This is a genomic window from Streptomyces sp. NBC_00388 (assembly GCF_036061255.1).
Lineage (GTDB): Bacteria > Actinomycetota > Actinomycetes > Streptomycetales > Streptomycetaceae > Streptomyces.
The window spans coordinates 3,442,474-3,552,511 of record NZ_CP107948.1 but is presented as its reverse complement, the minus strand read 5'-3'; the positions used below and the strand labels follow the sequence as shown (position 1 = coordinate 3,552,511).

The 110,038-nt window shown below is 71.2% G+C and carries 110 protein-coding genes and 1 tRNA gene (1 of these 111 cut by a window edge); 58 read left to right on the top strand and 53 right to left on the bottom strand.

Annotated features, from left to right (window positions below; genetic code table 11):
- Positions 1-485: 485 nt before the first annotated feature.
- A complete protein-coding gene (locus OG917_RS16060) occupies positions 486-860 on the bottom strand; it encodes a hypothetical protein (RefSeq protein WP_328318288.1) in 375 nt (124 codons plus the stop codon).
- A gap of 104 nt (positions 861-964) precedes the next feature.
- On the opposite strand from OG917_RS16060, the gene OG917_RS16055 reads away from it, so the two are divergent.
- The gene (locus OG917_RS16055; RefSeq protein WP_328318287.1) at positions 965-1,717 is read left to right on the top strand and encodes a hypothetical protein; all 753 of its coding nucleotides are present in this window, start codon (positions 965-967) and stop codon (positions 1,715-1,717) included.
- A 164-nt stretch (positions 1,718-1,881) separates the two neighbouring features.
- Positions 1,882-2,304: a DUF4190 domain-containing protein gene (locus OG917_RS16050; RefSeq protein ID WP_328318286.1), complete on the top strand. Its 423-nt coding sequence runs from the start codon at positions 1,882-1,884 to the stop codon at positions 2,302-2,304.
- Between the two features lie 116 nt (positions 2,305-2,420).
- On the opposite strand, the gene OG917_RS16045 is transcribed toward OG917_RS16050, so the two are convergent.
- Positions 2,421-2,678 (bottom strand): DUF5133 domain-containing protein, encoded by a 258-nt coding sequence (locus OG917_RS16045; protein ID WP_328318285.1) that lies wholly within the window; start codon positions 2,676-2,678, stop codon positions 2,421-2,423.
- A gap of 146 nt (positions 2,679-2,824) precedes the next feature.
- Positions 2,825-3,001 (bottom strand): CsbD family protein, encoded by a 177-nt coding sequence (locus tag OG917_RS16040; protein ID WP_328318284.1) that lies wholly within the window; start codon positions 2,999-3,001, stop codon positions 2,825-2,827.
- A gap of 268 nt (positions 3,002-3,269) precedes the next feature.
- Between OG917_RS16040 and OG917_RS16035 the strand changes: the two genes are divergently transcribed.
- Complete coding sequence (locus OG917_RS16035; protein WP_328318283.1) at positions 3,270-3,623, top strand: PRC-barrel domain-containing protein; 354 nt, start codon at positions 3,270-3,272, stop codon at positions 3,621-3,623.
- A gap of 162 nt (positions 3,624-3,785) precedes the next feature.
- Complete coding sequence (locus OG917_RS16030; protein ID WP_328318282.1) at positions 3,786-5,102, top strand: LmeA family phospholipid-binding protein; 1,317 nt, start codon at positions 3,786-3,788, stop codon at positions 5,100-5,102.
- Positions 5,103-5,211: 109 nt separating this feature from the next.
- Here OG917_RS16030 and OG917_RS16025 read toward each other — a convergent pair whose 3' ends face one another.
- The 5 genes from OG917_RS16025 to OG917_RS16005 form a co-directional block, all read right to left on the bottom strand.
- Entirely contained in the window at positions 5,212-6,669 is a 1,458-nt protein-coding gene (locus OG917_RS16025) for a sensor histidine kinase (protein WP_328321933.1), read from the bottom strand.
- A gap of 2 nt (positions 6,670-6,671) precedes the next feature.
- Positions 6,672-7,403, bottom strand: a complete 732-nt coding sequence (locus OG917_RS16020) for a response regulator transcription factor (protein WP_328318281.1) — start codon at positions 7,401-7,403, stop codon at positions 6,672-6,674.
- 243 nt (positions 7,404-7,646) lie between these two features.
- Positions 7,647-8,750 (bottom strand): S1C family serine protease, encoded by a 1,104-nt coding sequence (locus tag OG917_RS16015; protein WP_328318280.1) that lies wholly within the window; start codon positions 8,748-8,750, stop codon positions 7,647-7,649.
- Between the two features lie 150 nt (positions 8,751-8,900).
- Positions 8,901-9,923, bottom strand: a complete 1,023-nt coding sequence (locus OG917_RS16010; protein ID WP_328318279.1) for a LacI family DNA-binding transcriptional regulator — start codon at positions 9,921-9,923, stop codon at positions 8,901-8,903.
- A 36-nt stretch (positions 9,924-9,959) separates the two neighbouring features.
- The gene (locus OG917_RS16005; protein ID WP_328318278.1) at positions 9,960-10,751 is read right to left on the bottom strand and encodes a winged helix-turn-helix transcriptional regulator; all 792 of its coding nucleotides are present in this window, start codon (positions 10,749-10,751) and stop codon (positions 9,960-9,962) included.
- A 263-nt stretch (positions 10,752-11,014) separates the two neighbouring features.
- On the opposite strand from OG917_RS16005, the gene OG917_RS16000 reads away from it, so the two are divergent.
- The 8 genes from OG917_RS16000 (at position 11,015) to OG917_RS30650 (ending at position 16,759) form a co-directional block, all read left to right on the top strand.
- Positions 11,015-11,914: an alpha/beta hydrolase gene (locus tag OG917_RS16000; protein WP_328318277.1), complete on the top strand. Its 900-nt coding sequence runs from the start codon at positions 11,015-11,017 to the stop codon at positions 11,912-11,914.
- 101 nt (positions 11,915-12,015) lie between these two features.
- Positions 12,016-12,270, top strand: coding sequence for a MoaD/ThiS family protein (locus OG917_RS15995; RefSeq protein ID WP_266855489.1), 255 nt, complete (start codon positions 12,016-12,018; stop codon positions 12,268-12,270).
- 8 nt (positions 12,271-12,278) lie between these two features.
- Positions 12,279-13,874, top strand: coding sequence for a hypothetical protein (locus OG917_RS15990; RefSeq protein WP_328318276.1), 1,596 nt, complete (start codon positions 12,279-12,281; stop codon positions 13,872-13,874).
- 73 nt (positions 13,875-13,947) lie between these two features.
- Positions 13,948-14,637, top strand: a complete 690-nt coding sequence (locus OG917_RS15985) for an LmeA family phospholipid-binding protein (protein ID WP_328318275.1) — start codon at positions 13,948-13,950, stop codon at positions 14,635-14,637.
- Between the two features lie 182 nt (positions 14,638-14,819).
- Complete coding sequence (locus tag OG917_RS30655) at positions 14,820-14,900, top strand: Ms5788A family Cys-rich leader peptide (RefSeq protein ID WP_443059081.1); 81 nt, start codon at positions 14,820-14,822, stop codon at positions 14,898-14,900.
- Positions 14,901-15,086: 186 nt separating this feature from the next.
- On the top strand, positions 15,087-15,926 hold the full coding sequence (locus tag OG917_RS15980; protein ID WP_328318274.1) for a sulfurtransferase: 840 nt from the start codon (positions 15,087-15,089) through the stop codon (positions 15,924-15,926).
- A gap of 41 nt (positions 15,927-15,967) precedes the next feature.
- Positions 15,968-16,255 (top strand): DUF1416 domain-containing protein, encoded by a 288-nt coding sequence (locus tag OG917_RS15975; RefSeq protein WP_164259678.1) that lies wholly within the window; start codon positions 15,968-15,970, stop codon positions 16,253-16,255.
- A gap of 129 nt (positions 16,256-16,384) precedes the next feature.
- The gene (locus tag OG917_RS30650) at positions 16,385-16,759 is read left to right on the top strand and encodes a DUF3099 domain-containing protein (RefSeq protein ID WP_443058971.1); all 375 of its coding nucleotides are present in this window, start codon (positions 16,385-16,387) and stop codon (positions 16,757-16,759) included.
- A 23-nt stretch (positions 16,760-16,782) separates the two neighbouring features.
- Here the strand turns inward: OG917_RS30650 and OG917_RS15965 are convergent, their stop codons facing one another.
- Positions 16,783-17,148, bottom strand: a complete 366-nt coding sequence (locus tag OG917_RS15965) for a DsrE family protein (protein ID WP_328318273.1) — start codon at positions 17,146-17,148, stop codon at positions 16,783-16,785.
- A 431-nt stretch (positions 17,149-17,579) separates the two neighbouring features.
- Between OG917_RS15965 and OG917_RS15960 the strand changes: the two genes are divergently transcribed.
- The 4 genes from OG917_RS15960 (at position 17,580) to OG917_RS15945 (ending at position 20,065) form a co-directional block, all read left to right on the top strand.
- A complete protein-coding gene (locus tag OG917_RS15960; protein ID WP_328318272.1) occupies positions 17,580-18,143 on the top strand; it encodes an FABP family protein in 564 nt (187 codons plus the stop codon).
- Positions 18,144-18,163: 20 nt separating this feature from the next.
- Positions 18,164-18,643, top strand: coding sequence for a Fur family transcriptional regulator (locus OG917_RS15955; RefSeq protein WP_328318271.1), 480 nt, complete (start codon positions 18,164-18,166; stop codon positions 18,641-18,643).
- A gap of 10 nt (positions 18,644-18,653) precedes the next feature.
- The gene (gene ygfZ / locus OG917_RS15950) at positions 18,654-19,619 is read left to right on the top strand and encodes a CAF17-like 4Fe-4S cluster assembly/insertion protein YgfZ (protein WP_328318270.1); all 966 of its coding nucleotides are present in this window, start codon (positions 18,654-18,656) and stop codon (positions 19,617-19,619) included.
- 116 nt (positions 19,620-19,735) lie between these two features.
- The gene (locus OG917_RS15945; RefSeq protein WP_328318269.1) at positions 19,736-20,065 is read left to right on the top strand and encodes an SCO0607 family lipoprotein; all 330 of its coding nucleotides are present in this window, start codon (positions 19,736-19,738) and stop codon (positions 20,063-20,065) included.
- 61 nt (positions 20,066-20,126) lie between these two features.
- Here the strand turns inward: OG917_RS15945 and dtd are convergent, their stop codons facing one another.
- Positions 20,127-20,552 carry a D-aminoacyl-tRNA deacylase gene (gene dtd / locus OG917_RS15940; RefSeq protein WP_328318268.1) on the bottom strand — a complete coding sequence of 142 codons (426 nt, stop codon included), beginning with the start codon at positions 20,550-20,552 and terminating at the stop codon, positions 20,127-20,129.
- Between the two features lie 116 nt (positions 20,553-20,668).
- On the opposite strand from dtd, the gene OG917_RS15935 reads away from it, so the two are divergent.
- The 6 genes from OG917_RS15935 to OG917_RS15910 all read left to right on the top strand — a co-directional run bounded on the left by OG917_RS15935 (position 20,669) and on the right by OG917_RS15910 (position 26,426).
- Complete coding sequence (locus tag OG917_RS15935) at positions 20,669-21,256, top strand: RsiG family protein (protein WP_328318267.1); 588 nt, start codon at positions 20,669-20,671, stop codon at positions 21,254-21,256.
- A gap of 45 nt (positions 21,257-21,301) precedes the next feature.
- Complete coding sequence (locus OG917_RS15930) at positions 21,302-22,279, top strand: asparaginase (RefSeq protein WP_328318266.1); 978 nt, start codon at positions 21,302-21,304, stop codon at positions 22,277-22,279.
- A gap of 10 nt (positions 22,280-22,289) precedes the next feature.
- The gene (locus tag OG917_RS15925; protein ID WP_328318265.1) at positions 22,290-23,534 is read left to right on the top strand and encodes a GNAT family N-acetyltransferase; all 1,245 of its coding nucleotides are present in this window, start codon (positions 22,290-22,292) and stop codon (positions 23,532-23,534) included.
- 314 nt (positions 23,535-23,848) lie between these two features.
- Positions 23,849-24,664: an HAD family hydrolase gene (locus OG917_RS15920; RefSeq protein ID WP_328318264.1), complete on the top strand. Its 816-nt coding sequence runs from the start codon at positions 23,849-23,851 to the stop codon at positions 24,662-24,664.
- Positions 24,665-24,728: 64 nt separating this feature from the next.
- A complete protein-coding gene (locus OG917_RS15915; RefSeq protein WP_328318263.1) occupies positions 24,729-25,421 on the top strand; it encodes a TetR family transcriptional regulator in 693 nt (230 codons plus the stop codon).
- A 180-nt stretch (positions 25,422-25,601) separates the two neighbouring features.
- Positions 25,602-26,426, top strand: a complete 825-nt coding sequence (locus OG917_RS15910; RefSeq protein ID WP_328318262.1) for a hypothetical protein — start codon at positions 25,602-25,604, stop codon at positions 26,424-26,426.
- A gap of 76 nt (positions 26,427-26,502) precedes the next feature.
- On the opposite strand, the gene OG917_RS15905 is transcribed toward OG917_RS15910, so the two are convergent.
- The gene (locus OG917_RS15905) at positions 26,503-27,039 is read right to left on the bottom strand and encodes a sugar O-acetyltransferase (RefSeq protein ID WP_328321931.1); all 537 of its coding nucleotides are present in this window, start codon (positions 27,037-27,039) and stop codon (positions 26,503-26,505) included.
- A gap of 107 nt (positions 27,040-27,146) precedes the next feature.
- Positions 27,147-27,743, bottom strand: a complete 597-nt coding sequence (locus tag OG917_RS15900) for a cysteine hydrolase family protein (protein WP_328318261.1) — start codon at positions 27,741-27,743, stop codon at positions 27,147-27,149.
- Positions 27,744-27,938: 195 nt separating this feature from the next.
- Between OG917_RS15900 and OG917_RS15895 the strand changes: the two genes are divergently transcribed.
- The 3 genes from OG917_RS15895 to OG917_RS15885 all read left to right on the top strand — a co-directional run bounded on the left by OG917_RS15895 (position 27,939) and on the right by OG917_RS15885 (position 30,043).
- On the top strand, positions 27,939-28,931 hold the full coding sequence (locus tag OG917_RS15895; RefSeq protein WP_328318260.1) for a GlxA family transcriptional regulator: 993 nt from the start codon (positions 27,939-27,941) through the stop codon (positions 28,929-28,931).
- Between the two features lie 113 nt (positions 28,932-29,044).
- Entirely contained in the window at positions 29,045-29,623 is a 579-nt protein-coding gene (locus tag OG917_RS15890; protein ID WP_328318259.1) for a helix-turn-helix transcriptional regulator, read from the top strand.
- Between the two features lie 9 nt (positions 29,624-29,632).
- A complete protein-coding gene (locus OG917_RS15885) occupies positions 29,633-30,043 on the top strand; it encodes a VOC family protein (protein ID WP_328318258.1) in 411 nt (136 codons plus the stop codon).
- 23 nt (positions 30,044-30,066) lie between these two features.
- Here OG917_RS15885 and OG917_RS15880 read toward each other — a convergent pair whose 3' ends face one another.
- Entirely contained in the window at positions 30,067-31,893 is a 1,827-nt protein-coding gene (locus tag OG917_RS15880) for a hypothetical protein (RefSeq protein ID WP_328318257.1), read from the bottom strand.
- Between the two features lie 185 nt (positions 31,894-32,078).
- On the opposite strand from OG917_RS15880, the gene OG917_RS15875 reads away from it, so the two are divergent.
- The 3 genes from OG917_RS15875 (at position 32,079) to OG917_RS15865 (ending at position 33,790) form a co-directional block, all read left to right on the top strand.
- Positions 32,079-32,555 carry a helix-turn-helix domain-containing protein gene (locus tag OG917_RS15875; protein ID WP_328318256.1) on the top strand — a complete coding sequence of 159 codons (477 nt, stop codon included), beginning with the start codon at positions 32,079-32,081 and terminating at the stop codon, positions 32,553-32,555.
- Positions 32,556-32,573: 18 nt separating this feature from the next.
- A complete protein-coding gene (locus OG917_RS15870; RefSeq protein WP_328318255.1) occupies positions 32,574-33,335 on the top strand; it encodes a hypothetical protein in 762 nt (253 codons plus the stop codon).
- 113 nt (positions 33,336-33,448) lie between these two features.
- Positions 33,449-33,790, top strand: a complete 342-nt coding sequence (locus tag OG917_RS15865) for a DUF2516 family protein (RefSeq protein ID WP_328318254.1) — start codon at positions 33,449-33,451, stop codon at positions 33,788-33,790.
- Between the two features lie 135 nt (positions 33,791-33,925).
- On the opposite strand, the gene OG917_RS15860 is transcribed toward OG917_RS15865, so the two are convergent.
- The 3 genes from OG917_RS15860 to OG917_RS15850 form a co-directional block, all read right to left on the bottom strand.
- The gene (locus OG917_RS15860; RefSeq protein WP_328318253.1) at positions 33,926-35,155 is read right to left on the bottom strand and encodes a PP2C family protein-serine/threonine phosphatase; all 1,230 of its coding nucleotides are present in this window, start codon (positions 35,153-35,155) and stop codon (positions 33,926-33,928) included.
- Between the two features lie 278 nt (positions 35,156-35,433).
- On the bottom strand, positions 35,434-36,522 hold the full coding sequence (locus OG917_RS15855) for a C40 family peptidase (RefSeq protein WP_328318252.1): 1,089 nt from the start codon (positions 36,520-36,522) through the stop codon (positions 35,434-35,436).
- Positions 36,523-36,681: 159 nt separating this feature from the next.
- The gene (locus OG917_RS15850; protein WP_328321929.1) at positions 36,682-37,410 is read right to left on the bottom strand and encodes a class I SAM-dependent methyltransferase; all 729 of its coding nucleotides are present in this window, start codon (positions 37,408-37,410) and stop codon (positions 36,682-36,684) included.
- A 257-nt stretch (positions 37,411-37,667) separates the two neighbouring features.
- On the opposite strand from OG917_RS15850, the gene mshA reads away from it, so the two are divergent.
- The 5 genes from mshA (at position 37,668) to OG917_RS15825 (ending at position 44,230) form a co-directional block, all read left to right on the top strand.
- Complete coding sequence (gene mshA, locus OG917_RS15845) at positions 37,668-39,017, top strand: D-inositol-3-phosphate glycosyltransferase (RefSeq protein WP_328318251.1); 1,350 nt, start codon at positions 37,668-37,670, stop codon at positions 39,015-39,017.
- The gene (locus OG917_RS15840) at positions 39,010-39,519 is read left to right on the top strand and encodes a YbjN domain-containing protein (RefSeq protein WP_328318250.1); all 510 of its coding nucleotides are present in this window, start codon (positions 39,010-39,012) and stop codon (positions 39,517-39,519) included. The genes mshA and OG917_RS15840 overlap by 8 nt, the downstream gene beginning before the upstream one ends.
- Before the next feature lie 221 nt (positions 39,520-39,740).
- Positions 39,741-41,453: a glycosyl hydrolase family 28-related protein gene (locus OG917_RS15835; protein ID WP_328321927.1), complete on the top strand. Its 1,713-nt coding sequence runs from the start codon at positions 39,741-39,743 to the stop codon at positions 41,451-41,453.
- Between the two features lie 121 nt (positions 41,454-41,574).
- Positions 41,575-43,242, top strand: coding sequence for an MFS transporter (locus OG917_RS15830; RefSeq protein WP_443058970.1), 1,668 nt, complete (start codon positions 41,575-41,577; stop codon positions 43,240-43,242).
- Positions 43,243-43,468: 226 nt separating this feature from the next.
- A complete protein-coding gene (locus OG917_RS15825) occupies positions 43,469-44,230 on the top strand; it encodes a phosphoglyceromutase (protein WP_328318248.1) in 762 nt (253 codons plus the stop codon).
- Positions 44,231-44,713: 483 nt separating this feature from the next.
- On the opposite strand, the gene OG917_RS15820 is transcribed toward OG917_RS15825, so the two are convergent.
- Positions 44,714-46,732: a TerD family protein gene (locus OG917_RS15820; protein ID WP_328321923.1), complete on the bottom strand. Its 2,019-nt coding sequence runs from the start codon at positions 46,730-46,732 to the stop codon at positions 44,714-44,716.
- Between the two features lie 336 nt (positions 46,733-47,068).
- The gene (locus OG917_RS15815) at positions 47,069-47,443 is read right to left on the bottom strand and encodes a darcynin family protein (RefSeq protein WP_443058969.1); all 375 of its coding nucleotides are present in this window, start codon (positions 47,441-47,443) and stop codon (positions 47,069-47,071) included.
- Positions 47,444-47,670: 227 nt separating this feature from the next.
- Between OG917_RS15815 and OG917_RS15810 the strand changes: the two genes are divergently transcribed.
- Positions 47,671-48,576: a LysR family transcriptional regulator gene (locus tag OG917_RS15810; RefSeq protein ID WP_328318245.1), complete on the top strand. Its 906-nt coding sequence runs from the start codon at positions 47,671-47,673 to the stop codon at positions 48,574-48,576.
- 137 nt (positions 48,577-48,713) lie between these two features.
- Here OG917_RS15810 and OG917_RS15805 read toward each other — a convergent pair whose 3' ends face one another.
- Both OG917_RS15805 and phoU read right to left on the bottom strand, forming a co-directional pair.
- Entirely contained in the window at positions 48,714-48,863 is a 150-nt protein-coding gene (locus tag OG917_RS15805) for a hypothetical protein (RefSeq protein WP_328318244.1), read from the bottom strand.
- Between the two features lie 98 nt (positions 48,864-48,961).
- The gene (gene phoU / locus OG917_RS15800) at positions 48,962-49,642 is read right to left on the bottom strand and encodes a phosphate signaling complex protein PhoU (protein ID WP_327296732.1); all 681 of its coding nucleotides are present in this window, start codon (positions 49,640-49,642) and stop codon (positions 48,962-48,964) included.
- Positions 49,643-49,879: 237 nt separating this feature from the next.
- Here phoU and OG917_RS15795 point away from each other — a divergent pair, with 237 nt between their 5' ends.
- Positions 49,880-51,184 carry a sensor histidine kinase gene (locus tag OG917_RS15795; protein ID WP_328318243.1) on the top strand — a complete coding sequence of 435 codons (1,305 nt, stop codon included), beginning with the start codon at positions 49,880-49,882 and terminating at the stop codon, positions 51,182-51,184.
- A complete protein-coding gene (locus OG917_RS15790) occupies positions 51,181-51,861 on the top strand; it encodes a response regulator transcription factor (RefSeq protein ID WP_102918029.1) in 681 nt (226 codons plus the stop codon). Before OG917_RS15795 ends, OG917_RS15790 begins: the two co-directional genes overlap by 4 nt.
- A gap of 116 nt (positions 51,862-51,977) precedes the next feature.
- On the opposite strand, the gene OG917_RS15785 is transcribed toward OG917_RS15790, so the two are convergent.
- Positions 51,978-52,640 carry a DUF461 domain-containing protein gene (locus OG917_RS15785; RefSeq protein WP_328318242.1) on the bottom strand — a complete coding sequence of 221 codons (663 nt, stop codon included), beginning with the start codon at positions 52,638-52,640 and terminating at the stop codon, positions 51,978-51,980.
- 575 nt (positions 52,641-53,215) lie between these two features.
- Here OG917_RS15785 and OG917_RS15780 point away from each other — a divergent pair.
- The 7 genes from OG917_RS15780 to OG917_RS15750 all read left to right on the top strand — a co-directional run bounded on the left by OG917_RS15780 (position 53,216) and on the right by OG917_RS15750 (position 60,459).
- Positions 53,216-53,698: a CarD family transcriptional regulator gene (locus OG917_RS15780; protein WP_006380568.1), complete on the top strand. Its 483-nt coding sequence runs from the start codon at positions 53,216-53,218 to the stop codon at positions 53,696-53,698.
- Between the two features lie 368 nt (positions 53,699-54,066).
- On the top strand, positions 54,067-54,861 hold the full coding sequence (gene ispD / locus OG917_RS15775) for a 2-C-methyl-D-erythritol 4-phosphate cytidylyltransferase (RefSeq protein WP_328318241.1): 795 nt from the start codon (positions 54,067-54,069) through the stop codon (positions 54,859-54,861).
- Positions 54,851-55,393 carry a 2-C-methyl-D-erythritol 2,4-cyclodiphosphate synthase gene (ispF, locus tag OG917_RS15770; RefSeq protein ID WP_328318240.1) on the top strand — a complete coding sequence of 181 codons (543 nt, stop codon included), beginning with the start codon at positions 54,851-54,853 and terminating at the stop codon, positions 55,391-55,393. Before ispD ends, ispF begins: the two co-directional genes overlap by 11 nt.
- 226 nt (positions 55,394-55,619) lie before the next feature.
- Positions 55,620-56,024, top strand: coding sequence for a PPOX class F420-dependent oxidoreductase (locus OG917_RS15765; RefSeq protein WP_328318239.1), 405 nt, complete (start codon positions 55,620-55,622; stop codon positions 56,022-56,024).
- A 178-nt stretch (positions 56,025-56,202) separates the two neighbouring features.
- The gene (cysS, locus tag OG917_RS15760) at positions 56,203-57,603 is read left to right on the top strand and encodes a cysteine--tRNA ligase (protein ID WP_328318237.1); all 1,401 of its coding nucleotides are present in this window, start codon (positions 56,203-56,205) and stop codon (positions 57,601-57,603) included.
- A 72-nt stretch (positions 57,604-57,675) separates the two neighbouring features.
- Complete coding sequence (gene rlmB / locus OG917_RS15755) at positions 57,676-58,632, top strand: 23S rRNA (guanosine(2251)-2'-O)-methyltransferase RlmB (protein WP_328318236.1); 957 nt, start codon at positions 57,676-57,678, stop codon at positions 58,630-58,632.
- Positions 58,633-58,854: 222 nt separating this feature from the next.
- Positions 58,855-60,459: a DoxX family membrane protein gene (locus OG917_RS15750; protein WP_328318235.1), complete on the top strand. Its 1,605-nt coding sequence runs from the start codon at positions 58,855-58,857 to the stop codon at positions 60,457-60,459.
- Positions 60,460-60,649: 190 nt separating this feature from the next.
- On the opposite strand, the gene OG917_RS15745 is transcribed toward OG917_RS15750, so the two are convergent.
- The 3 genes from OG917_RS15745 to OG917_RS15735 all read right to left on the bottom strand — a co-directional run bounded on the left by OG917_RS15745 (position 60,650) and on the right by OG917_RS15735 (position 63,430).
- Complete coding sequence (locus OG917_RS15745; RefSeq protein WP_328318234.1) at positions 60,650-61,390, bottom strand: nucleotidyltransferase family protein; 741 nt, start codon at positions 61,388-61,390, stop codon at positions 60,650-60,652.
- 245 nt (positions 61,391-61,635) lie between these two features.
- Positions 61,636-62,049: a hypothetical protein gene (locus tag OG917_RS15740; RefSeq protein WP_328318233.1), complete on the bottom strand. Its 414-nt coding sequence runs from the start codon at positions 62,047-62,049 to the stop codon at positions 61,636-61,638.
- Between the two features lie 247 nt (positions 62,050-62,296).
- A complete protein-coding gene (locus OG917_RS15735; RefSeq protein ID WP_328318231.1) occupies positions 62,297-63,430 on the bottom strand; it encodes an ABC transporter ATP-binding protein in 1,134 nt (377 codons plus the stop codon).
- Between the two features lie 181 nt (positions 63,431-63,611).
- Here OG917_RS15735 and OG917_RS15730 point away from each other — a divergent pair.
- Positions 63,612-63,685: transfer RNA gene (locus OG917_RS15730), tRNA-Thr, on the top strand.
- A 218-nt stretch (positions 63,686-63,903) separates the two neighbouring features.
- Here the strand turns inward: OG917_RS15730 and OG917_RS15725 are convergent.
- From OG917_RS15725 to OG917_RS15685, 9 genes are all read right to left on the bottom strand, one after another.
- Positions 63,904-64,482: an HAD-IA family hydrolase gene (locus OG917_RS15725; RefSeq protein WP_328318230.1), complete on the bottom strand. Its 579-nt coding sequence runs from the start codon at positions 64,480-64,482 to the stop codon at positions 63,904-63,906.
- The gene (locus tag OG917_RS15720) at positions 64,479-65,024 is read right to left on the bottom strand and encodes a hypothetical protein (protein ID WP_328318229.1); all 546 of its coding nucleotides are present in this window, start codon (positions 65,022-65,024) and stop codon (positions 64,479-64,481) included. Before OG917_RS15720 ends, OG917_RS15725 begins: the two co-directional genes overlap by 4 nt.
- 70 nt (positions 65,025-65,094) lie before the next feature.
- A complete protein-coding gene (locus tag OG917_RS15715; RefSeq protein WP_328318228.1) occupies positions 65,095-66,084 on the bottom strand; it encodes a clavaminate synthase family protein in 990 nt (329 codons plus the stop codon).
- Positions 66,081-67,961 (bottom strand): WD40 repeat domain-containing protein, encoded by a 1,881-nt coding sequence (locus OG917_RS15710; RefSeq protein ID WP_328318227.1) that lies wholly within the window; start codon positions 67,959-67,961, stop codon positions 66,081-66,083. The genes OG917_RS15715 and OG917_RS15710 overlap by 4 nt, the downstream gene beginning before the upstream one ends.
- A gap of 90 nt (positions 67,962-68,051) precedes the next feature.
- Positions 68,052-69,215: a hypothetical protein gene (locus tag OG917_RS15705; protein WP_328318226.1), complete on the bottom strand. Its 1,164-nt coding sequence runs from the start codon at positions 69,213-69,215 to the stop codon at positions 68,052-68,054.
- Positions 69,212-70,534, bottom strand: a complete 1,323-nt coding sequence (locus OG917_RS15700) for an MDR family MFS transporter (protein WP_328318225.1) — start codon at positions 70,532-70,534, stop codon at positions 69,212-69,214. The genes OG917_RS15705 and OG917_RS15700 overlap by 4 nt, the downstream gene beginning before the upstream one ends.
- Complete coding sequence (locus OG917_RS15695) at positions 70,531-71,658, bottom strand: glycosyltransferase family 2 protein (RefSeq protein ID WP_328318224.1); 1,128 nt, start codon at positions 71,656-71,658, stop codon at positions 70,531-70,533. The genes OG917_RS15700 and OG917_RS15695 overlap by 4 nt, the downstream gene beginning before the upstream one ends.
- The gene (ribD, locus tag OG917_RS15690) at positions 71,655-72,728 is read right to left on the bottom strand and encodes a bifunctional diaminohydroxyphosphoribosylaminopyrimidine deaminase/5-amino-6-(5-phosphoribosylamino)uracil reductase RibD (RefSeq protein ID WP_328321921.1); all 1,074 of its coding nucleotides are present in this window, start codon (positions 72,726-72,728) and stop codon (positions 71,655-71,657) included. The genes OG917_RS15695 and ribD overlap by 4 nt, the downstream gene beginning before the upstream one ends.
- Positions 72,729-72,777: 49 nt before the next feature.
- Positions 72,778-73,422 (bottom strand): GTP cyclohydrolase II, encoded by a 645-nt coding sequence (locus OG917_RS15685; RefSeq protein ID WP_328318223.1) that lies wholly within the window; start codon positions 73,420-73,422, stop codon positions 72,778-72,780.
- 115 nt (positions 73,423-73,537) lie between these two features.
- On the opposite strand from OG917_RS15685, the gene OG917_RS15680 reads away from it, so the two are divergent.
- A complete protein-coding gene (locus tag OG917_RS15680; RefSeq protein WP_328318222.1) occupies positions 73,538-74,752 on the top strand; it encodes a helix-turn-helix transcriptional regulator in 1,215 nt (404 codons plus the stop codon).
- Between the two features lie 204 nt (positions 74,753-74,956).
- Here OG917_RS15680 and OG917_RS15675 read toward each other — a convergent pair whose 3' ends face one another.
- Complete coding sequence (locus tag OG917_RS15675) at positions 74,957-75,727, bottom strand: formylglycine-generating enzyme family protein (protein ID WP_328318221.1); 771 nt, start codon at positions 75,725-75,727, stop codon at positions 74,957-74,959.
- A gap of 201 nt (positions 75,728-75,928) precedes the next feature.
- Positions 75,929-76,381 carry an ATP-binding protein gene (locus tag OG917_RS15670; protein ID WP_328318220.1) on the bottom strand — a complete coding sequence of 151 codons (453 nt, stop codon included), beginning with the start codon at positions 76,379-76,381 and terminating at the stop codon, positions 75,929-75,931.
- A 669-nt stretch (positions 76,382-77,050) separates the two neighbouring features.
- On the opposite strand from OG917_RS15670, the gene OG917_RS15665 reads away from it, so the two are divergent.
- Positions 77,051-77,383 carry a helix-turn-helix domain-containing protein gene (locus OG917_RS15665; protein ID WP_328315736.1) on the top strand — a complete coding sequence of 111 codons (333 nt, stop codon included), beginning with the start codon at positions 77,051-77,053 and terminating at the stop codon, positions 77,381-77,383.
- Positions 77,384-77,576: 193 nt separating this feature from the next.
- Positions 77,577-77,696, top strand: coding sequence for an LPFR motif small protein (locus tag OG917_RS15660; protein WP_328318219.1), 120 nt, complete (start codon positions 77,577-77,579; stop codon positions 77,694-77,696).
- On the opposite strand, the gene OG917_RS15655 is transcribed toward OG917_RS15660, so the two are convergent.
- The 3 genes from OG917_RS15655 to OG917_RS15645 all read right to left on the bottom strand — a co-directional run bounded on the left by OG917_RS15655 (position 77,690) and on the right by OG917_RS15645 (position 82,277).
- Entirely contained in the window at positions 77,690-78,079 is a 390-nt protein-coding gene (locus OG917_RS15655; protein ID WP_328318218.1) for a VOC family protein, read from the bottom strand. The two genes, OG917_RS15660 and OG917_RS15655, sit on opposite strands and share 7 nt — an antisense overlap.
- A gap of 184 nt (positions 78,080-78,263) precedes the next feature.
- Positions 78,264-80,192 (bottom strand): alpha-L-fucosidase, encoded by a 1,929-nt coding sequence (locus OG917_RS15650; RefSeq protein WP_443058968.1) that lies wholly within the window; start codon positions 80,190-80,192, stop codon positions 78,264-78,266.
- Positions 80,193-80,405: 213 nt separating this feature from the next.
- Positions 80,406-82,277, bottom strand: a complete 1,872-nt coding sequence (locus tag OG917_RS15645) for a chloride channel protein (protein WP_328318216.1) — start codon at positions 82,275-82,277, stop codon at positions 80,406-80,408.
- 489 nt (positions 82,278-82,766) lie between these two features.
- Between OG917_RS15645 and OG917_RS15640 the strand changes: the two genes are divergently transcribed.
- On the top strand, positions 82,767-83,315 hold the full coding sequence (locus tag OG917_RS15640) for a MarR family winged helix-turn-helix transcriptional regulator (protein ID WP_443058967.1): 549 nt from the start codon (positions 82,767-82,769) through the stop codon (positions 83,313-83,315).
- A gap of 66 nt (positions 83,316-83,381) precedes the next feature.
- On the opposite strand, the gene OG917_RS15635 is transcribed toward OG917_RS15640, so the two are convergent.
- From OG917_RS15635 to OG917_RS15625, 3 genes are all read right to left on the bottom strand, one after another.
- Positions 83,382-85,208 carry a hypothetical protein gene (locus OG917_RS15635; RefSeq protein ID WP_328318215.1) on the bottom strand — a complete coding sequence of 609 codons (1,827 nt, stop codon included), beginning with the start codon at positions 85,206-85,208 and terminating at the stop codon, positions 83,382-83,384.
- 202 nt (positions 85,209-85,410) lie between these two features.
- Positions 85,411-86,823, bottom strand: a complete 1,413-nt coding sequence (locus OG917_RS15630; protein ID WP_328318214.1) for an NAD(P)/FAD-dependent oxidoreductase — start codon at positions 86,821-86,823, stop codon at positions 85,411-85,413.
- A gap of 46 nt (positions 86,824-86,869) precedes the next feature.
- Positions 86,870-87,559: a rhomboid-like protein gene (locus OG917_RS15625; RefSeq protein ID WP_328318213.1), complete on the bottom strand. Its 690-nt coding sequence runs from the start codon at positions 87,557-87,559 to the stop codon at positions 86,870-86,872.
- 69 nt (positions 87,560-87,628) lie between these two features.
- On the opposite strand from OG917_RS15625, the gene OG917_RS15620 reads away from it, so the two are divergent.
- Both OG917_RS15620 and OG917_RS15615 read left to right on the top strand, forming a co-directional pair.
- Complete coding sequence (locus OG917_RS15620; protein WP_443058966.1) at positions 87,629-88,552, top strand: aminoglycoside phosphotransferase family protein; 924 nt, start codon at positions 87,629-87,631, stop codon at positions 88,550-88,552.
- A 24-nt stretch (positions 88,553-88,576) separates the two neighbouring features.
- Positions 88,577-89,053 carry a GNAT family N-acetyltransferase gene (locus OG917_RS15615; RefSeq protein WP_328318212.1) on the top strand — a complete coding sequence of 159 codons (477 nt, stop codon included), beginning with the start codon at positions 88,577-88,579 and terminating at the stop codon, positions 89,051-89,053.
- 25 nt (positions 89,054-89,078) lie between these two features.
- On the opposite strand, the gene OG917_RS15610 is transcribed toward OG917_RS15615, so the two are convergent.
- Positions 89,079-90,593, bottom strand: coding sequence for an MFS transporter (locus OG917_RS15610; protein WP_328318210.1), 1,515 nt, complete (start codon positions 90,591-90,593; stop codon positions 89,079-89,081).
- 12 nt (positions 90,594-90,605) lie between these two features.
- Positions 90,606-91,883, bottom strand: coding sequence for an FAD-dependent oxidoreductase (locus tag OG917_RS15605; RefSeq protein WP_328318209.1), 1,278 nt, complete (start codon positions 91,881-91,883; stop codon positions 90,606-90,608).
- A gap of 187 nt (positions 91,884-92,070) precedes the next feature.
- Between OG917_RS15605 and OG917_RS15600 the strand changes: the two genes are divergently transcribed.
- A complete protein-coding gene (locus OG917_RS15600) occupies positions 92,071-92,754 on the top strand; it encodes a pentapeptide repeat-containing protein (RefSeq protein WP_328318208.1) in 684 nt (227 codons plus the stop codon).
- Between the two features lie 281 nt (positions 92,755-93,035).
- On the opposite strand, the gene OG917_RS15595 is transcribed toward OG917_RS15600, so the two are convergent.
- On the bottom strand, positions 93,036-93,533 hold the full coding sequence (locus OG917_RS15595; RefSeq protein WP_328318207.1) for a hypothetical protein: 498 nt from the start codon (positions 93,531-93,533) through the stop codon (positions 93,036-93,038).
- Between the two features lie 158 nt (positions 93,534-93,691).
- Between OG917_RS15595 and OG917_RS15590 the strand changes: the two genes are divergently transcribed.
- Positions 93,692-95,083 carry a M1 family metallopeptidase gene (locus OG917_RS15590; RefSeq protein WP_328318206.1) on the top strand — a complete coding sequence of 464 codons (1,392 nt, stop codon included), beginning with the start codon at positions 93,692-93,694 and terminating at the stop codon, positions 95,081-95,083.
- Positions 95,084-95,093: 10 nt separating this feature from the next.
- Here the strand turns inward: OG917_RS15590 and OG917_RS15585 are convergent, their stop codons facing one another.
- Entirely contained in the window at positions 95,094-95,624 is a 531-nt protein-coding gene (locus tag OG917_RS15585) for a hypothetical protein (RefSeq protein ID WP_328318205.1), read from the bottom strand.
- A gap of 175 nt (positions 95,625-95,799) precedes the next feature.
- Positions 95,800-96,375, bottom strand: a complete 576-nt coding sequence (locus tag OG917_RS15580) for a TerD family protein (RefSeq protein WP_328318204.1) — start codon at positions 96,373-96,375, stop codon at positions 95,800-95,802.
- A gap of 199 nt (positions 96,376-96,574) precedes the next feature.
- On the opposite strand from OG917_RS15580, the gene arfB reads away from it, so the two are divergent.
- Positions 96,575-97,003 carry an alternative ribosome rescue aminoacyl-tRNA hydrolase ArfB gene (gene arfB / locus OG917_RS15575; protein ID WP_328318203.1) on the top strand — a complete coding sequence of 143 codons (429 nt, stop codon included), beginning with the start codon at positions 96,575-96,577 and terminating at the stop codon, positions 97,001-97,003.
- A gap of 56 nt (positions 97,004-97,059) precedes the next feature.
- On the opposite strand, the gene OG917_RS15570 is transcribed toward arfB, so the two are convergent.
- Positions 97,060-97,560 (bottom strand): flavin reductase family protein, encoded by a 501-nt coding sequence (locus OG917_RS15570; RefSeq protein ID WP_328318202.1) that lies wholly within the window; start codon positions 97,558-97,560, stop codon positions 97,060-97,062.
- Positions 97,561-97,930: 370 nt separating this feature from the next.
- Here OG917_RS15570 and cdgB point away from each other — a divergent pair, with 370 nt between their 5' ends.
- A complete protein-coding gene (cdgB, locus tag OG917_RS15565) occupies positions 97,931-99,610 on the top strand; it encodes a diguanylate cyclase CdgB (RefSeq protein WP_328318201.1) in 1,680 nt (559 codons plus the stop codon).
- 110 nt (positions 99,611-99,720) lie between these two features.
- The gene (locus tag OG917_RS15560) at positions 99,721-100,701 is read left to right on the top strand and encodes a CBM35 domain-containing protein (RefSeq protein ID WP_328318200.1); all 981 of its coding nucleotides are present in this window, start codon (positions 99,721-99,723) and stop codon (positions 100,699-100,701) included.
- Positions 100,702-100,748: 47 nt separating this feature from the next.
- Here the strand turns inward: OG917_RS15560 and OG917_RS15555 are convergent, their stop codons facing one another.
- From OG917_RS15555 to OG917_RS15545, 3 genes are all read right to left on the bottom strand, one after another.
- Positions 100,749-101,675, bottom strand: coding sequence for a 1-phosphofructokinase family hexose kinase (locus OG917_RS15555; protein WP_328321915.1), 927 nt, complete (start codon positions 101,673-101,675; stop codon positions 100,749-100,751).
- Positions 101,676-101,753: 78 nt separating this feature from the next.
- Positions 101,754-102,908: an N-acetylglucosamine-6-phosphate deacetylase gene (gene nagA, locus OG917_RS15550; RefSeq protein ID WP_328318199.1), complete on the bottom strand. Its 1,155-nt coding sequence runs from the start codon at positions 102,906-102,908 to the stop codon at positions 101,754-101,756.
- Positions 102,908-103,882, bottom strand: a complete 975-nt coding sequence (locus tag OG917_RS15545; RefSeq protein WP_328318198.1) for an ROK family protein — start codon at positions 103,880-103,882, stop codon at positions 102,908-102,910. The genes nagA and OG917_RS15545 overlap by 1 nt, the downstream gene beginning before the upstream one ends.
- 315 nt (positions 103,883-104,197) lie before the next feature.
- Here OG917_RS15545 and OG917_RS15540 point away from each other — a divergent pair, with 315 nt between their 5' ends.
- The 3 genes from OG917_RS15540 to otsB all read left to right on the top strand — a co-directional run bounded on the left by OG917_RS15540 (position 104,198) and on the right by otsB (position 106,705).
- A complete protein-coding gene (locus OG917_RS15540; protein WP_328318197.1) occupies positions 104,198-105,415 on the top strand; it encodes an ABC transporter substrate-binding protein in 1,218 nt (405 codons plus the stop codon).
- 79 nt (positions 105,416-105,494) lie between these two features.
- On the top strand, positions 105,495-105,743 hold the full coding sequence (locus OG917_RS15535) for a DUF3263 domain-containing protein (RefSeq protein WP_328318196.1): 249 nt from the start codon (positions 105,495-105,497) through the stop codon (positions 105,741-105,743).
- A gap of 110 nt (positions 105,744-105,853) precedes the next feature.
- The gene (gene otsB, locus OG917_RS15530; RefSeq protein ID WP_328318195.1) at positions 105,854-106,705 is read left to right on the top strand and encodes a trehalose-phosphatase; all 852 of its coding nucleotides are present in this window, start codon (positions 105,854-105,856) and stop codon (positions 106,703-106,705) included.
- A 37-nt stretch (positions 106,706-106,742) separates the two neighbouring features.
- Here otsB and OG917_RS15525 read toward each other — a convergent pair whose 3' ends face one another.
- From OG917_RS15525 to OG917_RS15515, 3 genes are all read right to left on the bottom strand, one after another.
- Positions 106,743-108,158, bottom strand: coding sequence for an alpha,alpha-trehalose-phosphate synthase (UDP-forming) (locus tag OG917_RS15525; RefSeq protein ID WP_328318194.1), 1,416 nt, complete (start codon positions 108,156-108,158; stop codon positions 106,743-106,745).
- A gap of 62 nt (positions 108,159-108,220) precedes the next feature.
- Positions 108,221-109,678: an APC family permease gene (locus OG917_RS15520; protein WP_328318193.1), complete on the bottom strand. Its 1,458-nt coding sequence runs from the start codon at positions 109,676-109,678 to the stop codon at positions 108,221-108,223.
- A gap of 332 nt (positions 109,679-110,010) precedes the next feature.
- A protein-coding gene (locus tag OG917_RS15515; RefSeq protein ID WP_328318192.1) for a glucosyl-3-phosphoglycerate synthase crosses the window boundary here: on the bottom strand, positions 110,011-110,038 show its final stretch. 917 nt of this gene lie beyond the right edge of the window; only the last 28 of its 945 coding nucleotides appear in the window; its start codon lies off the right edge, out of view; its stop codon occupies positions 110,011-110,013.

The following is a 110,038-nucleotide window of genomic DNA, read 5'->3' as shown; positions in this document are numbered from 1 at the left end:
CCCGCCCGCAGCTCGTCACGCCGGCCGCAGGTGGGGGTGGTTCCGACGCTGCGTCAGGAGGCCGCCTCATGTGTGTCCCGCACCCCGCCCGAGCCTTCTGGTGCGAGCGGATCACGTACCGCACGATGGACGCCGATGACGTGGCGGACGTGGCCCGGTACGCCGCCGCCGCACCGGCCGAGGCGATCCGCCGTATCCGCTCCGAGGTACGCGAGTTGGCGCAAGCGCTGCCGCCCGTCGAGCGCCACCGGGCCCTGAGCTGGGTCGACGGCGGCGGCTGCGTGGGCGCGATGGGCGCACTGCACCGGGGTGAGCCGTGCGGGATCTCGCTGAGTCATCGCGGCAGGTGGATCGAGTGGTCCGTGCGTCCCTACCTGGAATTCACCGTCGAGCGCGGCGCCTTGTTCCCGGTCCTGTGCGGACGTCACGGCCAGGACGTCCGGCCCTGTCCTGGCCCTGCTCGGCCACCATCTTCTCGATCTCCTTCAGCGCCGGGGCAGGGCGGTCCTCCGGGATGTCGTGGGAACTGCCCTGCGCGGTGACGAGGGTCCGGTCCCTGCCGGGCGAACGTCGCGGCAGCGTCCGCCGGCGCCGAGCATCCTCGGGCGCCGAGCATCCTCGGGCGATCCGTCGAACGGAGTCTTCTCGGAGACGATGACCACCGCCGGGAGGCTGTCGGGCCAGGAGGCCCGGTCGTACGCCTTGTGCATCGGGACGTAGCTCTCCGCTGTGGAGATCAGCTGCCTGTTCTGCGGCGTGGAGGGATTCTTCTTCGCGGCGTCGACCGCCGGCTGACCGGCGGCGACGAGCCGTGCGGCCGTGCTCCCTGCCGTACCGATCCGGCCATCCGCAGACCGCACCCCTCCGGCAGGCGCATACGTGGAGATCCGGGGTACGTGAGGGGCCATCGATCGCCCGGGCACCGGGGTCGCGGCACCGCTGCCGCAGGACAAGGGGGTACGCCATGTCAGTTGCACCCAGAACCATGACGGTCGTCGCGTTGTGCACGCTCACCGCGGCAGGCCTGGCGGCCTGTTCGGGCGGCGGAGGTTCCTCGTCGTCCGACGCGTTCAAGGGGATGAGCGCGGACCGGATCGCAGAGAAGGGGGTCGCGGCGACGAAGTCGGCCGATTCGCTGCGGGTGCGCGGGCGCATGTCCGGTCAGGGGAAGGCGACCGACCTCGACTTCGCCGTGGACGGGAGCGGCGCGTGTACGGGGCGGCTGACCGCGAAGGACGCCCGCGCCGACATCGTCCAGGCGGGCAAGGCCATCTATCTCAAGGGCAACGCCGCCTACTGGAAGTCCGCGGCGAAGGCCCAGCCGGGCGCCGACGCGGGCAAGACCGCCCGCGCCTTCCAGGGGCACTGGGTGAAGGTGCCCGCCCAGGACAGCAGTGTGCAGAGCATCTGCAACAAGCAGGCGTTCATGGCAGGCATGGACCAGGACAAGTCCGAGCGGAAGAACATGACCCGCCGGGGCACCGTCAAGGTCGGCGGCCAGGACGCTGCCGTGCTGAGGAACAAGACGGGTAACGGCGAGACGAACACGCTGTACGTCGCCACGCACGGCAAGCCGTACATCCTCAAGGCGGTCCAGAGCGGTGGCAGTACTCCGTCCAGCGTCGTCTTCTCCGACTACGACAAGCAGGTGAAGGCCACACCGCCGCCCGCCGGTGAGGTCGTCGATCCCAAGAAGCTCACGGCGAGCGCGTCCTGAGGGCGTCCTGGTCGCGTTCTGACCGTGCCGCCCGGGCACGATCCTGAACCCGCCTCCCGGCGGACCGCTTCCTGGCAGGCCGCCTCCTGACAGACCGCCCCCTGACAGACCGCTTGACGGCGGTCCCCTGCACGACTTTCCGTTCACGGACCGGAGGACCTCACATGGCATCGGCGGACAGCTATCCCTCGCACGACCGGCAGCAGGATCAGCAGTACCAGCAGGGCTGGAGTTCCGGACAGGAGAGCAACGGCGTCGCCGTCGCCGCACTGGTACTCGGGATTCTGGCCGCTGTCTTCTTCTGGACCGTGGTCGGAGGCATTCTGCTCGGTCTCGTCGGTCTGGTGCTGGGAATTCTCGGAATACGCAAGGCGCGCGCCGGAAGAGCGCCCAAGCGGACGATGGCGATCGTCGGAACAGTGCTCTCGGCGCTGGGGATCATCGGCAGCGCGGTCATTCTGGTCGCCGGAGTCTCGCTCCTGAACTCCGATTCGTTCAAGAACTACTCGGACTGCGTGAAGCACGCGAACTCACAGTCCGAAAAGGACACGTGTGCCCACGACTTCAAGGACCGGAGCGGCAACTGAGCCGAGTGGTGTGCGGCGGCCGGGAGCGGCCCCGCGCACGCCCGGCGGGGGCCGCGTTCCGCTGCGGCCCCCGCCGGGAGGTCTGCTGCCGGGCGCCGGGGGCGTCCGGGCGCCGGTCAGGCCGTGAGTGACCGGCCGCGCGACGACGGAGTAGTGCCTGCTGCGGCGCCGGCGGGCCGGGATACGCCCAGGGCGGTGTCCGCGGCCAGGATGGCGTCCTTGATGGTGCGGGTGGAGGTCGCCACACACAGGGTGTAGGTGACGTCCTCCAGCGCCCGCCGTCCGTCCGGGGTGTCCTGTTCGAGCAGAGCGATACGTGCTGTCGCGTAGCGGGCCAGGAGTGTCCGCAGGACCTGAGGATCAGGGGTCAACATGGAGAGAAGCCCTTCTCGGGTGGTTACTCACCGATTGCCCATGATCCCGTTCCGTATGCGTGCGGGCGGGTGTGCTCTTCCTCTCGGCCCGGACAGCAGTGATCCCGGCAGCCCACAGGGCCGCCGGGATCGGGTACCGCGTACGCCTACTTCTCCTTGAACACATCCTTGATGGCTTCCTTGGCCTTGCGCGCGTCGCCCTTGGTCTCCTCGGCGCGGCCCTCGGCCTGAAGCGACTCGTTGCCCACGGCGTCACCGGCGACCTTCTTGATCTTGCCCTTGGCCTGCTCGCCCTTGGCCTGAGCCTTCTCGTTGGCAGTCACAGCCGCTCACGTCCTCGCCTGGTGGGAAACAGTGTCAGTACAACGCCTTTCCGTGAATTTCCCCGGTAAACCTGCGAGGAATTCACGGAGCCGCAGAGCCGGCTGACCCGGTTTTCTCCCTGGTTTTTCGCAGCACATGAAATGTGTGGGGCCGGAACACCGGGGCACTCGATGTTCCGAGAGCGCGTCACCCGAATGCGGGTGGCACCGTTATTTCTCCCCCGGTCGTGTCGGCCGGGGATCGCAGGACAATGAGGGAGTCGTATATATGACTGACAGCATCTGGGGCTACCAGCCGACCACGGGCCGCACGGCGGGAACGGACCTGACCGGGTACAAGGTCGAGGCGACCGACGGCAGTATCGGCAAGGTCGACAAGCACTCGGACGATGTCAACTCCGCCTACCTCGTGGTCGACACCGGCGTATGGATCTTCGGCAAGCACGTGCTGCTGCCGGCCGGTACGGTCCGGACGATCGACGACACCGAGCGGAAGATCTCCGTCGACCTGACCAAGGACCAGATCAAGAACTCACCCGAGTTCGACAAGGACAAGCATGTCGGCGACGCGGGCTATCACGAGCAGGTCGGTGGCTACTACCAGAGTCACCGCCGGCCCTGAGGCCATCGCACGACGCCACGGAGCGGGGCCGTCCGGACACCTTCCGGACGGCCCCGCTTTCTGTCGGAGCGCGCCGGAACGCCGCCGACAAATGCCTCGAAACCAGGGGCTACCCCGGGTACGACTTGCGCTCGGGGGGCGCACGCATGGTGGGATGAGCCGATGCGACCCCCCACACGCATACCCTCGCATCCGCCCAATCCCTACGACGAACTGGCACAACTCAGCGACCCCGAGCCCGGCTTCGAGCCGTACGGCCATGACGGCCGCGGCTACGACCAGCGCGCTTACGACCAGCGCGGCTACGGCGGCCTCGGTGACGACGAGCGCGGCTACGACGAGCACGACCCCCTCGGCCTGGGACTGAAGCCCGACCACGACGCAGGCGTCCGGTCCGGCGACGACCCCGCCGACGACAGCTGGACGCCGCCCAACCACCGCGGCAGGGGCCGCCTCGCCGCCGTGTCCACCGTGGTGAAGGTCGCTGTCGCCGCCCTGGTGTGCACCGGCTTCCTCTTCCTCGCCGACCGCTTCGCCGAGCTGTACGCGCAGAACAAGGCCGCCGAGAAGCTCCAGCAGTCGCTGCACCTGGTGACCAGGCCGGAGGTCGACATCCACGGCTTCCCCTTCCTCACCCAGGTGCTCGACAAGCACCTCGACCGGGTCGACGTGTCCGTCCCCGACGTCGCAGCCGACCGGGTCTCGCTCGCGGAGGTGCGCGCCAGCGCCAAGGACATCCGGATCAACGGTGACCTCCCCAGCTCCATCAAGGGGGCCGTGGTCGGTTCGATGGACGGCGACGTCTTCCTCTCCTTCGCGGACATGAACCGCGAGCTCGGCGCCTCACAGGTCAAGTTCACCGACGAGGGCCACGACTCGATCAACGTCCGCGGCGCTCTTCCGGTGGCCGGCACGGAGGTACGGGTCCGGGCCCAGGCGCACGTCAGGCGCGACGGCGGCCAGGCCGTCTCCACCACCGTCGATCACATGCAGGTCGACGTGCCCGGTATCGCGACGTACACGCCGGGCCGTGACCGCGCGCACTCCGGGCTGCGGCTCGCCCCCGAGGCGGCGGCCCGGATCGCCCGCGAGAAGAACCACATCAGGGCGCTGCTCTCCGTGCCGTCGGTGGTCGACAGGATCGGCGTACCGCAGAAGCGCGTGCAGCAGGCGCTGCACAGTGACGACGAACTGCACCGGCTGGCCGGCACACCGCGCTTCGCCCACCAGCTGATGCAGGTCAATCTGGTCGACGAGATCGTCGCCCACCCCTGGCTGCTGCAGAAGGCCGGTATCGACCCCAAGCTGATCTCCGCGGTGATGAGCCTGCGCCCGCCGCAGCTCTCCAGCCAGTTCTCGCTCTCCTTCAAGCTGCCCAAGGCGCCCGGCGACATCCGGCTGCGCCATGTGGTGGTGGAGAAGAAGGGGATCAGGGCCGATCTCGCGGGCTCAGGGCTGCACCTGGGCAAGCAGGGCTGAGAGCGGGCCCCGGCCGCAGCGCGGTACGGGGCCCTTCGGCGGGGACCGGCCGCGTGGGTGCGGCGGCCGGGACCCCGCCGCGGGGCACCCGCCGGATGGGACCCGCGGTTCACGCCCCCTGTACGGGCGGCGAGTCCGGTGGCGGTTCCGCGGCGCCCGGGATCCGGATGAGTGCCTCGGTGCCGCCGCCCGGCGCCGGGTTGAGCGCGATGTCGCCGCCGGACTGCTGGACGGTACGGGCCACGATGGAGAGGCCGAGCCCCGAGCCCGGCAGGGACCGGGCCGACGGGGACCGCCAGAACCGCTCGAAGACATACGGCAGGTCGTCGGCGGGGATGCCGGGTCCGTGGTCCCGTACGGTCAGCCGCCCCTGGTGCAGGACGACATCGATGGCGCCGCCGGGCGGGCTGAACTTCACCGCGTTGTCCAGGACGTTGACCACCGCCCGCTCCAGCGAGGCCGGTTCCGCCCGTACGTACCAGGGCCGGAGATCGGCGGTGAAGGTCAGTTCGGGGCCGCGCAGCCGGGCCCGGTCCAGCGCCGACTGCGCGATGTCGTGCAGCGCGACGACGTTCAGCGTCCCCGGGGCGTGGGTGGCCTCGTGGCGGGACAGCTCCTGGAGGTCGCCGATGAGCGCGGCCAGTTCGGTCATCTGCGCCTTGACCGACGCCATCAGCGCCTTGCGGTCGTCGGGCGGGATGGGGCGGCCCGTCTCCTCGCTGCGGGCGAGCAGTTCGACGTTGGTGCGCAGTGAGGTGAGCGGGGTGCGCAGCTCGTGCCCGGCGTCCGCGATCAGCTGCGCCTGGCGGTCGCGTGAGTCGCCGAGCGCCGCGGTCATCGAGTTGAAGGACCGGGAGAGCCGGGCGATCTCGTCCTCGCCCTCGACGGGGATGCGGACGGTGAGGTCCTCCGTACGGGCCACGTGCTCGACGGCCTCGGTGAGATCGTCGACGGGCCTGAGGCCGGCCCGTGCGATCCACAGGCCCGCCGCGCCCGCGCCGACGACCCCGGCGCCCGACACCCCCAGCAGGAGCAGCGCCAGTTCGTTGAGGGTCTTCCGGGTGTCCGCCAGCGGATAGGCCACCATCTGCACGATGTCCGGGTAGGGGTTGCCCGGCTCCAGGAGCACGTGCGCCGTGACGACCCGTACGGCGCGCCCCCGGGCGTCCGTGCCGTCCCGGTACTCGGCGAACTTCCCGGTCCTGGACTTCGCCAGGGACCGGTCGGCGGCGGTGACCGTGATGGTGCCCGTGCCGCTGCGTACGCAGGTGGCGCCGTCCGACTGGACGAGCTGTGCGTAGTACGGGGACGTCTGCTCGCCGAAGTTGCCGGGAAGCTCCGGCGCGCGGCAGTCGTTCAGGTTGTTGCGCAGTGTGGTGGGGTTGACGGGCTGGGTGTAGATCTGACCGCCGAGCTTCGAATCGATCTCGTCGTACAGCTTCCCCTGCACCAGGAACCAGCAGATGACCGAGACCACGGCCACCGCGAACGCCACGGCCGCCGCCGTCAGCATCGCGAGCCGGGAGCGCAGCGGAAGACGCCGGAACCAGCGCACGGGCTGGGGCAGCCTCACTCGGCGCTCCCGGTCCGCAGCGCGTACCCGACGCCCCGCACCGTGTGCACCAGCCTCGGTTCGCCGCCCGCCTCGGTCTTCCTGCGGAGGTACATCACGTACACGTCCAGCGAGTTGGACGACGGCTCGAAGTCGAAGCCCCACACCGCCTTGAGGATCTGTTCCCGGGTGAGCACCTGGCGCGGATGGGCCAGGAACATCTCCAGCAGGGTGAATTCGGTACGCGTCAGCTCCACCCTCCGCTCGCCGCGCACCACGTCGCGCGTCGCGAGGTCCATCCGCAGGTCGGCGAAGGCGAGCACGTTGTCGTCGGGGACCTCGCCGGCCGTCGCCGTGTACGAGCTGCGCCGCAGCAGCGCGCGGATGCGGGCGAACAGCTCGTCCAGCTCGAACGGCTTCACCAGGTAGTCGTCGGCGCCCGCATCGAGTCCTGTCACCCGGTCGCCGACCGTGTCGCGGGCGGTGAGCATCAGGATCGGGGTGGTCGATCCGGACGCACGCAGCCTGCGGGCCGCCGTCAGGCCGTCCATGCGGGGCATCTGGATGTCGAGGACGATCAGATCCGGTTCGTACGGGGCGGCTTTCGTCAGCGCGTCCAGACCGTCGACGGCGACCTCCGTCCCGTATCCCTCGAAGGCGAGGCTGCGGCGCAGCGCCTCGCGTACGGCGGGCTCGTCATCGACGATCAGGATGCGCTGCTGGTCGTGGCCGTCCTCGGCGGGGCTCATCGGCTCTGTCCTTGCTTGCTGGGGTCGGTCGCTGGGTTCACCGGGGCTGTCCGGCGTCCGACGTCCGGCGGCGTACGGTGCGGTCGCCGGGGGTGCGGTCGCCGGGGCCCGGCGTCCCTCAGCCTCGCACGGCCGGCCTCGGGCGGCGTGCGGCACGCCCCTCGGAGCGGGCGGCTGAGGCGGCGGTGGCACGGACGCCCGGGCCCGTACCGCTGCCCGGGCCGTCAGCTGTTGTCCGGACCGTCAGCTGTTGCTGCCGCCCGCGCGCAGGTGGGCGAGGTCGGCCTTGACCGTGTTGATCGGGATGGCGAAGCCGAGGCCCACGCTCCCAGCCTCGCTCGAACTGTCGCTGCTCTGCGAACTGGACGAGTACATCGCGGAGTTGATCCCGATGATCTCGCCATTCATGTTGATCAGCGCACCGCCGGAGTTGCCGGGGTTGAGCGAGGCGTCGGTCTGGAGCGCCTTGTAGGTGGTGGTGGAGTCGCCGGTGTCGCCGTTGAACTGCCGCCCACCGAACTGGAACGGCCAGTTCCCGTCCCCGCCGCCCTGGCCCTCGCCGCCCTGCCCTTCGCCGCCCTGGCCCTGGCCCCCCTGACTCTGGCCCTGACTCTGGCCCTGGTCCTGGCTCTGCCCCTGGCCCTCTTCCTTGGCGACGGTGACATCGCGGTCGAGCGCCGAGATGATCCCGCTGGTGACGGTGCCGGTCAGGCCCTCGGGGGAGCCGATAGCCACGACCTGGTCGCCGACGGCCACGCCGGACGAGTTGCCGAGCGAGGCGGGCTTGAGACCGGAGGCGCCCGACACCTTGAGGAGGGCGAGGTCCTTGCCGGGGTCGGTGCCGACCACCTTCGCGGTGTACGACTTGCCGTCGCTCAGAGCGACCTTGACCGAGCCGGCGCCGGAGACGACGTGGTTGTTGGTGACGATCTCACCGGCCGCGGTGACGATCACACCCGCACCGGTGGACTGGCCCGCGGTGGAGGTCGCCTTGACCTCCACGATGCTGGGCGAGACGGCCTGGGCGACACCGGAGACCGTGCCCCTGCTCGACTGCGAGACGGTGGTGCCGCTGACGGTGCCCGAGGGGTTGCCGCCGTTGCCGTGGTCCATCAGGGACTCGGCGAGCGCCGCGGAACCGCCGCCAATGACCGCGGCGACGATGGCGACAGCGGCGAGCAGGGCGACCGGCCGCCTGGCGCGCTTGGGCCTGTGGTCCGCGGGGTCGGCCGGAGCCGGCGGCGGCCAGGCCGCTGACGGCTGGTGGGTGGGCGGCGGCGGGTAGGACCGGGCCGCGTACGCATCGTCCTGCTGCGGGTTGGGGTACTGCTCCGGGTTCTCGGTCATGTCTCATAGCTTTGCCACGGACGATGAGAGTTTCCTGAGCGCCCGCTGAGAAGCCCGACAGAACCCCGTATGCCCGATATAAAGGCCCGACGGGCCGCCGTACGGGCGGGGTTGGCCGGGCCTGCGGGGAGGGGCGCGCGTGGCGAGGGGTCAGCCGCAGCCGCAGGAACGCCGCACGACCAGCGCCGACGGGAACTGCTTCAGCCGCTCCCGGCGCGACCCCGCGACCCGCAGCGCGTCGTCCAGGACGAGATCGACCGCGGAGCGTGCCATCGCCGGACGGTCCGAGTAGACCGTCGTCAGCGGCGGATCGGTGAGAGCCGCCTCCTTGACGTCGTCGAAACCGGCCACCGCCAGCTCGGCGGGCACATCGATCCGGAGCTCACGGGCGGCTCGCAGGACGCCGATCGCCTGGTCGTCGGTGGAGCAGAAGATCGCCGGGGGCCGGTCGGGGCCCGCGAGCAGCTTCAGCGCCACCTGGTAGGCGTCATAGCGGTTGTAGGCGGCCTGGAAGAGCCGGCCCTCGACCGAGCGGCCCGACTCCTGCATGGCGCGCCGCCAGCCCTCGACGTGGTCGGCCACCGGGTCGCCGACGGCCGGCGTCGACTCGACGCCGCCGAGGCAGGCCACGTAGTCGTAGCCGTGTTCCAGGAGGTGGCGGGTGGCGAGCTGGGCGCCGCCGATGTCGTCCGTGACGACCGCGACGTCGTCGATCGCCTCGGGGCGCTCGTGCAGCAGCACGACCCGGGCGTCCCACGCCTCTATCTCGGCGGCGGCGCGTTCGCTCATGCCCTGGCTGACCAGGATCAGACCGGAGACCCGCATCCCGAGGAAGGCGCGGAGGTAGTGGACCTCGCGTTCGTCGCGGTAGTCGGAGTTCCCGACGAGGACCATCTTTCCGCGCTCGGCGGCGGCCTGTTCGACCGCGTGCGCCATCTCCGCGAAGAAGGGCTGCCGGGCGTCCGGCACGATCATCCCTATGAGATCGGTGCGCCGGGACGCCATGGCCTGGGCCACCCGGTCCGGCCGGTACCCCAGCTCTTTGATCGCGTTGACTACCCGCTCGCGCGTGGCCGGGGCGACCGGCCTCGGTCCGTTGTTGATGACATAGCTGACGACCGCGGTCGAAGTCCCCGCCAGTCGCGCTACATCGTCCCGCGTCACCTTGGCCACGCGCGGCAGTCTACGCGGATGGACCTGCCCTGGGACCTACCGTTTTACGGGCCGGACAGCGGGCTCCCGGGGATCCGCGGCGTCCGCCGTCCGGGCCAGTGCACCGGCAGCCCGCTCGGCGGCCTTGGCCTGGGCTTCTTCGGCCGCGCGCTCGACCTTCTCGGGGGTGACGAAGCGGTAGCCGACGTTGCGTACGGTGCCGATCAGCGACTCGTGCTCGGGGCCGAGCTTGGCGCGCAGCCGCCGTACGTGCACGTCCACCGTGCGCGTCCCGCCGAAGTAGTCGTACCCCCACACCTCCTGGAGCAGCTGGGCCCGGGTGAAGACCCGGCCGGGGTGCTGCGCGAGGTACTTGATCAGCTCGAACTCCTTGAAGGTCAGGTCCAGGACCCGGCCCTTGAGCTTCGCGCTGTACGTCGTCTCGTCGACCGAGAGGTCCCCGATGCGGATCTCGGTCGGGGAGTCGTCGGATGTGATCTGCTGGCGGCCTGTCGCGAGCCGCAGCCGCGCCTCGACCTCGGCAGGACCCGCCGTGTCGAGCAGGACGTCGTCGATGCCCCAGTCGGCCGTGACGGCCGCGAGGCCGCCCTCGGTGACGACGAGGACCAGCGGGCAGCCGGGCCCCGTGGAGTGGAGCAGCTGACAGAGGCTGCGGACCTGGGGCAGGTCGCGGCGCCCGTCCACCAGGATCACATCGGCACCCGGGGTGTCGATGAGAGCCGGGCCTTCGGCGGGGGCGACCCGCACACTGTGCAGCAGAAGTCCGAGGGCGGGTAGCACCTCCGTCGACGGCTGAAGGGCATTGGTCAGGAGCAGCAGAGAACTCATCGCGCCCCACCTGCCGTGGTCGTCATACGGTCGTGCATATATCGCTCGCCCATTACGTCGGTTCCTCCTCGGTCCCTGCGACGGGGGCCCCTCCCACGCCGTTTCAGGGCAGTGGGGGCGTATGTGGCACTGCTTTTTTTCTGCGCATACCCCGGGCCCGGGGCTTGCTGCGCCGTCCGCGCGTTTCGTATACAACGCGCCGAAAGCACAAAAGGACCTGGGGGCAACTTTGCCCAGGTCCTCATCCGCCCAGAATAGCTCACATGACTTCCGCGTCAGAAGACCGTTTCAGCAAGGCATCTGTTTCCTTGGTCACTCCGGGCGACCCGAGGGTGATTCTTCGTACCCGGGACGGGGTGCCCGTGGAGGCGCGGTACGAGCCGTGGGTGGAGGGTCCTGCCGACACGGCGATCGTGATCGCGCACGGTTTCACGGGGTCGGTCGACCGGCCCGCGGTCCGGCGCGCTGCCGGGGTGTTCGCGCAGTACGCGGCCGTGGTCACGTTCTCGTTCCGGGGGCACGGGCGATCGGGCGGACGGTCGACGGTGGGCGACAAGGAGGTGCTCGACCTGGCCGCGGCGGTCGAGTGGGCCCGCAGTCTGGGGCACCGCCGGGTGGTGACGGTCGGCTTCTCGATGGGCGGTTCGGTGGTGCTGCGCCATGCGGCGCTCTACGGGGCCGGCGGCTCCGGCAGCGGGGGCGGAGCCGCCGGTCACCTGCCCGGCGCTCCCGGCTCCCCGCACGGGGGGCGTACGGAAGCACGTACGGACGCGGTGGCCGCGGTGAGCTCTCCCGCGCGGTGGTACTACCGGGGGACGGCGCCGATGCGGCGGCTCCACTGGGTGGTCACGCGCCCGCTGGGGCGGGCCGTCGGACGGTTCGGCCTCCGGACCCGGATCCACACGGAGGACTGGGACCCGGTCCCGCTGTCTCCGGTGGAGGCGGCACCGCTGATCGCTCCGACGCCGCTGCTGATCGTGCACGGGGACCGGGATCCCTACTTTCCGCTGGACCATCCGCGGATGCTGGCCGCCGCGGCGGGGCCGGGCGGAGCCGAGCTCTGGGTGGAGGCGGGCATGGGGCACGCGGAGAACGCGGCGGGGGACGAACTGCTCCGGCGGGTGGGGGAGTGGCTGATGAGACAGCCGGGGCGGGAGAGGTGACGACGGGGCGCCGGCGGCCGGGCGGCGACGGGCGGGGGCACGGCCGCCCCGCCGCACCCGGCATCATGGACCCGCGCGACGCAAACCACTGAGGAGTACCCATGCCCGCGGGAACCATCCGCTACTGGGCCGCCGCCAAGGCCGCCGCAGGCACAGCCGAGGAGCCGTACAGCGGCGCCACCCTCGCCGAAGCGCTCGACGCTGCGCGCGAGCGACACCCCGGTGAGCTGGCCCAGGTGCTGCGGCGATGCTCGTTCCTCGTCGACGGAGACCCTGTGGGGACCCGCGGCCATGAGACGGTACGGCTTGCCGAGGGCGGCACGGTCGAGGTGCTCCCGCCGTTCGCAGGAGGGTGACCCCGCACATGAGTGATCAGCCATATCCGTACGGGCAGCAGCAGCCGCAGCAGCCGGACCCGCGGTCCAACCAGGACCCGAACGGCCACCAGGACGCGAACGGGTACCAGGACGGGTACCAGGACGCGAACGGGTACCAGGGCCCGAACGGCTATCCGGACCCGAACGCGTACCAGGACCCTCCCGCGTACCCGGATCCGAACGGCCACCCCGCGGCGCACCCGCATGATCCGTTCACCCAGACCTGGAGCGGGCAGACCTGGGACACCCAGGTCCAGCCGGTCCAGCGCCCGGCCCGGGCTCCGGCGGGGGAGCCCTACGCGGCTCCGCAGCAGCCTCCGTACCAGCAGCCCCCGTACCAGCAGCAGGCCGCGCAGATCCCGCACGACCCGTACGCCCAGCAGCAGGCTCCGTACCAGCACCAGCACCAGCACCAGCAGCAGCCTCAGCAGTCTCCGTACGAGCCGCAGCATCAGCAGTCCGCGCAGCAGCCTCCGTACCAGCAGCCTCAGCAGGCCCCTCAGCCTCAGCAGGCCCCTCAGCCTCAGCAGGCCCCTCAGCACCAGCAGGCCCCTCAGCACCAGCAGGCCCCTCAGCAGCCGTACGAGGCCCGGCAGCACGAGCCCCGGCAGCAGCACGGGGGCCCGGTCCACGACGCCCAGCAGCCGTACACCGGGGCCGCACCCACCTGCTTTCCGCCGCAGTCGCACCCCCTCCCGCCGGAGGCCCCCGCGCCGTACGCCGCGCGATCCGAGCCTGCCGTCGTGGCGGCGCCCGTCGCTGCTGCTCCCGCCGCTCCGGCCGACGGCCCCGCGTACAGCGCCCCGAGCACCGTCGGCAACGCGCGGATCACCGACGCGCAGCGGGCGCGCGCCGAGGGGCGGTCGCCCATCATCGCTCCCGGGATGCAGCCCGCCTGTCTGACGGCCGGGCTCGGGATCCTGCTGGCGGCTGCCGCCTTCGGCGGGCGGTATGCCCTGGTCGTGCCGCTGCTGGTGCTCCAGGCCGTCACCGCCGCAGGCTGGTTCCGGCTCAACGGCATGTGGCCCGCCCGGCAGGGCATCGCACTCGCCTTCCTCGGCGGTGTCGTCGCGGACATCGCCCTGCTCGTCGCGGGCGCGGACCACGGACCTGCCGCGATCATCGGCACGCTCGGCACCTGGGTGCTGCTCACGCTCGTGCTCCAGCTGCGCAGCCACGCGCCCGCCGACGAGCGGATGGCCGGGCTGATGGCCACCATCGCCTCCTCCGCGCTCACCATCGTCGCGACGGGGATCCTCGCGTCGTCCACGGACGCGGTGACCGTCGGCTGTACGGCCGTGGCAGCCGCGGCCGTCGTGCGCGCGCTGCCGCTGCCCGGCCCTGCCGGGCTCGTCGCCGCGCTGGTCGCTGCGGCTGCCACAGGCGCCCTGGCGGGCGCCGTCACGGGGCTCGGTGTCCAGGGCGCGCTGCTCGGGGCGGCGGCCGGCGGCTGCGCGCTGATCGGGCTGCGGGTCGCGAGCTACGACTATCCGTCCCGCTTCGTGCACATGACGGCCGGAGTGGCCCTGCCGCTCTCCGCCGCAGCGCCCGCGATCTACCTGATCGGCCGGATGATCGGCTGAACAGGCGGCTAGGCTCGGGTGCGTGCCACCGGCACGCATCAGGACCTCGGGGACGAGCAGGGGACGACCGGTCATGCGAGCACTGCGGACACTGCTCATCATCGTCGTGGTTCTGGGCGGCCTCTTCGTCCTCGCGGACCGGATCGCGGTGCATGTCGCCGACAACAAGGCGGCCGACCGAATACGCAGCAGTGAGGGGCTCTCCGCCTCGCCCGATGTGGACATCAAGGGCTTCCCGTTCCTGACCCAGGTCCTCGACAAGAAGCTGGGCCGGGTCGACGTCACGCTCAAGGGCGTCGAGGCCAGCGCGTCGGGCCGGCAGGTACGGATCACCGAGGTGCGGGCCGAACTGCACGACGTGAAGGTCTCCAGCACCTTCAGCAGTGCTGTGGCCGCCCGCGCCAGCGGCAGCGCGCACATCTCGTACGCGGACCTCACCAAGGCGTCCGCATCGGACGCCAAGGTCGCGTACGGCGGGAACGGCAAGGTCAAGGTGACCGGTTCGGTCGCCGTCCTGGGGCGCACGGTCAGCCGCAGCGTGACCTCGACGGTGACCATGGTCGGGTCGGACCGGATCAAGGTGCACGCGGACACGGTGCCCGGCGAGGGCATCCCCGGCCTGGAGGGCCTGGTCCGGCAGAGGACGGACTTCGTGAGCGCGGTCGGCGGGCTGCCCGCAGGTCTGAAGCTCAGCGAGGTGCGGGCGACTCCGGACGGTGTGGACATCGGCGTCACGGGTACGGACGTCTCACTGGCCGGGTGAGCCTGAGTGCCCGGATGGTGAGACGGGGGCGTCCGGTCCGCAGATGGCGGGCAGGTACGGAACCGTGGCGACCCCGGGCCGATCCCGCTTCAGCGAATCCTTGTCCCACATCGCGGACATTCACGTCTCACTGCCTGATACGACGGTGACATCTCCGCCCGTACTTCCCTACGATCGACCGCATGAAGCACCAGGCGGATCTCACGAAGCGGCGGGCAGTCGACCTGTGCCGCGTCGCCGCCATGCTCTGTCGCGCCTTCTGAGCGGGAGCTCCGACTCCCGTATCCCCCGGGGCCCTCGACCGTTGTCAGGGCCACCCCCGCGGTGCCGGACGCGCTCTGTCTCCCGGCCTCCGTGGATCCGTACGCCGACACCATCGCACCATCCCACCGCATGTCCCCAGGCTCCGCAGGAGCAGGGGATTCCCCGCCCCCCGGAGGAGATTCCGCATGAGCCGCAGCGACGTCCTGGTAGATGCCGACTGGGTCGAGGCCCACATCGATGACCCGCAGGTCGCCATCGTCGAGGTGGACGAGGACACCTCGGCGTACGAGAAGAACCACATCCGGAACGCCATCCGGATCGACTGGACCAAGGACCTCCAGGACCCGGTCCGCCGTGACTTCATCGACCAGGCCGGCTTCGAGAAGCTGCTGTCGGAGAAGGGCATCGGCAACGACACGACCGTCGTGCTCTACGGCGGCAACAACAACTGGTTCGCCTCGTACGCCTTCTGGTACTTCAAGCTCTACGGCCACAGCGACGTCCGGCTGCTCGACGGCGGCCGCAAGAAGTGGGAGCTCGACTCCCGCGACCTGGTCGAGGCCGTCCCGACCCGCCCGGCCACCACGTACAAGGCCAAGCCGCAGGACGAGTCGATCCGCGCCTACCGCGACGACGTGGTGGCCGCGATCAACAGCAAGAACCTGGTCGACGTCCGCTCGCCCGACGAGTTCAGCGGAAAGCTGCTCGCCCCGGCGCACCTCCCGCAGGAGCAGTCGCAGCGCCCCGGCCACGTGCCGAGCGCGCGCAACATCCCGTGGTCGAAGAACGCCAACGACGACGGCACCTTCAAGTCGGACGACGAGCTCAAGGCCCTCTACGAGGACGAGCAGGTCGACCTGGCCAAGGACACCATCGCGTACTGCCGCATCGGCGAGCGCTCCGCGCTGACCTGGTTCGTCCTGCACGAGCTGCTCGGCCAGGAGAACGTCAAGAACTACGACGGCTCGTGGACCGAGTACGGCTCGCTCGTGGGTGTGCCGATCGAGCTCGGCGCCAACAAGTAGCAGCGCCCTTCCCCAACTTCTAGGCCCTTCAGGAGAACAGCATGTGCGGAGCGAAGGCCGGCGGCCCGGACGCCTCGACGATCAAGCCCGGTGAGACCACCATCCAGGGCAGCGTGACCCGTGACGGCGAGCCCGTGACCGGGTACGTGCGCCTGCTGGACTCGACCGGTGAGTTCACCGCCGAGGTCCCGACCTCGGCGACGGGACAGTTCCGCTTCTACGCGGCCGAGGGCACGTGGACGCTGCGCGCCCTCGTCCCGGGCGGCACGGCCGACCGCACGGTCGTCGCGCAGACCGGCGGCCTCGCGGAGATCGCGATCGCGGTCTGACCCAGGTCTCAGCAGCACGTGAGCCGGCCGGAGGGCCGCACCCCAGGGGGTTGGACGCCACTTGGACAGGGTGCGGCCCTCCGTGCCGTCCGGGGGCGGGCTGTCGCCGGTCGGTCTTACGCTGGAGACATGTACTCGCGACGTCGGCGCGGATATTTCCTGTTGATGGGCGGCTGCCTGCTGCTCTTCGTCTCCTCCTGGGCCTTCGTACGTCTCTGGTCGGTGCCGGCGGCGATCGGTATGTGTTTCGTGGCGATGGTCATTCCGCCGGTCGCCGCGATCGTCGGCAACCGGCGGGGGCCCGACGACCGCTGGTGGGACGAGCAGCCACCCGAGGGCTCCGCGGAGAAGCGCGCGGGAAACAGCCCGGGGAAGCAGCCTGAGGGGCGCCCCGGGAAGCACCCGGGGGGCCGCACGGAGAAGCACACGGACCTGCCGCCCTCGGGGGACCGGACGTCCGACGAGTGGTGGGACGAGCTGGACGGGAAGAGACGGCGCCGGTAGCGGGCGGGATCCTGCCGGGCCGGTCAGTAGACGAGCGCCTGGACGCCGTCGCCCATGGCCTCCTGCACGAAGAGCTGGGCGCCGGCGATCCGTACGCCTTCCAGGACGTCCTGCTCGGTGATGTCGCGGCGGGCCGCGCACTGGGTGCAGACGGTGATCCGCCCGCCGGCCCGGATCGAGTCGATCAGATCGGGCAGCGGCGCCGCGTGCGGCAGCTCGAACTCGGCGGCCCGGCCCGGCAGGGCGAACCACGACGACTCACCGGTCAGCCAGAGCGAGACCTCCACCCCGCTGGCCACCGCGACCGCCGCCACGGTGAACGCCTGGGAGCACCGTTCGGGAGCATCGGATCCCGCGGTCACCTTGATCACTAGCTTCTTCTGCGCCATGGCCGAACTGTAATCGCGCCTCTGCCGGCCCGGCCCCTGCACGGAGGTGTCACTCCCCTGAGCTCCCCCGGCGTCCTGTACGCCGGGCAGGAACCCCGCGCGGTACTGCCCGGGCCCGGACGGCCCGCCACCGCGCGACCTGCGTGCGCCTACCTCGCAGAGAGGGCCGGGCCCCCACCCATTAGGCTGGGACCCGGCCCTTCCTGCTTTTCACGTCCTCGCGGCCGCCGTCGTCCGTGCGGCCGCTCGTACTAGGAGCACCTCGTGCTTGAAGCCTTCTACATCGCCCTGCTGGTCCTGGTCTGCGTCGGCGTCATCGCGTTCACCGGCCTCTCCGTGAAGAAGCTCTACCAGGGCCAGCGCTGACCGCTCGGCAGTGGCAGCAGCGGCAGCGGCAGCCCGAACCCCTCTCACAGATCGTCTGAGCCCTCATGATCGAGATTCCGTCGGACCTTCATCCGAGCCTCGTCCCCCTGGTCTTCCTCCTCGGCAACTGGACGGGAGCCGGCGTCGCCGACTTCCCCGGTGAGGAGAAGTGCAACTTCGGCCAGGAAGTCGCCTTCACCCACGACGGCCGGGACTTCCTTGAGTACACCTCGCACACCTGGGTGCTGGACTCCGAAGGCGTGAAGGTCAGGCCGCTGGAGTCCGAGTCCGGGTACTGGCGCGTCGACGAGCAGCGCAAGGTCGAGGTCGTGATGGTCCGCGACCAGGGCGTCGTCGAGATCTGGTACGGCGAGCTCGCCGACCAGAAGCCGCAGATCGACCTGGTGACGGACGCGGTCGCCCGGACCGCGGCGTCCGGCCCGTACAGCGGTGGCAAGCGGCTCTACGGCTATGTGAACAGCGACCTCATGTGGGTGGGCGAGAAGGCCACCCCCGAGGTCGAGCTGCGCCCCTACATGTCCGCGCACCTGAAGAAGTCCGTCGACCCCAGCGAGTGGGCGAAGGATCTGAAGGATCTTCCTGACGACGGAATCGCCTTCTTCAAGTAAGCGGCTCCTAGACTGGAGGCGTGGAGACCACTGACTGGCAGAGCGACCTCCGCAGCCGCGGATACCGGCTGACCCCCCAGCGACAGCTCGTGCTGGAGGCCGTGGACACGCTGGAGCACGCGACGCCCGACGACATCCTCACCGAGGTGCGGAAGACGGCGGGCGGCGTGAACATCTCCACGGTCTACCGGACCCTGGAGCTGCTGGAGGAGCTGGGTCTGGTGAGCCATGCCCACCTCGGGCACGGTGCTCCGACGTACCACCTCGCCGACCGGCACCACCACATCCACCTGGTCTGCCGGGACTGCACGGAGGTCATCGAGGCCGATGTGAGCGTGGCCGCCGACTTCACGGCGAAGCTCCGCGAGACGTTCGGCTTCGAGACGGACATGAAGCACTTCGCCATCTTCGGACGGTGCGCGAAGTGCGCGGGCGGGACTGACGGGCCCCGCACCGGGGGAGAGGACGGCCCCTCCCGGGCTTCCGGAGACCGGCCGTAGGCTTGCGGACATGAAGAGCCCGCTGTTGTCACTGCCCGGTGCCGTCCCCGCCGAAGGCCGGGACGAAGGTGTCGCCGCCCACTACGGGGACCTGTTCCGCGAGCAGCGCGCGCTGTCGGAGGGCGCCGGTCTCGTGGACCTCTCCCACCGCGGTGTCGTCGCGGTCACCGGCCCCGACCGGCTGAGCTGGCTGCACCTGCTGCTCACCCAGCACGTCAGCGACCTGCCGCAGGGCGTGGCCACCGAGGCGCTCATCCTCTCGGCCAACGGCCACATCGAGCACGCCCTCTACCTCGTGGACGACGGCGAGACGGTGTGGGCGCATGTCGAGCCGGGCACGCAGCAGGAGCTGATCGCGTACCTGGAGAGCATGAAGTTCTACTACCGGGCCGAGATCGCCGACCGCACCGGGGACACCGCGGTCGTCCATCTGCCGGCCGGTTCGATCGCCGATGTGCCGGACGGCGTGGTCGTCCGGGAGACCGCGTACGGCCGTGATCTCTTCCTGCCCCGGGAGCAGCTGGCGGCGTATGCGGCCGAGCACGGCCCGGCGGCCGGCCTGCTGGCGTACGAGGCGCTGCGGATCGAGGCGCACCGGCCGCGGCTCGGTCTGGAGACCGACCACCGGACCATCCCGCACGAGCTGGGGTGGATCGGCACCGCGGTCCACTTGGAGAAGGGCTGCTACCGGGGGCAGGAGACGGTCGCCCGAGTCCACAACCTGGGGAAGCCGCCGCGGCGGCTGGTCTTCCTGCACCTGGACGGCAGCGAGGTGCTGCTGCCGGGGCCCGGTACGCCGGTCAGGCTCGCTGCGGACGGTGCGGAGGGCCGCCAGCTGGGCTTCGTCACGTCGTCGGCCCGCCATCACGAGCTGGGGCCGATCGCGCTGGCGCTGGTGAAGCGCAACGTGCCGGTGGACGCCGAGCTGCTGGCGGGGGACACCGCCGCCGCCCAGGAAGTCGTCGTGGAGCCTTAGGCCGCGTGGGCCGGCCACCTGAGCCCGTGCGGCAGGCGGTCTGAGTAGCGGTACTCATGATCGGACACCGGGACCGGTGCAGGGTTGCTTCCACGCCGATCCACGAGGAGTGCACCATGCGCGAGCCCATCCGTCCCCGTACGTCCCCGACCGGCAGGCGGCGCGCCCGCTCCGTCCCGGTCCTCCTGGTGGCCGCCGCTTCGGTCGCCTTCGGGCTCACGGGCTGCTCGACGGCGGACGCCATCTGCGGCGGCGGTGAGTATCCCGTACTGAACATCGGCTCCACCGGCAGTGCCTGCGCGTCCGACGGCCACGAGCCGCCGAAGGGCTACACCCGTTACCCGAAGGGCAAGGTGCCCGCGCATGTCGGCGACAGGTGGGACACCTACTGGCAGAGCCACACGGTCGACAGGAACGGAAAGATCATCAAGGCGCCGAAGGGGTGAGCCGGGTCGCCGCGCCGGCCCGCTTCCCCAGCGGCCCGCCGGTCTCTCCTGCGGGCCGCGCTCACATGTCCAGCAGGACCGTGAACGGGCCGTCGTTCGTCAGTGAGACCCGCATGCTCGCCCCGAACCGGCCCGTCTCGACCGTCGCGCCCAGGGCGCGCAGCCGGGCCACCACCTCGTCGACGAGCGGTTCGGCCACCTCGCCGGGGGCGGCCCCGTTCCAGGTGGGCCTGCGGCCCTTCCGGGCGTCTCCGTAGAGCGTGAACTGCGAAATCACCAACAAAGGTGCATTTGCGTCCGAGCACGACTTTTCGTCCGACAGAATGCGCAGCGACCATACCTTTCGGGCTAGCTGCGCCGCTTTTTCCGTTGTGTCCTCATGGGTGACCCCGACGAGCACACACAGACCCTCGCCGGTGATCTCACCCACGGTCTCACCAGCCACGACGACGCTCGCGCCGTCCACCCTCTGCACCACTGCACGCATGCGCACCAATCTATCCACGGCCGAACGGGTGCGGAGAGCCAGCAACGGCACCACCCGGGGTGGCACCATGCACGAGAGGCGGTGCACCGCATCGGTCGAGGGGACGGAATACGCATATGAGCACATCTGGCGCCGGACAGTCGTCCGGTCCCGTATCCATGACCCGGATCGGCTCCGCACGGAGGGCACCCGCGCAGCGGGCGGGCGCCGCACTCCCGGCGATCACCGAGCACGACATCGGCCGACTGCACCTTCCGGCCCTCCGCACGCTGCGCAGGGACGCCCAGCGGGACGAGGCCGACCTCAGTTACGTACGCCGCATGCTGCACGGGCGGATCGACATCCTCCGCGCCGAGCTGGCCCGGCGCACCGGCCCTGAGTCCCCGGTCGTCGAGCGGCTCTCCGAGATCCTCGCGGACGTGCCGTCCTCGCACCGCTCGTCCGCGAGGCACGTGACGCTCTCGACGCCGCGCAGCGCGGAGAACAGCCAGCTGGCCGCCGACATGCTCGCCGAGGTGGAGCTCTCCGATCTCGGCGCCCGTACGGACGAAGAGCTGCACACCGGTATGGGCCGCCTGGTCCGCTACGAGCAGCAGGTCTCCAGCCGCAGGCAGCACCTCCAGCGCACCGCCGACGATTGCAGCGCGGAGATCGCCCGCAGGTACCGTGAAGGCGAAGCGCAAGTAGACGACCTGCTCACCTGAGGCGATCCTTCCGGTGGGCGGGCCCCGTTCCCCGGAAGGCCCACGATGACCGCCAGCTCCACCGCCCCTGTGTCCCCGGTCCTCGCGGAGGTCGTACGTTCCGGCTTCGTGGAGGGCAGGCACCGGGGCTCGCTGGTGATCCTCGCGGCCGACGGATCCGTCGAGCACACGCTCGGCGACCCTTCGCGGCCCGTCTTCCCACGCTCCAGCAACAAGCCGATGCAGGCGGCCGCCGTACTGAGGGCCGGCCTCGACCTCTCCGGCGAGCGGCTCGCCCTCGCCTCGGCCAGCCACTCGGGCGAGGAGTTCCAGCGGGCGCTCGTGCGCACGATGCTCACCGAGTACGGGCTGCACGAGAGCGATCTGCAGTGCCCGGCCGACCTGCCGCTGGACCCGGTCGAGGCCGAGGGGTATCTCGCCGCAGGCCACGGCCGTGAGCGCGTCACCATGAACTGCTCGGGCAAGCACACCGCGATGCTCGCCGTCTGCGCGCTGAACGGCTGGCCCACCGACTCCTACCTCGACCCCTCCCACCCGCTCCAGCGGCTGGTCCTGACGGTGGTCGAGGAGGCGGCCGGCGAGCGGGTGACCTCGGTCGGTACGGACGGGTGCGGGGCGCCGCTGATGGCGGTCAGCCTGGTCGGCCTCGCCCGCGCGTTCCGTGCGTTCGTGCTGGCCCCCGAGGGATCGCCCGAGCGCCGGGTCGCGGACGCGATGCGCGCCCACCCCGAGTACGTCGCGGGCACCCGCAGGCCCGACACCTGGGTGATGCGGGCGCTGCCCGGGACGCTCTCGAAGATGGGAGCCGAGGCGGTCCAGGCGCTGGCGCTCCCCGACGGCCGGGCACTCGCCTTCAAGGTCGAGGACGGTGCGACCCGGGCGCTGGGACCGGTGCTGGCGCGGACCCTGGAGCAGATGGGTGTGGAGAGCCCGGTACTGGCCAGGCTGGCGGACGCGCCGCTGCTCGGCGGCGCGGCGAAGGTGGGCGAAATTCGCGCGACAGTCCGCGGGGCGGGTGCATAGCGTGACGCGTATGGCAGTCGACGTCCGCCCGGTCTCCGAATCCGAATATCCCGACTGGCTCCGCGCCTGTCACACCGGCTTCCTCCAGCCGCCGGCGGTCTCCGCCGACGAGGTGCGCAGCCGGCGCCCGTACACCGATCTGGCGCGCGCCCAGGGCGCGTTCGACGGCGGGCGCTGCGTCGCGACCTTCCGGTCCTTCGCGCAGGAGGTCACCGTCGTCGGCGGGGCCTCACTCCCCGCCGGCGCGGTCACCAACGTCACGGTCTCCCCGACGCACCGCAGGCGCGGCCTGCTCAGCCGGATGATGGCGGTGGACCTGGCGGCCGCGAAGGAGCGCGGGGAGGTGCTGGCGACGCTGATCGCCGCCGAGTACCCCATCTACGGCCGCTTCGGTTTCGGCCCTGCGGCCTTTTCCACGGAGTGGGCGGTCGACATCCCGCGGGCCGGGCTCGACCCCCGCTGGGCCCGCCCGGAGTGCGGCGGCCGGATCGATCTGACCGACTCCGCCGGCGCGCGGGAGCTCGGTCCCGCGCTGCATGCCCGCTTCCGGCAGTCGCACCCCGGCGCGGTCGGCAGGGACGAGCGCTGGTGGGCCGTCAGGACGGGGCTCGGCGAGCTGCCGGACCACCCGTGGACGGAGCCGTTCTACGCGGTGTACCGCTCTCCCCGGGGCGAGATCGACGGCCTGCTCGTGTATACCGCCGACGCCCACTGGGGCGCCGCCAAGCAGCCGCTCAACACCGCCACCGTGCGGGACTTGATCGCGGTGTCCCCGGCAGCCGAGCGGGCGCTGTGGCACTTCCTCTGCTCGGTCGACTGGGTGACCACGGTGCAGGCGGGCCGCCGGGGCCCGGACGATCTGCTGCCGTCGCTGCTGCCCGACCCGCGCGCGGCCAGGATCACCCAGCACGCGGACTTCCTGTGGATCCGGCTGCTCGATGTCGTACGGGCACTGGAGGCCCGGACGTACGAGGCGTCCGGCACCCTGGTCCTGGAGATCGGGGACGGGGACGGGCTCACGGCGGGCCGCTACCGGCTGGACGCATCGCCCGGCGGCGCGGTCTGTGCGCCGACCTCGGAGCCTGCCGATATCGCCCTGGACGTCGGGGAGTTGGGTGCCCTGTACCTGGGCGACGCATCGGCGGTCCGGCTGGCCGCGCTGGGCCGGATCTCGGAGGAGAGGCACGGCGCGGTGGCCGTCGCCGAGGCGCTGTTCCGTACGGCGGTCCGGCCCTGGTGCCCGGACATCTTCTGACCCCCGGCCCGGCCTCCGGCCGGCTCCCCCCACCCGGGAGGCGCCGACGGCCCCGGGCCGCTGGGCCGGAACGGGCGGAGGGGGCAGCGGTCCGCGCAACTGGCCGCCGTGCCAGGGAGGTTCAGGCCATCGCTACTCTTGGGTAGGCCGGATGTGGAACGGCCGGGCGGCCAACGGCGTCTTGCCATACGACGGACGGACACACGGACGGACAGCCACGTTCGCGGAGAAGAGCGGAACGCGGTGGAAGGGCCCCGGAAATGGTTCGACGCAGACAGGACTGCGAAGGGCCCGGACATGGGGAGTCTGTCCGGGTGACTTCAGACGTGACCGATGCGAACGACACGACCGTGACGAATCCCCAGGCCGTCCCGACCGTCCCGGCCGGTGCGACCGACACGACGCGATGCGAACAGGCGGTATCCGTGATCCGAGAGAACCTCCGAGACCGGATCGCCGCGACACGGTATGTGCTCTTCGGCTTCGACGGCCCGCTCTGCCGGCTGTTCGACCAGAGCGCCGCGCGCACCGCTTCCGAGGGGATGCGGACCTTCCTCGAGGAGCGCGGGGTCGCGGCCCTCGCCCCCGGCGCGGACCTCGGCGGGCTCTCGGATCCGGTCGACATCCTGCGTACGGTCGGGGAGCTCCACCCCGCGAGCGACCTCGTGGCGGACCTGGAGGAGTGGCTGGCGCGCCAGGAGCAGCGGGCCGTTCCCGGAGCGTGGCCCGCGATGTACGCGGACGGCGTCGTCCGCACCTGGTCGGCGACCGGCGGCCGGCTGGCCGTCACCACCGACCACTCGTCCCGGGCGGTGCGCGACTACCTGACGGGCCGTGGCCTCACCGAGTGCTTCGGGCCGCACATCCACGGCCGGACAGCAGCGGACCTCCAGCTGCTGAAGCCGCACCCGCACACACTGGAGCAGGCGCTGGCAGGGCTGGGCGCCGACCGGACCGCGACGCTGGTGATCGGCGACTCGGTGCGGGACCTGCGGGCGGCGCAGGAGATCGGCCTGCCGTTCCTCGCTTACGCCACCGACGACCTGGCCGTCGACGAGCTGGCTTCGGCCGGCGCCGACCTGGTGCTCAACACCTGGGAGCCGGTCCTGGACATCCTCTGGGGCCGGTGAGCCGCTGCGGCAGGCAGGCAGTGCCCCGGGTGTCCGGTGTGCTCCTTGCGTACGCCCGGTCGTCATGAGGGGCGGGACGGGCCTGCGTGCGCACAATCGGCAGCGGACCTACTGGGCGATCTCGGACGCCGCGATCCGGCTCTTCCTGGAGAAGGGATTCGACGCGGTTCCGGTGGCGGAGGTGGCGGCGGCGGCCGGGATCTCCAAGCCCACGCTCTTCCGGTACTTCCCGGCCAAGGAGGACCTGGTCCTGCACCGCTTCGCCGACCACGAGCGGGAGGCGGCCGGGGTGGTGGCGGGGCGGCCCGCGGGACGCCCGCCGCTGGACGCTCTGCGGCTGCACTTCCTCGGCGGGCTGCAGCGGCGCGACCCGGTGACCGGGCTCAGCGACGAGGAGCAGGTGCTGGCCTTCCACCGGCTGTTGTACGGGACGCCCGCTCTCGTCGCGCGACTGTCCGCGTACCTGAGCCGTACCGAGGCGGCGCTGGCGGGGGCCCTCGCGGAGGCGACACCGGACGCTGCCGCTCAGGACACCGCTGCGGGGGCGTGGGGGGAGGACCCGCGCGGGCCGGACACCCGGCTCGGTGCGCGGCTGGCGGCCGGGCAGATCGTGGCCGTGCAGCGGATCCTGGCCGAGGAGAACTGGCGGCGGATCGCGGCGGGCGAGAGCGCCGGACGGGTGTACCCCGACGCGGTGGCCGCGGCACAACGGGCGTTCGCACAGCTGCGGGAAGGGATCGGGGACCGGCCCCGCTGACCGCCCGCTCGCGGAGGGGCCGGGTGCACCCCCGGCAGCAGGCATGGCGCATATTGAGGGCATGGTTGAGCAGGCAGAGGAGGGACACGGGGAAGCCGCGTCCCCGTCCGCCCGCCGGTCTTCGCCGATGCTTGCGGGTGCCGGAGTCTGTGACCTGTTGGCTGCGTGAGTGGGGACGGCATGGAAATCGTGGTGGAGTTCGACCGGGAGCCCCGGGCGGAGCAGCTGCTGTGGCAGGAGCTGGCCGCCGGTCTTCCCGCCGGTACCCGGGCGCCCGGCGGGCACGGCCCGCGCCCCGGGGCGCTGGGCGTGGCGACCGCCCGCTCCGGTGACGGCACACTGCTGGGCTGGGCCCCTGTTTTCGCCGGCCAGGACGCGGACGCGGCGACCGTCGAGTGGCTCCTGGTGTCGCTGGAGCGTGAGCGCATCGTGCACGGCTCCGTGGCCGAGCCGGACGGCACCGGTGACGAGGAGGCGGTCCTGGTCGCCCTCTTCCGTGCGGCGGCCGACGCGGCCCGCGCGGCAGGGTTCCGGGCACTGGACTGGCTGGACCGCGGCGACACCGGCGCGGAACTGGACGCGCGCGCGGCGGCCGAGCTGGAGGCGTCCGTACACCGGGAGCTCGGCCGGAAGTGGGGCGTGTCGGCACTGGCCCGCTGGCAGCGGCCGGACGGGATGCCCGTCGTACGGACCCGCCGGGCGCCCCGGGGCACGGGGTGGCAGGGCCTCGAACTGCTGACGGCCGACGGGCGCACGGCCGCCCGTATCGCCGCTGTGGTCGCGGGCCCGGAGGTGTACGTCGAGAGAGTCGGCCACCACGGCGTCGACGCACCCGAACTGGGCTCCCTGGTGGCGGACTTCGCCGAGCAGATCCGCGAGGAGCACCCCTCGGTGGAGTCCTTCCGGGTCCGCGAGCTGGACGACGAGGTGCTGGGCAGGGCGCTCAAGTCGGCCAAGCTGCGGGTCAGCCACCGCTGGTGGCAGTACCGGCTGCCGCTCTCCTGACGGGGCGGCCCCGCGCTGCCCGGCCCGGTGCCAGGAACGCGTTCCCGTTCCCCGCAGGAAAGCCCCTGCGACAGGTCTACGGGACCGAGCGGATCACGCGGGCCGGGTTGCCGACGGCGACGACGTCCGCCGGCAGGTCCCTGGTGACGACCGAGCCCGCCCCGACCACGGTGTTCTCGCCGATCGTCACCCCCGGGCAGACGATGACGCCGCCGCCCAGCCAGACGTTGTCCCCGAGAGTGACCGGCTGTGCCGCCTCCCACTTGGCGCGGCGCTGCTCCGGGTCGATCGGGTGGGTCGGCGTGAGGAGCTGGACGTTCGGGCCGATCTGGACGTCGGCGCCGATGACGATCGCGCCCACGTCCAGGAAGACGGCGCCGAAGTTGACGAACGTCCGCGGCCCGATGGTGATGTGACGGCCGTAGTCCACCCGCAGCGGCGGCCGGACCTCCACATCCTCGCCCACTGAGCCCAGCAGTTCGGTGAGCGCGGCCCTGCGGCCGGCCGGATCAGTGGGCGACGTGGCGTTGAACCGCTCGCTCAGCACCGCGGCGCGCAGCGCGTCAGCGGCCAGCTCGGGGTCGTCGGCGAGGTAGAGCTCCCCGGCGAGCATGCGTTCCTTCTGACTGGTCACGGCGGGCTTCCTCCAGCGTTCGTCCCACTTCGGCCGCGCGGTGCGCCCAGGCAACGATGCACCATGAGCGCGGCCGGGCGCAGGGCTCAGAGCTTCGCGGAGGTGATGACGGTTCCGTAGAGGTCCGTGATGGTCGCGAGGGCGCTGTGGTGGATCTGGTCGGCGCTCAGGTCGGTCCCGCCCTCGGTGCCGGCGGAGCGGAGCGGGCGGGTGGCGCAGGCGTCGGCGACGACGGTGGGCCGGTTTCCGCGCAGGAAGGCGCCCTGTGCGGTGAAGGTGACGCACATGTGCGTCATGAATCCGGCGATGATGAGGTCCTTGTGTCCTGCGGCGTCGACGTGTTCGCCCAGGTCGGTGTTTACGAAGGCGTCCGGGGCGGTCTTGACGACGATGTGCTCGCCCTCGGCCGGGGCGACGGCGGGGTGGATGCGGCCGATCTCGGCGCGGATGTCGTACGGGGTGCCCTCGCCGCCGTCGTTGATGACGTGGATGACCTTCGTGCCTGCCTGGCGGGCCTTCTCCAGCAGTGCGGCGGCGGAGTCGAGGGCGGCCTGCCAGCCTTCCAGCTCCATCACGCCGCCGACGTAGGTGTTCTGGTAGTCGACGAGGATCAGCGTTGCGTCGGTGAGTGAAGCGGGCGTCTCGTCGAAGCCGTTGAGCTCGCGCAGAGTCGTCGAAGTCATGGGGTACCACCTCAGGTTGCGTGCCGGGCGGCGCGTGCGGGGACACCCGGGGCACGCGCTCGATGAGCTGTCTCCGGAACGCTATGACCCCCCGGCCGGTGTCGGCAATGTCGTCTAACATGCAGTTCCGGACATCGCTCCTGCTCGCACTGTCATCACCGGCCGTCCGGACCGGCCGACCGGGCGGAGGCCCCCATGAGCACCCTCGAACGACTCGTCGTCATCGTCCTCTTCGAGGGCGTGGACCTGCTCGACATCACAGGACCGCCGGAGGTCTTCTCCCTCGTGCAGCGCGAGACGGACGGCGCGACGGGGTACGAGGTCGTCCTCGCCGCCGAGACGATGGGGCCCGTCACCACCTCGGCCGGGGTACGTGTCCTTCCCGACGCCACGTTCCGCGAGGTGTCCGCGAGGAGCATCGACACGCTTCTGGTGCCCGGCGCGGTCGAGGTCGACAGCAACCGCCGCGTCCACGCGCTCACCGACCCCACGGTGGTGGGCTGGGTACGGACGCTCGCCGCCAGGACGCGCCGGGTCACCTCCGTCTGCGTCGGGGCGCACCTCCTCGCCGCGGCGGGCCTGCTCGACGGCAAGCGGGCCACCACGCACTGGTCGACGGCGCAGCAACTCGCCGCCGAGCACCCCGGCGTCGAGGTCGACGCCGACCCGATCTTCATCCGTGAGGGCGATGTGTGGACCGGCGCGGGGATCAGCGCCTGTCTCGATCTGTCACTCGCCCTGGTCGCCGACGACTTCGGCGAGGCCGTCGCGCTCCGGGTCGCCCGCCAGCTCGTGATGTACCTGAAACGGCCCAGCGGGCAGAGCCAGTTCAGCGTTCCTCTCGAACCGGTCTCCACGACCCGCCGCGTCGAGGACCTGCGCCACCACATCCTGGGCAACATCGCCGGACGGCTCACCGTGGCGGACCTCGCCGCGTACGCCCATGTCGGCGAGCGGCAGCTCACCCGGATCTTCAAGGCCGAACTCGGCATGACCCCGAGCGCCTATGTCGAGTCGGCGCGCGTCGAAGTGGCCCGCAACCAGCTCGAATCCACCGACGCCACCCTGGAACGCATCGTGTCCGCCTCTGGGTTCGGCACCACGGACACCCTCGTACGGGCGTTCCGCCGGCGGCTCGGCACCACGCCCACGGAGTACCGTCTGCGGTTCCGCGCCACGGCCGGCTGAGCGGGACGAGGCAGCGGAGGGCTCCCGGGGCCGCACCTTCCGGAAGCGGCATCCTTGCAGGTCAGAGGCTGTATTGAGGGAGCCTCCGGCGGCCGGGCTGGTACTCTGGGGGCATGAACCCGCGTGATCTTGCCAACCTCGCGCATCTGCGCCGGGCCCGGGATCTGATCGACCGGGAGTACGCCCGCCCGCTCGACGTGCCGACGATGGCCCGCCACGCGCTCATGTCGCCGGGGCACTTCTCGCGGCAGTTCCGGGCCGCCTACGGCGAGACGCCGTACAGCTACCTCATGACCCGCCGCATCGAACGGGCGATGGCGCTGCTGCGGGCGGGTACGAGCGTGACCGACACCTGTATGGAGGTCGGCTGTACCTCGCTCGGCTCGTTCAGTACGCGGTTCAGCGAGCTCGTGGGGGAGTCACCGACGGTGTACCGCGCCCGGGAGCACGGCGCCGTCGCGGCGATGCCCCCGTGCGTCGCCAAGGTACGCACCCGGCCGATCAGGGGCGCACCGGGCGGGGGCGGGGCGCTCGGAGGCGCGGCGGCGAACACCGGTGCGCCATCCGGTGCGACAGCGGCACCGGCCGGACCGGCATCGACAGCACCGGCTGCACCGGCATCGGTCGCACCGGCACCGATCGCGCCGACACCGGTCAGGATTCGAGAAGCGGGCCGCGGGGCCGCGACCTAGCGTGGTCGCATGACCATCGCTCTCCAGTACTGCCACATCACCGTCAACGACCCCGACGAGGCCCTCGTCTTCTACCGGGACGCGCTCGGCCTGGAGGTGCGCAACGACGTCGCGTCGGGCGGGTTCCGCTGGGTCACCCTCGGCAGCGCCGCCCAGCCGGGCCTCGAAATCGTGATCTCGGAACCGCACGCGGGGCGGTCCCAGGCCGACGGCGACGCTCTGCAGGAGCTGCTCACCAAGGGCGTTCTGCCGAACATCGTCTTCTCCTCCGGCGACCTCGACGCGACCTTCGAGAAGATGCTGGCCTCCGGCGCCGAGGTGCTCCAGGAGCCCATCGACCAGCCCTGGGGCCCGCGCGACTGCGCGTTCCGTGACCCCTCGGGGAACATGGTCCGGATCTCCCAGGCCCCGAAGGCGTAACCGCGGGCGGCGACGGCCGGGGCTCAGGCGCCGTCGGGCCAGGAGAATCCGAGTTCCCCGGCGCGCTCGCGGCTGCCGCCGCACACCTGGCCGTAGGTCTTCGGGTCCTCCCGGGCCAGCCGGTCGAGTGCGGCGGCGGCCTGCGCCTCGGGCGGGGTTCCGTCGTCCGGCACGACCCAGCGGAACTGGAGGGGAATGCCGTCCGGTTTGCCGGAGCCGGGAACCGGCGCGTAGCCGAAGGTCACCACGGTGGTGTCCGGGTCGTCGAAGCCGCTGCTGATCCAGCCGGGCTTCGCGTCCCACCGGCTCAGCAGATCCGGCCGTTCGGCCAGTCCGGCCCGGATCAGGCGGGCCGTGGTGCGGGCCGGCCAGGACCAGGAGCGGTCCGCCTCGGCTCGGGCGATCTCCCTGTCGTAAGCCACGGCGTCGAAGCGGCGGGCAGCCGGTTCGTGGGAGGGCTGCCGTGATCCCGGCGGGGTGAACGGGCGCCGCCAGTTCTCCCACACCACCTGGTCCCCGTCGCGCCGGATGGTGACGTAGAGCGCGCCGCAGCATCCTTCGGTGCAGTGCGCCTCGGCGAGCTGCACCTCCCTGGTCGCAGAGCCGGCCCGGAGCCGGCCGTCGTCCAGCAGGAATTCAGGGCTGTGGGCAGGGCCGCGTGCGAAGAACGCCGGGACCACGGGGCACCCGTCGAGGAGGATCCGGGTCTCGACGGGTTCCCTGTCCACGGGATCGCCCGCCACCACCTCGACGCGCAGCCCATCCGGCAACGTGGGCGGCCGGAAGGGGCGCCGGCCGGTGCGCCGGATCCACCCGGCCCGCAGCCCCCGGCCGGCCTCGGCGCCACCGTTGTCGGGCAGCGAGGCCCATGGTGGCCCGGCCAGCAGCCGTCCCAGTGAGGCCAACAGCGCCGCACGCCTGCCGGGAGGCCAGTCCAGCAGCACACCGGGACCGCTGCTCAGGTCCAGGGCGAGCGAGAGCAGAGTGGCGTGGTTGTCGAGGGTGGGCGGCAGGAGGCCGGCCCGCGCGGTGACGCTCTCGTACACGGCGAGCGCACCGCGGTAGGCGAGGAGGTCGGCCGGGTCGTCGCGCGAGCACCCCATCCGGACCAGCAGCCTGCCCGCCCGGGCCAGCAGGGCCGTGTCCGACGGGTGCCGGTCGAGCAGACCTGGCAGCCCGGCGGCCTCCGCGACCCGGCGGGAGATCGCGGTGCTGAGGAACCGGGGCCCATCGGGGAACGCGATCAGTTCCGTACGGATGGCCCGCCGGTCTCCTCTCCACAGGGCGCGGACGAGTGGCCGCAGCTCGTCGCGGCGCGCGTAGCCGGCGAGCCAGACGACAGCGGCACGCCGGCGGTCCAGTGAGTCGAGGGCTTCGACGGCCGGGCGGGTGAACTCCCGGAACAAGCCGAGAACGGTGAGACAGGGGATGTCCCCGGGCTCACCGAGCCGGGCGAGCAGGGCAAGGCCGGCAGCGACGGCGGGCCCCGTGGTCCCGGCCCGGGTGAGGTGCCGGGCCAAGGCCCGGGCGGCTTCCCTCTGGCCGTCCGGCAGCGGCAGACCGGCCACGGCGAACCGGATCAGGTGCAGGTGGCTGCGGCCCGTGCCGAGCGTGGCGAAGCGGCGGTGCAGGGTGGCCGCGTCGTCCGGCAGGGGATCCAGCGCGTCCCGGATGACGCGCCGCGCCTCCTCGTGGGAGAGCGGGGACCCGCCGCTCGCTCCTGGCCGGTGGGGGAGGGAGAAGCCGCGCGCGGGCGGGACGCCGTCGGAAGTCCGGCGCAGAAGGTGCAGGGCGTGGTCGTACAGGGCAGGCGGGAGGGTGAGCGCGGTGCGCTCCTCCTGGGCGCTCACCGGGTGGAGCGGAGCTCGATTCGGCAGGTCATGCGGGCAGCCTGCCAGCCTGGCTCGCGGGCTGTCGAGAGGATTCGGCCGCCGGGCCGCCCGGCCGGGTCGCCGCGGCGCCCTCCTCCGTGGCATGTAACACTTTTGCAAGCGCCTGCTTGCAAAAGTTAGCGTCATGGGTGCAGCATCGACCTATGGCATCACTCAACGTCGGCAATCTCGGTGAGTACTTGCGCGAGCAGCGGCGCACCGCGCAGCTCTCCCTGCGCCAGCTCGCCGACGCCGCCGGGGTGTCGAATCCGTATCTGAGTCAGATCGAGCGCGGCCTGCGCAAGCCCAGCGCGGACATCCTCCAGCAGCTGGCGAAGGCGCTCCGGATCTCCGCGGAGACCCTGTACGTCCAGGCCGGGATCCTTGATGAGCGGGAGCGGGACGAGCTGGAGACGCGCGCCGTCATTCTGGCCGACCCCTCCATATCCGAGCGCCAGAAGCAGGTGCTGCTCCAGATCTACGAGTCCTTCCGCAAGGAGAACGGGCTCGAACCGGATGCGCCCGGCACGGCGGGCACAGGACCGGCGGACGGTAGTGAAGCCCCGCAGCCGAAGCGGCGCGAAGCGCCCGAAGCGCGCGGAGAAGTACGCGAAGAGCACGACCCCCACGAACAGAACTGATCCGGGAGGACCACAGTCATGGCCATCACCGATGACCTGCGCAAGACCCTCACCGACCCGACTCCCCTCTACTTCGCGGCCGGCACGGCCGACTTCGCCGTCGAGCAGGCCAGGAAGGTGCCCGCGCTCCTGGAGAAGTTCCAGGCCGAGGCGCCCGCCCGTATCGACGCGGTGCGCAACACCGACCCCAAGGACGTCCAGGACCGCGTGACCACGCAGGCCAAGGAGGCCCAGGCCAGCGTCACCGCGAAGGTCAGCGAGGTGATCGGGGCGTTCGACACCGACCTGAAGAAGCTCGGTGAGACCGCTCAGGACCTGGCGCTGCGCGGGGTGGGCGTGGCCGCGGAGTACGCGGTCCGTGCCCGTGAGACGTACGAGAAGGTCGCCGAGCGCGGCGAGCAGTCCGTACGGCAGTGGCGGGGCGAGGCCGCCGACGACATCGTCGTGTTCGGCACCGTCGTCGAGCCGGACGCGCCGGCCAAGCCGAAGAGCGGCACCGGGACCAGGACGGCCGGCAAGGCCACGCCCAGGACCGCGTCGAAGCCGAGGACCGAGACCAAGGCCGCGCCGAAGCCGGGAGCCAGGACCGAGTCGCGGATCGCTCAGCCGCGGACCGCAGCTCCGAAGCCCGCGCCGGCGTCCGCTCCGAAGCCTGCCGCCGCCACCGCGTCGAAGGCCGAGGTGAAGGCCGAGTCCAAGCCCGCAGCGGCCAAGAAGAGCACCGCCACGCGCAGCACGTCCACGACGGCGAAGAAGAGCACGCCGCCGGCCGGGAAGTAAGGACCGGGCGAGCCGGGTGGGATCGGGCCGGGCCGGGCACCTCGTGGGTGCCCGGCCCGTTCTTTCGGTAGCGTGGCCGTGTTGATGGCCGGTCGAACAGGCGGTGTTGCGCAGTGCTGATGCAGGGTTTCGCAGGATTCATGTCGCTGTTGAGTTTGGCGCTGATCCTCTTCAGCGGCTTCGCGGTGGTGGACGCGGCGATCCGCCGGGAGGACGCGTACCGCGCCGCGAGCAAGCAGACGAAGCCGTTCTGGCTGATCATCCTGGCCATCGCGTTCGTGGTGAACTGGCTGTTCTCGATCCTGTCGTTCCTGCCCGTCATCGGGCTGGTCGCGACGATCGTCTACATGGTGGACGTCCGTCCCGCGGTCCGGCAGGTCTCGGGCGGTGGCGGCCGCAGAGGCAACGGTTCCAGCAGTGACGGGCCGTACGGCCCGTACAACGGCGGTCGGTAGCCTCCGCCACCCGCTCCGGCCATGGGCGGCACGCACGGAACGCCCCGGATGTCTCGCATCCGGGGCGTTCGCGTGCCCGGGGAGGCGGCCGGACGCCGTTGCCGGCCGCCCGCCGCGCCCGCCCGGTGGGGAGACCTACGCCATGCCCCGGCGCCGCTCCAGCAGCAGTACCGCCACGTCGTCGGTCAGCTCGCCGCCGTTCAGTTCGCGGACCTCCGCCACGGCCGCCTCCAGCAGGCTCTCGCCGCGGAGGTCGGCCGTCAGCTGGCGGTCGATCATCTCGACCATGCCGTCCTGCCCGAGCCGCTGCGTACCCTGGCCGATCCGGCCCTCGATCAGGCCGTCCGTGTACATCAACAGGTTCCAGGCGCCGCCGAGTTCGACCTGGCGCCGGGGCCAGCGGGCCTGCGGGAGCAGGCCGAGTGCCGGGCCGCCGTCCACCTGCGGGAGGAGCTGCGCGGTCCCGCCGTTGCGGGAGATCAGCGGGGCGGGGTGGCCCGCCAGGCAGAGCCCGGCGCGGCGCCCGTCCGGGGCGATGTCGACCGTGCAGAGCGTCGCGAAGAGCTCCTCGCTCTCCCGCTCGTGCTCCAGGACCTGCTGGAGCGTGGAGAGCAGCTGGTCCCCGCAGAGCCCGGCGAAGGTCAACGCCCGCCAGGCGATGCGCAGTTCCACACCCAGAGCGGCCTCGTCCGGGCCGTGCCCGCAGACGTCGCCGATCATCGCGTGGACGGTCCCGTCGGGGGTCCGCACCACGTCGTAGAAGTCACCGCCGAGCAGCGCACGCGAGCGGCCCGGCCGGTACCGCGCGGCGAAGCGCAGGTCCGAGCCCTCCAGGAGCGGTGTCGGGAGCAGGCCGCGCTCCAGGCGGGCGTTCTCCTGCGCGCGCAGCCTGGACTCGGCCAGCTTGTAGTGCGCGGTGTCGGCGCGCTTGCGCTCCACCGCGTACCGAACCGCCCGGTTCAGCAGCCTGCCGTCCAGCTCCTCGCGGAGCAGGTAGTCCTGTGCCCCGGCCCGGACCGCTTCCGCCGCGCTCTCCACGCGACCGGACGTGGTCAGTGCCAGTACGGCGTGGCGGGGCGCGAGCTTCAGCACGTCGCGGAGTACGGACAGCTCGTCGTCCGCGTCCGCCCCGGGCAGTGCCAGGTCGAGCAGGATGCAGTGCACGTCGTCCGTGAGCAGCCGCGCGGCCTCGGTGAGGTTCCGTGCGGTACGGAGGCGTACCCGCGTGCCGGAGGCGTCCGGCAGCTCCGGGACCGTGAATGTGCCCGCTGGATCGTTCTCGATCACCAGCAGCGTCAGGTCGGTGCTGCCGGTGGAGTCCGGTCCCCTGGTCTGGTGGGGCAGAACGGTCTGACCGTTCTCCATCGCTTCTGTTTCCTTCCCTCCCCCCGAGGGCGCGGTGGAGCGCCAGTCGACGCACCACCAGACGGGGACCTTAGCGGTTGGCGGGGCCACAGCGGAATGGCACCGGAGAAACCACCGGGGTCATATGCCCTCTCCCGGCCCGCATCCGGCGGTTTGACGGTGCGCGGACCCATGACGAACGTCACTCCGGGGGCCGGTGGAACCGGGGTGACGCACGCCACGGGGGACCGCCCGGGAAGGGGCGGGGGAGAACCGCGGACCGGAAGGGGCGGAGCGGGCTACTTGTCCGGCCGGGCCACGCCGAGGATGGGCATCGAGCCGGCGCCGCCGATCGTGACGTTCCGGCCGGGCCGCGGGGCGTTCACCATCGCGCCGTCACCTATGTACATCCCGACGTGGGTCGCGTCCGAGAAGTAGATGATCAGGTCCCCGGGGCGCATGTCCTCCACCGCGACGTGCGGCAGCTGCCTCCACTGTTCCTGCGAGGTGCGCGGGATGGGGTCGCCGGCTGCCGCCCAGGCCTGGGAGGTCAGCCCGGAGCAGTCGTACGAATGGGGGCCGGTCGCACCCCACACGTACGGCTTGCCGATCTGGTCCGTGGCGAACTTGACGGCCTTCTTGCCCTCGGCGCTCGCCTTGTTGTCGATCTCCTTGAGGATTCCCGAGCTGAGCCAGGCCGTCTGCGCCTTGAACTCCTGGTCCTCCTCCAGCTTCTTGAGCCGCGCGCGCTCCTTCTTGGCCAGCCCCGACTCGAGCTTCTTGGCCGCATCGATCTTCTGCTCGATGTCCTTCTTCTTCCCGGCCTGCTTCTTCCGGTTGGCTTCCAGCTTCTGCCACTGGTCTGCGGCGTCCTGGGTGTACGCCGTCAAGTCCTTCTGGGTGCGGTCCATTTCGGCCAGCAGGTTCTTCTGTGCCTGCTGGCCCGAGCGCAGCCGGTCGGCGCCGTCGAGGAAGCTGTCCGGATCGCCGCTGAGCATCAGCTGCGCCGCCGGCGGCAGACCGCTGTCCCGGTACTGGGCGCGGGCCTCGGCGCCTGCCTGCTTCTTCAGGGCGGAGATCCTCGACTGGCCCCTGACGATGCGCTGGGCCAGCTCGACGATCTCGGACGACTGCTTCTCGGACTGCTCCTTGGCGAGGTTGTACGCGTCCGTCGCCGACCCGGCCTGGCGGTAGAGGTCGTCGATCTTCTTGCGGACGGCTTCGAGGCGCTCGGTGCCGGGACTCGAAGCGGTGGGGCTCGAAGCCGCCGGGTCCGTGGACCCGGAGTGCGGCGGCCTGGGATCGGCGTACGCGGCAGTCGGCGCGCTCAGCACGGTCAGTGCGCAGACCAGTGTGACCGCGGCAGCGACACAGCGGCGTCGGTTCACGAGCTCCCCCTCCAGAGCTGATTTACCGTCAGTAACTTAGGTGGCGTTGGCGCGATATTGCCATGCCCTGCGCGTATGCGACAGAGGTGTACAACAACTCCCCGGCCCCACCCGCGCCCCCGCGTCACTGCCTGCCCGGTCCGACGAACGGAGACCGGTTCAAGTTCCCGGCAGGGGCGCCAGCGCCGCCCAGTCCACGGTGACTTCACCCTGCCGCCACCTGCGCACGTCGTCGGCCAGCGGCCAGTCGGCCGCGAGGGAGCGCACGGCGGCGATCCAGCGCTGCCGGGCGCCGAGCGAGGCGTACGGCGCCGCCGCGGCCCAGGCGCGGTCGAAGTCGCGCAGGAAGGCGTGCACGGGCTCGCCGGGGACGTTCCGGTGGATCAGCGCCTTCGGCAGCCGTTCCGCCAGGTCGGACGGCTGCTGCAGCGAGCCGAGCCGGGTCGCGAACGTCACGGTGCGCGGGCCGTCCGGCCCCAGCGCGACCCACACGTGCCGCCGTCCGATCTCGTCGCAGGTGCCCTCCACCAGCAGTCCGTCCGGCGCGAGCCGTGCGCACAACCGCCGCCAGACGGCGCCGACGTCCTCCTCGTCGTACTGCCGCAGCACATTGGCCGCCCGGATCAGCGACGGGCTGCGGCCGTCCAGCGGTACCTCGAAGCCGCCGTGCCGGAAGGTGAGCCCCGGACGCGCGTACGGCTGCGCGGCGGCGACCCGGGCCGGCTCGATCTCGATGCCGGTGACCTCGGCCGCGGGTGCGACCGTACGCAGCCGCTGGAGCAGTTCCACGGCGGTCCAGGGGGCGGCCCCGTACCCGAGATCCACGGCGAGGGGGTCGGCCGAGCGGCGCAGCGCGGGCCCGTGCACGGCGGCGATCCAGCGGTCCATGCGGCGCAGCCGGTTGGGGTTGGTCGTCCCGCGGGTCACGGCCCCCACCGGCCGGGCGCCTGTCGTACGGGCTCCTGCGGAGCGGTCACCGGTGAGGCGGCGGGAGGGCTGGACCATGTCCCGAAGGGTATGCGAGGCGTGTCGGGGTAATGATTCGGCAAAACGGAAATGCGGCGGCGCGTCCCGATGTTCAAGGGTCTGACGGGGTGCGTCTGCCCCGCAGTCGAGCGCGCCCGCGCGAGGAGAGGACCGTCCACGTGAGCCAGTACGTGTCCCGGCTCGGCGGCCGGATCACGGGCCCCGCGCGGCCCCCCAGGCTGATGTTCGCCGGGCACCGCAAGCCGCGCAGGGTCGCCATGCTCAGCGTCCACACCTCACCGCTGCACCAGCCGGGCACCGGCGACGCGGGCGGCATGAACGTCTACATCGTGGAGCTGGCCAAGCGGCTGGCCGCGATCAACATCGAGGTGGAGATCTTCACCCGCGCCACCACGGGCGGCCTCCCGCCGCTGGTGGAGCTGGCGCCCGGCGTGCTCGTGCGTCATGTGGACGCGGGCCCCTACGAGGGCCTGGCCAAGGAAGAGCTGCCCGCCCAGCTCTGTGCGTTCACCCACGGGGTGATGCAGGCCTGGGCCGGACACCGGCCCGGCTACTACGACCTGGTGCACTCCCACTACTGGCTCTCCGGCCACGTCGGCTGGCTCGCCGCCGAGCGCTGGGGCGCGCCGCTCGTCCACGCCATGCACACCATGGCGAAGGTCAAGAACGCCGCACTGGCCGAAGGTGACACCCCCGAGCCCGCCGCCCGCGTCATCGGCGAGACGCAGATCGTGCGGGCCTCCGACCGGCTCATCGCCAACACCGACGAGGAGGCCGACGAGCTGGTACGCCACTACGAGGCCGATCCCGGCAAGGTCGCGGTCGTCCACCCGGGGGTCAATCTCGACCGCTTCCGCCCCGCGGACGGCCGGTCGGCGGCCAGGGCCCGGCTGGGGCTTCCGCAGGACGCCTTCGTGCCGCTCTTCGCCGGCCGTATCCAGCCGCTCAAGGCTCCCGACATCCTGTTGCGCGCGGTAGCGGTCCTGCTCGACGAGGACCCCTCGCTGCGCAGGCGCATGGTGGTGCCGGTGGTCGGCGGCCCCAGCGGCAGCGGCCTCGCCAAGCCGGAGGGCCTGCAGAAGCTGGCCGCCCGCCTCGGCATCGCGGACATCGTCCGCTTCCACCCGCCGGTCGGCCAGGACCAGCTCGCCGACTGGTTCCGGGCGGCATCGGTGCTGGTCATGCCCTCGTACAACGAGTCCTTCGGGCTTGTGGCCATCGAGGCCCAGGCGGCCGGCACCCCGGTGGTGGCCGCCGAGGTCGGCGGGCTGCCCGTCGCCGTACGCGAAGGGACGACCGGGTTCCTCGTCCCGGGCCACGACCCGGCGCAGTACGCGGCGCAGCTCAGCCGCTTCCTGCGGAACCCGTCGCTGGTGGACGAGATGGGCGCCGCCGCCGCGCGCCACGCAGGCCGGTTCGGCTGGGACACGGCCGCTTCGGCCACCGCGGACGTCTACACGGCAGCGGTGCACGAACACCGCCGTCGCGTACGCTCGCACCATGGCTGATCAGGCTGGCGAGAGCGGCGTACGCGAGGTCCTGGAGCAGGCGTTCAAGGACGCCGGGCTGGAGTGGGAGAGCCCGGAGCCCGGCTCCTACGTGGTGCAGCTTCCCGGTACCCGGAAGCTCTCCACCACCTGCTCGCTGATCGTCGGGAAGCACGCGCTGTCGGTCAACGCGTTCGTGATCCGGCACCCCGACGAGAACGACGCGGCGGTGCACCGCTGGCTCCTGGAGCGCAACCTCCGGCTCTACGGGGTGAGTTACGCGATCGATTCGCTCGGTGACATCTATCTCGCCGGGAAGCTGCCGCTGTCCGTGGTCACACCGGACGAGATCGACCGGCTGCTCGGGTCGGTCCTCGAAGCGGCCGACGGCCCCTTCAACACCCTGCTCGAACTCGGTTTCGCCCGTGCGATCAAGCGCGAGTACGCGTGGCGGGTATCCCGCGGGGAGCCGACCCGGAACCTGGACGCGTTCACGCACCTGACCCGCGAGACCGAGGGCTGACACCGCCTGCGGAGCGCGGCCGCCGCCCGCCGCCGGGCAGCCACAGCACCCGCCCGGCACCGGCCGGCACCGGGCCGGCACCCGCCCGGCACCCGCCGGCAGCGGGCCGGACGCCCTGCGGGGTTCCTCCCCGGGCGATCCTCTCCTGCGCACCCCTTCCCTCCCCTCCCGATGGCGTGGCATGCTCACGCCCGACGCATTCATGAATGCTGTTCATGCTCATGAATCCAAGGTGTGTATCCGTGAAATCCCGTCCGGCGAAGGTGGATCGCGTGGGGAACATCAGCAGGCGCGCACTGCTCGGGGGCGCTACGGCGGTCGCTGCCGTCGCCGCGGCAGGAGGTACATCCATGGCCGCACCACGCGGCCGTACCCCGTCCACCACCCCGCTCTGGCGGGAGTTCACCCGGGCGCCGTACACGCACCCGCAGATCCCGTACATCGGCGGATCCGGCCGCCGTACCGGCGAGCGCCGCTTCCCCCGGTACCCCGTCGTCGCCGACGTCCGGGAGTACGGCGCGGTCCCCGGCGGTTCCGCCGACGCCGCGCCCGCGATCAACCGTGCCATCGCCGCTGCCGGCCGGGCCGGTGGCGGCACGGTCCTCATCCCGCCCGGCACCTTCCGGATCGACGACCTCATCCGCGTCGGGCACAGCAACGTCGTGCTGAGGGGTGCGGGGAGCGGGCGCACCACGCTGCACGCGACGAAGAGCCTCACCGAACTGATCGGGCCGTACGGCTCCCGCTACGGCGGCGACAAATCCTCCTGGTCCTGGGCCGGCGGGCTCGTCTGGCTCTGCCCCGAGGCGAGGTTCGCGAGCCTGACGGAGGCGATCACCTCCGGGGCCTGGCCGTTCGAGGGGTGGACGGGCAACAGACGGGACGAGTGGCGGACGCTCACCACCGTCGCCCCCGCCCGGCAGGGCGACCGCACGGTCACCGTCGCGGACACCACGCAGCTCGGCCGCGGCGACCTCGTGCTGCTCCGGCTCGCGGACGACGCGGGGCACACGCTCCTGGAACACATGGCAGGCGGAGGGCCGGGCCCGGAAGCATACGAGTGGGACGACAAGACCAAGCTGACCTCGTACGTCCCGTACGAGTGGCCCGTACGCATCACGGCGGTGCACGGCCGGCGGGTCACCCTGGAGCGCCCCCTCCCGCTCGACATCCGCCCCGAGTGGGACCCGCGGCTCACCACTCACGTCGCACCGCTGACCGGTTCCGCCGTGGAGGGACTCACGCTCGAAGCGGTCCTCACCCCGCAGTCACCGCATCTGCTCGACAAGGGCTACAACGGTGTCGCGTTCCAGTGCACGTACGACTGCTGGGCCGACGACATCGTCGTACGTGACGTCGACAACGGCTTCGGTCTGGTCGCGGCGTCCGCCACCACCCTGCGCCGTACCCGCGTCGAGGGCCGGGGCTCGCACCACCCGTACTTCTGCCGCGAGGGGTCGCACGACAATCTCGTCGAGCAGTTCACGATCGCCGAGCGCACCGTGCCCGCCCCGGCGGGCACCCAGCTGCACGGAATCAACGTCGAGGGGCTCTCCAGCCACAACGTCTGGTCGCGCGGGCTGATGGAGATGGGCACCTTCGACTCGCACCGCGGGCTGCCGTTCGCCAATGTGCGGACCGACATCACCGTCAACAACAACGGTCAGCACGGAGGCGACGCCTCGGCCGGCCCGCTCTTCGGCGCCCGGTTCACCCACTGGAACATCCGGGTCACCAACGGCCGTGAGGGCCTGATGAAGATCGACGGCCTGGCCCCTTACAGCGCGAGCGTCGGCATCAGCACGGTCAGCCCGTTCGGCCAGATCGACGTGCCGGACTTCACGGGCGATCTGCATGCCCGGCTGGAGGCGTACGGGGCGCCGGAGTCCGTACGCCCGGCCAATCTGCACGAGGCGCAGCGCGGGCTGCGCTGAAGGGGCAGGGGGCAGGGGGCAGAGGACAGGGGGCAGGGCAGGGGAGAGGGCGCGGCGTTCCCGCCCGGGCCCGGCGTCATTCCGAGTGCGGGATTCCCGGCCCCGGTGGACTATTTCTCCCATGAGCGACAAAGGGGACTCCTCCGGCTCCCGCGCGGATTCCGCTGACGCCGGCAGGTTCGCGCCGAACCAGACGCTGACGCTGGCCGCCATGCTGTTCGCCGTCTCGATGACCTTCATCGACCAGACGATCGTGGCCATCGCGGCGCCGGACATCATCGACGAACTCGGGCTCTCGGCGTCCGGGATGCAGTGGGTGGTCAATGCCTATCTGCTGACCCTGGCTGCGTTCTTCGCGCTCGGGGGGCGGCTCTCCGACCTCTTCGGACACCGCCGGATCATGGTGATCGGCACGCTCGTCTTCGTCATCGCCTCGGCGCTCTGCGGCGCGGTTCCCACGGGCGGGGCGGCGCAGGCCTGGCTCATCGCCTTCCGGGCGGTGCAGGGGCTGGGCGCTGCGCTGATGTTCCCCGCCGCGCTCGCTGTCGTGGTCGCGGTCTTCCCCGTGGAGCGCCGCGGGCGCGCCCTGGCACTGTTCTTCGGGCTGTCCGGCGCCCTGACGGCGGTCGGTCCGCTGCTGGGCGGCTGGCTCACCGACTGGACCTGGCGGGCGATCTTCTGGGTCAATGTGCCGGTCGCCATCATCGCCCTGGTCCTGACGGCGAAAGCCCGTATCCCCCGTGTCACGCGCCGTGAGCCCCTCGACGTGCCGGGCGCGGTGCTCGTGGCCGCGGGCATGGGGCTGAGCGTCTTCGGTCTGCAGCAGGCATCCTCCTGGGGCTGGGGCAGCGCCGCCACCTGGCTCTGCATCGTGGGCGGGCTGCTGGTCCTGGTGGCGTTCGCGGCGTGGGAACTCCGTACCGAACACCCGCTCATCAAACTGGCGGTCTTCCGGGACCGGGCCTTCACCGTCGATGTCGTGGTGCTGTTCTTCGCGATGATCGCGTTCGTCCCGGTCTTCTTCTTCGCCTCGGTGTACGCGCAGGTGTCCCTGAGCGCCTCGCCGAACCAGGCTGCCCTCTACCTGCTGTACTTCTTCATCGGCTTCGCCATCGCCTCGCAGTGGGGCGGGCGCATCCTGGACCGGCGCGGCGCCCGGCCCGCCCTGAAACTGGGCTGTGCGGTGGGTGCCATCGGATTCGCCCTGTGGGCGCACCGGATGACGACGCTTTCGATGCACGACCAGTGGCCCTACGCCGCCCTGGCGGGCGCCGGTATCGGATTCCTGTTGGCCCCGGCGTCCACGGACGCGGTCAACCGGGCGATCGACGCGTCGTACGGCGAGGTCACCGGCGTCACGCAGACGGTACGCAACTACGCGGCGAGCGTGGGTCTTGCGGTGTTCGGCACGGTCCTCACCCACATCACGACCGACCACGTGGCCGCGACGCTCCGCGCCGACGGCCTGTCCGGCGGGGCGGCGAAGAGTACGGCGCACAGCATCGCCGAGGCCGTGACGGGTCACGGCGACTCGCGCCCGCCCACGGGCGACGGCGCGGTCGCGACGGCGACACGGCATGCGATGGGCTCGATCCGGCTGGACTTCGCCGAGGCGAACCGGGCTGTTTTCTACGGGATGGCGGGCTCGCTCGCCATCGCCTTCATCTGCTCGTACTTCCATCCCGGCACCAGGGTGACATCGGAGTCAGGGCCACCGCAGCCACAGCCGCCACAGTCGCCACCGCAGGCACAGCCGCCCGGGCGGACCGGTGGCGCCGCGCCGGTGTGAGGGGGACGGGAACAGGGGCGCCGGTCCGCCCGGGACGACGAGAGCGAGGGCGCCGCGTCCGGGCACGCGCAGGCGAGCGGCGCCACCCGCGAGTGAGCGTCACAAGGTGCATTCGTAAGGGGCAATTGGCGCATACAGCCATTACGCATGGCGGGTTCCGGCCCGGCACCCGATTGACCGAGGGCGTCAATCAGAGGCTGCAGGGCCGTCGATTAGGCTCGGGGTCATGGCCGACGCACCGTACAAGCTGATCCTCCTCCGCCACGGCGAGAGCGAATGGAACGCGACGAATCAGTTCACCGGCTGGGTGGACGTCAACCTGACCCAGAAGGGCGAGAAGGAGGCGGTCCGCGGCGGTGAGCTGCTCACGGACGCCGGCCTGCTCCCCGATGTCGTGCACACCTCGCTGCAGAAGCGCGCGATCCGCACGGCCCAGCTCTCGCTGGAGGCGGCGGACCGCCACTGGATCCCCGTGCACCGCTCCTGGCGGCTGAACGAGCGGCACTACGGCGCGCTCCAGGGCAAGGACAAGGCGCAGACGCTCGCCGAGTTCGGCGAGGAGCAGTTCATGCTGTGGCGCCGCTCGTACGACACCCCGCCGCCGGTCCTGGAGGACGGCGCGCAGTACTCGCAGAGCGGCGACGCGCGCTACGCGACGATCCCGCCGGAGCTGCGCCCCCGTACGGAGTGCCTGAAGGACGTCGTCGTCCGCATGCTGCCGTACTGGTACGACAGCATCGTCCCGGACCTGCTCGCCGGCCGCACGGTCCTGGTCGCGGCGCACGGCAACTCGCTGCGCGCCCTGGTCAAGCACCTCGACGGCATCTCGGACGCGGACATCGCGGGCCTCAACATCCCGACGGGCATCCCGCTCTCGTACGAACTGGACGCCGACTTCAAGCCGCTCAACCCCGGCGGCACCTACCTCGACGCGGACGCGGCAGCGGCGGCCATCGAGGCGGTCAAGAACCAGGGCAAGAAGAAGTAACCGCTCACGAAGAAGCCTCCCACCTGCGGGTTCTCCGCGTGGTGGGGGGCTTTTTGGTGGGCTGGGCCGCCTGTGGGTCGTGAGACTACGAGGGGCTACCGCCCGAGCGCCTGCCCGTTGCTTTGCAGGCAGAAGTTGATCTGCTTGCCATCGGGACCGGCTGTGGGTCGTGTACCAGAGGTCCTCAACGTGCCCCGGCGCTCAAGCGGCCACCCCGTTCCGCGGGGAGTCGGACCCAGGTTTGTACGGCCATCCCACCCAGATCTGTCGCAAGACGCACGACCCGGGGCCGCGAGTGCTGCCTCGCAGCGGGGATTGCCTGGAGCGGCGGGCCCGCCGCTCCAGGCGGCCCATTGAGGGCCGGCCCCGTCGGCTGTCCCGCTGCCACGCCCGGCAGGCCTGCCTGTGTGACCACGCCCCTGACCGCAGGGACGCGACAGGGCGGTGAGGATCACCTGGCACAGGGGCTTCCAGGCGGACGCGTCATCCCGCAGACGGCGCTCCGGCAGGTTGTGGCCGACGAGGCTGGTGGGTTTCCAGGTGGGCGACCACGGTGGCGTGGAAGCGGTCCACCGCATCGTCGATGCTGCGGATGAATCCGGATTCTGCGTTGCCGCGCGTGCTGCCCATGCTCTTCAGGAGGGAGAGGCGGAATCCAGTGATCCGGGAGCCGTCCTTCGGGAGGAGGTCGGCAGGCTCGGGCCGCAGCCGTTCCAGGGTGCCGCGGGGGCCTCCGCTCTCGCCCAGGAGGAGGGTCTCGATGCGGAGATCGGCGGGGGCTTCGGCGAGTTGACGGATCAGGCGCTTGGCCCAGGTGAGGGGATAGCCTTGCTCCGGTGCCGGTACTTCGACAGAAGTCCGCAGCTTGCCCGTACGCAGGTCAGCCACGATGGCCATGATGCCCGGTCTGCCGTCGATACGAATTTCGGCATTCAGACGGCCGTCTCCGCAGAAGCTGTCGGCAAGCGCAGTACGGCGGGAGTGGGGATCCGTACCGCGCTTGGCGCGCTGGACGGGCAGGACTTTCTGTCCCAGTTCACCGCCCAGCCGCAGGCAGACCTGGCGCACGAGTCGTTCCCAGCTCTCGACCACCTCGACGGCTCGCTTGTCGCCCTGACAGAGCGTCTCGTCCTCGATGGCCTTGCGGGTCGGCACCCAGGCGGGGCCCATGTTCTGGAAGCCGTGGCAGCCGGAGTTCTCGTGCCGCAGATAGTGGAGCAACTCGTGGAGGAGCCACGCATGGGCCGCGTTACCGACACCTTCATGGCGAATCAGCATCTGCGCCTGGTGGGCCACCTCTGCCCACGACAAGTGCCAGACAGAGACCTTGTTCTTGCGCCGTCCATCGATCTTGATATCGACGAGCGGCCTGCCCTCCAGCTGCACATCGTTGGAGAGCGTGATCACCGCCTCGTAGGCCCGCCGGGCAGCGATGTCCACGTAGTCCTGGACCTGGTCGGGCTTGAGCGGGTTGCCGTTGGTCTTGGTCTCCACGAGCGCGGTCCACAGCTTGCCTGCCCGTTCGACCCGGATGACCCCGTCAGGGCGCTTGGGTGTCTCCCCGTGAGGCAGTGAAACCTCGGTAAACGTCTCCATACGGCCTGCGGGAGCTCCGAACGCAGTCGTAAGCCTGCGCCCGAACTCCGGTACTTGTGCCATCACCGAGAGCAGGACGGAGGTCGCCCGCGTTTCCCGTTCCCGGTCATTCTTGAGGGACGAGGCCGGGAAGAGCCGGGCCAGTCGCCATGCCTCGTTCTCAGCAAGGGACTTGCGGGCCACCTTGGAGAGGACGACTTTCTTCTTGGCGGTCCGGGGACGCCGCTTCTTCTCCGGGGCCACCTCGGGCCTCATCGGCTGTGCAGGTGCGGCCGTCAGGAGCGTGGCCGGTGTATCCGCATCTGACCCGGAGTGCATGGGAACGGACTCCAAGGCCGGCTCCTGCGGCTCTCCCAGTGGCTCTTCGGGAGAGTCATCCACGTCGATTCCGAAGTCCGTCGCGAGGCCTGCCAGTCCCGACTCGTAACCCTGTCCGACAGCACGGAACTTCCATTCCCCGTTCCGCCGGTACAGCTCGCCGAAGATGAAAGCGGTCTCGGCTCCCGCGTCGGCTATGGAGAAGCCGAGCAGTGCCTCGCCCGTGCGGTCGACGACCGTCACCCGGAGGTCGTCGAGTTCACCGAACGGCGCGCCGCCGTACCGGCTCGCCGTCACAACGACCCTTTCCACGGCCAAGGGAATTTCGCTCAGATCGAGGCTGATGCGGTCCTCGCTGCCGTCCGCAGTCGGGGTCTTGCCCAGGAGTTGGACACTTCCGTCTGTTGCGGCCGGGTTGTTGTAGAAGAAGAAATCCGCGTCACTGCGCACCTTGCCGTCCGCGTCCAACAGCAGCACGGATACGTCTGCGTCTCCGTCTCCCGTCGCGCTGCACCACGCCAGGCTCACTACGACGGAGCCGGCCTCCTCGCTCAGAGAGCCGAGCCCCACATTGGCGCCTTTGACCATTTCCAGCATGTCGCCCCCCAGCGCACCGACCTGTACAGCCCGAGGGGCCGACGGCCGATCATTAACCCTGTGCAGCACCCCTGCCGCACGGGCTGAACTTTAGCGTTCGGTGGGCGCGTTGTGGTGTTTGTCACCGGGAACGAAGTGGTGGGGTGCGGGAGGTTCGTACACGAGGCGGCAGCGTGCCCGGAGCCGTTGGCCGAACGCGATCTGGCAGCCGCGATGGCCGGAGGCCGGTCACTCGCCTGCGGTCTTGTCCTTGGCGTGGGTCCAGCCCGTCAGGTGGATCGGACCGAACCACCGGGCCGCTCGCCGCACAGCCCGGTGCACCACCCCTCAGGCGTCGATGGTGGCGATGGCGTCGATGCCGTAGTTCCTGGCGTAGCCGTTCTCGACGCCGACCAGGATCTCGACGACGTCGAAGTACCGGTCCCAGAACGGCGTCTCGCGCAGCGCGTCGATCAGGAGCTGGTACGCCTGGTGATCGCGCGCCTCCCATACCCACACGTCGGTCACTCGCGCCGAGTAGAACTCCGTGTCGTAGAAGCGGGACCGCACGCCCTCCGTCTTCTTCTTGATCGCCGGCAGGACCTCCGTGGCGAACGCCTCCACCCGCTGTTCGACCGTCAGGCCGAGCCACTCGGGTGTGGTCTTGACCAGCATGAATGCCGTTACTTCGTAGCGTTCTTCGGACACGCTGTTTCCCTTCATGGGGTGGTTCGGCGGGGCTGCTCAGGCTCTGGCCGCGTCGGCCGCGTCGGCCGTGCCGGCCCGCGCCGTCCTCGGTCGACATCGGTCCGGACGGGTCCAGGGAGCAGTTCGCCCGTCGGCGAGGGCTTCACCGGTGACGGCCGCCCGGCCGATGACCACAACCTAGGGATGCGAGCGGGTTCACTGCCACGCAACTTTCACAAGGGGTTGTTGCGTAGGGTGCAACTATGCCTGAGCAGCTCGACCTCAACCTCCTGCGCGTGTTCGACGCCCTCCTGCACGAGGGCAGCGTCACGGTCGCTGCCGAGCGACTCCACCTGTCCATCCCGGCGACCAGCCGCGCCCTGGGGCGGTTGCGGCGCGCGATGGGCGATCCGATCCTGGTCCGCGCCGGTCGCGGCATGGCGCCGACACCGTTCGCGCTGCGCACCGCCCCTCGGGTGCGCTCGCTGCTGGAGGAAGCGTCGGCGCTGATCAGCGCCGACCGCGAGGTCGTTCCCGCCGAGCTCGTCCGTACCTTCACGATCCGCATCAACGACGGCGTCGCCGCGACCCTCGCGACAGCACTGGCCGACGCCACCGCAACGGCCGCCCCTGGCGTGACGCTGCGCTTCGTCCCGGAGGGCAGCGAAAGTGTCGAGGCCCTGCGTGACGGCTCGGTCGACCTGGACATCGGTGTCCGTGACGTCGCCACCCCCGACATCCGCACGACGGTCCTGTACCGCGAGCGGCTCATCGGCGTCGTGAGCGCATCCCACCCGCTCAGCCGCCACCGCCGGCCGACGCTGGCTCAACTGTGCGACCACCCGCACGTCTCGGCCTCCCGCCGCGGACGCTTCCGCGGGCCGCTCGACGACGTGCTCGATGCCGCGGGCCTGCGGCGCCACGTCGCCGCCGTCGTGCCCACCTTCGCCGCCGCCGCGATCCTGGTCGGATCGAGCCCCTACGTCGGACTCGTCCCGCGGCGCCTGGCCGAACAGCTCGGCCCCGGCCTGGGGCTGTACTGGTTCCCCATCCCCGCGCCGCTGCCCGAGCCCGACGTGCAGATGTTCTGGCACACCCGGCTCGACGCCGACCCGGCTCAGCGCTGGCTGCGCGAGACCATCCACGCTCGGCTCCGCAACGGGTCGTGAGCCTGGTGGGTGATGCGCTGTGCCGCTGACGGGGGTGCTTCCCCGGCGCGGATGACAGCGGGGCCCCGCCTCGCCTCACCGGAGTCGGAACCGGTGGTGCGGGACGGGGCCCTCGCGGCCGTACGGGACGGGGTGCGTCAGCCCTGACAGCCGGCGCACTGGCACGGAGCGCCGGACTGGCAGCCGCAGCCGCAGCCCGAGCCGCAGCCGCAGGCGCCGAGAATGCGCAGATGGTGCACTTCGACGGGGGCTTTCTGCTGGGGGTCGGTGACGGGGGAATCGGCCATGGGTTCCTCCTGCTCGGCGGGCGAGGACGTACTGCCTCGGCCATCCCATACCCACCCCGGCGGGGCGCATCAAGGGCGCATGCGCGCAAGCGCGCCGTTCACGCCCCCTCGACCTGTGCCGGGGCGGACTGGAGCTCGTCGGCGTGCTCGCCCGTCACCAGATAGACGACCCGCTTGGCCACCGACACCGCATGGTCGGCGAACCGCTCGTAGTAGCGGCCGAGGAGCGTCACGTCGACCGCCGTCTCGATGCCGTGCTTCCAGCGGTCGTCCATCAGGTGCTGGAAGAGCGTCCGGTGCAGCAGGTCCATCTCGTCGTCGTCCGTCTCCAGCTGGAGCGCCAGGTCGACGTCCATCGTGATGATGACCTCCGCCGCCTTCGCCATCAGCCGCTGCGCGAGCTGGCCCATCTCCAGGATGGTGGCGTGCAGATCATGCGGAACAGCCCGGTCCGGATAGCGGAGGCGAGTGAGCTTCGCGACGTGCTGGGCCAGGTCGCCCGAGCGCTCCAGGTCGGCGCTCATCCGCAGCGAGGTGACCACGATGCGCAGATCGGTGGCGACGGGCTGCTGCCTCGCGAGCAGGGCGATGGCCCGTGCCTCCAGGTCGTGCTGGAGGTCGTCGACCTTCTGATCGGCGGCGATCACACTCTCGGCGAGCTTCAGATCGGCGTCCAGCATGGCGGTCGTGGCCCGGCCGATCGCCGAACCGACGAGCCGGGCCATCTCGACCAGGCCTTCGCCGATCGAGTCCAGTTCCTCGTGGTACGCGTCCCGCATGGGAGTCCCTCTCTTGTGCAGCTGATCTCGTGCAGCTGATCCGGTGCGGCCGGCACGGCCTGGAGGTGCCCGACAGGTGTCCCACCTCCACGCCTCCACGGTCGGTGGGCCACGCGTCCGTTTCCGTCATCCCAAGTGAACCGGCCCTATCCCCTCGGTGAACTCTGGGCGACGAACGTTCGAGCAGGCGCCCGTATGGCTGGGGGTGTGTCGGTGAGGCCGCATAACCTGGAGCACATGGACGTGAACGCGGCGGTCGCCGCAGCAAGCGCGATCGCCGGGCTGTGCACCGGTGTCATCGGCGTGCTGGCGTTCCGCTGGAGCGAGCGCGAGCTGGCACGCCCCACCCGGACCTCCCTGCACACCGACGACGTGCTGCCGCCCGGCGTGGACACCGTCCTCTCCGTGCTCAGCTCCTCGGCCGTGGTCCTCGACGAGAGCGACTCGGTGGTCAAGGCCAGTTCGGCGGCGTACGCGCTGGGCCTGGTCAGAGGCGGGAAGCTGGCTGTGGAGCCCATGCTGCACATGGCCAGGGACACCCGGCGTGACGGGGAGATACGGCAGGTCGAGCTGGACCTGCCCCGCCGGGGCACCGGGCGCGGCGAGGCACTCGCGGTCTCCGCCCGGGTGGCGCCGCTCGGCTCCCGGCTGGTGCTGCTGCTCGTCGAGGACCTCACCGAGGCCCGGCGCATCGAAGCCGTAAGGCGCGACTTCGTCGCCAACGTCAGCCATGAACTGAAGACCCCGGTCGGCGCGCTCTCGCTGCTCTCCGAGGCGGTCATGGGCGCATCGGACGACCCGGAGGCGGTCACCCGGTTCGCGGGCCGGATGCAGATAGAGGCGACCCGCCTCACCAATCTGGTCCAAGAGCTCATCGACCTCTCCCGGGTGCAGAACGACGACCCGCTGGAGGACGCCGAGCCGGTCCGGGTCGACGTCCTGGTCGCCGAGGCGATCGACCGCTGCCGCCACCAGGCGGGCACCAAGCAGATCACCATGGCGGCCGGCGGCACGGCCGACCTCCACGTCTGGGGCAACCGCTCCCAGCTCGCCGCCGCGCTGGGAAACCTCGTGGAGAACGCGGTCAACTACTCACCGGCCCGCACCCGGGTCGGCATCGCGGCCCGCCGCACCTCCGCCCCCGGCGGCGACCACATCGAGATCGCCGTCACCGACCAGGGGCTCGGCATCACCGAGAAGGACCGCGAGCGGATCTTCGAGCGCTTCTACCGTGTCGACCCGGCCCGCTCGCGGGCCACCGGCGGTACGGGACTGGGCCTCGCCATCGTCAAACACGTGGCCGCCTCGCACGGCGGGGAGGTCACGGTGTGGAGCTCGGAGGGCCAGGGCTCCACCTTCACCCTGCGGCTGCCGGAAGCCGGATCCGTACGCAATCGACGCGACCGTACGGAACGAACCCCCGCACCCGGCGACCCGGACCACCCCGCTGACCCCGACGACGCTGTCGGCGATGACGGCGACCAGCCCTTCGCGAGCTTCCTGTCCTCTGAACCCATTCCTGCCCCGGAGGTCCTTCCGTGACCCGAGTGCTTGTCGTCGAGGATGAGGAATCCTTCAGCGACGCCCTGTCCTACATGCTCCGCAAGGAAGGATTCGAGGTCGCCATCGCGGCCACGGGTCCCGACGGGCTCGACGAATTCGAGCGCAACGGCGCCGACCTCGTCCTGCTCGACCTGATGCTGCCGGGGCTGCCCGGCACCGAGGTGTGCCGCCAGCTGCGTGGCCGCTCCAACGTCCCGGTGATCATGGTCACCGCCAAGGACAGCGAGATCGACAAGGTGGTCGGCCTGGAAATAGGAGCCGATGACTACGTCACCAAGCCCTTCTCGTCACGGGAGCTGGTCGCCCGTATCCGCGCGGTGCTGCGCCGCCGGGGCGAGCCGGAGGAGGTCTCTCCCGCGGCTCTGGAGGCAGGCCCGGTGCGGATGGACGTGGACCGCCATGTCGTGACCGTCTCCGGCGCCAAGGTCGATCTGCCGCTCAAGGAGTTCGACCTGCTGGAGATGCTGCTCAGGAACGCGGGCCGGGTCCTGACCCGTATGCAGCTGATCGACCGGGTCTGGGGCGCGGACTACGTCGGCGACACCAAGACCCTCGACGTCCATGTGAAGCGGCTGCGTGCCAAGATCGAGCCGGACCCGGGGGCGCCCAGGTATCTGGTGACGGTCCGGGGGCTGGGCTACAAGTTCGAGCCGTAAACCGGCGCACGGGCAGTCGCGCGCATACGAACGGGGGTGCCCCCGCCGGAACCGAGGTGTTCCGGCGGGGGCACCCCCGTATCCGCTGGTACTGGACGACCGGGCCCAGGGGCGGGTCAGCTGCTCGGCGAGGGGGGGCCGGCCGGCGATCCGGTGCCGCCGGGGGTGGCGTTCCCGCCGGGGGACGCGGTGCCGCCCGGGCTGGCCTTGCCCGACGGGGACGCCGGACCGGAGGGCGTCGCCTTCGGTGAGGGTGTCGCGGGCAGGCTGCTCGGTCCGAAGCCGTGGAAGTAGCTGGTGGCCGGGACGACGAGCGCGGCCAGCGCCACCCGACCCGTCTCGCTGAACTGGAAGACCAGGTTCTGCGTGGAGCCGTCGGCGGCCGCGCCGCGGCCGTCGGCGAGCACGGCGGCCGCGTTGTTCTTGCCGCCGACGGTGACCGAACCGTGCGCGGGCACCGAGATCGGCCCCTTGCCCGAGGCCGCGGTGAGCTTCACCGGCGAGCCGGAGCCCGCGAGCTTGACGTTCTGGAGCGTCTGGCTCGTGTCGCCGTTGTTGAAGAGGGTCGCCGAGATGACGGCGGGGCCCTTGACCGTGGCCTTCGGCTGGGTGATCACCGTCGCGTTCTGGACCTTGATGACACCGACCGAGGTGGCGGCGTTGTCCGGCTTGACCTCGATCGTCGCCGCGTTGTTGCCCGCGCCACAGGCGGACAGGGCGGCGATCGAGACCACGATGGCGGAAGCGGCGAGGACGCCGCGACGAAGGCTGCTGCTCACGGCGGCGGCTTCTCCTAGGACGTACGGACAGGGGGGCGGGAGGGGGTAAAGCCTCCCTAAGGGTGTGTCAGCGGCCTCAGGTTACCGAGCCGTCGTCACGGCCCCGCACCCGACCCGCCCCGCGGCCGGTGCGGGAACCTCACCGGTGACTGCGGGCCGCCCGATCCCATCGTTTCGCGCGTCGCTCGCATAACGCGAGTGATCAATTCACTCTGCCGCTCTCCGCTGCCACGTATTCCTTACGGAAAACCCTCTTCCGGCGCACAATGATCAATTTCTGATTGCGTCCGTATGGGTGATCGACATCCGAACTGCGGTCGCGAAGTTCACCGTTTCGAATGCGGCAAATCGGTACATAAGCCGCCTGTCGGAAGGCTTCGGATCCCTGTGGTGCGTGCGTTTCTCTCTGTGCGCAGAGCCGCTCCGACCTGCGAATACCGCCCCGGAGGCGCCGTCCGCAGCACGTTCGTGTTGCTGTTGTCAAGCCCTGAGATATGCCCTGACCTGCGAAAACGTCATTCAGAAGAAGCGGTTCTCGTGTTAGACTGGATAGCCACGGAAGGGGTACCTGTCACATGACGTTCAAGGTTGGCGACACCGTGGTCTATCCCCATCACGGGGCCGCGCTGATCGAGGCTATCGAAACTCGCCAGATCAAAGGCGTGGACAAGACCTACTTGGTGCTCAAGGTCGCTCAGGGCGACCTGACCGTACGCGTACCCGCGGACAATGCGGAGTTCGTAGGCGTGCGTGACGTGGTTGGTCAGGAAGGGCTGGACCGGGTCTTCGAAGTACTTCGTGCACCGTACGCCGAAGAGCCCACGAACTGGTCCCGTCGCTACAAGGCGAATCTTGAGAAGCTCGCCTCCGGCGACGTCATCAAGGTGGCCGAAGTGGTCCGTGACCTGTGGCGTCGTGAGCGTGAGCGCGGACTCTCCGCTGGTGAGAAGCGCATGCTCGCCAAGGCCCGCCAGATCCTGGTGAGCGAACTCGCTCTCGCGGAGAACACCAACGAGGACAAGGCCGAGGCACTGCTCGACGAGGTCCTCGCGTCCTGAATTGCTGGACCTGCTTTACCTGCTTGGCGCTTTGAATGCCGTGGTGCCCGCTGACCACATGGAATAAGTCCATGTGTCGCCGGGCGCTACGGCATGCTGTTTTCCCGCGCAACCGTTTCCCGCGCAGCTCTCCCCCCCGGCTCCGAAGCCGCTTTCCCACTGGCTGGGACCGGCTCCGGCGGGGCCCGCTCTTCTGTTTTCCATGGAGCGATGCTGCGTGAGCAGTACCTTCATCGGTACGTGGTGTGCCGGGCCCGGGATGCCGAATCGACCAGTCGTCACGGAAGGGGCCGGTCAGGGCGTCGCGCCCGGCACGCTTGTGCCCATACCCAAGTCGGCCGAGGACACAAACCCTGAACGCGCACCCGATGTCAGACGAGCCCGGGACCCGCTCCCGCACCGGATCCACCGCCGGATCCCGGCCCACCACTCCGCCCGCTTCCGGCCACACCACCGCCGCGGTGATCCCCGCCGCCGGCCGCGGTGTCCGGCTGGGCCCCGGAGCCCCCAAGGCGCTCCGCGCCCTCAACGGAACGCCCATGCTGGTCCACGCCGTACGGGCGATGGCCGGATCGCGTGCCGTCTCCCTCGTGGTCGTCGTGGCCCCGCCGGACGGCGCCGCCGGGGTCGAGGCCCTGCTGGCCGAGTACTCCTGTCCCGCAGGCACCGAGCTCCTGGTCGTGCCCGGCGGTGACACCCGTCAGGAGTCCGTCCGCCTCGGGATCGGCGTACTTCCCGAGAGCGTGACCGCGGTGCTGGTCCACGACGCGGCCCGCCCGCTCGTGCCCGTCGAGACCGTGGACGCGGTGATCGAAGCGGTACGGAACGGCGCCCCCGCGGTCGTCCCCGCGCTGCCGCTCTCCGACACCGTCAAGCAGGTGGAGCCCAGGAGCGACGGCGGGCCCGAGCCGGTCGTCGCCACCCCGGAGCGGGCCCTGCTGCGCGCCGTGCAGACCCCGCAGGGCTTCGACCGTGCGCTGCTCGCCCGCGCGCACGCCACCGTGACCCACGACGTCACCGACGACGCGAGCATGGTGGAGCAGCTGGGCGTGCCGGTCGTGGTGGTCCCCGGACACGAAGAGGCGTTCAAGGTGACCAGGCCGCTCGACCTGGTCCTGGCCGAGGCGGTTCTCGCCCGCAGGAGGGTCAACGATGGGTTCTGAGTACGAGCGGTCCGGGCAGCCCGGACCCGAACAGCCGGTGCGGCCGTCCGCGCCCGCGGTGCTGCCCCAGGTCGGTATCGGGACCGACATCCACGCCTTCGAGGAGGGGCGCGAGCTCTGGTGCGCCGGGCTCCGCTGGGAGGGCGAGGGCCCCGGCCTCGCCGGGCACTCCGACGCGGACGTGGTGGCCCACGCGGCCTGCAACGCCCTCTTCTCCGCGGCAGGGATCGGTGACCTCGGCGCCCACTTCGGCACCGGCCGCCCCGAGTGGTCCGGGGCCTCCGGCCTCACCCTGCTCGCCGAGGCCGCCAGGATCGTCCGCGCCGAGGGATTCACCATCGGCAATGTGGCCGTCCAGGTCGTCGGGTCCCGGCCGAAGATCGGCAAGCGCAGGGACGAGGCGCAGAAGATCCTTTCGGGTGCTGTCGGCGCGCCCGTCTCGGTCTCCGCCGCCACCAGCGACGGTCTCGGTTTCACCGGGCGGGACGAAGGGCTGGCGGCCATCGCGACGGCGCTGGTGGTCCGCACGTAACGAGCGCGCGGCGCTGTGGGCCGGTCCACGGCTGTCCGGACAGGCGCGGCGCTGGGGGGAAGCCGGGACAGCGGCGCGGTGTTGGGGTAGGCATGGGGGCGCACACCCTGTGCCGGGACCAGCACCGAGAGCTGTCGTACGGGGTGCGCACCCCGTACGACGTCCGACCTCGAACAATGTTCCGCACCCTGTTCCGCAATCTGTTCAGCAACCCGGAGGCCAGCCCGTGTCTGCCGTACTCAGCGACAAGCTCAAGGAACTTCTCGACAGCCCCGTCTTCGTCAACATCGCCACCATCCAGCCGGACGGCAGCCCGCAGGTGAGCCCGGTCTGGGTGAAGCGGGACGGCGACGATGTCCTGATCTCGACCACGGTCGACCGCCGCAAGGAGCAGAACCTGCGCCGCGACCCCCGGGTCACCGTGCTGGTCCAGCCCGCCGACGCGCCCTACTCGTACGCCGAGATCCGGGGCTCCGCGACGCTCAGTACCGAGGGCGGGCAGGAGCTGATCGACGAGCTGGCGCTGAAGTACCAGGGCAAGCCGTATGCCGAGTTCAACCCGGACTCGGCCAACGACGCTCCCCGGGTCGTCGTGAGGATCACCCCGCGCAAGGTCGTGGGCAGCATCTGAGAGGCGGATCCCGCCCAGGAGACCGCTCCCGCGCCTGCCCGGGCGGGTCTCCGCGCCCTGTCCGGCCGCCGCGCGCCGGCTGCCGGACAGGGCTCCGGGGGCACTGTTGCGTCACACTTGCCTGCCCCGTCGGCCAAAGGGTCGCGGGGCACTGGTATGGGGCCACTACCCTGGTGCAGTGACTATTCGTCTGTACGACACCAGCGCCCGGCAGATCCGCGACTTCGTCCCGCTCACAGCGGGCTGTGTCTCGATCTACCTCTGTGGCGCCACGGTGCAGGCGGCCCCGCACATCGGGCACATCAGGTCCGGGCTGAATTTCGACATCATGCGCCGCTGGTTCGCCTACCGCGGGTACGAGGTCACGTTCATCCGGAACGTCACGGACATCGACGACAAGATCATCAAGAAGGCCGCGGAGCAGAACCGCCCCTGGTGGTCGATCGGCTACGAGAACGAGCGCGCGTTCAACACCGGATACGACGTGCTCGGCTGCCTGCCGGTCACCTATGAGCCGCGTGCCACCGGTCACATGACCGAGATGATCGAGATGATGCGCGTCCTGATCGAGCGCGGCCACGCCTACGAGGCCGACGGCAACGTCTACTTCGACGTGCGTTCGTACGACGGCTATCTGCAGCTCTCCAACCAGGACCTGGACGGGCTGCGCCAGCCCGCCGAGGACGGGGTGACCGGCAAGCGCGACCCGCGGGACTTCGCCATGTGGAAGTCCGTCAAGCCCGGCGAGCCCTCCTGGGAGACCCCCTGGGGCCCCGGCCGGCCCGGCTGGCACCTGGAGTGCTCGGCGATGGCGCACAAGTACCTGGGCCGCGCCTTCGACATCCACGGCGGCGGGATCGACCTGATCTTCCCGCACCACGAGAACGAGATCGCGCAGTCCAAGGCCTACGGCGACGACTTCGCCGCGTACTGGCTGCACAACGCCTGGGTCACCATGAGCGGGGAGAAGATGTCCAAGTCGCTGGGCAACTCCGTACTGGTCAGCGAGATGGTCAAGCAGTGGCGGCCCATCGTCCTGCGCTACTACCTGGGGACCCCGCACTACCGGTCGATGATCGAGTACAGCGAGGACGCGCTGCGGGAGGCCGAGTCGGCCTTCGCCCGCATCGAGGGTTTCGTCCAGCGGGTCATCGAGAAGGCGGGGGGCGCGGTCGCCCCGGCCGCCGAGGTGCCGCCCGCCTTCGCCGAGGCGATGGACGACGACATGGGCGTCCCGCAGGCGCTGGCGATCGTGCACACCACGGTCCGCCAGGGAAATTCCGCGCTCGCCGCCGACGACAAGGAAGCCGCAGTCGCCCGGCTCGCGGAGGTACGGGCCATGCTGGGTGTCCTGGGCCTCGACCCGCTCGACGAGCACTGGGCGGGCGAGGGGGACCGCGGCGAGGACCTGCACGGGGCGGTGGACACGCTCGTGCGGCTCGTACTCGAACAGCGCGAGGCCGCCAGGGGCCGGAAGGACTGGGCCACCGCGGACGCGATCCGCGACCAGCTCCAGCAATCGGGCCTGGTCATCGAGGACGGGCAGAACGGTCCGCGCTGGACCCTCGGCCCGCGGTGAGCACTCCGCCGCCGTTCGCGGCACACTTTCCTATACGTAGTACGTACTGAGCAGCAGAGAAACAGGTAGGTCATGGCCGGGAACAGCCAGCGCAGGAACCGCCGCACGTCCAACAAGAAGGGCGCGCAGGTCGGCAGCGGGGGCCAGCGACGCCGCGGCCTGGAGGGGAAGGGGCCGACGCCGCCCGCGTCCGAACGCAAGGGGCACAAGAAGAACCGCGTCGCAGGCGCGCAGGCACGGCAGGCCGCGGCCCGCCGTCCCGCTCCGCGCCGGGGCGGCGCCAAGGGCACGTCCGAGATGGTCGTCGGCCGTAACCCGGTCTACGAGGCGCTGCGCGACGGCGTCCCGGCGGTGACCCTCTACGTCCAGCAGTACATCGACAACGACGAGCGGGTGCGCGAGGCGCTCCAGCTCGCCGGGCAGCGCGGCAACATCAACCTGATGGAGGCCCCGCGCCCGGAGCTGGACCGGATGACGAACGGCCTGAACCACCAGGGCCTCGTCCTCCAGGTCCCGCCGTACGAGTACGCGCACCCCGAGGACCTCACCTCCGCCGCGTACGACGCCAACGAGGACCCGCTGATCGTCGCTCTCGACGGTGTGACCGACCCGCGGAACCTCGGAGCGATCGTCCGCTCCGTCTCCGCGTTCGGCGGCCACGGCGTGGTCGTACCCGAGCGCCGGGCGGCCGGCATGACGGCGGGCGCCTGGAAGTCCTCGGCGGGCACGGCCGCGCGTACGCCGGTCTCCCGCGTCACCAACCTGACGCGGGCGCTGGAGAGCTACCAGAAGGCCGGCATCACGGTCGTCGGTCTGGCGGCCGACGGCGAGCACGAGGTGCAGGACCTGGAGGCGCTGGGCGGCCCGGTCGTCATCGTCATCGGCAGTGAGGGCAAGGGCCTCGGCCGGCTCGTCGGCGAGACCTGCGACTACCGGGTGCGGATCCCGATGCCGGGTGGTGCGGAGTCGCTGAACGCCGGTGTCGCCGCGGGCATCGTTCTCTACGAGGCGGCGCGCCGCCGGGCCTGAGTCCGGAACGGGAAGTCCACAGCCCGGTGCGCATGGTCCGTTCCGGCGGGCGGTGCGCACCGGGCTGTTCCGCGGGCGCCGTTGTCGCTGGTGAGGGCCGCGTGCCGGAACGGCCGGGCGGTCCGCTGGGATGCGCTCTGCCTTACGGGCAACGCCTGTTGACGGGTCGCGGACAGATCGGGAGTGTCAAGGCAGTGTCCTAAACCTGTGTCACTCGGTTAGATGAGCGTGGACACCAGAACACCCGGGTTCGACGACCTGCCCGCGCTGAGCATGGTCAAGGTGCCGTGCGATCCCGCACAGGTCGTCGTCAACCACGCCAGCTTCCGGGTGCAGCTCGCACCGAACTCGATTCTGCGGCCCGCCGGTTCGGGCCTGAAGGACCCGGCAAGGATCCCCGCGGCCTCCGGGGCGGGCGGGCGTCGCCGGGCCCCCGTCGTGTGGAGTGGGAAGTCGGCCCCCGACGACACCGGCGCCATCAGACTTCTCCAGGCCGTGCGGAACTCCGGCGTCCAGGAGGTCGGTTACGCGTCCGGCCACGACACGGGCGCCACCCAGGTCATCCCGCGCGTCGGCGTCGACGGCGCGGACGGCCCGCCGATGGGCGGCCCCGGCACGCAGTTGCTGCCCAGGATGCGTGAGGCCGTCGGCGCGTACGACGAGCAGCAGCGCTACCCGGGCAGTACCGATGCCGGCGACGGCTTCGACGATCCCTTCGACGACGGCCCCGGCTACGGGCCCGAAGGGAGCCGTACGGAGAGGCGGCCGGGGGCGGACGGCGTCCGCCACGCGTACTACCCCGACCGCCGGATGAACCTCGGCGTGGTGCTGCTCCCGCTCCGCGTGTTCCTCGGGTTCATCTCGATGTACGCCGGCATGGGCAAGCTCTGCGACCCGGTCTACTTCGACGGTGGCGAACGCGGCTCCATGGTCAAGTGGCTGCATTCGCTGCATCCTTGGGCGCTGGCGAGCCCGCTCCGCGACTTCGCCCTGTCGCATCCGGTGGGCGCCGGGCTGACCATCGCGTTCCTGCAGGTCGTGGTCGGGGTGCTGACCGTACTCGGCCTCTGGCAGCGGGTCGCGGGCGTCTTCGGGGCCCTGCTCTCCGCGGCGCTCGTCGTCACGGTGAGCTGGCGGACCGTACCGGTCTACGACGCGCCGGACATCATCTATCTCGCCGCCTGGTCGCCGCTGATCATCGCGGGCGCCCCGGTCTACTCGATCGACAGCAGGCTCGCGGGTGAGGCCTGGCGCACCCTCGGTCCCCGCTCCGAACTGGCCGCCCTGCGGCGGCGGGTGCTGCGGCGCGGGGCCGTCGTCGCCTCGGTGGTCGTGGGTCTGACGCTGATCATCGGCGCGGTGCTGGGCGGCGCCGTCCGCTCCGCCCAGGTCGTGACCGTGCCGGGTCCGAACACCGATCCCACCAACCGGCTTCCCGGGCAGCCGCTGCCGCAGGAGCCCGGCGCCTCGGGCAGCCCGTCGCAGCAGCGCACGTCGCGGTCGCCCGCGCCGTCCGCGAGCGGTGCGGCCCGTCCCTCGGCGGATCCGTCCACACCCGGCGCTGTCCGGGAGACCGCGACCGTCGGCTCCACGGGCCGCCAGCAGCCCAGCGAGACACAGGGCACCGGCCGGCAGCCGTCGCAGCAGCAACAGCAGCAGGCTCCGCCGCCCCCCGCGGCGACCAGCGCGGGCCCCTCGGCCTCGGGCGGTACGAGCACCAGCGGGGGCGGCGCGAGCGGCGGCTCCGGGACGTCCGGCGGGGGAGAGGGCGGCAGCTCGTCCGGCGGGGGCAGCAACAAGAACCCGATCGGCGGCCTTCTCGGCTGAGGCAGCCGCAGGAGCGGGCGTATCGCGGAGGGGCGATCGCGAAGGCGGTCGCCCCTCCGCCATGTCGCCCGTACCGCAGGCGCGTTGGGGCACGCAGGCTCGTTGGGGCACGCGGGCACGCGGGCACGCGGAGTGCGGGGCGGCAACGGGTGGGGCTGGCGGGGCGGGTGCGGGCAGGGTGCCGTGCGGTTCAGGCAGGGCTGCTGCCGAGTTCCTTCGCCGCCTCGGTGAGGTCCTTGGCGGTGTCGATGGCCCGCCAGTAGGCGCCGTGCGGGAGCGGGTAGCCGGCCAGTCTGCGTTCGCGGGCCAGCCGCGGGAAGGTGGACCGCTCGTGGTCGCCGCGGTCCGGGAGGAGGGCCGCGAAGCCCGCGGAGAAGACGTACACGCCGGCGTTGATGAGGTACGGCGACGGCGGCGACTCGATGAAGTCGAGTACGTGCCCGAACTGGTCCGTCTCGACGGCGCCCCACGGGATTCTGGGGCGGGCGAGCGCGAGTGTGGCGACGGCATCGCGTTCGGTGTGGAAGGAGGCCATCTCGCGCAGTGAGAAGCGCGTCCAGATGTCGCCGTTGGTCGCGTACCAGGGCTGGTCGCTGTGCGGCAGATGCCCGGCGGCGTACTTCAGACCACCGCCGCGGCCGAGCGGTTCGGACTCGACGACCGTCGTGACCCGCAGGGGGAGTTCGGCGGAGTCCAGCCACTCCTGGAGTACTTCGGCGAGGTGACCGCAGGAGATGACTGCGTCGGTGACGCCCTCGGACGCCAGCCAGGCCAGCTGATGCCCGATGATCGGCGTGCCGGTGCCCGGAATCTCGACCATCGGCTTGGGACGGTCGTCGGTGTACGGGCGCAGCCGGGAGCCCTGGCCGCCCGCCAGAACCACGGCCTGCGTGGGCAGCACGTATGCGTGAGGGTCAGCGGTCGTCGTCATGAGGCGCACCCTATGACCTGGTGCGCCTCATCGCGTCGGTGCTCAGCCGTCGCCGGTGGCCGGTTGTCGTCCGTGGCCCGCCGTCGCAGTCACCGGGGCGCTGTGCCGCGTCCGGCCGCAGCGGGGCCCGGAGTGCCGTCGCCGTGGTGGACCGACGCCGGACCCGGCGCCGCCGCCCGTGCGGGGGCGGCGCCTGAGCCCGTGCTGAGCCCGTGCTGTGCCTGGTGCCTGGTGCCTGGTGTCGGTCAGTGCTGGTGCGCCACCCCGTACGCGAAGGAGGTGTCGCAGACCGGGCGGGAGAAGGACTGGGCGCGCGTCGGCCCGTACCGCTCGACGGCGGCCCGGCCCAGCGAACGGGCGATCGACATGCAGTGGCTCGCCAGGGACGGCCGGCTCTCGACCTCGCGCTGGAGGTGGGTGAGGGCCGTGCCCGGGTTCTTCTCCTGGAGCTCGGTGAGGAGCTTGTCGCGCAGGATGTCCTGCGGGGTACGGGTCTTGGCGCGCACCGACACCTCCTTGGTGGAGGCGGTCAGCATCTGCGTGCCGTTGGAGGTGCCTGCCCACGGGACGCGGGTGACCGCGAGCGTCCCGGAGAGAACCAGGACGACGGGCAGGACGAGTGCGAGAGTTCGGCCGATTCGGCGGGCTGTGTGGGTCACGCTGTGGAGCGTAGCGGGCGGTGATGATTTGGCGACATTTAGTCACTCGTGCGGGGGATGGTTCGAGTTTGCTTTTCGAATCGGGTGTTGACGACCCGCAGTGAAATGCCCGCTCTGCCGGGGTGTTTACCCCAGGACGCGCGTCGGCCCCGCGCCTCCGGGTGAGGGAGGGCGGGGCCGCAGAGCGTGCCGGGCCGCGCGTGGCGACCGCCGGTCGTCGTGTGCGGTGCCGGCTGTCGGGGGAGCGTCAGCCGGAGAGGCGCTCACCGGTCGAGGTCGAGAAGACGTGGATCTCGCCGGTGCGCGGGACGACGTGGAGCTTGGTGCCCTTGTCCGGGACCTTGCGGCCGTTCACGCGGACGACGAGCTCCTTGTCGGTGCCGTTCACCTCGGCGGAACCGTAGACGTATCCGTCGGCGCCGAGCTCCTCGACGACGTTGACCGCGACGGCCAGGCCGGCCGGGGCGTCGGCGCTGTCCTTGGCGAGGGACTTCGGGACCTCGTCGTGCTCGACGACCTCGAAGTGCTCGGGACGCACGCCGACCGTGACCGTGGTGTCGCCCTTGTCGGCCGCGGCGGCGAGCGCCTCACGGGAGACGGGGACGACGCTGTTGCCGAACTTCACGCCGCCGTCGGTGATCGGGACCTCGACCAGGTTCATGGCGGGGGAGCCGATGAAGCCGGCGACGAAGAGGTTGTTGGGGCGGTCGTACATGTTGCGCGGCGAGTCGATCTGCTGGAGCAGGCCGTCCTTCAGGACCACGACGCGGTCGCCCATGGTCATGGCCTCGACCTGGTCGTGTGTGACGTAGACCGTGGTGATGCCGAGGCGGCGCTGGAGCGACGCGATCTGCGTACGGGTCGAGACACGGAGCTTGGCGTCGAGGTTCGACAGCGGCTCGTCCATGAGGAAGACCTGCGGCTCACGCACGATGGCGCGGCCCATGGCGACACGCTGGCGCTGACCACCGGAGAGCGCCTTCGGCTTGCGGTCCAGGTAGTCGGTGAGGTCGAGGATCTTCGCGGCCTCTTCGACCTTGGCGCGGATCTCGGTCTTGTTGATACCGGCGATCTTGAGCGCGAAGCCCATGTTGTCCGCGACGGTCATGTGCGGGTACAGCGCGTAGTTCTGGAACACCATCGCGATGTCGCGGTCCTTCGGCGGAAGGTGCGTGACGTCGCGGTCACCGATGCGGATCGCGCCGCCGTTGACGTCCTCAAGACCCGCGAGCATGCGCAGGGAGGTCGACTTGCCGCAGCCGGAAGGACCGACGAGGACGAGGAACTCGCCGTCCTCGACATCGATCTCCAGCGCGTCCACGGCGGGCTTGGTGGATCCGGGGTATATCCGGGTGGCCTTGTCGAACGTGACTGTTGCCATGAGCGTGTGCTCCTTCACCGGCAGGAACGTGCCGGACGATCCGAGTAAAGGTGAGTGGTGTAGTCCACACGGGTGAACTGCAACGAGACGCTACCTGGCGGTTTGCGGTCTGTCAGTAGATAGGGGCCGGGCAAATTTCCGACAGGGTCATGGCCGCACTGAGGTTAGAATGCTCCGACACGCCTCCTTAGCTCAGCTGGCCAGAGCAACGCACTTGTAATGCGTAGGTCATCGGTTCGAATCCGATAGGGGGCTCTGTGGAACCCCAGGTCGGAACGTATCTGACCTGGGGTTCTGTCGTCCGAGGATGCGACGGCGCTGCCTAGGGCGGGCCGTCGTGCCGTCGACGGTCTCGATTCTGGTCCCCCTGCGCCTCCAGCCCGGCGCGCCCCGTGTCCAGCTTCTTGACCGCACCGCACCGCACCCGCACCGCACCGCACCCGCACCGCGGCTCCGGCGCGTGCAGCGGCGGCTCAGCCGGTCAGTACACCGCTCGCGCGGAGGTGCCGGCGGGTGGCGGCGGCCGATTCGAAGGGGATGCCGAGACCTCCGAGCTCTGCCACCGCGTCCGTGTTCGCCCGTGTGTCATCGATCAGGACCAGGTCCGCCGGCCCGACCCCGGTCCTCTCGCACAGCAGGTGGAAGAACCGCTCGGACGGCTTCCGTACGCCGAGACGGTACGAGGCGAAGATTTCGAGCCCCGTCCCCCTGAGCAGGTCCCTCCCGATCTCCTCGATCCACGAGGGGTAGTTGGAAGCGATCACCGTCCGGTGCGCGCCCGCGCACTCCGCCACGAGCTCGCGCATCCCCTCCAGCCATGCGTAGCCGCTCCTCCTCGTGCGGTGGAATACCGACGTGTCGAACGACAGCCCGGCGTCCCGCAGAGCGTCCCAGTAGGCCCCCTCCTCCATCTCACCGCGTTCCAGACGGTGGTAGAGGCCCGGGGGGCGGCGCTGCTCGAACTCCTCGTACGTGATGCCGAAGGCCTGTTCGTGCGCCGATCGGTAGGGGTCCGACAGCAAGGTGTCCATCAGGTCGAAAGCGATGATCACGACGTCTTCTCCGCTCGGGCGTTCGCGAGAAGGGCTGCCATGTACGCCCGCAGGACCCGGTGCTCCCGTTCGTGGACGATATGGGTGGAGCCTCCCGGGCCCGCCGGGCCGCCGACGGTCACGACCGCGGCGTGGCGCAGCATCACGTAGCTGTCGGACGCCAGGGCGTGGAAGGCCGGCGCGTCCCGGTGAGCCAGCCCGGCCCATTCCTGCTGGCCCTCGCCCAGCGCCGCACGGGAAATCTCCAGCAGATCGGACCCGCACAGACCGGGCCGCAGCGCTTCCACCGAGATGCCGTCCACCGTGGTGGTGAGGTCCACACATACCGGCCCGTCGCGGAGTCGCTGCTCCTCGACCGCGCCGAGCGCGATCTCGGCGGCCCAGTCCTGTTCCGGCCCGCGACGCGGGAGCAGGAGCGCGAAGGCGAACTTGCAGGCCGGTTGCCGGCCGACGGGTACGCTCACGCGCCAGATCGCGCAGATCCGGCGGGAGTTGCCCAGGGTGACCGTGTTGATGTGGAGCCCGGTGTCCATGTACGGCATGCCTTCGTTCCCTCTGTTGTGTAGGAGCGCCGGGGTCCGGCCTCCAGGACCGGACCCCGGCAGGCAGAGGTCAGTGACTCAGCACGTAGCCGTCGCCGGGGCGGTGGCCGCGGGAGCGCCGCAGGTCGGCCACCGCGAAGGTGCGCAGCAGCCAGCGGTCACGCCCGTCGTAGCGTGGGCGGAAGGCGGTCCTCCCGTGCGTGGTCACCCGGTTGTCCACGATCACGAGGTCTCCCGCCGTCAGCCGGACCGTGTGGGAGGTGGCGTCGACGGCCGCCTCCAGCTCGGCGAGCGCCTGACGCGCCTCGCGCGTCATGGCCGTGGTGGCGGAGAAGTCGACGCGCAGGTCGGGGTCCTCCGGGTCGCCGCAGAGCACCGGGCGCGGCGGTGTGTCCGCGTCCGTCGTTCCGAAGGAGGGCGGCGGCTGCGTGCTGAACTCCGGGCGGAAAAGGGCCTCCCGCGTGCGCTGCGACAGCGTGGGCAGCGCCTGGCGGATCGATCCGGTGCGCAGACCGGCCGCGCCGTCGTGGTCCGCGCGCAGGCACAGCAGCATCACGAAGTCCGGACGGTGGACGTGGAAGGCGTTCTCGATGTGGAAGGAGAGCAGGGTGGACCCCGCGTTGCCCTCGAAGTCCTCCTTGCCCGGCACCGGCACGACGTCCTGTACCAGCGCGCCGGACTTCTCCGGCGCGTACGCGGCCGGGTCCCCCAGGCCACCGGCCGCGGTCATCAGCAGCGCGGCGGCCGGCACCGTCGCGCCCCGGCGTACGGAACCGTCCACCGCCGGGGTGGGCGGGAGCAGAGCCTCGTCGACCGGAAGCCCCCTGACCAGCATCACCCCGCAGTCGCCCGAGTCCCTGCGGAAGGTGCGTACGGCCGCACGCAGCCGGCCGGGCACCTCCTCCCAGCCTCCGCGCGCCGCGGCCGTCGTCTCCGGGTCGTCCAGCCGGCCGCCCGCGGCGCGGCACACGGTTTCCGCGGCCCGCCGTACCGCCTCGGTCTCGGCCCCGGACAGGGCGAGTGAGGCGGGAGAACTAACTCGCGTCCTCAGGGATGTCATCGGGAGCCTCCCGTGGTCTGCCAGTCGGTGGCGAGTTCGGCGTGGGCCGGCGCCCTGGTGGGGTCCGCGTCGGGCGTCCAGGCGAGCACCCTGCTGTCCCAGGAGGCGGTGATCGCGTCGTCGCCGAGCCAGGACACCGCACTGACCGCGCTGCCGTGCCCCTCCAGCACATGGCTGTGGAGCGGGGCGAGACTCCTGGGGTCGAGGACCCACAGCCGGGCGGTGTAGTCGTACGACCCGGTGACGAGCAGGGGTTCGCCACCCGGGTGCCAGGCGGCGCACTTGGCCGACTCGTCATGGCCGACCAGGACCTGGAGCAGCTCCCCGGTCTCCAGGTCGTAGATGCGGCTGGTGCGGTCACGGGAGACGGTGGCGAGCAGCGCCCTGCCTGCCACGCTGGTCACCGACCCTCCGTTGATCAGCTCGCCGTGGCCGCCGAAGGAGCGGATCAGTGCCCCCTCCGCGGTGATCAGGTGCGCCTGGCGGTCGGTCGAGTAGGTGACCAGCCGGTCCGCGTCCACCCAGGACACGTCCTTGATGGACCCGTCATGGCCCTTGTAGTGGACGCCGGGGACCAGTTCGCTCCCCGTCCAGGTGTACAGGTCGAGTCCGCCCTCGTAGTCGGCGACCGCAAGCCGCTTTCCGTCCGGCGACCAGGCGGCCCGGTTCACCGGGTGCGCACGCTCGACGTGGGCGATGTCCCGTCCGGTCGCGGCGTCGGCCACGCCCACGCGCCCGGAGAACGAGCCGTAGGCGACGAGCCCTGGCAGCTCGGCGGAGACGGCGACCGTGTTGATCAGGCTGCCGTTGCCCACGGGCACCTCGGACGCGGTGGCGCCGCGGTGGCTCCAGACACGGATCGTGCCGTTGTCGCTGCCGGCTGCCAGCACCTCTCCGGCGGCCGAGACGTGGTTGACGCCGTGTGTGGACACCGGTGCCTCAAGCGTGATCTCCCGTACCTCGTCGGGCAGGGCGTCCGCCGGGATCTCGGGTACGTCGATCACCGCGGGCAGAGCCGAGAACGTACCCGCGATCACGGTTCTGCCGTCCACGGACCAGTCCACCGAGCGGGGCCACAAGTGGGCGCCGTACCAGCGCACCAGCGGGCGGCAGTCGGCGATGTCCCAGAGGGTGATCGTGCTGTCGTAGGCCCCGATGACGATCCGCGTGCCGTCCTGGGACCAGGCGACGGACTTCACGGCGGCGGTGTACGGGCCGACCTTGGTGACGAGCTCTCCTTCGGTGCTCACGATGTGCACGAAGCCGTCGTCGCAGCTCGCGGCGAGCAGGGTCCCGTCGGGGGACCAGCGGCACATCTCGGCGTGCCCGGCCTGGGGCAGGTCACGCAGCAGTGAGCCGTTGGTGTCCCACAGGCGGATGGTGGCGTCCTCGCCGCAGCTGGCCAGTACTCCCGTGGGCGCGGCGTCGACCGACATGCAGTGGTCGGCGTGGAAGATCACGCCCTCTTCGAGCACGCCGGTGCGAATGTCCCAGATCCGGCCCGTTCCGTCCTGCGAGACCGTGACCAGACGGTTCTCGTCCAGCCACGCCAGTGCGTTGAGGTCGTCGGGCTGCCGTGCGAGCAACTGGATCTGGCGGCCGGTGGCCACCTCCCAGATGCGGCAGGTCTTGTCGGCCGAACCGCTGGCGAGGAGGCGGCCCGAGGGTGAGAACCGCACCCCGTTGACCAGCCGCGAGTGATGGCCGACCCAGAGCGGGGCGGTCCCGGACCGGTCCCACAGGGCGACCCGGCCGTCGTACCCGGCGCTGGCGTAGTGGACGCCGTCCGGGCTGAACGCCACGGAGGTCTGGGGGGAGGCGTGCACAGCGGTGCTGTCGCTCGGGAGCTGCGGGTGGAACACATCGACTGTCCGCATGGTCTTCTCGAACTCCTGACAGAGCAGATGGAAGGAAAGGAAGGAAAGGAAGGAAGGTGAAAAGAGCAGGTACGCCGGGCCGGCCCGCAGCTAGTGGGCGGTACCCAGGGGCGCCGCGGCGGCTGCCAGCTCCGCTCCGGCGTGCAGGCCCTCCTCGGTGAGCCCGCGCAGCGGGTCCATGACCCGGCGCAGCAGCGGGAGTCCGACCACCTGGGCCAGGCCGCCCAGCGGGATGGTCTCGACAGCACGGGCGCGGACGGCGGGGTCCGGACCCCGGGTACCGGCCGGTGGGCGATCCGGTGCGGCGCGGAGGCGCTCCACGGCGGCGCCGTACAGCACGGCGGCCGTCCAGGCCGCGATGGCGTGGTGGATCTGCAGTCCGGCGTTGCCGAGGTGGCGCAACAGCTCCGCGGGTGCGGGCTCGCGCCGTGCCAGCTCCCTGACCTGGTCCGGGTCGATTCCCAGCGCCTGGACGCTCTCGTCCCAGTAGGTCTTCACGTAGCTGCCGCGCGGGCCCGTGGGGGTGATCCCGTAGACGTGCCCCTTGAAGAAGTGCGGGTAGAAGTCCAGGGCTCCGAGCGTGACTTGGCTCCCCCGGCCGCCCGCCGCGTCGCCGGCGAAGCAGGGCGAGAGCCGGGGCCCTTGTACGTCGTTGCCGACCAGGCTCTCGCCGCCCTTGTGCTCGACCAGGTTGGGCACGGCGATGAACAGTGCTGTGTTCCGCTCCCGCAGGAAGGCTGCCAGAGCCTCGTCGTCGGGCGGCGTGTCCTGGGAGAGCAGTCCCTGTGCGTAGTGGGCGAACTCGGCGGCCAGGGCACACGGCAGTGCCACGGCCAGTGAGGGCGCGTACTCGTCCGGGATCGCCCTGGCCCAGCCGGCGCCGCTGAGCGCGGCGAGCCGCACGGCCGAGCCGTTCCAGTGGTTCCAGTTGCTGTAGAAGGCGAGGGGATCGCCGGGGCGGTGCTCGATGGCCTCCGCGACGAGACCCAGGAAGCCGTTCGCGGGGAGCACGTCGTCCTGGAGCACGAGCCGGTGGCTCGCTTCGCCGTACGGGCCGGCCCAGGCGGACGCCGCGGTGCGCAGAGGGCTCGGCGGCCCGTCCGGATCCGGATCGAGGACGAGCAGCCGGTCGTCGGTGCGCAGTTGGGCGAGCAGGGCCTCGGCCTGGTTCCGCCGCCGGGGGTGAGCCATGACCCTGATCCCGGGGTAGCGGGGCCTGTCGTGGCCGTGGGCCCCGGCCGGAGTCTCCGTCATATCGCATCCTTGGTGGGTACGGGCGCGCAGCTTTCGTTCCGGCCGTTCTCGTGGGCAGCCGGTCCGTCGCTCCCGCGGTCCTCCGCGGGAGCGTCCGGTTGCTCCTGTGTCCCGGCGGGAGCGACCCGGTACGCAGTGGCCTGGATCCCGATCGCCGCGAGCAGCGCGATCCCGCCGAACGCGGTGCACACCCACAGGGCCCCGTGGTCCAGCACGAACCCGGCCAGCAGGGGGATGAAGAGGCCGGAGACCGCCCAGGAGAGCTGAAAGAGCGACATGTACCGGCCGCGGATCGCCACCGGCGCGCTGCTGGCCACCAGGGCGTTCGCCGCGGGCAAGCTGATCATTTCGCCCAGCGTGAAGATCAGCATCACGGGGACGAGCAGCGCGATCGCGAGGGTGGCTGGGAGCTTGGTCACCAAGTAGAGCCCGGTGAAGACCACGACGAAGATCAGTGCGGCCCGCACGATCAACCGCGGCCGCGGGACGCGGGAGACCTTCGCCGTCACCGGCATCTGCGCCAGCATGGTGGCGACGCTGTTGATACCGAGGAACAAGGCCGGTGCCCAGCCGGGCAGGTCCATGATCTTCACGGCGTAGGCGGGCAGGATCGTCGCGGGCAGCGCCCAGGCGAAGGTGAGGAGCATGAAGGAGAAGCAGAATCCCGTGAACGCGTGGTCCCTCACCGCGGTCCGCCAGCCGGGTTTCTCCTCCGGATCCCCCGTCCTCGGGGCCGGCCGGTCCGATGAGACGCGGACCCCGGCCAGGAGCACCGCGGCGACGAGCGACGTGATCACGTTCAGGGCCAGTACCAGGTCCGCGGCCCCGCGGCCGAACGCGATGGTCAGTCCCGAGCTCACCAGGGCTCCGGTGGCCACGGTGAAGTTCTTGATGGTCCCGACCGCCGCGTAGGTGGCGTCGAGTTTGCGTCCCGATGCCAGGTCCAGCACGATCACGGGCCAACTCGCCCAGTACAGCCGGTCCCCGGCCATCACCAGGAACGTCGCCACGGCGATCAGCGTCCACTCGGAGGCGAACGGGTAGAGGGCGTAGCCCACTGCGGTGACCAGATTGCTCGCCACCAGCACGGACTTGGGGGAGAACCGGTCGACCAGCCAGCCGGCCAGCAGAGCCGTCGGAAGGGCCGCGAGCGTACCGGCGCTGACCGCCGAGCCGATGGCCGAGAAGGACAGTCCGGTACCGAAGGAGAAGTAGAGGAACGCCAGCGGGGCGAACAGGCCCCAGCCGAAGGTGTCGATGAAGACGGAGGAGAAGATGCGGCGCCGCTGCGGAATGCGGGGAAGACCCAGATCGATCATGCTGTGCCCTTCCCGGCCCCCGGGCGCACCGTGTGCCAGGTGTCGCGGCCCGTCGCCAGCTCCCAGACCGCGCGCCAGGCCGAGGCCGACTCAAGGAGCTCGAACGGCAGCAGGAAGACCCAGCCCGAGCCCACCCGCAGTACCTCCCACACCGGATCGCGGGAGACGCTGCGGATGCGCAGCACCTCACCGGCGAGCAGCGCGGCGGCGGGAACGCGCAGCGCGCGATAGCGCACTGCTCCGGCCACCACCGGCCCCACACTGAGCTGGGCGAGCAGGCTGAGGGTCATCAGCGCGACGGCGGTCCGCGGTCGCGCAGGCAGCGGCGCCCCGCGCAGGAAGCTGAAGCCGATGTCCAGCTGGCCGCGAATCCACCGAGTGCGCTGGCGCAGCGCGGGCCCGACCACCGATGTGCGGGTCCCGTACGAGAAGGAGACGATGCGCCCCATGCGCACACCGGCGGCGGCAGCCCGCACCGCCCACTCGTACAGCTCCTCGACGCCGTCCTCGCGGAGCGGTCCGACCTCGCTCAGGGCCTTGCGGCGGAAGTAGATCGAGCTCCCGAGCAGCATGTGCATGCCGGTACGGCGGTTGACGTACTCCATGGCGCCGAAGAACGCGGCCGACTGCGCGAGCGTGACACGGTTGACGAGGTCACCGCCCGCCTCGGGGAGTTCGATGGCGTCGACGACATCGAGGTCGCGCGCGTCGAGCGCGGCGACGGCCTGGCGGAGCTGAGCCGGGTCCGGGACCGTGTCGGCGTCGTAGAGCGCGACGATCGGGTCGCCGACCTCGCGCAGTACGTGGTTGAGCGCCTTGGCCTTCGGCGTCATCGAGGGGACGGCCACGACCCGCAGCTCGCCGCCGAAGCCCGCCCGCACCGACGCGGCGACGGTCTCGGCGGCCGTCACGTCCTCGGGATGCCGGGCGTCGACGAGCCAGCGCACCGACAGTCTGTCGTGCGGATAGTCCAGGAACTGGAGCATGCCGGCGGAGCGGCGCAGGATCTCGGTGGTCTCACGGTAGAACGGGATGAGGATCGTGACCGGGGGCAGTTCCCGGTCATCGGCCCTGGGCAGCTCCTGGGGTGCGAGACGGGCGTGGGGGAGGAGAAAACCGGTCATTGTGTCCCTCGCGTCCAGTCGGCGGGCCGGAGTTCGACCCGCAGATCGCCGCCGATCCGGTCCACCGCGGTGATGCGGAGCCGCTCGGCGTCATCGATCGACCCGACTCCCAGCTCTCCGATGGCACTGACGCCGTCGGAGCCCAGCAGCATCGGTGCGACGTAGGCGACGACCCGGTCGGTGAGCCCTGCGCGTACGAAGGCGGAGGCGAGTGCCGGTCCCCCCTCGACCAGCACGGACCGCACTCCCCTTCGGTGCAGCGCCTCAAGCAGGGCGAGCGGCGGAAAGTGCCCGTGTACGTCGGTCTTCAGACGCAGCACGTCGTCCTCGGCGATACCCGCGACCGCGACACCGGGCCCGGTCACCACGAGCGTCGGATTGACACCGTCCAGCAGGCGGGAATCCGGCGGCAGTTCGCCTCGGGCGTCCAGTACCACTCTCAGGGGAGGGCGCCCCACGACGCCGTGGCGCAGGTCCAGCCGGGGGTTGTCGGCCCGCCAGGTACCCGATCCGACGAGAATCGCGTCGTGCCGGGCGCGCAGTTCATGTGCGTGGGCCCGGGACTCGGCAGAGCTGATCCAGCGGGACGAGCCGTCGGCTGCGGCACTGCGGCCGTCCAGGGTGGTGGCGAACTTCCAGGTGACGAAGGGCCGTCCGGTGCGTACGGCGGCGAGCCACATCTCCAGGACCGTCTCGCCCTCCGCCTGGAGCACTCCGCCGACGACCTCGACCCCCGCGTCCCGCAGGCGCCGCGCTCCGCCGGCCGCGACCAGGTTCGGGTCCGCCACCGCGTACAGCACCCGCCGGATCCCGGCTTCGATCAGAGCCTGGGAGCACGGGCCCGTACGCCCCTGATGGTCGCAGGGCTCCAGGGTGACCACGGCGGTGGCGCCGCGTTGGCGCCCGTCGGCCTGCCGCAGTGCGGCGACCTCCGCGTGCGGGGTGCCGGGACCCCGGTGTGCGCCGGTCGCGATGGTGGCACCGTCCGCGTCGAGGAGGACACAGCCGACCGCCGGGTTCTCGCCGGTCGACCCCACCTGCGCCGCGGCACGTTCCAGAGCCCGGCGCATGGCGTCCGACTCCCGCGGGGTGACGACGCCCGCGGGTGCGGCCCGCGCCTCAGACTTCGAGGGCATGACCGGCTCGTTCGCGCTTGGCGGTGAGGTAGGCGTGGTTGTTCTCGTTGACGAAGGTTCCCGTGGTGACGACCTCGGCTATGGCAACGCCGTGCGCACGCAACTGGGCGCCCTTCTCCGGGTTGTTGGACAGGAGCCGGATCTCAGGCACGCCCAGGGCCTTCAGCATTTCGGCCGCCACGCGGTAATCCCGCATGTCGTGACCGAAGTCGAGCGCCGCGTTCGCTTCGAAGGTGTCCAGGCCCTGGTCCTGCAGCAGGTAGGCGTCGAACTTGTTGTACAGCCCGATGCCACGTCCCTCCTGCCGCAGGTACAGGATGATGCCGCCTTCGTGGGAGCAGATGGTGAGGGCCTCATGGAGTTGTGGTCCGCAGTCGCAACGCTGCGAGCCGAACACATCGCCCGTGAGGCATTCGGAATGAACCCGGACCAGCGGATCGCTCCTCTTCTGCCACCCGGGCAGGAGAAGGGCGATGTGCTCGCGGCCGTCGTGCAGCCCGTGAAAACTGACCATGGTGCTCGTCCGGCGTCCCAGTCCGGGAACGTTGACGGGCACCTCGACGCGCGCTCTGACCCGGACGGCCGCAGCGGGCGCGACGATCACGCTCTCTTTTCCTTCTGTGTGCATACCTGACCACCCTGCAGCTGGTTCTACGAGTAAGAAATGCCGAGCCGAGCGGGGATCATCCCCATTGCGAGTCATCCGTCCGATCGGTGGATGCGGATGCCTTGGACTGCGGATCGTGGGAATTCGCGGCGAACGATCCAATGGAAATAGAAACCGCAAGGACAAACGCGCCGACTGCTCTGCGGAAATTCTTTTCGTTGAACATGCAGCTGCCCCCTGTTTCCCCGCATCAAAGCCGGGGCGTGTTGTCGTGGTGTCTTACAAGAATCTTGCTGTCTGCTCCGACCTGGTGACAGGGGAAATTTGTGGCAGGATCATGCATCGCGAGAACGTGAAGGATGTGCAAATGTGTACCGAAGCGGACATATTGAATAATATCCAGGCGTACGAGATCTGCGAGAAGGGGCTGGACTTCTATGCGCGAATTTTGAAAGGACATTCCATAAATGAGCAATCCCCGGAGTGTCTGACGCGCCTGGGACTTATCCGGCTGACAGCCGGCGACCGGCCGGTCGCCATTCAGCCCGGTCTGGCCACCCGCGGCCTGGTGCGCCCCATGGAGGCGGCCATCGACCGCCGGCAGCACGACCTCGAATCGGTCCGCGCGTCACTCCACAGGGCCGAGCAGGTCTACCGCGACAGCTACCGCGAGGACGGCGTCCAGGCGGCCCGTGTCATCAGCGGCGCTGAGGTCATCAGCACCACCCTCACCTCCGCCGTGGAGTCGTGCCAGGAGGAACTCCTCACCGCCCAGCCCGGCGGCGGCCGGCCGCAGGAACTCCTGGCGAAGGCCCTCGAAAGCGACCTGCCCGCACTGCGCCGCGGGGTGCGGCAGCGCACGATCTACCAGCACACCGTGCGCTCCCACAGCCCCACACTCTTCTATGTGGAGCAGATATCCGCCGCGGGGGCGGAAGTGCGGACGCTGGACGAGGTGTTCGACCGGATCATCGTGTGCGATCAGCGAATCGCATTCGTGCCCGATCCCGGTGAGCAGCGAAGCCAGACCGCTTTGGCGATAGAACATCCGGGCCTTATCCGGTACTTCGTGAAAATGTTTGAGCATGCTTGGGAGCGCGCCACTCCCCTCCAGTACTCTCCCGGCGCCTACCGCCCTCCGCTGCTCTCCGACGAAAAGCGAAGATCCGTTCTGCAGCTCATGGTGAACGGCTATACGGACGAGGCCATCGCGGGGCGGCTCGGCATGAGCGTCAGAACCGTGGCCACCCATGTCCGCAAGGCGACGGAGATCTTCAACAGTCGCAGCCGCGCTCAGCTCGCCTATCTCATCGCCAAAGCAGGATTTCTTGATGAAGGAATCGATTCCTGACGCCGCGACGGCCGAACTCCGGTCGACGGATCCGTCCAGCACCGATGTGAACTCACGCCCGGTGAACCCCGGTGAACCCCGGTGATCGGCGTCCGCTCCTCCGGTCCGGGCACCGACGTCGTCTCCGCCCTGTCGCCGTCGCCGTACTGCTCGGCGGTGCGGGCTGACCGGAAGAGACCGTTCAGTGGCGCCGGGTGTGGACGATCAGGGTCCGCCGACCACTTCGCCACCGGCAGGATCGACAGCCGGCGCCGCCAGGCGGAACCCGACGCCGATAGCTGCCAGGTCCTTCTCGTACGCGCCGTGGCGGCGTGCGCACCGGGCCAGATCGCGATCGTGGCGGAACGCGCCGCCGCGGGTGATGTGGGGGTCGAAGGCCCAGTCCTCGACCTGCGGCACGTCGTCGGGGGCCCCTGGGTAGGGGGCGTACAGCGTGGATGTCCACTCGTCGGCGTTGCCCGCCATGTCCAGAACCCCGAACGGGCTGGCCCCCTCGGGGAAAGAGCCCACGGGGGTGGTCGTACCGATGCCGGAGTCCACCAGATTGGCCAGCCCGGTGCGGTATTCGGCTCCCCACGGAAACTCCCGGCCGTCATCACCACGGGCGGCGCGTTCCCACTCGTCCTCCGTGGGCAGTCTGACTCCCGGGTCACCGGTCCGCTCGCCGTGCCACAGGCAGTAGGCCGTCGCCGCATCCCAGTTCACGCCGGTGACGGGATGGTCTCCGGGTGCCCGGGGGGCCGGCCGGCCGGTGGCCGCGGCGAACAAGGCCCACTGACCGACGGTGACCGGCGTGCGGGCGATCCGGAAGGCCGGGAGGGCGATCTCCGTACGCGGGGCTTCCTTGCGGTACCACTCCACCGGCACCCGGGTGTCGGCGTACCGGTCGGCCACCAGCGGGATGTCATCAACCGGGGTGCCCCGACGGAGTACCCCGGCCGGGATCTCCACCCAGTCCACCGGATCGACCTGCATAGCTCCTCCTCAACCGGGCCGGTAAGGGCACCGTGATCCAAGGGCACCATGATCGCCTGTGCGCGCCGAACAGGCACCATCCCGGCGGAAGTTGGGGCAGGACATCGCGGATACCCCGGGGCCCGGTCGCCGCGGCCCGGGGTTCTGTTCTCCGCGTCCGGGGCAGGGCGCGGCGGTGGACGGCCCGTTCGCCGGGTTCGGTCACGCCGGGAGGCAGGCCGAGGCCGTCGCCGGCTCCTGTCGGCTGAGCCTCGCGTGGATCGTCTTGCCGGAGCCGGGTCCGGGGGTGACGGTCAGCTCCCTGGTGAGGCGGCGGACCATGTGCCAGCCGAAGCCGCCGGTGCCGTCGTTGAGGTCGGGGACCCGCGCGCGTGGCAGCGCCGGGCTGCGGTCGCTCACCGCGGCGGTCATCGTCGCGGTGTCGGTGGAGAGCCTGAGGGTGTAGCTGCCGCCACCGTGGCGTACGGCGTTGGTGGCGAGTTCGGAGACCACCAGGACGAGGGCCTCCGCCGAGGCTGGGTCCGGGGCCGGGGAGAGGCCGTCGCTGAAGGCGCGGACGGCCTCACGCGCCTGGTGGATGCTGTCCGAGCTGTTGCCTCGTACCACGGTCGGCGTGGGAGCCGCCGGGGTGATGGTGCTCATCGTGCTGTTCATGTGCGTCACCCACCTGCGATCGGTTGTGCCGCTCGGTCGTGACAGTCCGTATGCCCGGCCGCGCGTCCTTCACACCTTTGCCCCCTCTTCTGGCGCAGCTTTCGCGGTGCCAGGGTGTCAGGAGTCCGGCATTCATCCAGTCAGGAAATCTGTCGTGACGGGGGTAGACATGCGGAGGGGGAGGGGGTTAGTTTCTTCCCGTAGCCAAGAAATCGAGAAGGGCGCGGCAGGAACGAACTGCCGCGTGGGCAGGACCGCGGCAGTGCAGGCAGGACCGCGGTAGCAGGTGGCACGACGGTGGAGTGGCGGGGCCGGAAGGCTCTCGGGGTCTCGTCGCTGACTGTCGGGCCGGCGGCTCGTGAGGGGCCGCGCGTTACGCAGGACCGAAGTGGCAGGCAGTTGAGGAGCAGGAAAGACAGGAGAAGGAGGCAGACGCCATCAGGATCGCCCGGGCGCGAGCAGTCGGCCCGGGTACCGAAGGCCCCGGAACGGAAGGTGGTCCCACGGTCACGCATCCGCGATCCCCGCGCACGTCCCAGCCCCCTCGGAGACGGTGCGGATCAACAAGGCCGGCGTTGCCATAGGCCGGCAGGTGGTGTTCAAATCCCTCGGGGCCCTGGTGCCGTACGGCACCAGGGCCCTCGACGCGTTCTTCGAACCGAGGTGCAAGTGACCGCAGAAAACCCGCTCGGCCGTCTCGACGACGACGACTATCCCGCCTACACCATGGGGCGGGCCGCCGACATGCTCGGCACCACCCCGGCATTCCTGCGGGCGATCGGTGAAGCCCGCCTGATCACCCCGCTGCGCTCCGACGGCGGCCACCGCCGGTACTCCCGCTACCAGCTGCGGATCGCCGCCCGCGCCCGTGAACTCGTCGACCAGGGGACCCCGGTCGAGGCCGCCTGCCGCATCGTGATCCTTGAGGACCAGCTCGAAGAGGCCAAGCGCATCAACGAGGACCACCGCCGGTCCGCCGCGGAGCCCCGCTCCGACACCTGACCACCGGCGGCCTGACCACCGGCGGCCCGCCCCACGGCGGCCTGCCGCACGGCACCGGACCAAGGGCGACATCCGACCCGGGCTGCCGGGCTGCCGGGCTGTCGCGCTGCCGCGCTCAGCAATCAGGAGGAAGCTGGAGGTATCGGGCAGAGCGACAGGTCGCCCCGGGGTGGGCGGTCATTCAGGAGGAGCCATGCTCAGTGCCATCGCGGACGTGCTGCGCGCCATCGGGGGCACCATCGCCTCCGTGGTGTCCCTGCCCTTCCGGGCCCTGGCCCGGCTCTTCGGCGGGGCGTCGCGCGGCGGTCACTGAGCGCGGGTGGAGACCACCAGCGCGAACGAGTGCCCTGCCGGGTCGGAGTACATGCGGACGTCGTGCTTGCCGCCGTTGTCCTTGGTGTCCAGCGGCCGGGCGCCCAGGCTGATCGCCTCGCGTTCGGCCTCGTCCATGTCCTCGTGGGAGACGAGGATGCGCAGATGTGCCTGCGACGCGTCGTCGGGGCGCGGCCAGCTCGGCGGGGCGTATCCGTGGTCCCGGCGGACCGCCAGGTGGACACCGTTGTTCCCGATGACCTCCATGACATCGGGGTCGGTCCCCATGCGTATCTCCGCGCCGAGCAACTGGGCGTAGAACTCGGCGAGTTCCCCGTGCTCGGAGCAGTCGAGCACCAGCACGGTGGTTTTCGGGACTGGCATGGCTCTCCCTGGTGTCGGTCTGCTGCGCATCCTTGTCCGGCTCGGGGGACGACTACCCCGGCGGGGGGACCGCACGCCCGCCGGGGCACAGGGAGAAGGTCCGTCAACTACACAGGCTCCTCCGGAACTTCGGACGCCTCCGGTGCGCCCTGACCGGCCTTCTGCCCGCCGGGTCCGCTCCGGTCTACGCCGGCTCCACCGCGAGATGGAGCGATGCCGTCGCGAGGCGCGGAGCGGCACGGGCCTGAAGGATCCTGATCCGGATGCGGTCGGTGCTCACCGGAGCGGGCAGTGCCAGGATGCGGGCGTAGCCGATGGTGGTGCCGGCGGCCGTCTGCTGCCAGGCGGTGCCGGTCCAGATGTCGACCGCGAACCGCTCCACCTGCTGGCCCCGGGTGATGTCCTCGCCGAGCCGGACGCGGTCGAAGGTGCGGGCCGCCGGGAGCCGCACCGTGAGGTCGCCCGTGGTGGCCGCGTGCGACGGCGACCAGGCGGTGGTGAGGCGGCCGTCCGTGAGGGTGCGCAGAACGGGGTCGCGGCGTCCGCGTCCCCCCGTGAGCAGGTTGCGGCCGTACGTCGCGGTGACCGAGTCGCCGAACGCGGTGAGCGAGGCGACGTCGGGTGCGGCGATGCGGCCGTCCTTGCCCGGCGGGACGTTGAGCAGGAGTACGGCGTTGCGGCCCACCGACTGCTCGTAGATCGTGACCAGTTGCCGCGGTGTCTTGGGCTTCTCGTCCGCGTGGAAGAACCAGCCAGGGCGCAGCGAGACGTCCGCCTCGGCGGGGAACCACTGCAGGTACTCGACCCCCGGCGCGGTGATCTTGTCGCGGGAGCCGATGTCGGCGGCCTGGGCGCCGTCCGGGAGCAGCCCTTCGCCGTGTGCGGTGGCGGGGTCCGCGGTGGCGGGGGTGACGCTCCACTCCGTGGTGCGGCCCACCCCGTCCTCGTTGCCGATCCAGCGCGTCCCCTGCGGGCCCGCGAAGGTGACGGTGTCCGGCGAGAGCGCGTGGATGAGCCGGAACCAGGCGGTGAAGTCGTACTTCTCGGTGATCCCGGCGTCGGTCCAGGGGTTGGCGCCGTCGAGCCACAGTTCGTCGATGGGGCCGTACTGCGTGAACAGCTCGTAGAGCTGGTTCAGGTAGTACGCGTTGTAGTCGTCGGCCCGCACGGTGAAGGACGGGATCCGGTGCGCGGCCAGGTCGGTGGCCCGGTCGTCGTCGGGTACGAGGGTCGGGATGGTACGGCGGACGACCGGGCTCCCGCTGCCGTAACGGCCCTGTCCGCCGGGGGAGCGGTCGCCGTCATCGAGCGTGGCCTGCTCCTCGATGCTGAGGGACTGCCCCGCGGCCTGTTTCGCGCGGATCTGCTCCACGTACCGGGCGTGCCAGGCGTGCGGCTGCTCGGAGCCGTCGGCGGGGGAGAGGTAGACGCCGACCTTGAGGCCGGCCCGGCGGGCCGCCTTGAGATAGGTCCCGAGGATGTCGCCCTGGGGGTTGCGGCAGCCGGCGTTCCGGGCCCGCCAGTAGGCGGCCGGGTCGCCGGAACGGTGGGCCTCGGCCTGTTGGCGCGCCCTGGCGGTGGCGTCCTGCTCCCCGTCGGAGCAGCCGGCCGTGCGGATCCACCAGGGACTGGCGATCACCGAGTGGTTGGTGTAGCGGGTGGGGAAGAGGACGAAGCCGTCGTGGTGCTTGGCGGTGAACATCACCTGGCGGGCTCCGGCCGCCTTGTAGGCGCGCATCCACTGGTCGGCGTCGATCCCGGTGGGGTCGAACGTCGCCTCGTTCTCGGCGCCCGATCCCCATTCGCGGTCGGTGAAGGTGTTCATGCCGAAGTGTGTGAACGCGGTCACCTCCCGCTGCTGCCAGGTGACTTGCGAGGGCCGGGGGACGACGTGGGCTGCCTTGCGCACGATGGTGTCCGGAGTGTCGGCTGCCTCGATCGCGATCTGCGGTGCAGAAGAAATCCGATCTTTGGTCCGATCTCCAGCCTGCGAGAGGCTGATCGGTGCGCTCTTCCCGGGAGCGGCGGCTGCTGGTGCCGCGGAGAGAAGTGGCAAGGAAGCGACCCCAACCCCCATGGCCAGTAGGTTGCGTCGCCCGACAGGCGTTCCCATGAGTGCTCCTTCGGTCCGTGGACACAGAGTGGAACGAACGACCCAGAATGGTCTAGACATCCAATGTCTGTCCGTCGGGCAGCAGTCTGGTGCGCGCGCGGGGCCTTGACAAGGGTCCGTACGGGAACAGCCGTGAGGGGTGGCCGGTCCATGGATCGGCCACCCCTCACGGCCGGTGAATCCCGGTCGCCGGCTCCGAGCCGTGCCCGGCCGTTATCCGTTCTGCCGCAGGCCCGGTTGCCCGCTCTGCCGGAAGCGGCGCGGGACGAGGCTGAGGAAGCGTTCGGCGTGGTGTTCCTCGTGCAGATCGACCCGGCGGGCTTCGAGCAACTGCCGCAGGCTCAGCAGCCCTTCGAGCCGGTCCGGGTCGGATCGGTCGACGATGACGACCCGGGTGACGTGGTGGCCGGCCATCCGGTTGGCGATGGTCCGCAGGGTCTCGTCCGGGTACGCGGTCACCGCGGGCCGGGCGAGCGCGCCGAGCGGGGTGGGGTCGTCGGGGGAGCTGAGCAGGAAATCGGCGCGGGTGACGACGCCGGCCAGGTGCCCCGCGGGGTCCATCACCGGGTAGAGGCGCTGGGCGAGGAAACCGTCGATGTCATGGCTGCCGTGCGGGGCGTTCAGCTCCCGTTTGATGTCGGCCACGGTCTCGTCGGTGCGGAACGTGGCGGTGATGGGCGATTCGAGCTGCCGTACGAGGTGGACCTCCAAGGGGTCCACCGAGTACTCCCGGGTGAGGTGCATCCCCCGGCGGGCCAGCTTCTCGGTGAGGACGGACCGCTTGAGGACGATCACCGAGAGGAGATAGGCGGAGGACGCGGTGATCACCATGGGGAGCATCGCGTTCATCTCATGGGTCAGTTCGAGGCAGAAGACGATGCCGGTCAGCGGGGAGCGCATGACGCCCCCGAGCACCCCGGCCAGTGAGACCAGGGCCCAGAAGCCCGGACTCACGGAGGGGAAGACCAGTCCCTCGGCCGCTCCCAGCGCACCGCCGATCATGAACATCGGGGCGAGGACCCCGCCCGAGGTGCCCGAGCCGAGCGACAGCCCCCAGATCAGGGTCTTGACCACGAGGATGCCGACGATCAGGCCCACGGTGGCCCGGCCGGTGAGGAGCTGGTCGATGACGTCGTAGCCGACACCCAGGGCGCGCGGTTCGATCAGGCCGCCGGCGCCGATGATGACGCCGCCGACGGCGGGCCACCACATCCAGTGCAGCGGCAGTTTGGCGAACATGTCCTCCGAGAAGTACACGAGGGCGGTGGCGCCCAGTGCGAGGAGTCCGGCGCCGAGTCCGGAGACCAGGCAGAGGCCGTACGCGGAGAGCGGCAGTCCGGCTGGGACATGGGCCCCGCCGAAGAGGGGGGCGCTGCCCAGGATCGGTTCGCGGACCAGGGTCGCGGTGACCGCCGCGACCGCGACGGGTATGTAGGAACGCGGGCGCCACTCGAAGAGCAGCAGCTCGACGGCGAGCAGGATCGCGGCCAGCGGCGAGTTGAAGGTGGCGGCCATGCCGGCGGCGGAGCCGGCGACCAGCAGCGTCTTGCGTTCGTCGGTGGTGACATGGAGGAACTGCGCGAGGATCGAACCGACCGCGCCCCCGGTCATGATGATCGGCCCTTCGGCGCCGAAGGGCCCGCCGGTGCCGATGCTGACCGCTGACGACACGGGTTTGAGTACGGCCACCCGGGGCTGCACCCTGCTGCCGCCGACCAGGATCGACTCGATCGCCTCCGGCATGCCGTGTCCACGGATCTTCTCCGATCCGTACCGGGCCATCACCCCGATGACCAGCCCGCCGGCGATGGGCATGAAGAGGATCAGCCACCAGTGGGAGGTGGAGCCCGGGGTGGTGGCGCCGAACGAGAACTGTCCGTGGAAGCAGAGATTGGTGAACAGGGCGATCAGCTTGAGCAGGGCGACGGCGACCAGGGCCGCGACCCCGCCGACCGGGAGGGCGAGCAGGGCGATCAGTGCGACGCGGGGCGGGACGTGGAAGTCCCCCAGGCTCTCGATCTTCTGCGGCGGTGCGAGCCGTCCCGCGGCGCGGGACGGCTCGGTGGCAGGGGCGGGCGGTGTCACGGGAATCCTCCGTCGGTGGTGCGGACAGGGGCAGCGCCGTCACGGGCACACGGAACGAGGGCCGTCGGCGGACCGCGTGTGAAGCGGGGCCTGGCGTCCCTGAGGGTGGCTGGTGTACGGGCGGTGCAGGGCGTCATTGCCCTGGGAGCTGCCGATGGCCCTGTGCGGAGGGCGGCAGTGCGGGGATGGGCGTCCGTGGCGCGGGAGGCGCCGTGGGTGGATGCCCGGATACTGGTGCGGTACGGATGAGCGGTGCGACGTGCGGGGTGGTGCGTTTCGCGCGATGCCGCGTGAGCGGTGTGTCGTGAGCGGCGCTCGTGCGGCGAGGCGTTCCGAACGGGACAGAGCCTACCATTGCACAGTGCAATGATTACTCTGTCCCATGAGCGACCTGATGTACGGCCTGATGAGCAGCCGGGCGGACAGCCCGTCCGGCGGACAGGACCGCCCGGGTGGACAGCCCGGCGGTCGGAAACGGTGGCGGACCGCATGACGGGCGAGCGGGCGGCGGATGGCCGGGACCGGACCGGGGGCCCGGCCGGCCCCACGGACGAGACCGACGAGGTCACCGCCGCGGTGATGGGGGCGGCGCGGCTGCTGGTCGGGCTCTCGGCGCGCGCGCTCGCCGAGGTCGGCAGCGCGCTGACGCTTCCGCAGCTGCGGACGCTGGTGGTGCTCGATTCCAGCGGACCCGTGAAGCTGGCGGCGCTTGCGGCCTCGCTCGGGGTCAACGCGTCTACGGCGATGCGGATGGTGGACCGGCTGGAGACGGGCGGACTGGTCGACCGCAAGGTCAATCCGGAGAACCGGCGGGAGGTCGTCCTGCGGACCACCGGCGAGGGGGCGGGGCTGGTCGCGACGGTTCTGGAGCACCGGCACCGGGAGGTCGCCGCACTGGTGGGACGGCTGCCGGTGGACGTACGGTCCGGTCTGGTCGCGGGGCTCAGGGCGCTGACCCTCGCGGCGGAGGGCCCTGATCCCGGCGGGTCCGCGGCGCCGGACGCCCAGGACGTGCTCGCGGGCGACGCCGGCTTTTGAGCCGGTGCCGCCCGCGAGCGGTGGGGCCGCCGGGCCGGCCCTGAACCGCCGGGCCGCGCGGCCCGGTCAGGACGTGTAGCCCGAACCGATGCGCTGCACCACGTAAGCGCACTCCGTGTACGTGTAACCCGGCTGGATCCGGGCCGTGTTGCTGCCCGAGCTGGTGGTCGAGTCGTCCAGGGACTTGTGCAGGAAGTACGTGGTGCCGGGCGGCAGCGAGATGGTTCGCTTCGGGTAGCTCCTGCCGCCCTTGCAGGCGCCGAGCTGCGCCGCGGCGTCGCTGGAGAACGCCGAACAGCCCTTGCACGCCTTGAGCTTGAAGCTTCCGGTGACCGGGCCGGTGTAGAGGATCTCGACCTCGTCCGGGCTGTCATTGCTGACCGTCACCGGGATGCTGCCGCCGGAGGCCATGGACGGCAGGCGCTTGCCCGCCGCCGCCTCGCTCTGCGCGATCTCGGCGGCGATGGCGATCTTCTGGGCGCGGGCGCGGCTCTTGTCGTTCCGGTAGGCGCCGGCGAAGTCGGTCAGCGTCTTCTGCGCCCCGCTGAAGTCACCCTTCTCGTACTCGTCGACACCGCAGGCGTACGTACCCGACTGCACCTTCTTCCCGGCGGTCGCCGCGTCCTTGCGCAGCGCGTCCGTCAGGGCGCCGTCCACGCCCGCCTCCTTGCCCGGCAGCCCGACGGCCTGGCCCTGGAGGATCTTCAGACGTTCGTTGGCCGCGCACGGGGCGGACCCCTTCAGGCCGTCCGCCGCCTTGCCGATCTCGGAGCTGACGGCCGGTTCGACCTTCGCCGCCTGCCGCGACCCGGGGAAGGCCGTGAGCAGTTCGCCCAGGTTCCCGCTCGGGGAGACGACGTCCTTCCCGGTGCCGAGGCCGGTCACCCCGCACTCGTACAGCGAGGTGGCGAGCCGGTCGTCGGGCCACCCCGCCAGCGCGCCCAGCTGCTTCCTGCCGTAGGTGCCGGGCACCGTCCGCAGATACGTCAGAGGTTCGACGGCGTCGCAGTACCTCTTCTCGCCGAACGCCGCGCCGACCGTCTCGTAGTACGCGTGCAGCGAGGCAGGGACGCGGCGGGCCGCCCGTGAGCCTGAGTGGTGGGCGGCGAGGTCGTGATACGTGGCCAGAGCCGTGCGGTAGGGGGCGCGCGCGGCGCTGAACGGCTCCGTACTCGCCTGTGTCACCAGGACGTCCGCCGTGGCGAGCCGGCCGAGGAGCATCTGCTGCGTGGCCTCCTCGCGCGCCCCGTCGTACAGGACGACACCGCCGGCGGGCGCGGCCAGCAGCACCAGGCCGAGCACGAGCGCGACCGGTGACCGCGGCGGCCACATCATGCGGTGCCGCAGCCCCCGGTACGCGCCGTGCGCCGCGGCCAGGACCAGGACGGCGAGATACGCGACCACCAGCCCGCCGGGCACACCGTCCGGGTCGGCCGGCAGGGCGGCCATCAGCAGCGCCCCGGTCGCCGCCCAGCACGCGGCCATGGCCGCCCAGCGCCGGAGCACCAGATAACCGAGGCCCAGCCCGCTGAGGTTGAGCAGCGCCACGGCTGCCGCCCGCAGCGGGTCCGCCGGGGCGGGAGGTGTGGGTGGTGTGGGTGGGACGGCGGGCATCGGGGGCGCCGGCTGCGCGCCGAAGGCGGCGAATCCGCCGTGGCCCTCGGGCCCGCCGGGGCCGCCGTATGCCTGCGCCCTGCCGAAGCCGCCCGCTCCGGATGTGCCGAGTACCTCCGGCGGCCCGAACCCGGACGAGTGCCCGGGCTCCCCCGCGCCGTCCGCGCTGTGTGTGCCGCCGGCGCTGCCGGTGCCACCCGTACCGTCCGCACGGCCCGCGCCGCCGCCCTCGCCGGGCGTGCCGTCTCTCGCCGCCCCGTCCTGCTGCTCCCCGGACATGCCGCCTGCCCCCCGGTCACCGGCCACCCGGCGCCGAGGCGCCCAGGGACCGTCACTGTCGAAACGCCGAAACGCCGAAATTGTGTGTCTGCTGTGTATTTACCACGGACGGGCTTACGGTGAACTCCCGATTACCCTCTGTGTGAACGGACTTGAGGCGGCAGGCCGGGTGTGCGTGACGTTCGCCGGGTGGACGCGGGGCTCAGCGGCCCGCGATCCGGTCCGCGAGCGTGGCGATCCGGTCGGTGGCCGCCCCGCGCCCGGCGAGTTCGCGTGCGTCCGCCGCCCGGTACGCCCGGTACATCCCGTGCACACCCAGCCAGCGCAGCGGCTCGGGCTCCCACTTGCGGACCTTGTGGTTCACCCAGGGAAGCGTGGTGAGGTCGGTGGGGCCCGACTGGCCCGAGTCCTGCTGGATCAGGTCGCGCAGCGTACGGGCGGCGAGATTCGCGGTGGCCACGCCCGAGCCGACGTACCCGCCCGCCCAGCCGATGCCCGTCGACCGGTCCAGCGTGACGGTGGCACACCAGTCCCGGGGTACGCCGAGCACCCCGGACCACGCGTGGTCGATCCGTACGCCCGCCGTCGCCGGGAAGAAGCGGACGAGGATCTCGCGCAGCGCGTCGATGGTGGCCGGTTCGGTGCGCCCCGCGCGGTCCGAGCGGGCGGCGCGGGAGCCGAAGCGGTACGGGACGCCGCGTCCGCCGAGCGCGATCCGGCCGTCCGCGGTCCGCTGCGCGTACATGTACGCGTGCGCCATGTCGCCGAGCGTCTCGCCGCCCTCCCAGCCGATGGTGTCCCAGACGGCCTGCGGCAGCGGTTCGGTGGCGATCATCGAGGAGTTCATCGGCAGCCAGCTGCGCCGGGCGCCCTTGAGCCCGGCCGTGTACCCCTCGGTGCAGCGCAGGATGTAGGGCGCGCGGACCGTGCCGTACGGGGTGACCGCGTGCTTGGGCCTGATCTCGGTGACCGGTGTCGACTCGTGGAGGGTGACGCCGAGTGCCTCCACCGTCTCGGCGAGGCCCTGGACCAGTTTCGCCGGGTGCAGCCGCGCGCCGTGCGGGGTCCAGGTCGACCCGACGGCCCCGGTGACCCGGATCCGCTCGGCGGTCTCGCGGGCGCCGTGCAGGGTCCGGTCGGTCTCGCCGAAGGCGGTCTCGGCCGAGTGGAAGTCCTTGAGCCGCTGCAACTGTGCCGGGGTGTGCGCGACTTCGAGGACGCCGCCCTGTTCGATGTCGGCGTCGATCGACTCGTCGGCCGCCGTCTTGACGACTTCGGTGACGGTGTCGTTCATGGCCTGCTGGAGCCGGACGGCCGCTTCGTGCCCGTGCAGTTTCGCGTACCGGTCGCGGCCCGCGATGCCGTTGTAGAGCCAGCCGCCGTTGCGTCCGGACGCGCCGTAGCCGCAGAACCGGGCTTCCAGCACGGTGATGTTGAGGAACGGGACGGCCTTCTTGAGGTAGTAAGCCGTCCACAGCCCGGTGTACCCGCCGCCGACGATCACCACGTCGGCACTCGCGTCGCCCGGCAGGGGCTCGCGGGCGAGGGGGGTGCCCCGGTCCGCGTACCAGAACGATATGCCGCCGTTGACGGTGCCGTTGCCGCTGGAGCTCATGGGAACCTCTGCCTTCTGGACAGGTCCGCCGGATCGGACCGCTTGATCAGGGCCGTCCGGTGTTCCGCCGGCGGTTGCCGGGAGCGTAGCGCCGCAGGGGGGCCGCCAGGCTCATCGGGTTCCACGGCGGCCCGCCGGTGCCCCGGGTGAGCGGATAGCAGGCGAGTCCGATCAGGACCGAGGCGAAGTGGCCGAGGTCGGTGAAGGTGCGGTCGGTGAACAGCGGCGGGACGAAGACCCCCAGCACCGCGGCCAGATACACGTACCGCCAGGGGCGGGCGATCCGGTAGGTCAGGACGGCGACCACCCCGGCGAGCGCGTAACTGACCCCGACGTCGAGGGTGTTGACGGCCGACTCGGGGGCCCGGCCGTGGTGGATCGCCCAGAGCAGGGCGCCCTCGCTGATGAACGAGGCGAGCACATGCGCGAGGACGGCGACGCAGAGCCAGCGGAGCGTGCCGAGCCACCGCTCGGCCTGCGCGTGGAACACCGTGTACAGGGCGGCGTACGAGATCCAGCCGCCGCCGTCGATGTACATCGCGCTCTGGAACAGCACCCGGACGGGATGCGTGGACAGCTCATGGATATTGGTGGAGCGCCTGCCGAGGAAGGCCCGTTCGAACCCCGGTGACATCTGGTGCAGCGCGATGGTGGTGAAGAAGAGGATGAGGAGCCAGAGGTAGGTGCCCGGGGCGCTGCGGAGGTAGGAGAGTACGGCGTGGAGGGCGCGGTTCATGGGCCCGATTCTGCTGGTTGGTTCCCCGGCGCGCGGCGGTCACCGCGCCGGGGCGACCGAGGCGGGGGCATGGGTACGGAAGAGTGCGCGGGAGAAGGGAAGTGCGACGTGTGTGAGCCGGTGGGCGGCGGGGGAGTTGCGGCAGACGGGGAGCGCGGTGCTGCGGCCCGCGCCGAGGAGTTCCTGGAGCGCTGGGGGTTGCGTCAGGAGGGCCCGCCGATGCGCGGGCACGTCGCGGTCGTCCTGCCTGTCGTGCGGGCGGCGGACGGGGTGCGGGCGGCTCTGAAGCTGCAGGAGGTGGACGCGGAGACCGCCGGGGAGCCGGCCGCACTGCGGGTCTGGGACGGCCGGGGCGCCGTGCGGCTGCTCGGCCACGACCCGGCGTCCGGGACCATGCTCCTGGAGCGGCTGGACGGGACCAGATCGCTGGCGTCGGTACCGGACGTACTGGCGGCGACCGAGGTCATCGCCCGGCTGCTCGCCCGGCTGACGTCCGAGCCCGCACCGGCGGGGATGCGCCGGCTCGGGGAGCTCACGGCCCGGATGCTCGACCGGGTGCCCGGCGCGGTGGAGGCCCTGGCGGACGGGGCGGAACGGCGGCTGCTGCGGAGCTGCGCTGCTGCCGTACGGGAGGTGGCGGACGAGCCGGGGGACCGGCTGCTCCACTGGGACCTGCACTTCGAGAACGTGCTGGCGGCCGGGCGGGAGCCGTGGCTGGCCATCGACCCGAAGCCACTCGCGGGAGACCCGGGGTTCGAGCTGCTGCCCGCCCTGTGGAACCGTTTCGGGGAGGGCGGGCTGCTGCGGCGGTTCGACCTGATGACGGATGTGCTGGGAATGGCGGGGGACCGGGGCCGGGCACGGGCGTGGACGCTGGCGCGTGTCCTGCAGAACAGCCTCTGGACCCTGGCGGACGGTGGCAGCGGGCGGCTGAGCCCGGAAATGGCGGAGATCGCCCGGACCCTGCTGGCGCCGCGCGCCCGCCAGGGCTGACAGGAGAGCCCTTAGGCTGCGCAGATGATCCGCAATGCCACAGCCGCCGACGTGCCAGTGATCCACACGATGATCCGGGAGCTCGCGGAGTACGAGAAGGCCCTGGACGAAGCCAGGGCCACCGAGACGCAGCTGCACGAGGCGCTGTTCGGCGAGCGCCCTGCGGCGTTCGCCTTCATCGCCGAGACACCGCAGGGGGAGACGGCCGGGTTCGCCCTGTGGTTCCTCAACTTCTCCACGTGGCGCGGGGTCCACGGGATCTACCTGGAGGATCTCTACGTACGCCCCCTGCTGCGCGGCGGCGGATACGGGAAGGCCCTGCTGACCGAGCTCGCCCGGACCTGCGTGGAGCGTGGGTACGAGCGGCTGGAGTGGTCGGTGCTCAACTGGAACGAGCCGTCGATCCGGTTCTACGAGGCACTGGGCGCCCGGCCGCAGGACGAGTGGACGGTCTACCGGCTCACCGATGGCGCACTGGCCGAACTGGGCAGGCGGGACTAAGGGCTGCGCGAGTTGGCCGGCCCCCTCAGCCCGGGATCACGCCGGCCTCGGCCGTCTCCTCGTTCCGGCGCGGTGCGTGTGCGTTCACCATGAGGAAGGCGATCACGCAGCCGACCACCATGAAGCCGGCCGCCCACGCCGTCGCGATGTTGAATCCGTGCACCACGGCGGTCTTCGAGAGCGCCGCCTCCTGGGCCTTGCTGACGCCGGGCCGCAGGTGGCTGGCGAGGTAACTCGCCGTGGTGGTCGTCGCGATGGTGTTGAGCAGTGACGTACCGATGGATCCGCCCACCTGCTGGGCCGTGTTGACCGTCGCCGATGTCACGCCCGAGTCCTGCGGGGCCACCCCCGATGTGGCCGTCGCCATCACCGGCATGAAGACGAGACCCATGCCGAGCCCGAGCATCATCGTGCCCGGCAGGATGTGCTCGACGTAGTTGGAGTGCGTCCCGATGAACGTCAGGGCGAAGAGCCCGCCCGCGCCGATCAGCATCCCGGGCGCCATCAGCAGCCGCGGCGGCACGAAGTGCAGCAGCCTGGCCGAGATCTGGGTCGAGGCGATGATGATCATCGCGGACATCGGGAGGTAGGCGACGCCGGCCCGCAGCGGGCTGTAGCCGAGGATGTTCTGGAGGTAGTACGTCAGGAAGAGGAAGAGCCCGAACATGGCCAGCGTCGCCAGTGCCATGGTGATCATCGAGCCGCCGCGGTTGCGGTTGCGGACGATGTGCAGCGGCAGCATGGGGTGGTCGGCGCGCGACTGCCACCAGGCGAAGACGGCGAGCAGCACGGCGCCGGCGATGAGCAGGCTGACGACCAGGGCCGAGGACCAGCCGTGCGACTCGGCCTCGCTCATGGCGTAGACGATCGCGACGAGACCGCCGCAGCCCAGGATCGCGCCCGGGATGTCGAGGTGGCTCTCCTTCTGCCCCTGACGGTCGCTGAGCAGCGCGAAGGCGCCGAAGACCGTGAGGGCGGCGATGGGCACGTTGACGTACAGGCACCAGCGCCAGTCGAGGAACTCGGTGAGGACACCGCCGAGCAGCAGCCCGATGGCGGCGCCCGCGCCCGCGATGGCGCCGTAGATGCCGAAGGCCTTGGCGCGCTCCCTGCCCTCCGAGAAGGTCGTGGTGAGGAGGGAGAGGGCGGACGGCGCGAGGAGGGCGGCGAACGCGCCCTGGAGGGCACGTGCGGCGAAGAGCATGGTGCCGTTCACCGCGGCGCCGCCGAGCGCGGAGGCGGCGGCGAAGCCGATGAGGCCGATGACGAAGGTGCGTTTGCGTCCGACCAGGTCGGCCACGCGGCCACCGAGCAGCAGCAGCCCGCCGAAGGCCAGGGTGTAGGCGGTGATGACCCACTGGCGGTTGCCGTTGGTGAGGTGGAGGTCGTGCTGCGCCGACGGCAGGGCGATGTTCACGATGGTGGCGTCGAGCACCACCATCAGCTGCGCCAGCGCGATGACGCCCAGCCCCCACCAGCGGTGGGGGTCGGGCCGGTCGGGGCTGGTGGGCTCCGGGGTGCCTGTCGCCGCGTCGCTCATTGGCCCAGAAGATCACAGAATGCCGGGGTTCGCCCCTTGTCGGGCCGGGGGTCCGGCGGGCCTTGTGCCCCGTGGTCCCCGCAGGGCCGTGGTGTCGGCCGGGCCGCCCTCGGCCACGGTCCGACCTCGACTTTGCTTGAGGTCGACTCTGCTTGAGGTCAGCGCCAGAGTGGCCGCCTCCATCGCGCTCGTGAAGGAGACCTCGGCGAGCATCCCCGGCGCGGCGGTCCGGTCACCCGCGAGGAACACCCCGTCCCCGCGCCGGATGGCGGGCCGGTCGCGCCAGGTGGTGCCGGGCGGGTCGACCGCGCCCGTCCGCCCCGCGGCGACGGACGACCTGCGCCAGGTGAGGCGGGTGCGCCAGTCAGGAAAGCCCAGGTCGAGCAGGCGCTCGGCATGGGCGACCCCGTCCGCCTCCGACTCGTCCGGCGCGACGGGCAGTTGCCCCTGAACCAGCTGTTCGCCCGGTGGGGCCAGGGTGGGGTCCTGGGCGGTGAAGCGTTCGATCCAGCCGGGGGCGTCGAGGTCGGAGATCACCCAGGGGTCGCCGCGCCGGGTCTTCAGCGCGATGTCGACCAGCGTCGTACGGCCGCTGGGCCAGTGCAGACTGGAGTCGCCGAGCAGGTGCCGGGCCGCTTCCAGGGAGGTCGCGACGATCACCGGCCCCCGCGCCACGGGGAGTTCGGTGACACGGGCCCCGGTCTCGATCCGTACGCCCAGGTCCTGCGCACGGCCCGCCATCCGCTCGACGAGGGCGCCCCAGCCGCCCCGTACGAAGTGCGCCTCGGGCGGCAGTGAGGTGGCGCGGCGCAGCCGGAGCTGGACGAAGGCCGCGGAGAGCGAGCCCGGGTCGTGGTGGTAGAGGGCGACCCCCGCGTAGTGGGCGGCGGCGCGGGCCCCCGCCTCGCCGACTTGGGAGGTCGCCCAGGAGAGGAAGTCCTGCTCGACCGGGGCCTGTCCGGCCGGCCGCCGTGCCAGCCTGAGCAGCGCGAGCGGTGGTGTTCTGCGCAGCGCACCGCGGTGGTGCAGCCGCAGCCGGGCGGACTCCAGCGCCGGTACGGCGGCGACCGGGCCGAGCAGGCCCTGCTGCTTGAGCCAGCCCCAGTGCGGGCCGCCGCTGTAGAGCGCGTGGGGCCCCTCGTTGGCGCGGTACGGGGCGCCGGTGGTGCGCGCCCGGCCCCCCAGGGTGCGGTGCGCCTCGTACAGGGTGACCCGGGCGCCCGCCTCGGCGGCGGTGATGGCGGCGGTGAGCCCGGCGAAACCCCCGCCGACAACGGTGATGCGGTGCATGATCCGTCCCCTTCCGGTCTGCTGTCCTGCTGCCTGTCCTGCTGCCGTGTCTGCTGTCCTGTCCTGCGTCTGATTCGGAGGACGCCCGCTCTTTTTCGGACGCTCTCTGTCATCAGGACGGATGGAGAAGACGCAGATGTGACATCGGGGAAGGTTCGATGTCAGTGGTGTGGGTCACCATGAAGACATGGCAGCACGGAACGGTACGAAGAGAACCCCACAGGTACGGCGGCCGGACGTGCGGCTTCCGCCCCTCAGCCCCTACGCCGGGCGGGGCCTTGAGCCCGATGGGGACTACGACGGACTGGAGTTCACCGGCGAGGACTTCACAGGACAGTCGGGCCGCGGGGCCCGCTTCATGGACTGCTCACTGCGCGAGTGCGTCCTGGAGACGACGGAGCTGGTGCGGGCCCGTTTCATCGACACCGTACTGACCGGGGCGAGAGGCGTCGGTACGAACCTCGCGGAGGCATCCCTGCGCGATGTCATGGTGGTGGACGCCCGGCTGGGCGGCGTTCAACTGCACGGAGCGGTGCTGGAACGGGTGGTGGTGCGCGGCGGGAAGATCGACTATCTGAACCTCCGGGAGGCCCGGCTCAAGGACGTCCTCTTCGAGAACTGCGTCCTGGCGGAGCCCGACTTCGGCTCGGCACGGCTGGAGCGGGTGGAGTTCGTGGGCTGCACCCTGCGCGGGGCCGACTTCAGCGGAGTACGGATGAAGGACGTCGATCTGCGCACGGTGGCCGAGCTGGACATCGCTCGCGGAGTGGAGCGGCTGGCGGGCGCGGTCATCAGCCCGGCGCAAATGCTCGCCCTGGCACCGGCGTTCGCCGCGCAGGTCGGGGTGCGGGTGGCGGTCCCCGGCGACTGAGGGCTGTCCCGTAATCCCCGGCGGGCGCACGACGACAGCTACGGCGCCTCGCCGCGTTGTCGGAACGCCCGAATACATCCAGTATGCGAGCGCCCCTCCGCCTTGCGATGCACCGCATCTGACGCCCCGCGCTGATCCACCAGGGATTACGGGACAGCCCTTGGCAGGCGAGAGCGGATTCCCGGCCGCACCCCGGGGCCGCCCCCGCGGGTCCCGGACCGCCGGATGCCGCGCCCGCCCGGCGAGCCGCTCCCGCAGGTACCGGACCACCGGACCCCCGGCTACACCCGGGGGAACCGCCCCTGGAGGTCCCAGACCACCGGATTGTCAGCGAGCCCCTCGTGCATGTCCCCCAGATCCGCGATCAGGTCGTGCAGGAAGTCCCGGGCCTCCCGCCGCAGCACCTTGTGGCCGAATGTCAGCGGGTCCTCCTCCACCGGCATCCAGTCGGCGGCGACATCCACCCAGCCGAACCGCCGCTCGAAGAGCATCCGGTCCGTCGACTCGGTGAAGTCCAGCTCGGCGTGTTGCGGGCGCGACGCGCGGTTGCCCCGCGGGTCCCGGTCGATCTGCTCGACGATGTCGCAGAGCGCCCACGCGAAGTCGAGCACCGGAACCCATCCCCAGGCTGTGGACACCTCGCGGTCCGCCTTCGTGTCGGCGAGGTACACGTCGCCGCAGAAGAGGTCGTGCCGCAGCGCGTGGACGTCCGCGCGGCGGTAGTCGGTCTGCGGGGGATCCGGGAAGCGGCGGGAGAGGGAGTAGCCGATGTCGAGCACAGGCCGATGGTGTCACGGGCCGGAGCGCGGGGCGCCGCCCGGTGTGCCCCGCCCGGCCCCGGCCGTGTGCGGGGCCGCATCGGGCGGGCGCGAGGCCCCTCGGAGCACTCGGAGCACCGCGGTGTGCCGTCCGCGCCGCTCGCTCATAGGATCGAGACGTGGACCAGCGCCGACGCCGTAGAGCCGCACCCGCAGCGGTGGGGGCCGCCCTGCTTCTGCTCGCGGCGTGCGGCGCGGGCGTGCAGGGAAAGCCCGGCGGGAACCGGCTGCACGATCCCGACCCGTACTTCCCCCGGCTGGGCAACGGCGGCTACGACGTCCGCCACTACAGCCTGACCCTCGCCTACGACCCGGGTTCGGGCCGCCTCACCGGCACCGCCGACATCACCGCCCGCGCCACCCAGGACCTCTCCGCGTTCACCCTGGACTTCGCGGGGATGACCGTCCGGGGCGCGACCGTCGACGGCCGCTACGCCCCGGCCAACCGCGCCGGCACCGAACTGACCATCCGCCCGCACCACGACGTCGCACGCGGCGACACCTTCCGTACCGTCGTCCGTTACGCGGGAAAGCCGAAGACGATCACCGACCCGGACGCCTCCGATGAGGGCTGGCTGCCGGACGGCGATGACGCGCTCGCTCTCGGGGAGCCCACCGGCTCGATGGCGTGGTTCCCGGGGAACAACCACCCCTCCGACAAGGCGACGTACGACATCGCCATCACCGTCCCGGCCGGCCTCCAGGCCGTCTCCAACGGCCGGCTGACCTCCCGGCGGACCAGCGGGGGCCGCACCACCTTCCACTGGCACACCGCCGAGCCGATGGCGAGCTATCTCGCGATGCTGGCGATCGGCCGGTACAGGACGCACTCCTTCACCTCGCCGTCCGGGCTGCCGGTCTTCACGGCGGTCGCCCCCTCGGAGGAGAAGAGCAGCGCTTCCGCGGTGGCCAGGCTCCCCGAGATCATCGCCTGGGAGACCAAGCAGTTCGGCCCGTACCCCTTCGACTCGACGGGTGCGGTCATCGCCCCCGCCGGGGCCGCGGGCTACTCGCTGGAGACCCAGACCAGACCGGTGCTCCCCGGCGACCAGGCCAGCCTCCCGACACTGGTCCACGAGCTGTCCCACCAGTGGTTCGGCGACTCGGTCACCCCCACGTCGTGGCGGGACATGTGGCTGAACGAGGGCTTCGCGACGTACGCGGCCTGGCTGTGGGACGCGGACCACGGCGGCGAGAGCGTCCAGGACCACTTCGACGACGCCTACGACTCCGAGGGCAACTGGGACTTCCCCCCGGCCGACCCGCCGGGCCCGAAGCAGATCTCGGCCTCTCCGGTGTACGGGCGGGGCGCGATGGTGCTGCAGATGATCCGCCGGAGAGTCGGCGACGACGCGTTCTTCTCGCTGGTGCGGGGCTGGGCCAGGGACCACCGCTACGCCAACGTGACGACGGCGGAGTTCACGCGGTACGCGGAGAAGAAGACCGGCAAGGACCTGGGCGCGATCTGGAAGAGCTGGCTCTACGGCAAGGACAAACCGGCGAGGCCGTAGCTCCCGCCGCTCAGAGCAGGCGGGTCTCCGCCACTTTCTCGCGCATTCCGCGGGCCGACCGGGGGCGGTATCCCGCCAGCGACCCGACCGCGCGGCTCAGCCACTCCGTATCGGCGAACCGGTGCGCCCGGCCCTCGGCTGCGGTCTGCCTCATCAGTTCCTGGAACAGCGACAGGTGCGTGGGGTTGTACCAGTGCGGGTGGCGGTCGAAGGTGGCCGGCCAGTTCTCGTACGGGTGGCGCAGCGTCAGGTGCAGATAGCCGCGCCCACGCCCCTTCCAGAGGCCCGGCAGCCCGCCGAGCAGGGTCAGCGCGCCGTACGAACCCATCGGGGGGTACTTGGCGCCCAGCGTGAAGTCGATCAGCATGATCCGGGACCAGGGCGTGAGGCGCTCCTCGGTCTTCTTCGCGTGCCCCGGGTGCTGGTACAGCCCGTCGGCGCGGAACTCCAGCCATGCGCCGTCCGGCCGTCGGCAATCGCCCACGCCCCAGCGGTCGTTGACCCGCTCCAGGGGCCCCAGGGACGCGCTGCCGTCACTCATCGGCTCATTGGAGCACGGCGGGCGCGGGCGCGGGAGGGGCGGGGCGCCCTTGTGCGGCGACCCGGGAATGTGCGGCGTCCCAGGAACGGTGACATGGGCGGGGCGGAGCGCTCCGCCGGCAGGCGGAGCCCCTGGCAGGAGTGCCAGGGGCTCCGCCCGGGGTGTCACGCGGACGTCAGACCGTGACGCCGAAGTCCTGGGCGATACCGGCCAGACCCGAGGCGTACCCCTGGCCGACCGCGCGGAACTTCCACTCCGCGCCGTTGCGGTAGAGCTCGCCGAAGACCATGGCGGTCTCGGTGGCGGCGTCCTCGCTCAGGTCGTAGCGGGCGATCTCCGCCTCGCCGGCCTGGTTGATGATGCGGATGAAGGCGTTCCGCACCTGGCCGAAGTTCTGCGAGCGGTTCTCCGCGTCGTAGATCGAGACCGGGAAGACGATCTTCACGATGTCGGCGGGCAGACCGGCCAGGTTGACCTTGATCTGCTCGTCGTCGCCCTCGCCCTGGCCCGTGACGTTGTCACCGGTGTGCACGATGGTCTGGTCCGGCGTGGCCTTGTTGTTGAAGAAGACGAAGTGGCCGTCGGAGAAGACCTTGCCCTCGCCGTTCACCGCGATTGCCGACGCGTCGAGGTCGAAGTCGGTGCCGGTGGTCGTACGGACGTCCCAGCCGAGGCCGACCGTGACGGCGGTCAGGCCCGGGGCCTCCTTGGTGAGGGAGACGTTGCCGCCCTTGGACAGGCTTACAGCCATGGGGATGTCCCTTTCCGTTCTGTACGCGGGCTTCGTGTGGTCACGACGCTACCGTTACCCGCCATAACGTCGGCAGGGGACCGTGAGGTTCCAGCTCTCTTTACTCTCTTTGCTTTCTTTGCCCGGTACGCGGCGTACCGGGCAGGCCCGGCCGGGAAAAGCGGGTGACGCACCGGTCAGGACCAGCGACCATGGAGGCATGTCCGGTCCCTACGTCGTCCGTGGTGCGGTCTCCCTCCCGGAGGCCGAACTCATGTGGCGCTTCTCGCGCTCGTCAGGACCCGGTGGCCAGCACGTCAACACCAGTGACACGCAGGTGGAGCTCCGGTTCGACCTCGCGAACACGGAGGCGCTGCCACCGGTCTGGAAGGAGCGCGCCCTGGAGCGCCTGGCCGCGCGGCTCGTCGGCGGGGTGATCACCGTACGGGCGTCGGAGCACCGGTCGCAGTGGCGGAACCGGGAGATGGCCGCCGTGCGGCTCGCGTCGCTGCTGGCGGAGGCCACGGCGCCGCCGCCGAAGCCCCGGCGGGCCACGAAGATCCCACGCGGCATCAACGAGCGGCGGCTGCGGAACAAGAAACAGCGCAGCGACACCAAGCGGGGCCGTACCGGACGCGGCTGGGACTGAGCGGACCCGGCCTGGGGCGGCCTCCATGGCCCCCGTGCGAGCTGCGAGCCCCGGACTCAGCCCAGGTGCCGGTACCGGCCCCGGAAGTACGTCAGCGGGCCGCCCTCCGTGCCCGGCAGGTCCACCGTGAGGACGCGGCCGATCACCAGGGTGTGGTCCCCCGCCTCCACCCGCTGCTCCGTCGCACACTCCAGCGTCGCCAGCGCGCCCCCGATCAGCGGGGCCCCCGACACCTCGCCGCGGGTGAAGGTGAGGTCGGCGAAGAGCAGGTCGTCACTGATGCGGCCCTTCATCGCGAAGCGGCCCGCGATCTGCCGCTGGCTCTCCGCGAGGAGGGAGGCGGCCCAGCGCGGCTGCTCCGCCAGCAGGTCGTCCATCCGGGAGCCGTTCCGTACGCTCACCAGCGCCAGTGGCGGATCCAGTGACACCGACATGAACGACGTCGCCGTCATGCCCACGTCGGCGCCGCGCGGGCCGCCGTCCGCGTCATGGGCCGTCACCAGCACCACGCCTGCGGTCAGCCGGGACATGGCGGCGCGGAAGTCGTCGTTGCTCACCCCCTCAGGATGGGGGATGGGCTCGGAGCGCGGGGTGGGGATCGTCTGGAACACATCAAGAACGCTAACCCCGGCCCGCCGCGCCCCACATCGGGCCACAGGACCAGGCGGGTCCTAGGACCCGCGCCCGCGGGGCCCGGTCCCGAGCTGCCGAGGAGCAGCGGATCCGCGGCGTGGAGAAGGGCGGAACAGTCGCGTTACTGCTCATTCAACCCTTCGCACCCAGTTGTGACTTGAGTCACGACCGGCATAAATTGTTGACCCTGCGTACCTGCCGCACAGCTCGCTGTGATTCAGTGGCGGAGACACTGCACCAAGTGCGCCGATCAGAAACCTGGAGTTGCTGTCGAGGTCTCGGGGAGAGCGAACCATGGAGAGCGAGTCGGAGCCGTACGTCCGTCTTGCGACCCTGCGGCAGTTGCACCAAGCGGTCGCCCAGCTCAACCAGGCCCGCAGCCTGGCGGACACCCTGCAGACGGTGGCCGACGGCATAGTGGCCGGCCTCGGCTATGAGCTGGCCTGCGTCAATCTGGTGCGGCCGGACGGTGACCTCATGGTCGCCGCCCTCTCGGGGGACGAATCCGCCTCCGCCCTGATGTCCGGCCGGGTCGGCTCCCGCACGTCCTGGGAGCGCAGGCTCTCCATGGGCGTGGCCTGGGGAGACCTCCGGTTCATCCCGTACACCGAGGGCTGGGTCCTCGACAACGACGACGTGCCGCAGGTGCACAACGACGGACCCGAGCCGCGCTTCGAGGACGAGTGGCACCCCTCCGACCGGCTCTTCGCCCCGATGTACGCCACCGACGCGTCCGGCGGCGAGCTGATCGGCGTCATATCCGTCGACCGCCCGCGCAATGGCAGGCACCCCGGGGCCTGGGGGCAGGAAGCGCTGCAGATGTACGCGTTCCAGGCCGCCATAGCGATCACCAACGCCCGGCTGCGCGCCAACATGCAGCGCGCCCTGGTCCGCCTGGAGCGCGAGCAGCAGGCGCTGCGCGCCAGCGAGGAGTCCTTCCGGCAGGCCTTCGAGTACGCGCCGAGCGGCATGGCCATCGCGGAGATGGGCGGCGACCAGCACGGCAGGCTGCTGCGCACCAATGACGCGCTGTGCCGGCTGCTCGGACGGCCCGCGTCCGCGATGCGCCGCTACTCCTTCGCCGACCTCGTCCACCCCGAGGACGTCGGCACCCTGCTCAGGACCTCCGCCGAGGGCGGCCGCGCCGAGCTCCGGCTGCGGCGCCGGGACACCTCGTACGTCTGGGTCTCGCTCCGTAACTCCGTGGTGGCCGACACTACCGACGGCCCCCGCTTCCTGCTCACCCACGTCGAGGACGTCGAGGAGCGCAAGCGCCACGAGCTCCAGCTCGCGCACCGCGCCTCGCACGACTCGCTGACCGGTCTGCCCAACAGCGCCGAACTGCGTGCCCGCCTCAGCTCCCGGCTCTGCGAGTGGCCCGACGCGGTGCGCGAGACCGCCATCGAGGCGCTCGATGCCGCGTACGAGCAGGGACCGGCGCCGGCCGAGCGGTACGGGACCAGTCCGTTCGCCTTCGGCGGGTCCGGCGGTGGGCCCTACGAGCACGTCCACACGGTCGCCCCTTCGTCCGAGACCGGCGAGCCTGCCGGGCCGGGGGCGGAGGCCGACGACGGCACGAAGGGGCTCGCGGTGCTCTTCTGCGACCTCGACGGCTTCAAGTCGATCAACGACCGCTTCGGCCACCACACGGGTGACGCGGTTCTCATCGAGGTGGCGCGCAGGCTCACCGCCGCCGTGCGCGACGGCGACACGGTCGCCCGGCTCGGTGGTGACGAATTCGTCGTCCTGGCGGACGGCCTCGGCTCGGCGGACGCCGCGGACCTCGCCGTACGGCTGCGCAATTCGATCATTCCGCCCATTCGGGTGGACGGCAGGGCGGTCCGGGTGGGGGCCAGTTTCGGGATCGGCTGGGCGAGCTGCGGCATGTCTGTCGAAGAGGTGCTGCGCTCCGCCGACCAGCGGATGTACGTGGAGAAACGCTCCAGGTCGAAGCTGCACCGGCGGGCGGGGTAGGCGGTACCCGAGGGGCGGCCGTGCCGGGACAGGGCCCGGCGTACTGGCCGGACTGTTCATCCGTACGGGGTAGGCTCGCCCGGGTCAGCGATGTGTGAGGAGTGCAAGGGATGACGGCCGGCAACAACGGCGCGAGCACGCCCGAGGACGACGATCCGTTCGGCTATCTGTACGAGGACGGCCGGGCAGCAGGGGCAGTTCCCCCGCCCGGTGGCGGCGGATACGGCTACCCGGGTCCGACGTCCGGCGGGCAGCCCGGGGTGCCCCGGACGTCGTACAACCATGTGCGGACAGTCGGCGAGCGCCAGTACGGGCAGCAGGCGACGCAAGCACCTCAGCAGGCGTACGGTCAGCCGCCCCAGCAGTACGGCCAGCAGCAGGCGTACGGCCAGCCGACGGCGCAGTACGCGGCGCCGGAGACGTACCCCGGTGGTCCTCCCGTCCAGCAGCCCCCGCGTCAGCAGGGCGGCGGCCGGGGCGGCCCGAACCACAAGGGGCTGCTGATCGGCGCGGTCGCGGTGGTCGCGGTCGTCGTCATCGGCATCGGTGTGGCGCTGGCCACCAGCGGCGGCGACACGAAGGACAACAACGCCGGCTCGGACAACGCGGGCGGCGGGCAGACCTCCTCGCAGTCGGCTCAGCCGAACCAGAGCGCGTCGGCGTCGTCCCAGCCCGTGCTGCCCAAGCAGGACGCTGCCACGCTGCAGCTCGGCGGCGGCGCGATCACCGACAAGTCGGTCGACGGCGCCCAGGGGCCCGGCGGCTCGTACATCAACGGCTTCAACGCCGTGGGCTCGTCGGTGACCTGGCAGGCCAACGTGGAGAAGGCCGGCGACTACAAGCTGTACGTGCGCTACGCCATCCCGGCCAAGGACGCCAACGCCACCCTGACGGTGAATGACAAGGCGAACAACTCACCGCTGGGCTTGAAGAACTTCATCAGCAGCAACAACCCCGACTGGGCGAAGAACTGGCAGACCACCTGGGCGCCGGTGACTCTCAAGCAGGGGCAGAACACCATCAAGCTGTCCTGCGAGACCGGCAACCAGTGCAACGCGATTCTGGACTGGCTGCAGATCAAGACGCCGTAAGGACTCCGGCCCGCCCGGCCTGATCCGGGCCGGGCGGGCCCCGGCCGTTACACCGACGGTGTGTGCTCGGTGACGAGGACCTGCGGAAGCAGGTCCTCGTACGCGTTCCGGTCGAATTCGCCCGCCGCGGGCGCCAGCACCGTGGCCGCCGACAGCGCCACCGCCCTGGCCAGCCGCTCCGGCCACGGAAGGTCCTCCACCAGGCCCGAGAGCAGTCCGGCCACTGCCGAGTCGCCCGCGCCCGTCGGGTTGCCCTCGAAGCGGGCCGGGGGCAGGGCCTGCCAGGTGCCCTCGGGGGACGCGGCCAGCATGCCTTCCGCGCCGAGTGAGGCGACCACGGTGTGGGCGCCGCGGCGGCGGGCGTCGCGGGTGGCGCGCAGCGGTTCGCGGGAGCCGGTCAGCTGAGCCAGCTCGTCGGCGTTCGGCTTGACCAGGTCGGGCCGGGCCGCGATGCCGCGCCGCAGCGGTTCGCCGCTGGTGTCGAGGAGGACCGGGACGCCGGCGCCGCGGGCCTGCTTGACCAGCTGGGCGTACGCGCCGACCGGGACGCCCGGCGGCAGACTGCCGCAGAGGGCCACCGCTTCGGCGCCGGCCAGCAGCTTCCCGTACGAGCGGAGGAAGGCCTCCCACTCGTCGGCCGACACGGTCGGGCCCGGCTCGTTCAGCTGCGTCGTGTCGCCCGAGGTCGCGTCGACGACGGCGATGGTGCGCCGGGTGTCCCCGGCGACGGGGACGAGCGCGTCGGCGGGCGGCAGCCCGGCCAGCAGACTCCGCAGCATCTCGCCGGTGGGGCCGCCGGCGAAGCCGGTGACGACCGTCTCGTGGCCGAGCGCCGAGAGCACCCGGGCCACGTTCAGGCCCTTGCCGCCCGCGCGTTCGGTGACCGATTCGACTCGGTGACTGGCGTGCGGGATCAGCGCGGGGACGTGGTAGGTGATGTCCAGGGCGGTGTTCAGGGTGACGGTCAGCAGCACTTGATTGATCATGCCAAACAGAGAGCGGCAGGCACAGCCCTTGACCTGCCACTTCCTGTCATTTCTGCAAGATTCTGATCAGTTCTGCTTTGGTTCGATCACCCAAGCGCCCTTGCGCATCACACCGGCCAGAGCGAAGTCCGCGTCCAGGACGACCAGGTCGGCGTCCTTGCCGGGCTCCAGCGAGCCGATCCTGTCGTACAGGCCGAGGAGCCGCGCCGGGTTGGCCGAGATGGACCGTACGACGTCGTCCACCGGCAGCCCGTCCACGGTGACCGAGCGGCGGAAGGCGGTGTCCAGGGTGAGGGTGGAGCCCGCGATCGAGCCGCCCTCGACCAGCCGGGCGACGCCCTCCTTGACCTGGACCTCCAGCGGGCCGAGCAGATAGACGCCGTCGCCGAAACCGGCGGCGTCCATCGCGTCGGTGATGAGGGCGACGCGTGCGGAGCCCGCCGCGCGGTACGCCAGCTCCAGCGCGGCCGGGTGCAGATGTGTGCCGTCGTTGATCAGCTCGACGGTGACCCGCTCGTCCTCCAGGAGGGCGGCGATGGGGCCGGGGTCGCGGTGGCCGAACGGCGGCATCGCGTTGAAGAGGTGGGTGGCGACGCTCGCGCCCGCGTCGATCGCCTCGACGGTCTGCTCGTACGTGGCGTCGGTGTGGCCGATGGCCGCGATGACGCCGTTCTCGGCGAGCAGGCGTACGGAGTCGATGCCGCCCTTCATCTCGGTGGCCAGCGTGAACATCCTGGCGGTGCCGCGCGCCGCGTCCATCAGCTTGCGGACGTCGGCCGGGTCCGGGTCGCGCAGCAGCGCCTCGCTGTGCGCGCCCTTGCGGCACGGGGAGATGAACGGGCCCTCGAAGTGGATGCCGGCCAGGTCGGCCTGCTCGACCAGCTCGGAGAGGAGCGCGGCCCGTTCGGCGAGGAAGTCCATCTCGCCGGTGACGGTCGAGGCGACCATCGTCGTCGTGCCGTGCTGTCGGTGGGTGGCGATGCCCTTGAGGACCTCTTCGGGGGTTCCTGACGTGAAGGACGCCCCGCCGCCGCCGTGCACGTGCATGTCGACGAATCCGGGGACCACCCAGTAGCCCGCGAGATCGAACACGGCCGCGCTCTCGGGAGCGCTCCCGGCGATGCGCGAGCCCTCCACGATGACCCGGCCGCCCTCGACGGTCCCGGTCGGCAGCACCACGCGGGCTCCGGCGAGGACTGTGCTTGCTTCGCTTCCGGCCATCAGGCGGATACCTCCGTGGAGAGAAGATCCCAGGCGAGCAGCCCTGCGCCCAGGCATCCAGCGGTGTCCCCGAGGGCCGCCGGGACGATGTGGGGCAGTTTCTGGAACGTCACGCGTTCCTCCACTGCCGCCTTGAGTGGCACGAACAAGGTTTCCCCGGCCTCGGCGAGCCCGCCACCGATGATCAGCGTGCGGGGGTCGAGCAGGGTGAGCGCGGTGACCAGGCCGTCGGCGAGTGCGTCCACCGCGGACTGCCAGACGGCGACCGCCCGCGGGTCCCCGGACTCGACGGCCTTGGCGCAGTCGGCCGCGTCGGCCTCCGGGTCGCCGGACGCCGCGGCCCAGGCCAGCGAGACGGCGGAGGCGGACGCGTACCGCTCCAGGCAGCCGCGCTGTCCGCAGCCGCAGTCGACGCCGCCGGGCCGTACGACGATATGGCCGATCTCGCCCGCGTACCCATGGGCGCCCGCCTCGATGGACCCGTCGATGCCGATGGCGCCCGCGATGCCGGTGCCGAGCGGCATGAAGAGGAAGCGGTCGGCGCCCTTGCCCGCACCGATCCGGCCCTCGGCGAGCCCGCCGGTGCGGACGTCATGGCCGAGCGCGACCGGGATGCCGTGCAGCCGGGTGCTGAGCAGGTTCCGCATGGGGACGTCGCGCCAGCCGAGGTTGGAGGCGTAGACGGCGATGCCGTTCGCGGCGTCGATGATGCCGGGGACGGCCACGCCTGCGGCCGACGCGGTCCGGCCGAAGTGCTCCTCGCCGTAGGCGCGCAGCTCTGCGGCGAAGTCGAGTATCGATGCGACGACGGCCTCGGCGCCGCGCTCCCGGTTGGTGGCCCTGCGTGCCTCGTGGAGCAGCGTGCCGTCCGCCCCGACCAGGGCGGCTTTCATGCCGGTGCCGCCCACGTCGAGGGCGATGACATGGTTTTCGGCCGGGAGACCGGGGGTGGTTCCCCGGGAGAATGCAGTCACCCGGACAGTGTGGCTCGGATAGCCGATAAAGGTCTAGTCCACTCTCCTGGATTGTTGCGCATCCATACAAAGTCCGGGCAAAGACGCGGGCAAGAAACGGCGTGAGACGGCTGGTTCGGCCCGAGTCTCTTGGGGCGCGTGTTGCCGAAGCGAGACCGGATAGCTGTGGACCCCCTGATGACCGTGGGGGAAAATCGCAACCACGTGCGACGGTACGGCACGGGGGACCGGCTGGAACATAGTGAAACAGAGGGTGGGAAAAGGGCTGTGCGGCGGCGCTTCTTGGGGCTTACTGCGGCGGTTGCCGCGCTCGGAATGACGACGGTGCTCTCCGGCTGCGGATCGGACAGCGGATCGGGTGACGTCACCCTGAAGGTCGTCGCCGCGAACTACGACCCGAACGACGGACCCAGCAACCAGCAGTACTGGGACAAGCTGGCAGCCGCCTTCGAGGCGAAGAACCCGCACATCAAGGTCGACGTCTCCGTCTACTCCTGGAAGACCATCGACGCGAAGGTCGCGCAGCTGGTCAAGTCGGGCCACGCCCCCGACATCGCCCAGCTGGGCTCGTACGCCGACTACGCGGACCAGGGAAAGCTGTACAGCGCGGACGACCTGCTCTCCATCGGCGTCCAGTCCAACTTCCTGACCTCGCTCTCGGACGCGGGCGAGCAGGACCGGGTGCAGTACGGAATGCCGTTCGTCGCCTCCACCCGGCTGCTCTTCTACAACGAGAAGATGTTCTCCTCCGCCGGACTCAAGGCGCCGAAGACCTGGGACGAGCTCAAGTCCGACGCGCAGGTACTGAAGGGCAGGGGCGTGAAGTACCCGTACGCCCTCCCGCTGGGCACCGAGGAGGCGCAGGTCGAGGCGACCCAGTGGCTGCTGAGCGGCGACGGCGGCCTCACCGACGGCGTGGGTACCTACACGATCGACTCGGCGCAGAACGTCAAGACCTTCGACTGGCTGAAGAACGACCTGGTCGGCGCCCACCTGACCGGGCCCACGCCCCCCGCCGACTTCGACCGCAGGCAGGCGTACGAGGCCTTCACCCAGGGCCAGGTCGGCATGCTCAACGGCCATCCGCAGCTGGTGCAGCAGGCGGAGGCGAAGGGCATCAAGGTCGGCATGGTCCCGATGCCCGGCATCAGCGGTCCGACGAAGTCGACCATGGGCGTGGCCGACTGGATCATGGGCTTCAAGCAGAACGGCCACCGCACCCAGATCGGCGCGTTCCTCGACGACGTCTTCAGCGACAAGAACGTGCTGGCCCTCACCCGCCAGTACAACCTGCTGCCCACCACCACCTCGGCCTCCGGCACGCTGGCGGACGACCCGCGGCACAAGTTCCTCAAGACCTTCCTGGACGAGCTGCCCAACTCGCAGCTGCCGCCGGTCGGCAAGACGTCCTGGTCGCTGGTGAGCGACGACATGAAGAAGGGGATCGGCAAGGCCGTGCAGCCGGGCGGCAACCCGGCGAGCGTCCTCAACCAGATCCAGAGCGAGGCCGCTGCCGCGCAGAACGCGGAGTAGCGGGCCGCCCGGTGCTCCCGGGGCCGGGCGGCCCGTACCGGGTGGCCCTCCCGGCCGGCTCCCCAGTACGTTGGCCCGTATGACTGGCGACGACGCGCACGGCCCCGCGCTCCCCGAGCGCGACCGCGCCGTACTCGCGCTGGAACGCAGTTCCTGGCCGGGCGCCGGTGCCAAGGAGCGGGCCATCAGGGAGCAGCTCGGCATCTCACCGGTCCGCTACTACCAGCTCCTCAACGCCCTGCTGGACGACGAGGGGGCGCTGGCCCACGACCCGGTGACGGTGAACCGCCTGCGCCGGGTCCGGGCGGCCCGCCGCGAGCGCCGCTGACCCGATCGCAGCCCGCCCGCGGCCCCGCAACGGCAGGCCGCGGCCTCCGGTGGCCCCGCCCTGCTCCGAAGGGAAGGCGCCGGAGCCCGGCTCCCCGCTAGGGTCGTCCCATGGGCCGCTCACCGAACACCCTGCCGACCCCCGTCACCGCCGCCGGCCGCGAAGGGCTCGCCGCTTTCCTGGCCGGGCCAGGGAAGGCCGTCGTGGCACTGGACTTCGACGGCACGCTCGCCGACATCGTCCCCGACCCGGAGCAGGCCCGCGCCCACCCGGACGCCGTCCCCGCCCTCGTCGCGCTGGCGCCGCGAGTCGCATCCGTCGCCGTCGTGACCGGCCGTCCGGCCGAAGTGGCCGTGCGGTACGGGGGGTTCGAAGGGGTCCCCGGCCTTGAGCGTCTGGTCGTGCTCGGCCACTACGGGGCGGAGCGCTGGGACGCCGCCACCGGCACGGTCGACGCCCCCGCCCCGCACCCCGGCGTCGCGGCCGTCCGCGCCGGGCTTCCCGGGCTGCTGGAGGCGGAAGGCGCGGGCCAGGGCGCCTGGATCGAGGAGAAGGGCGGCAGGGCCGTGGCGGTCCACACCCGCCGCGCCGCCGATCCCGAAGCGACCTTCGAGGCCCTGCGCGCCCCGCTGGCCGCGCTCGCCGCCCGGCACGGCCTGATCGTCGAGCCCGGCCGGATGGTCCTCGAACTGCGTCCGCCGGGCGTCGACAAAGGCGCGGCGCTGACCGCGTACGTACGCGAGACCGGCGCGGGGCCCGTCCTGTACGCCGGGGACGACCTGGGCGATCTGCCCGCCTACGACGCCGTCGAGACGCTCCGCGGCCACGGCGTACCCGGTCTGCTGGTGTGCAGCGGCGGAGAAGAGGTCCCCGCCCTGGCCGCCCGCGCCGACCTGGTGGTGCCGGGGCCGGGCGCGGTGGCCGGCCTCCTGTCGGACCTCGCCCGCGCCGTCACCCCGTAGGCCCCGTCCCGGCGTGAGCCGGGACGGGGCCCTGCGGTCACCCGGCCGGGCCGAGCGCGTCGAGCTGGTCCAGGAACCACTTCTGCGGCGGCAGGGCGGTCGCCGCCGCGGCCAGCCGTTCGGTGCGCCGGGCGCGTTCGTCCTGCGGCATGGTGAGCGCCTCGTGCAGTGCGGCGGCGGTGGCGCTCACGTCGTACGGGTTCACGGTGATCGCGTCGCGCCCGAGCTCCTCGTACGCCCCGGCCTCCCGCGAGAGGACCAGCGCGCACCCGTGGTCGGTCACCACCGGGACCTCCTTGGCGACCAGGTTCATACCGTCGCGGATCGGGTTGACCAGGGCGACGTCCGCGAGCCGGTAGGCGCCGAGCGAGCGGGCGAAGTCGTCCTTCAGATAGAGCACCACCGGGGTCCACTCCGCGGTGGCGTAGCGGGAGTTGATCTCGTCCGCGACCCGCCGGACCTCGTCCATGTAGTCGCGGTAGACCGCGAGGTCCTGCCGCGAGGGGTACGCGAAGGCCATGTGCACCACCCGGCCGCGCCACTCGGGGCGGGTGTCCAGCAGCTCCCGGTAGGCGAGCAGTCCGCGCACGATGTTCTTGGACAGCTCGGTCCTGTCCACCCGGACGATCGTCCTGCGGCGTTCGCCGCCCCCTTCACCGCTCCCGCCACCGATCCGCTCGCGCAGCTCCGCCATCCGCTCGTCCACGTCGGGCTCGTGGGACCGCTTCCGCAGGAAGTCCGCGTCGGCGCCGAGGCCGTGCACCGCGATCGCGGTCTGCCCGGTGCCGCCGACGACCGCCGTGCAGCAGGCGACGAAGGCGTCCGCCCAGCGCTGGGTCAGGAACCCGGCCCGGTCGGCGCCGAGGATGCCGCGCAGCAGCTCCTCGCCGATGTCGTCGGGGAGCAGCCGGAAGTACTCGACGGGCGCCCACGGGGTGTGCGAGAAGTGCGCGATCCGCAGGTCGGGGCGGAGCTCGCGGAGCATCCCTGGCACCAGGGCCAGGTGGTAGTCCTGCACCAGCACGGCTGCGCCCTCGGCGGCCTCGGCGGCCAGCGCCTGTGCGAACGCCTCGTTGTACGTGCGGAACGCGTCCCACTTCCGCCGGAACTCCGCGTCGAAGACCGGTTCGAGCGGGGTCTGGTACAGCATGTGATGGACGAACCACAGCACGGAGTTGGCGATGCCGTTGTACGCGTCGGCGTGCACGCCGGGGTCGATGTCGAGCATCCGCACCCCGTCCGCCGAGACCCCGCGCCGCACGGCGGCCCGGTCGCCGTCGCCGAGGGCGGCACAGACCCAGAGCGAGTGGGCGTCCCCCTCGACGGCGGAGAGCCCCGAGACGAGCCCGCCCCCGCCGCGCTTCGACGTGAGCTCACCGTCGTCGCGGAGGGTGTACGAGACGGGGCCCCGGTTGGAGGCGACGAGGACGCGGGCGGCATGCGGAGAGGCCATGACGCGAACTTAGCCCGTGCCGCAAACGCTCAAACGTGCGGATGCGTGGAGAACCGCGCCGGTCAGTGCGGCGCGGCGGCCTTGTCCTCGCCCGGGGCGCGCTCGTCCTCGGGCACGGAGATCACCCAGTGCGTGGCCTGCCGGGGCCTGAGGTACAGCGCCCAGTACAGGGCGGCTGCGGCGACGATGACCCCGGTGATGATCAGGCTCTTGGCGCTCTGCTGGTAGAGCACCCAGGCCAGCACGACGATCAGCAGGGCGGGAATCGCGGGCCACAGCGGCATGCGCCAGGCCAGCCGGTGCTTGTGCTCCCCGCGCCGCGAGACCAGGGCGCCCAGCGCGACGAAGACGTACATCGCGGCCACGGCGACACCGGTGACGTCGCTCAGCGTGTCCAGATTGACGAAGCACAGGACCGCACCGGGGACACCGACGGCGAGCGTCGCCGCCCAGGGGGAGGCGTAGCGCCGGCCGATGTGGGAGAGAGCGCGGTTGGCCGCGTTCGGCCAGGCCGCGTCGCGCGCCGACGAGTAGACGACGCGGGAGTTCTGGATCACCATCACGATGGCCGCGTTGATGATCGCCAGGGCGATGCAGAGACTGACGAACGTGCCGACGGCGGAGTTGCTCCAGGTCTGCACCATGCCCGCGACATCACCGGTGGCGAGGGTCTTGAGGTCCGGGGCGCCGAGAGTGATCGCGATGACCGGGACCAGTACGACGGCCGCGCCGATGGCGAGCGTCCACAGCACGGTGCGGGAGACGTTGCGGCGCGGGTCGTCCATCTCCTCCGCCAGGTACACGGCGGTGGAGAAGCCCTGGAGGATGAAGAGGGCGGTGGCGAGTCCGGTCACGATGAGACCGGCGGTGACGGCCGAACTGTGGCCGTGCCCCGCGTCCATCACCGGGTGCACGAGCACCGAGGCGGACCGGCTGGTGTGGGTGAAGCCGAGGAAGGCGACGACCGCGCAGGCCACGACTTCCAGGACCAGGAAGATCCCGGTGATCCAGGCGTTGGCGCGCAGGTCGAGCAGGCCCATCGCGGTGGCCAGCAGCATCACGCCGGCCGCCGTGTACTGCGGGTTCAGATGGACGATCGGCGCCAGGTAGTCGGCGGTGCCCAGCGCGATGATGGGCGGCACGATCATGACGACGATCAGCGAGAGGACGAAGACCAGCCACCCGGCGAGCCGGCCCATGAGGGTGCCGACCATGGCGTACTCGCCACCGGAGCTCGGTATGAGTGTGCCCAGCTCGGAGTAGGTGAACGCGACGCCGATGCAGAGCAGCCCCGCGATGGCGATGGTGAGGGCCGTCCCGGTGCCCAGGGTGGCGAACGAGTCCGGCACGATCACGAACAGTGAGGACGCCGGGGTCAGACAGGACAGTGTGAGGAGCGTTCCTCCCACCACACCGATGGACCGGGTCAGGGTGGGAGCCTCGCCTGCCCTCGCGGCGAGGGTGTCGGCATCCGGTTTGCCCGGGGGTGGGGCAACGGTCGTGTCGGGCGTATGGGTCATCCGTTGTCCCATCGGTGCTGACGGCATGAGGCTGGCGGCATGAGGGGGAAGGCACCTTCTGCTGAAGAGTGCCGCACATGCGGGGCGTACCCGTAGGACGTCCGCGCCGCTCCGGTGACCGAATACAACTCCCGACGGGGTGTCCCGTCAAGGGTTCGTTAAAGCGTCAGCGCAACGAAATCCGTTGACCCTTTCGGACATGGAAGTGCTCTTCTACGCTTCGATCGCGGAGTTCACACGGATTTCGCGGCCCGATGGCTGGTTCGGATTCTCGTGTCCAGCATGGCCAAAACCTTTCCATGGACACCGGTGGGACAGGGAATGCCGAGGGGTCAGGCCGCCCGGTGCTCCGCGTACTCC

What these genes read in the sequence shown, in the direction of transcription:
- OG917_RS16055 (WP_328318287.1), top strand. Translation starts at nt 965, where the DNA reads ATGTCAGTTGCACCCAGAACCATGACGGTCGTCGCGTTGTGCACGCTC.
- OG917_RS16050 (WP_328318286.1), top strand. Translation starts at nt 1,882, where the DNA reads ATGGCATCGGCGGACAGCTATCCCTCGCACGACCGGCAGCAGGATCAG.
- OG917_RS16045 (WP_328318285.1), bottom strand. Translation starts at nt 2,678, where the DNA reads ATGTTGACCCCTGATCCTCAGGTCCTGCGGACACTCCTGGCCCGCTAC.
- OG917_RS16035 (WP_328318283.1), top strand. Translation starts at nt 3,270, where the DNA reads ATGACTGACAGCATCTGGGGCTACCAGCCGACCACGGGCCGCACGGCG.
- OG917_RS16030 (WP_328318282.1), top strand. Translation starts at nt 3,786, where the DNA reads ATGCGACCCCCCACACGCATACCCTCGCATCCGCCCAATCCCTACGAC.
- OG917_RS16020 (WP_328318281.1), bottom strand. Translation starts at nt 7,403, where the DNA reads ATGAGCCCCGCCGAGGACGGCCACGACCAGCAGCGCATCCTGATCGTC.
- OG917_RS16015 (WP_328318280.1), bottom strand. Translation starts at nt 8,750, where the DNA reads ATGACCGAGAACCCGGAGCAGTACCCCAACCCGCAGCAGGACGATGCG.
- OG917_RS16005 (WP_328318278.1), bottom strand. Translation starts at nt 10,751, where the DNA reads ATGAGTTCTCTGCTGCTCCTGACCAATGCCCTTCAGCCGTCGACGGAG.
- OG917_RS16000 (WP_328318277.1), top strand. Translation starts at nt 11,015, where the DNA reads ATGACTTCCGCGTCAGAAGACCGTTTCAGCAAGGCATCTGTTTCCTTG.
- OG917_RS15995 (WP_266855489.1), top strand. Translation starts at nt 12,016, where the DNA reads ATGCCCGCGGGAACCATCCGCTACTGGGCCGCCGCCAAGGCCGCCGCA.
- OG917_RS15990 (WP_328318276.1), top strand. Translation starts at nt 12,279, where the DNA reads ATGAGTGATCAGCCATATCCGTACGGGCAGCAGCAGCCGCAGCAGCCG.
- OG917_RS15985 (WP_328318275.1), top strand. Translation starts at nt 13,948, where the DNA reads ATGCGAGCACTGCGGACACTGCTCATCATCGTCGTGGTTCTGGGCGGC.
- OG917_RS30655 (WP_443059081.1), top strand. Translation starts at nt 14,820, where the DNA reads ATGAAGCACCAGGCGGATCTCACGAAGCGGCGGGCAGTCGACCTGTGC.
- OG917_RS15980 (WP_328318274.1), top strand. Translation starts at nt 15,087, where the DNA reads ATGAGCCGCAGCGACGTCCTGGTAGATGCCGACTGGGTCGAGGCCCAC.
- OG917_RS15975 (WP_164259678.1), top strand. Translation starts at nt 15,968, where the DNA reads ATGTGCGGAGCGAAGGCCGGCGGCCCGGACGCCTCGACGATCAAGCCC.
- OG917_RS30650 (WP_443058971.1), top strand. Translation starts at nt 16,385, where the DNA reads ATGTACTCGCGACGTCGGCGCGGATATTTCCTGTTGATGGGCGGCTGC.
- OG917_RS15965 (WP_328318273.1), bottom strand. Translation starts at nt 17,148, where the DNA reads ATGGCGCAGAAGAAGCTAGTGATCAAGGTGACCGCGGGATCCGATGCT.
- OG917_RS15960 (WP_328318272.1), top strand. Translation starts at nt 17,580, where the DNA reads ATGATCGAGATTCCGTCGGACCTTCATCCGAGCCTCGTCCCCCTGGTC.
- ygfZ (WP_328318270.1), top strand. Translation starts at nt 18,654, where the DNA reads ATGAAGAGCCCGCTGTTGTCACTGCCCGGTGCCGTCCCCGCCGAAGGC.
- OG917_RS15945 (WP_328318269.1), top strand. Translation starts at nt 19,736, where the DNA reads ATGCGCGAGCCCATCCGTCCCCGTACGTCCCCGACCGGCAGGCGGCGC.
- dtd (WP_328318268.1), bottom strand. Translation starts at nt 20,552, where the DNA reads ATGCGTGCAGTGGTGCAGAGGGTGGACGGCGCGAGCGTCGTCGTGGCT.
- OG917_RS15935 (WP_328318267.1), top strand. Translation starts at nt 20,669, where the DNA reads ATGAGCACATCTGGCGCCGGACAGTCGTCCGGTCCCGTATCCATGACC.
- OG917_RS15930 (WP_328318266.1), top strand. Translation starts at nt 21,302, where the DNA reads ATGACCGCCAGCTCCACCGCCCCTGTGTCCCCGGTCCTCGCGGAGGTC.
- OG917_RS15925 (WP_328318265.1), top strand. Translation starts at nt 22,290, where the DNA reads ATGGCAGTCGACGTCCGCCCGGTCTCCGAATCCGAATATCCCGACTGG.
- OG917_RS15915 (WP_328318263.1), top strand. Translation starts at nt 24,729, where the DNA reads ATGAGGGGCGGGACGGGCCTGCGTGCGCACAATCGGCAGCGGACCTAC.
- OG917_RS15910 (WP_328318262.1), top strand. Translation starts at nt 25,602, where the DNA reads ATGGAAATCGTGGTGGAGTTCGACCGGGAGCCCCGGGCGGAGCAGCTG.
- OG917_RS15905 (WP_328321931.1), bottom strand. Translation starts at nt 27,039, where the DNA reads ATGCTCGCCGGGGAGCTCTACCTCGCCGACGACCCCGAGCTGGCCGCT.
- OG917_RS15900 (WP_328318261.1), bottom strand. Translation starts at nt 27,743, where the DNA reads ATGACTTCGACGACTCTGCGCGAGCTCAACGGCTTCGACGAGACGCCC.
- OG917_RS15895 (WP_328318260.1), top strand. Translation starts at nt 27,939, where the DNA reads ATGAGCACCCTCGAACGACTCGTCGTCATCGTCCTCTTCGAGGGCGTG.
- OG917_RS15890 (WP_328318259.1), top strand. Translation starts at nt 29,045, where the DNA reads ATGAACCCGCGTGATCTTGCCAACCTCGCGCATCTGCGCCGGGCCCGG.
- OG917_RS15885 (WP_328318258.1), top strand. Translation starts at nt 29,633, where the DNA reads ATGACCATCGCTCTCCAGTACTGCCACATCACCGTCAACGACCCCGAC.
- OG917_RS15875 (WP_328318256.1), top strand. Translation starts at nt 32,079, where the DNA reads ATGGCATCACTCAACGTCGGCAATCTCGGTGAGTACTTGCGCGAGCAG.
- OG917_RS15870 (WP_328318255.1), top strand. Translation starts at nt 32,574, where the DNA reads ATGGCCATCACCGATGACCTGCGCAAGACCCTCACCGACCCGACTCCC.
- OG917_RS15860 (WP_328318253.1), bottom strand. Translation starts at nt 35,155, where the DNA reads ATGGAGAACGGTCAGACCGTTCTGCCCCACCAGACCAGGGGACCGGAC.
- OG917_RS15850 (WP_328321929.1), bottom strand. Translation starts at nt 37,410, where the DNA reads ATGGACCGCTGGATCGCCGCCGTGCACGGGCCCGCGCTGCGCCGCTCG.
- OG917_RS15840 (WP_328318250.1), top strand. Translation starts at nt 39,010, where the DNA reads ATGGCTGATCAGGCTGGCGAGAGCGGCGTACGCGAGGTCCTGGAGCAG.
- OG917_RS15835 (WP_328321927.1), top strand. Translation starts at nt 39,741, where the DNA reads ATGAATCCAAGGTGTGTATCCGTGAAATCCCGTCCGGCGAAGGTGGAT.
- OG917_RS15830 (WP_443058970.1), top strand. Translation starts at nt 41,575, where the DNA reads ATGAGCGACAAAGGGGACTCCTCCGGCTCCCGCGCGGATTCCGCTGAC.
- OG917_RS15825 (WP_328318248.1), top strand. Translation starts at nt 43,469, where the DNA reads ATGGCCGACGCACCGTACAAGCTGATCCTCCTCCGCCACGGCGAGAGC.
- OG917_RS15820 (WP_328321923.1), bottom strand. Translation starts at nt 46,732, where the DNA reads ATGGTCAAAGGCGCCAATGTGGGGCTCGGCTCTCTGAGCGAGGAGGCC.
- OG917_RS15815 (WP_443058969.1), bottom strand. Translation starts at nt 47,443, where the DNA reads ATGAAGGGAAACAGCGTGTCCGAAGAACGCTACGAAGTAACGGCATTC.
- OG917_RS15810 (WP_328318245.1), top strand. Translation starts at nt 47,671, where the DNA reads ATGCCTGAGCAGCTCGACCTCAACCTCCTGCGCGTGTTCGACGCCCTC.
- OG917_RS15805 (WP_328318244.1), bottom strand. Translation starts at nt 48,863, where the DNA reads ATGGCCGATTCCCCCGTCACCGACCCCCAGCAGAAAGCCCCCGTCGAA.
- phoU (WP_327296732.1), bottom strand. Translation starts at nt 49,642, where the DNA reads ATGCGGGACGCGTACCACGAGGAACTGGACTCGATCGGCGAAGGCCTG.
- OG917_RS15795 (WP_328318243.1), top strand. Translation starts at nt 49,880, where the DNA reads ATGGACGTGAACGCGGCGGTCGCCGCAGCAAGCGCGATCGCCGGGCTG.
- OG917_RS15780 (WP_006380568.1), top strand. Translation starts at nt 53,216, where the DNA reads ATGACGTTCAAGGTTGGCGACACCGTGGTCTATCCCCATCACGGGGCC.
- ispD (WP_328318241.1), top strand. Translation starts at nt 54,067, where the DNA reads ATGTCAGACGAGCCCGGGACCCGCTCCCGCACCGGATCCACCGCCGGA.
- ispF (WP_328318240.1), top strand. Translation starts at nt 54,851, where the DNA reads ATGGGTTCTGAGTACGAGCGGTCCGGGCAGCCCGGACCCGAACAGCCG.
- rlmB (WP_328318236.1), top strand. Translation starts at nt 57,676, where the DNA reads ATGGCCGGGAACAGCCAGCGCAGGAACCGCCGCACGTCCAACAAGAAG.
- OG917_RS15750 (WP_328318235.1), top strand. Translation starts at nt 58,855, where the DNA reads ATGAGCGTGGACACCAGAACACCCGGGTTCGACGACCTGCCCGCGCTG.
- OG917_RS15745 (WP_328318234.1), bottom strand. Translation starts at nt 61,390, where the DNA reads ATGACGACGACCGCTGACCCTCACGCATACGTGCTGCCCACGCAGGCC.
- OG917_RS15735 (WP_328318231.1), bottom strand. Translation starts at nt 63,430, where the DNA reads ATGGCAACAGTCACGTTCGACAAGGCCACCCGGATATACCCCGGATCC.
- OG917_RS15720 (WP_328318229.1), bottom strand. Translation starts at nt 65,024, where the DNA reads ATGCCGTACATGGACACCGGGCTCCACATCAACACGGTCACCCTGGGC.
- OG917_RS15715 (WP_328318228.1), bottom strand. Translation starts at nt 66,084, where the DNA reads ATGACATCCCTGAGGACGCGAGTTAGTTCTCCCGCCTCACTCGCCCTG.
- OG917_RS15710 (WP_328318227.1), bottom strand. Translation starts at nt 67,961, where the DNA reads ATGCGGACAGTCGATGTGTTCCACCCGCAGCTCCCGAGCGACAGCACC.
- OG917_RS15705 (WP_328318226.1), bottom strand. Translation starts at nt 69,215, where the DNA reads ATGACGGAGACTCCGGCCGGGGCCCACGGCCACGACAGGCCCCGCTAC.
- OG917_RS15700 (WP_328318225.1), bottom strand. Translation starts at nt 70,534, where the DNA reads ATGATCGATCTGGGTCTTCCCCGCATTCCGCAGCGGCGCCGCATCTTC.
- OG917_RS15695 (WP_328318224.1), bottom strand. Translation starts at nt 71,658, where the DNA reads ATGACCGGTTTTCTCCTCCCCCACGCCCGTCTCGCACCCCAGGAGCTG.
- ribD (WP_328321921.1), bottom strand. Translation starts at nt 72,728, where the DNA reads ATGCGCCGGGCTCTGGAACGTGCCGCGGCGCAGGTGGGGTCGACCGGC.
- OG917_RS15685 (WP_328318223.1), bottom strand. Translation starts at nt 73,422, where the DNA reads ATGCACACAGAAGGAAAAGAGAGCGTGATCGTCGCGCCCGCTGCGGCC.
- OG917_RS15675 (WP_328318221.1), bottom strand. Translation starts at nt 75,727, where the DNA reads ATGCAGGTCGATCCGGTGGACTGGGTGGAGATCCCGGCCGGGGTACTC.
- OG917_RS15670 (WP_328318220.1), bottom strand. Translation starts at nt 76,381, where the DNA reads ATGAACAGCACGATGAGCACCATCACCCCGGCGGCTCCCACGCCGACC.
- OG917_RS15660 (WP_328318219.1), top strand. Translation starts at nt 77,577, where the DNA reads ATGCTCAGTGCCATCGCGGACGTGCTGCGCGCCATCGGGGGCACCATC.
- OG917_RS15655 (WP_328318218.1), bottom strand. Translation starts at nt 78,079, where the DNA reads ATGCCAGTCCCGAAAACCACCGTGCTGGTGCTCGACTGCTCCGAGCAC.
- OG917_RS15650 (WP_443058968.1), bottom strand. Translation starts at nt 80,192, where the DNA reads ATGGGAACGCCTGTCGGGCGACGCAACCTACTGGCCATGGGGGTTGGG.
- OG917_RS15640 (WP_443058967.1), top strand. Translation starts at nt 82,767, where the DNA reads ATGACGGGCGAGCGGGCGGCGGATGGCCGGGACCGGACCGGGGGCCCG.
- OG917_RS15635 (WP_328318215.1), bottom strand. Translation starts at nt 85,208, where the DNA reads ATGTCCGGGGAGCAGCAGGACGGGGCGGCGAGAGACGGCACGCCCGGC.
- OG917_RS15630 (WP_328318214.1), bottom strand. Translation starts at nt 86,823, where the DNA reads ATGAGCTCCAGCGGCAACGGCACCGTCAACGGCGGCATATCGTTCTGG.
- OG917_RS15625 (WP_328318213.1), bottom strand. Translation starts at nt 87,559, where the DNA reads ATGAACCGCGCCCTCCACGCCGTACTCTCCTACCTCCGCAGCGCCCCG.
- OG917_RS15620 (WP_443058966.1), top strand. Translation starts at nt 87,629, where the DNA reads ATGGGTACGGAAGAGTGCGCGGGAGAAGGGAAGTGCGACGTGTGTGAG.
- OG917_RS15615 (WP_328318212.1), top strand. Translation starts at nt 88,577, where the DNA reads ATGATCCGCAATGCCACAGCCGCCGACGTGCCAGTGATCCACACGATG.
- OG917_RS15610 (WP_328318210.1), bottom strand. Translation starts at nt 90,593, where the DNA reads ATGAGCGACGCGGCGACAGGCACCCCGGAGCCCACCAGCCCCGACCGG.
- OG917_RS15605 (WP_328318209.1), bottom strand. Translation starts at nt 91,883, where the DNA reads ATGCACCGCATCACCGTTGTCGGCGGGGGTTTCGCCGGGCTCACCGCC.
- OG917_RS15600 (WP_328318208.1), top strand. Translation starts at nt 92,071, where the DNA reads ATGGCAGCACGGAACGGTACGAAGAGAACCCCACAGGTACGGCGGCCG.
- OG917_RS15585 (WP_328318205.1), bottom strand. Translation starts at nt 95,624, where the DNA reads ATGAGTGACGGCAGCGCGTCCCTGGGGCCCCTGGAGCGGGTCAACGAC.
- OG917_RS15580 (WP_328318204.1), bottom strand. Translation starts at nt 96,375, where the DNA reads ATGGCTGTAAGCCTGTCCAAGGGCGGCAACGTCTCCCTCACCAAGGAG.
- arfB (WP_328318203.1), top strand. Translation starts at nt 96,575, where the DNA reads ATGTCCGGTCCCTACGTCGTCCGTGGTGCGGTCTCCCTCCCGGAGGCC.
- cdgB (WP_328318201.1), top strand. Translation starts at nt 97,931, where the DNA reads ATGGAGAGCGAGTCGGAGCCGTACGTCCGTCTTGCGACCCTGCGGCAG.
- OG917_RS15560 (WP_328318200.1), top strand. Translation starts at nt 99,721, where the DNA reads ATGACGGCCGGCAACAACGGCGCGAGCACGCCCGAGGACGACGATCCG.
- nagA (WP_328318199.1), bottom strand. Translation starts at nt 102,908, where the DNA reads ATGGCCGGAAGCGAAGCAAGCACAGTCCTCGCCGGAGCCCGCGTGGTG.
- OG917_RS15540 (WP_328318197.1), top strand. Translation starts at nt 104,198, where the DNA reads ATGACGACGGTGCTCTCCGGCTGCGGATCGGACAGCGGATCGGGTGAC.
- OG917_RS15535 (WP_328318196.1), top strand. Translation starts at nt 105,495, where the DNA reads ATGACTGGCGACGACGCGCACGGCCCCGCGCTCCCCGAGCGCGACCGC.
- otsB (WP_328318195.1), top strand. Translation starts at nt 105,854, where the DNA reads ATGGGCCGCTCACCGAACACCCTGCCGACCCCCGTCACCGCCGCCGGC.
- OG917_RS15525 (WP_328318194.1), bottom strand. Translation starts at nt 108,158, where the DNA reads ATGGCCTCTCCGCATGCCGCCCGCGTCCTCGTCGCCTCCAACCGGGGC.
- OG917_RS15520 (WP_328318193.1), bottom strand. Translation starts at nt 109,678, where the DNA reads ATGACCCATACGCCCGACACGACCGTTGCCCCACCCCCGGGCAAACCG.